General features: G+C 65.7%; 118 protein-coding genes and 3 tRNA genes (1 of these 121 only partly in view). 78 read left to right on the top strand and 43 right to left on the bottom strand.

Annotation, left to right across the window (positions count from 1 at the left end):
- The 9 genes from lysW to L0C59_RS04500 all read left to right on the top strand — a co-directional run.
- Positions 1-33 carry the 3' portion of a lysine biosynthesis protein LysW gene (gene lysW / locus L0C59_RS04540; RefSeq protein ID WP_114313794.1) on the top strand. Its footprint begins 132 nt before the window's first position, so 33 of the gene's 165 nt are visible here — the last part of the coding sequence; its start codon lies off the left edge, out of view; its stop codon occupies positions 31-33.
- Positions 34-119: 86 nt separating this feature from the next.
- Complete coding sequence (gene lysX / locus L0C59_RS04535; protein ID WP_243090021.1) at positions 120-968, top strand: lysine biosynthesis protein LysX; 849 nt, start codon at positions 120-122, stop codon at positions 966-968.
- Positions 965-2,005: an N-acetyl-gamma-glutamyl-phosphate reductase gene (argC, locus tag L0C59_RS04530; protein WP_243090020.1), complete on the top strand. Its 1,041-nt coding sequence runs from the start codon at positions 965-967 to the stop codon at positions 2,003-2,005. Before lysX ends, argC begins: the two co-directional genes overlap by 4 nt.
- Positions 2,006-2,022: 17 nt before the next feature.
- On the top strand, positions 2,023-2,832 hold the full coding sequence (locus tag L0C59_RS04525; RefSeq protein ID WP_243090019.1) for a [LysW]-aminoadipate kinase: 810 nt from the start codon (positions 2,023-2,025) through the stop codon (positions 2,830-2,832).
- A 4-nt stretch (positions 2,833-2,836) separates the two neighbouring features.
- Complete coding sequence (locus L0C59_RS04520) at positions 2,837-4,420, top strand: 1,4-alpha-glucan branching protein (RefSeq protein WP_243090018.1); 1,584 nt, start codon at positions 2,837-2,839, stop codon at positions 4,418-4,420.
- A 4-nt stretch (positions 4,421-4,424) separates the two neighbouring features.
- Positions 4,425-5,291 (top strand): nitrilase-related carbon-nitrogen hydrolase, encoded by an 867-nt coding sequence (locus L0C59_RS04515; RefSeq protein ID WP_243090017.1) that lies wholly within the window; start codon positions 4,425-4,427, stop codon positions 5,289-5,291.
- Positions 5,288-6,133 (top strand): NAD+ synthase, encoded by an 846-nt coding sequence (locus tag L0C59_RS04510; protein ID WP_243090016.1) that lies wholly within the window; start codon positions 5,288-5,290, stop codon positions 6,131-6,133. Before L0C59_RS04515 ends, L0C59_RS04510 begins: the two co-directional genes overlap by 4 nt.
- Positions 6,130-6,543, top strand: coding sequence for a CoA-binding protein (locus tag L0C59_RS04505; RefSeq protein WP_243090015.1), 414 nt, complete (start codon positions 6,130-6,132; stop codon positions 6,541-6,543). The genes L0C59_RS04510 and L0C59_RS04505 overlap by 4 nt, the downstream gene beginning before the upstream one ends.
- 2 nt (positions 6,544-6,545) lie before the next feature.
- Positions 6,546-7,556, top strand: a complete 1,011-nt coding sequence (locus L0C59_RS04500) for an A/G-specific adenine glycosylase (protein WP_243090041.1) — start codon at positions 6,546-6,548, stop codon at positions 7,554-7,556.
- On the opposite strand, the gene L0C59_RS04495 is transcribed toward L0C59_RS04500, so the two are convergent.
- Positions 7,440-8,138, bottom strand: coding sequence for an FAD-dependent oxidoreductase (locus tag L0C59_RS04495; RefSeq protein ID WP_243090014.1), 699 nt, complete (start codon positions 8,136-8,138; stop codon positions 7,440-7,442). The two genes, L0C59_RS04500 and L0C59_RS04495, sit on opposite strands and share 117 nt — an antisense overlap.
- Before the next feature lie 63 nt (positions 8,139-8,201).
- Positions 8,202-8,277: transfer RNA gene (locus L0C59_RS04490), tRNA-Trp, on the bottom strand.
- Positions 8,278-8,344: 67 nt separating this feature from the next.
- Here L0C59_RS04490 and L0C59_RS04485 point away from each other — a divergent pair.
- Positions 8,345-9,220 carry a C40 family peptidase gene (locus L0C59_RS04485; RefSeq protein WP_243090013.1) on the top strand — a complete coding sequence of 292 codons (876 nt, stop codon included), beginning with the start codon at positions 8,345-8,347 and terminating at the stop codon, positions 9,218-9,220.
- A 7-nt stretch (positions 9,221-9,227) separates the two neighbouring features.
- Here L0C59_RS04485 and L0C59_RS04480 read toward each other — a convergent pair whose 3' ends face one another.
- The 3 genes from L0C59_RS04480 to L0C59_RS04470 all read right to left on the bottom strand — a co-directional run bounded on the left by L0C59_RS04480 (position 9,228) and on the right by L0C59_RS04470 (position 11,634).
- On the bottom strand, positions 9,228-10,157 hold the full coding sequence (locus L0C59_RS04480) for a nitroreductase family protein (protein ID WP_279232499.1): 930 nt from the start codon (positions 10,155-10,157) through the stop codon (positions 9,228-9,230).
- Positions 10,158-10,165: 8 nt separating this feature from the next.
- On the bottom strand, positions 10,166-11,257 hold the full coding sequence (locus L0C59_RS04475) for a prepilin peptidase (protein WP_243090012.1): 1,092 nt from the start codon (positions 11,255-11,257) through the stop codon (positions 10,166-10,168).
- Between the two features lie 212 nt (positions 11,258-11,469).
- Entirely contained in the window at positions 11,470-11,634 is a 165-nt protein-coding gene (locus L0C59_RS04470; protein WP_243090011.1) for a hypothetical protein, read from the bottom strand.
- 114 nt (positions 11,635-11,748) lie between these two features.
- Between L0C59_RS04470 and L0C59_RS04465 the strand changes: the two genes are divergently transcribed.
- On the top strand, positions 11,749-13,284 hold the full coding sequence (locus L0C59_RS04465) for a carboxypeptidase M32 (protein ID WP_243090010.1): 1,536 nt from the start codon (positions 11,749-11,751) through the stop codon (positions 13,282-13,284).
- Here the strand turns inward: L0C59_RS04465 and L0C59_RS04460 are convergent.
- Genes L0C59_RS04460 through L0C59_RS04445 form a run of 4 tightly spaced genes read right to left on the bottom strand, consistent with a single transcriptional unit; the run spans position 13,272 to position 16,316 of the window.
- Entirely contained in the window at positions 13,272-14,348 is a 1,077-nt protein-coding gene (locus tag L0C59_RS04460; RefSeq protein WP_243090009.1) for a YbfB/YjiJ family MFS transporter, read from the bottom strand. The genes L0C59_RS04465 and L0C59_RS04460 overlap by 13 nt on opposite strands.
- The gene (locus tag L0C59_RS04455) at positions 14,338-15,090 is read right to left on the bottom strand and encodes an ABC transporter permease (RefSeq protein ID WP_243090008.1); all 753 of its coding nucleotides are present in this window, start codon (positions 15,088-15,090) and stop codon (positions 14,338-14,340) included. Before L0C59_RS04455 ends, L0C59_RS04460 begins: the two co-directional genes overlap by 11 nt.
- Positions 15,083-15,988 carry an ABC transporter ATP-binding protein gene (locus L0C59_RS04450; RefSeq protein ID WP_243090007.1) on the bottom strand — a complete coding sequence of 302 codons (906 nt, stop codon included), beginning with the start codon at positions 15,986-15,988 and terminating at the stop codon, positions 15,083-15,085. Before L0C59_RS04450 ends, L0C59_RS04455 begins: the two co-directional genes overlap by 8 nt.
- Position 15,989: 1 nt before the next feature.
- On the bottom strand, positions 15,990-16,316 hold the full coding sequence (locus L0C59_RS04445) for a nucleotide pyrophosphohydrolase (RefSeq protein WP_243090006.1): 327 nt from the start codon (positions 16,314-16,316) through the stop codon (positions 15,990-15,992).
- Between the two features lie 23 nt (positions 16,317-16,339).
- Here L0C59_RS04445 and mgsA point away from each other — a divergent pair, with 23 nt between their 5' ends.
- Positions 16,340-16,717: a methylglyoxal synthase gene (mgsA, locus tag L0C59_RS04440; protein ID WP_243090005.1), complete on the top strand. Its 378-nt coding sequence runs from the start codon at positions 16,340-16,342 to the stop codon at positions 16,715-16,717.
- Here mgsA and L0C59_RS04435 read toward each other — a convergent pair.
- The 4 genes from L0C59_RS04435 to L0C59_RS04420 form a co-directional block, all read right to left on the bottom strand.
- Positions 16,714-18,198 (bottom strand): YifB family Mg chelatase-like AAA ATPase, encoded by a 1,485-nt coding sequence (locus tag L0C59_RS04435; protein WP_243090004.1) that lies wholly within the window; start codon positions 18,196-18,198, stop codon positions 16,714-16,716. The two genes, mgsA and L0C59_RS04435, sit on opposite strands and share 4 nt — an antisense overlap.
- Positions 18,199-18,430: 232 nt before the next feature.
- On the bottom strand, positions 18,431-19,573 hold the full coding sequence (locus L0C59_RS04430) for an MFS transporter (protein ID WP_243090003.1): 1,143 nt from the start codon (positions 19,571-19,573) through the stop codon (positions 18,431-18,433).
- Position 19,574: 1 nt separating this feature from the next.
- Complete coding sequence (locus L0C59_RS04425; protein ID WP_243090002.1) at positions 19,575-20,387, bottom strand: EamA family transporter; 813 nt, start codon at positions 20,385-20,387, stop codon at positions 19,575-19,577.
- Positions 20,384-21,271, bottom strand: a complete 888-nt coding sequence (locus L0C59_RS04420; RefSeq protein ID WP_243090001.1) for a DMT family transporter — start codon at positions 21,269-21,271, stop codon at positions 20,384-20,386. Before L0C59_RS04420 ends, L0C59_RS04425 begins: the two co-directional genes overlap by 4 nt.
- Before the next feature lie 106 nt (positions 21,272-21,377).
- Here L0C59_RS04420 and L0C59_RS04415 point away from each other — a divergent pair, with 106 nt between their 5' ends.
- The 8 genes from L0C59_RS04415 to rplI all read left to right on the top strand — a co-directional run bounded on the left by L0C59_RS04415 (position 21,378) and on the right by rplI (position 26,274).
- Complete coding sequence (locus L0C59_RS04415) at positions 21,378-22,505, top strand: NAD(P) transhydrogenase subunit alpha (RefSeq protein WP_243090000.1); 1,128 nt, start codon at positions 21,378-21,380, stop codon at positions 22,503-22,505.
- Complete coding sequence (locus L0C59_RS04410; protein WP_008630585.1) at positions 22,505-22,807, top strand: proton-translocating transhydrogenase family protein; 303 nt, start codon at positions 22,505-22,507, stop codon at positions 22,805-22,807. Before L0C59_RS04415 ends, L0C59_RS04410 begins: the two co-directional genes overlap by 1 nt.
- Positions 22,807-24,159 carry an NAD(P)(+) transhydrogenase (Re/Si-specific) subunit beta gene (locus L0C59_RS04405; protein WP_243089999.1) on the top strand — a complete coding sequence of 451 codons (1,353 nt, stop codon included), beginning with the start codon at positions 22,807-22,809 and terminating at the stop codon, positions 24,157-24,159. The genes L0C59_RS04410 and L0C59_RS04405 overlap by 1 nt, the downstream gene beginning before the upstream one ends.
- An 89-nt stretch (positions 24,160-24,248) precedes the next feature.
- Positions 24,249-24,324 (top strand) — tRNA-Asn (locus L0C59_RS04400).
- A 97-nt stretch (positions 24,325-24,421) separates the two neighbouring features.
- On the top strand, positions 24,422-24,727 hold the full coding sequence (gene rpsF / locus L0C59_RS04395) for a 30S ribosomal protein S6 (protein WP_243090039.1): 306 nt from the start codon (positions 24,422-24,424) through the stop codon (positions 24,725-24,727).
- A 9-nt stretch (positions 24,728-24,736) separates the two neighbouring features.
- Positions 24,737-25,549, top strand: a complete 813-nt coding sequence (locus L0C59_RS04390) for a single-stranded DNA-binding protein (protein WP_243089998.1) — start codon at positions 24,737-24,739, stop codon at positions 25,547-25,549.
- Positions 25,546-25,821, top strand: coding sequence for a 30S ribosomal protein S18 (rpsR, locus tag L0C59_RS04385; RefSeq protein ID WP_243089997.1), 276 nt, complete (start codon positions 25,546-25,548; stop codon positions 25,819-25,821). The genes L0C59_RS04390 and rpsR overlap by 4 nt, the downstream gene beginning before the upstream one ends.
- A 9-nt stretch (positions 25,822-25,830) precedes the next feature.
- On the top strand, positions 25,831-26,274 hold the full coding sequence (rplI, locus tag L0C59_RS04380) for a 50S ribosomal protein L9 (protein WP_243089996.1): 444 nt from the start codon (positions 25,831-25,833) through the stop codon (positions 26,272-26,274).
- 131 nt (positions 26,275-26,405) lie between these two features.
- On the opposite strand, the gene L0C59_RS04375 is transcribed toward rplI, so the two are convergent.
- The gene (locus tag L0C59_RS04375) at positions 26,406-26,597 is read right to left on the bottom strand and encodes a hypothetical protein (protein WP_243089995.1); all 192 of its coding nucleotides are present in this window, start codon (positions 26,595-26,597) and stop codon (positions 26,406-26,408) included.
- Positions 26,598-26,723: 126 nt separating this feature from the next.
- On the opposite strand from L0C59_RS04375, the gene lipB reads away from it, so the two are divergent.
- From lipB to L0C59_RS04335, 7 genes are all read left to right on the top strand, one after another.
- Entirely contained in the window at positions 26,724-27,386 is a 663-nt protein-coding gene (gene lipB, locus L0C59_RS04370; RefSeq protein ID WP_243090038.1) for a lipoyl(octanoyl) transferase LipB, read from the top strand.
- Positions 27,370-28,353, top strand: coding sequence for a lipoyl synthase (gene lipA, locus L0C59_RS04365; RefSeq protein ID WP_243089994.1), 984 nt, complete (start codon positions 27,370-27,372; stop codon positions 28,351-28,353). The genes lipB and lipA overlap by 17 nt, the downstream gene beginning before the upstream one ends.
- Positions 28,350-28,721 (top strand): DUF3054 domain-containing protein, encoded by a 372-nt coding sequence (locus L0C59_RS04360; RefSeq protein WP_243089993.1) that lies wholly within the window; start codon positions 28,350-28,352, stop codon positions 28,719-28,721. Before lipA ends, L0C59_RS04360 begins: the two co-directional genes overlap by 4 nt.
- 9 nt (positions 28,722-28,730) lie before the next feature.
- Entirely contained in the window at positions 28,731-29,603 is an 873-nt protein-coding gene (locus L0C59_RS04355) for an NAD(P)-dependent oxidoreductase (protein ID WP_243089992.1), read from the top strand.
- A 68-nt stretch (positions 29,604-29,671) separates the two neighbouring features.
- Positions 29,672-31,396: a helix-turn-helix domain-containing protein gene (locus L0C59_RS04345; RefSeq protein WP_423247920.1), complete on the top strand. Its 1,725-nt coding sequence runs from the start codon at positions 29,672-29,674 to the stop codon at positions 31,394-31,396.
- The gene (locus L0C59_RS04340; protein WP_243089991.1) at positions 31,393-32,031 is read left to right on the top strand and encodes an AzlC family ABC transporter permease; all 639 of its coding nucleotides are present in this window, start codon (positions 31,393-31,395) and stop codon (positions 32,029-32,031) included. The genes L0C59_RS04345 and L0C59_RS04340 overlap by 4 nt, the downstream gene beginning before the upstream one ends.
- On the top strand, positions 32,028-32,300 hold the full coding sequence (locus tag L0C59_RS04335; protein ID WP_243089990.1) for an AzlD domain-containing protein: 273 nt from the start codon (positions 32,028-32,030) through the stop codon (positions 32,298-32,300). The genes L0C59_RS04340 and L0C59_RS04335 overlap by 4 nt, the downstream gene beginning before the upstream one ends.
- On the opposite strand, the gene lpdA (L0C59_RS04330) is transcribed toward L0C59_RS04335, so the two are convergent.
- From lpdA (L0C59_RS04330) to L0C59_RS04305, 6 genes are read right to left on the bottom strand one after another with little or no spacing between them, the layout of a single operon-like run.
- Positions 32,297-33,682 carry a dihydrolipoyl dehydrogenase gene (gene lpdA / locus L0C59_RS04330; RefSeq protein WP_243089989.1) on the bottom strand — a complete coding sequence of 462 codons (1,386 nt, stop codon included), beginning with the start codon at positions 33,680-33,682 and terminating at the stop codon, positions 32,297-32,299. The genes L0C59_RS04335 and lpdA (L0C59_RS04330) overlap by 4 nt on opposite strands.
- A gap of 10 nt (positions 33,683-33,692) precedes the next feature.
- On the bottom strand, positions 33,693-35,090 hold the full coding sequence (locus tag L0C59_RS04325; protein WP_243089988.1) for a dihydrolipoamide acetyltransferase family protein: 1,398 nt from the start codon (positions 35,088-35,090) through the stop codon (positions 33,693-33,695).
- 8 nt (positions 35,091-35,098) lie between these two features.
- A complete protein-coding gene (locus L0C59_RS04320; RefSeq protein ID WP_243089987.1) occupies positions 35,099-35,344 on the bottom strand; it encodes a type II toxin-antitoxin system HicA family toxin in 246 nt (81 codons plus the stop codon).
- Entirely contained in the window at positions 35,341-35,550 is a 210-nt protein-coding gene (locus tag L0C59_RS04315) for a 2-oxoisovalerate dehydrogenase (protein WP_243089986.1), read from the bottom strand. Before L0C59_RS04315 ends, L0C59_RS04320 begins: the two co-directional genes overlap by 4 nt.
- Position 35,551: 1 nt before the next feature.
- Complete coding sequence (locus L0C59_RS04310) at positions 35,552-36,526, bottom strand: alpha-ketoacid dehydrogenase subunit beta (RefSeq protein WP_243089985.1); 975 nt, start codon at positions 36,524-36,526, stop codon at positions 35,552-35,554.
- A 10-nt stretch (positions 36,527-36,536) separates the two neighbouring features.
- Complete coding sequence (locus L0C59_RS04305) at positions 36,537-37,640, bottom strand: thiamine pyrophosphate-dependent dehydrogenase E1 component subunit alpha (RefSeq protein WP_243089984.1); 1,104 nt, start codon at positions 37,638-37,640, stop codon at positions 36,537-36,539.
- A gap of 133 nt (positions 37,641-37,773) precedes the next feature.
- On the opposite strand from L0C59_RS04305, the gene L0C59_RS04300 reads away from it, so the two are divergent.
- Together L0C59_RS04300 and L0C59_RS04295 are read left to right on the top strand one after the other, a co-directional pair.
- Complete coding sequence (locus L0C59_RS04300) at positions 37,774-38,187, top strand: 23S rRNA (pseudouridine(1915)-N(3))-methyltransferase RlmH (protein WP_243089983.1); 414 nt, start codon at positions 37,774-37,776, stop codon at positions 38,185-38,187.
- Positions 38,184-38,582: a metallopeptidase family protein gene (locus tag L0C59_RS04295; RefSeq protein WP_243089982.1), complete on the top strand. Its 399-nt coding sequence runs from the start codon at positions 38,184-38,186 to the stop codon at positions 38,580-38,582. Before L0C59_RS04300 ends, L0C59_RS04295 begins: the two co-directional genes overlap by 4 nt.
- On the opposite strand, the gene L0C59_RS04290 is transcribed toward L0C59_RS04295, so the two are convergent.
- From L0C59_RS04290 to L0C59_RS04280, 3 genes are read right to left on the bottom strand one after another with little or no spacing between them, the layout of a single operon-like run.
- Entirely contained in the window at positions 38,527-38,955 is a 429-nt protein-coding gene (locus tag L0C59_RS04290; protein ID WP_243089981.1) for a DUF2203 domain-containing protein, read from the bottom strand. The genes L0C59_RS04295 and L0C59_RS04290 overlap by 56 nt on opposite strands.
- Positions 38,956-39,006: 51 nt before the next feature.
- Positions 39,007-39,912, bottom strand: a complete 906-nt coding sequence (locus L0C59_RS04285; protein WP_243089980.1) for a biotin--[acetyl-CoA-carboxylase] ligase — start codon at positions 39,910-39,912, stop codon at positions 39,007-39,009.
- 12 nt (positions 39,913-39,924) lie between these two features.
- A complete protein-coding gene (locus L0C59_RS04280; RefSeq protein ID WP_243089979.1) occupies positions 39,925-40,971 on the bottom strand; it encodes a glucose-1-phosphate thymidylyltransferase in 1,047 nt (348 codons plus the stop codon).
- A gap of 33 nt (positions 40,972-41,004) precedes the next feature.
- Here L0C59_RS04280 and L0C59_RS04275 point away from each other — a divergent pair, with 33 nt between their 5' ends.
- Entirely contained in the window at positions 41,005-41,796 is a 792-nt protein-coding gene (locus L0C59_RS04275) for a class I SAM-dependent methyltransferase (protein WP_243089978.1), read from the top strand.
- A 70-nt stretch (positions 41,797-41,866) separates the two neighbouring features.
- Positions 41,867-42,247, top strand: coding sequence for a secondary thiamine-phosphate synthase enzyme YjbQ (locus tag L0C59_RS04270; protein WP_243089977.1), 381 nt, complete (start codon positions 41,867-41,869; stop codon positions 42,245-42,247).
- Between the two features lie 5 nt (positions 42,248-42,252).
- On the opposite strand, the gene L0C59_RS04265 is transcribed toward L0C59_RS04270, so the two are convergent.
- Genes L0C59_RS04265 through L0C59_RS04255 form a run of 3 tightly spaced genes read right to left on the bottom strand, consistent with a single transcriptional unit; the run spans position 42,253 to position 47,830 of the window.
- On the bottom strand, positions 42,253-44,436 hold the full coding sequence (locus tag L0C59_RS04265; protein ID WP_243089976.1) for a RelA/SpoT family protein: 2,184 nt from the start codon (positions 44,434-44,436) through the stop codon (positions 42,253-42,255).
- A gap of 17 nt (positions 44,437-44,453) precedes the next feature.
- Positions 44,454-46,772 (bottom strand): hypothetical protein, encoded by a 2,319-nt coding sequence (locus tag L0C59_RS04260; RefSeq protein WP_243089975.1) that lies wholly within the window; start codon positions 46,770-46,772, stop codon positions 44,454-44,456.
- 2 nt (positions 46,773-46,774) lie between these two features.
- Complete coding sequence (locus L0C59_RS04255; RefSeq protein WP_243089974.1) at positions 46,775-47,830, bottom strand: mechanosensitive ion channel family protein; 1,056 nt, start codon at positions 47,828-47,830, stop codon at positions 46,775-46,777.
- A 31-nt stretch (positions 47,831-47,861) separates the two neighbouring features.
- On the opposite strand from L0C59_RS04255, the gene hemQ reads away from it, so the two are divergent.
- Together hemQ and L0C59_RS04245 are read left to right on the top strand one after the other, a co-directional pair.
- Complete coding sequence (gene hemQ, locus L0C59_RS04250; protein WP_243089973.1) at positions 47,862-48,614, top strand: hydrogen peroxide-dependent heme synthase; 753 nt, start codon at positions 47,862-47,864, stop codon at positions 48,612-48,614.
- Between the two features lie 3 nt (positions 48,615-48,617).
- The gene (locus L0C59_RS04245) at positions 48,618-49,109 is read left to right on the top strand and encodes a chlorite dismutase family protein (RefSeq protein WP_243089972.1); all 492 of its coding nucleotides are present in this window, start codon (positions 48,618-48,620) and stop codon (positions 49,107-49,109) included.
- Positions 49,110-49,116: 7 nt separating this feature from the next.
- Here the strand turns inward: L0C59_RS04245 and ruvA are convergent, their stop codons facing one another.
- Positions 49,117-49,692: a Holliday junction branch migration protein RuvA gene (ruvA, locus tag L0C59_RS04240; protein ID WP_243089971.1), complete on the bottom strand. Its 576-nt coding sequence runs from the start codon at positions 49,690-49,692 to the stop codon at positions 49,117-49,119.
- A complete protein-coding gene (locus L0C59_RS04235; protein WP_243089970.1) occupies positions 49,689-50,453 on the bottom strand; it encodes an enoyl-CoA hydratase/isomerase family protein in 765 nt (254 codons plus the stop codon). Before L0C59_RS04235 ends, ruvA begins: the two co-directional genes overlap by 4 nt.
- Before the next feature lie 88 nt (positions 50,454-50,541).
- Between L0C59_RS04235 and L0C59_RS04230 the strand changes: the two genes are divergently transcribed.
- From L0C59_RS04230 to carA, 8 genes are all read left to right on the top strand, one after another.
- Positions 50,542-53,241, top strand: coding sequence for a 2-oxoglutarate dehydrogenase E1 component (locus tag L0C59_RS04230; RefSeq protein ID WP_243089969.1), 2,700 nt, complete (start codon positions 50,542-50,544; stop codon positions 53,239-53,241).
- 11 nt (positions 53,242-53,252) lie between these two features.
- Positions 53,253-54,461 carry a 2-oxoglutarate dehydrogenase complex dihydrolipoyllysine-residue succinyltransferase gene (gene odhB / locus L0C59_RS04225; protein WP_243089968.1) on the top strand — a complete coding sequence of 403 codons (1,209 nt, stop codon included), beginning with the start codon at positions 53,253-53,255 and terminating at the stop codon, positions 54,459-54,461.
- Position 54,462: 1 nt separating this feature from the next.
- The gene (lpdA, locus tag L0C59_RS04220) at positions 54,463-55,836 is read left to right on the top strand and encodes a dihydrolipoyl dehydrogenase (protein ID WP_243089967.1); all 1,374 of its coding nucleotides are present in this window, start codon (positions 54,463-54,465) and stop codon (positions 55,834-55,836) included.
- 90 nt (positions 55,837-55,926) lie between these two features.
- On the top strand, positions 55,927-57,150 hold the full coding sequence (locus L0C59_RS04215) for an argininosuccinate synthase (protein ID WP_243089966.1): 1,224 nt from the start codon (positions 55,927-55,929) through the stop codon (positions 57,148-57,150).
- Positions 57,140-58,528: an argininosuccinate lyase gene (argH, locus tag L0C59_RS04210; RefSeq protein WP_243089965.1), complete on the top strand. Its 1,389-nt coding sequence runs from the start codon at positions 57,140-57,142 to the stop codon at positions 58,526-58,528. Before L0C59_RS04215 ends, argH begins: the two co-directional genes overlap by 11 nt.
- Positions 58,521-59,060, top strand: a complete 540-nt coding sequence (locus L0C59_RS04205; protein ID WP_243089964.1) for an N-acetyltransferase — start codon at positions 58,521-58,523, stop codon at positions 59,058-59,060. Before argH ends, L0C59_RS04205 begins: the two co-directional genes overlap by 8 nt.
- 1 nt (position 59,061) lies before the next feature.
- Positions 59,062-59,325, top strand: a complete 264-nt coding sequence (locus tag L0C59_RS04200) for a type II toxin-antitoxin system HicB family antitoxin (RefSeq protein ID WP_341474734.1) — start codon at positions 59,062-59,064, stop codon at positions 59,323-59,325.
- 181 nt (positions 59,326-59,506) lie between these two features.
- Positions 59,507-60,682 (top strand): glutamine-hydrolyzing carbamoyl-phosphate synthase small subunit, encoded by a 1,176-nt coding sequence (carA, locus tag L0C59_RS04195; RefSeq protein WP_243089962.1) that lies wholly within the window; start codon positions 59,507-59,509, stop codon positions 60,680-60,682.
- A 60-nt stretch (positions 60,683-60,742) separates the two neighbouring features.
- On the opposite strand, the gene L0C59_RS04190 is transcribed toward carA, so the two are convergent.
- The gene (locus L0C59_RS04190; RefSeq protein ID WP_243089961.1) at positions 60,743-62,374 is read right to left on the bottom strand and encodes a formate--tetrahydrofolate ligase; all 1,632 of its coding nucleotides are present in this window, start codon (positions 62,372-62,374) and stop codon (positions 60,743-60,745) included.
- A 173-nt stretch (positions 62,375-62,547) separates the two neighbouring features.
- Positions 62,548-63,486 carry a threonine/serine dehydratase family protein gene (locus tag L0C59_RS04185; RefSeq protein ID WP_243089960.1) on the bottom strand — a complete coding sequence of 313 codons (939 nt, stop codon included), beginning with the start codon at positions 63,484-63,486 and terminating at the stop codon, positions 62,548-62,550.
- Positions 63,487-63,553: 67 nt separating this feature from the next.
- On the opposite strand from L0C59_RS04185, the gene secG reads away from it, so the two are divergent.
- Both secG and L0C59_RS04175 read left to right on the top strand, forming a co-directional pair.
- Positions 63,554-63,781, top strand: coding sequence for a preprotein translocase subunit SecG (gene secG, locus L0C59_RS04180; RefSeq protein WP_243089959.1), 228 nt, complete (start codon positions 63,554-63,556; stop codon positions 63,779-63,781).
- A 36-nt stretch (positions 63,782-63,817) separates the two neighbouring features.
- Positions 63,818-63,893: transfer RNA gene (locus L0C59_RS04175), tRNA-Ala, on the top strand.
- Positions 63,894-63,927: 34 nt separating this feature from the next.
- On the opposite strand, the gene L0C59_RS04170 is transcribed toward L0C59_RS04175, so the two are convergent.
- Positions 63,928-65,034, bottom strand: a complete 1,107-nt coding sequence (locus L0C59_RS04170) for an LptF/LptG family permease (protein ID WP_243089958.1) — start codon at positions 65,032-65,034, stop codon at positions 63,928-63,930.
- Positions 65,031-65,666 (bottom strand): hypothetical protein, encoded by a 636-nt coding sequence (locus L0C59_RS04165; protein ID WP_243089957.1) that lies wholly within the window; start codon positions 65,664-65,666, stop codon positions 65,031-65,033. Before L0C59_RS04165 ends, L0C59_RS04170 begins: the two co-directional genes overlap by 4 nt.
- A gap of 65 nt (positions 65,667-65,731) precedes the next feature.
- Between L0C59_RS04165 and L0C59_RS04160 the strand changes: the two genes are divergently transcribed.
- On the top strand, positions 65,732-67,171 hold the full coding sequence (locus L0C59_RS04160) for an O-antigen ligase family protein (RefSeq protein ID WP_243089956.1): 1,440 nt from the start codon (positions 65,732-65,734) through the stop codon (positions 67,169-67,171).
- A complete protein-coding gene (locus tag L0C59_RS04155) occupies positions 67,165-67,581 on the top strand; it encodes a hypothetical protein (protein ID WP_243089955.1) in 417 nt (138 codons plus the stop codon). The genes L0C59_RS04160 and L0C59_RS04155 overlap by 7 nt, the downstream gene beginning before the upstream one ends.
- Here L0C59_RS04155 and L0C59_RS04150 read toward each other — a convergent pair.
- Both L0C59_RS04150 and L0C59_RS04145 read right to left on the bottom strand, forming a co-directional pair.
- The gene (locus L0C59_RS04150; protein WP_243089954.1) at positions 67,578-68,516 is read right to left on the bottom strand and encodes a coiled-coil domain-containing protein; all 939 of its coding nucleotides are present in this window, start codon (positions 68,514-68,516) and stop codon (positions 67,578-67,580) included. The genes L0C59_RS04155 and L0C59_RS04150 overlap by 4 nt on opposite strands.
- 9 nt (positions 68,517-68,525) lie before the next feature.
- Complete coding sequence (locus L0C59_RS04145) at positions 68,526-70,145, bottom strand: hypothetical protein (protein ID WP_243089953.1); 1,620 nt, start codon at positions 70,143-70,145, stop codon at positions 68,526-68,528.
- An 84-nt stretch (positions 70,146-70,229) separates the two neighbouring features.
- Between L0C59_RS04145 and L0C59_RS04140 the strand changes: the two genes are divergently transcribed.
- From L0C59_RS04140 to rsfS, 18 genes are all read left to right on the top strand, one after another.
- On the top strand, positions 70,230-71,555 hold the full coding sequence (locus tag L0C59_RS04140) for a nucleotide sugar dehydrogenase (protein ID WP_243089952.1): 1,326 nt from the start codon (positions 70,230-70,232) through the stop codon (positions 71,553-71,555).
- Positions 71,552-72,469: a Gfo/Idh/MocA family oxidoreductase gene (locus L0C59_RS04135; RefSeq protein WP_243089951.1), complete on the top strand. Its 918-nt coding sequence runs from the start codon at positions 71,552-71,554 to the stop codon at positions 72,467-72,469. Before L0C59_RS04140 ends, L0C59_RS04135 begins: the two co-directional genes overlap by 4 nt.
- A gap of 2 nt (positions 72,470-72,471) precedes the next feature.
- A complete protein-coding gene (locus L0C59_RS04130) occupies positions 72,472-73,053 on the top strand; it encodes an acyltransferase (protein WP_279232496.1) in 582 nt (193 codons plus the stop codon).
- On the top strand, positions 73,038-74,147 hold the full coding sequence (locus L0C59_RS04125) for a DegT/DnrJ/EryC1/StrS family aminotransferase (protein ID WP_243089950.1): 1,110 nt from the start codon (positions 73,038-73,040) through the stop codon (positions 74,145-74,147). The genes L0C59_RS04130 and L0C59_RS04125 overlap by 16 nt, the downstream gene beginning before the upstream one ends.
- Positions 74,147-75,409 (top strand): lipopolysaccharide biosynthesis protein, encoded by a 1,263-nt coding sequence (locus tag L0C59_RS04120; protein WP_243089949.1) that lies wholly within the window; start codon positions 74,147-74,149, stop codon positions 75,407-75,409. The genes L0C59_RS04125 and L0C59_RS04120 overlap by 1 nt, the downstream gene beginning before the upstream one ends.
- Entirely contained in the window at positions 75,406-76,506 is a 1,101-nt protein-coding gene (gene wecB, locus L0C59_RS04115; protein WP_243089948.1) for a non-hydrolyzing UDP-N-acetylglucosamine 2-epimerase, read from the top strand. Before L0C59_RS04120 ends, wecB begins: the two co-directional genes overlap by 4 nt.
- Positions 76,485-77,804, top strand: coding sequence for a glycosyltransferase (locus L0C59_RS04110; RefSeq protein WP_243089947.1), 1,320 nt, complete (start codon positions 76,485-76,487; stop codon positions 77,802-77,804). The genes wecB and L0C59_RS04110 overlap by 22 nt, the downstream gene beginning before the upstream one ends.
- A gap of 126 nt (positions 77,805-77,930) precedes the next feature.
- Positions 77,931-79,190, top strand: coding sequence for a hypothetical protein (locus L0C59_RS04105; protein ID WP_243089946.1), 1,260 nt, complete (start codon positions 77,931-77,933; stop codon positions 79,188-79,190).
- A gap of 9 nt (positions 79,191-79,199) precedes the next feature.
- On the top strand, positions 79,200-80,297 hold the full coding sequence (locus tag L0C59_RS11195; RefSeq protein ID WP_243089945.1) for a glycosyltransferase family 4 protein: 1,098 nt from the start codon (positions 79,200-79,202) through the stop codon (positions 80,295-80,297).
- A 238-nt stretch (positions 80,298-80,535) separates the two neighbouring features.
- Positions 80,536-81,582 carry a sugar transferase gene (locus tag L0C59_RS04095; protein ID WP_243089944.1) on the top strand — a complete coding sequence of 349 codons (1,047 nt, stop codon included), beginning with the start codon at positions 80,536-80,538 and terminating at the stop codon, positions 81,580-81,582.
- Between the two features lie 34 nt (positions 81,583-81,616).
- Positions 81,617-82,906 (top strand): GumC family protein, encoded by a 1,290-nt coding sequence (locus L0C59_RS04090; protein ID WP_279232495.1) that lies wholly within the window; start codon positions 81,617-81,619, stop codon positions 82,904-82,906.
- Positions 82,907-82,988: 82 nt separating this feature from the next.
- Entirely contained in the window at positions 82,989-83,294 is a 306-nt protein-coding gene (gene rplU / locus L0C59_RS04085; RefSeq protein WP_243089943.1) for a 50S ribosomal protein L21, read from the top strand.
- 3 nt (positions 83,295-83,297) lie between these two features.
- A complete protein-coding gene (rpmA, locus tag L0C59_RS04080; RefSeq protein WP_126170451.1) occupies positions 83,298-83,555 on the top strand; it encodes a 50S ribosomal protein L27 in 258 nt (85 codons plus the stop codon).
- A gap of 18 nt (positions 83,556-83,573) precedes the next feature.
- The gene (gene obgE, locus L0C59_RS04075) at positions 83,574-84,827 is read left to right on the top strand and encodes a GTPase ObgE (RefSeq protein ID WP_243089942.1); all 1,254 of its coding nucleotides are present in this window, start codon (positions 83,574-83,576) and stop codon (positions 84,825-84,827) included.
- A 12-nt stretch (positions 84,828-84,839) separates the two neighbouring features.
- Entirely contained in the window at positions 84,840-85,400 is a 561-nt protein-coding gene (gene nadD / locus L0C59_RS04070) for a nicotinate-nucleotide adenylyltransferase (RefSeq protein WP_243089941.1), read from the top strand.
- A complete protein-coding gene (gene yqeK, locus L0C59_RS04065) occupies positions 85,375-85,932 on the top strand; it encodes a bis(5'-nucleosyl)-tetraphosphatase (symmetrical) YqeK (protein WP_243089940.1) in 558 nt (185 codons plus the stop codon). The genes nadD and yqeK overlap by 26 nt, the downstream gene beginning before the upstream one ends.
- Positions 85,922-87,019, top strand: a complete 1,098-nt coding sequence (locus L0C59_RS04060; RefSeq protein WP_243089939.1) for an LCP family protein — start codon at positions 85,922-85,924, stop codon at positions 87,017-87,019. The genes yqeK and L0C59_RS04060 overlap by 11 nt, the downstream gene beginning before the upstream one ends.
- A 6-nt stretch (positions 87,020-87,025) precedes the next feature.
- Positions 87,026-87,367, top strand: coding sequence for a ribosome silencing factor (gene rsfS / locus L0C59_RS04055; protein ID WP_243089938.1), 342 nt, complete (start codon positions 87,026-87,028; stop codon positions 87,365-87,367).
- A gap of 17 nt (positions 87,368-87,384) precedes the next feature.
- Here the strand turns inward: rsfS and L0C59_RS04050 are convergent, their stop codons facing one another.
- Together L0C59_RS04050 and L0C59_RS04045 are read right to left on the bottom strand one after the other, a co-directional pair.
- Positions 87,385-87,561, bottom strand: a complete 177-nt coding sequence (locus L0C59_RS04050; protein WP_243089937.1) for a hypothetical protein — start codon at positions 87,559-87,561, stop codon at positions 87,385-87,387.
- A 217-nt stretch (positions 87,562-87,778) separates the two neighbouring features.
- The gene (locus L0C59_RS04045; protein ID WP_243089936.1) at positions 87,779-88,060 is read right to left on the bottom strand and encodes a hypothetical protein; all 282 of its coding nucleotides are present in this window, start codon (positions 88,058-88,060) and stop codon (positions 87,779-87,781) included.
- A gap of 21 nt (positions 88,061-88,081) precedes the next feature.
- Here L0C59_RS04045 and panC point away from each other — a divergent pair, with 21 nt between their 5' ends.
- Together panC and L0C59_RS04035 are read left to right on the top strand one after the other, a co-directional pair.
- Entirely contained in the window at positions 88,082-88,912 is an 831-nt protein-coding gene (gene panC, locus L0C59_RS04040; protein WP_243089935.1) for a pantoate--beta-alanine ligase, read from the top strand.
- A complete protein-coding gene (locus L0C59_RS04035) occupies positions 88,909-90,018 on the top strand; it encodes a type IV pilus twitching motility protein PilT (protein ID WP_243089934.1) in 1,110 nt (369 codons plus the stop codon). The genes panC and L0C59_RS04035 overlap by 4 nt, the downstream gene beginning before the upstream one ends.
- Positions 90,019-90,350: 332 nt before the next feature.
- Here the strand turns inward: L0C59_RS04035 and L0C59_RS04030 are convergent, their stop codons facing one another.
- Complete coding sequence (locus tag L0C59_RS04030) at positions 90,351-90,869, bottom strand: Uma2 family endonuclease (RefSeq protein ID WP_243089933.1); 519 nt, start codon at positions 90,867-90,869, stop codon at positions 90,351-90,353.
- Between the two features lie 22 nt (positions 90,870-90,891).
- Here L0C59_RS04030 and L0C59_RS04025 point away from each other — a divergent pair, with 22 nt between their 5' ends.
- The 9 genes from L0C59_RS04025 (at position 90,892) to L0C59_RS03985 (ending at position 98,598) form a co-directional block, all read left to right on the top strand.
- The gene (locus L0C59_RS04025) at positions 90,892-92,166 is read left to right on the top strand and encodes a thymidine phosphorylase (protein ID WP_243089932.1); all 1,275 of its coding nucleotides are present in this window, start codon (positions 90,892-90,894) and stop codon (positions 92,164-92,166) included.
- A 53-nt stretch (positions 92,167-92,219) separates the two neighbouring features.
- A complete protein-coding gene (locus L0C59_RS04020; protein WP_243089931.1) occupies positions 92,220-93,155 on the top strand; it encodes a M23 family metallopeptidase in 936 nt (311 codons plus the stop codon).
- Between the two features lie 10 nt (positions 93,156-93,165).
- A complete protein-coding gene (locus L0C59_RS04015) occupies positions 93,166-93,531 on the top strand; it encodes a bactofilin family protein (RefSeq protein ID WP_243089930.1) in 366 nt (121 codons plus the stop codon).
- A 2-nt stretch (positions 93,532-93,533) separates the two neighbouring features.
- Positions 93,534-94,391 (top strand): acetyl-CoA carboxylase, carboxyltransferase subunit beta, encoded by an 858-nt coding sequence (accD, locus tag L0C59_RS04010; protein WP_243089929.1) that lies wholly within the window; start codon positions 93,534-93,536, stop codon positions 94,389-94,391.
- Positions 94,375-95,325, top strand: coding sequence for an acetyl-CoA carboxylase carboxyltransferase subunit alpha (locus L0C59_RS04005; RefSeq protein WP_243089928.1), 951 nt, complete (start codon positions 94,375-94,377; stop codon positions 95,323-95,325). Before accD ends, L0C59_RS04005 begins: the two co-directional genes overlap by 17 nt.
- Positions 95,326-95,393: 68 nt before the next feature.
- Positions 95,394-97,010, top strand: coding sequence for a PEGA domain-containing protein (locus L0C59_RS04000; protein WP_243089927.1), 1,617 nt, complete (start codon positions 95,394-95,396; stop codon positions 97,008-97,010).
- 50 nt (positions 97,011-97,060) lie between these two features.
- A complete protein-coding gene (locus tag L0C59_RS03995) occupies positions 97,061-97,753 on the top strand; it encodes an NTP transferase domain-containing protein (RefSeq protein WP_243089926.1) in 693 nt (230 codons plus the stop codon).
- Between the two features lie 4 nt (positions 97,754-97,757).
- Entirely contained in the window at positions 97,758-98,297 is a 540-nt protein-coding gene (locus L0C59_RS03990; RefSeq protein ID WP_243089925.1) for a CBS domain-containing protein, read from the top strand.
- A 61-nt stretch (positions 98,298-98,358) separates the two neighbouring features.
- Complete coding sequence (locus L0C59_RS03985) at positions 98,359-98,598, top strand: ferredoxin (protein WP_015716251.1); 240 nt, start codon at positions 98,359-98,361, stop codon at positions 98,596-98,598.
- A gap of 71 nt (positions 98,599-98,669) precedes the next feature.
- Here the strand turns inward: L0C59_RS03985 and L0C59_RS03980 are convergent, their stop codons facing one another.
- The 3 genes from L0C59_RS03980 to L0C59_RS03970 all read right to left on the bottom strand — a co-directional run bounded on the left by L0C59_RS03980 (position 98,670) and on the right by L0C59_RS03970 (position 100,617).
- Positions 98,670-99,143 (bottom strand): GNAT family N-acetyltransferase, encoded by a 474-nt coding sequence (locus L0C59_RS03980; RefSeq protein ID WP_243089924.1) that lies wholly within the window; start codon positions 99,141-99,143, stop codon positions 98,670-98,672.
- 88 nt (positions 99,144-99,231) lie between these two features.
- On the bottom strand, positions 99,232-99,453 hold the full coding sequence (locus L0C59_RS03975; protein ID WP_014516375.1) for a cold-shock protein: 222 nt from the start codon (positions 99,451-99,453) through the stop codon (positions 99,232-99,234).
- A gap of 114 nt (positions 99,454-99,567) precedes the next feature.
- Positions 99,568-100,617 (bottom strand): DnaJ C-terminal domain-containing protein, encoded by a 1,050-nt coding sequence (locus L0C59_RS03970; protein WP_243089923.1) that lies wholly within the window; start codon positions 100,615-100,617, stop codon positions 99,568-99,570.
- A 163-nt stretch (positions 100,618-100,780) separates the two neighbouring features.
- Here L0C59_RS03970 and L0C59_RS03965 point away from each other — a divergent pair, with 163 nt between their 5' ends.
- Positions 100,781-101,842: an alanine--glyoxylate aminotransferase family protein gene (locus tag L0C59_RS03965; protein WP_243089922.1), complete on the top strand. Its 1,062-nt coding sequence runs from the start codon at positions 100,781-100,783 to the stop codon at positions 101,840-101,842.
- Here L0C59_RS03965 and L0C59_RS03960 read toward each other — a convergent pair.
- A complete protein-coding gene (locus L0C59_RS03960; RefSeq protein ID WP_479729392.1) occupies positions 101,834-102,610 on the bottom strand; it encodes an undecaprenyl-diphosphate phosphatase in 777 nt (258 codons plus the stop codon). The two genes, L0C59_RS03965 and L0C59_RS03960, sit on opposite strands and share 9 nt — an antisense overlap.
- A gap of 54 nt (positions 102,611-102,664) precedes the next feature.
- Between L0C59_RS03960 and ispD the strand changes: the two genes are divergently transcribed.
- Genes ispD through L0C59_RS03945 form a run of 3 tightly spaced genes read left to right on the top strand, consistent with a single transcriptional unit; the run spans position 102,665 to position 104,665 of the window.
- Positions 102,665-103,303: a 2-C-methyl-D-erythritol 4-phosphate cytidylyltransferase gene (gene ispD, locus L0C59_RS03955; RefSeq protein WP_243090036.1), complete on the top strand. Its 639-nt coding sequence runs from the start codon at positions 102,665-102,667 to the stop codon at positions 103,301-103,303.
- Positions 103,291-104,109 (top strand): 4-(cytidine 5'-diphospho)-2-C-methyl-D-erythritol kinase, encoded by an 819-nt coding sequence (gene ispE, locus L0C59_RS03950; RefSeq protein ID WP_243089920.1) that lies wholly within the window; start codon positions 103,291-103,293, stop codon positions 104,107-104,109. The genes ispD and ispE overlap by 13 nt, the downstream gene beginning before the upstream one ends.
- Positions 104,096-104,665 (top strand): TenA family protein, encoded by a 570-nt coding sequence (locus L0C59_RS03945; RefSeq protein ID WP_243089919.1) that lies wholly within the window; start codon positions 104,096-104,098, stop codon positions 104,663-104,665. Before ispE ends, L0C59_RS03945 begins: the two co-directional genes overlap by 14 nt.
- 83 nt (positions 104,666-104,748) lie before the next feature.
- Here L0C59_RS03945 and L0C59_RS03940 read toward each other — a convergent pair whose 3' ends face one another.
- Together L0C59_RS03940 and L0C59_RS03935 are read right to left on the bottom strand one after the other, a co-directional pair.
- The gene (locus tag L0C59_RS03940; protein WP_015716260.1) at positions 104,749-105,243 is read right to left on the bottom strand and encodes a CarD family transcriptional regulator; all 495 of its coding nucleotides are present in this window, start codon (positions 105,241-105,243) and stop codon (positions 104,749-104,751) included.
- Positions 105,240-105,809 (bottom strand): TetR/AcrR family transcriptional regulator, encoded by a 570-nt coding sequence (locus tag L0C59_RS03935; protein WP_243089918.1) that lies wholly within the window; start codon positions 105,807-105,809, stop codon positions 105,240-105,242. Before L0C59_RS03935 ends, L0C59_RS03940 begins: the two co-directional genes overlap by 4 nt.
- Between the last annotated feature and the right edge of the window lie 115 nt (positions 105,810-105,924).

The raw sequence follows: 105,924 nt of genomic DNA, 5'->3' as shown, positions 1-105,924 counted from the left end.
GCCCCGGAGGAGGCTGAGGACTGGGGAGAGTGAGGCCATCCCCTTAGGGTAGGGAGCCTCGAGGCCCCGGGCCGGGTTTGCCCGGTCCGGGGTTCCTGGAAGGGGGAAGAGCCTTCGCCATGCTGGCCATCCTGTACGACCGCATCCGCCCCGACGAGAAGATGCTCTTTGAAAGGGCTGAGGCCCTGGGCATTCCCTACAAGAAGGTCTACGTTCCCGCCCTGCGCATGGTCCTTGGGGAAAGGCCTAAGGAGCTGGAAGGGGTCACGGTGGCCCTGGAGCGTTGCGTGAGCCAGACCAGGGGCCTGGCCGTGGCCCGCTACCTCACCGCCTTGGGCATCCCCGTGGTGAACCGGCCGGAGGTCATGGAAACCTGCGGGGACAAGTGGGCCACCAGCGTGGCCTTGGAGCGCCATGGCCTCCCCCAGCCCCGAACCGCCCTCCTCACCGATGCGGAGGAGGCCTTAAGGCTCATGGAGGAATGGGGCTATCCCGTGGTGCTGAAGCCGGTGATCGGGAGCTGGGGAAGGCTTCTCGCCAAGATCACCGACCGGGAGGCGGCCGAGGCCATCCTGGAGCACAAGGAGGTCCTGGGGGGGTTTCAACACCAGCTCCTTTACCTGCAGGAGTACGTGCGGAAGCCGGGGCGGGATATACGGGTCTTTGTGGTGGGGAATAGGGCCATTGCCGCCATCTACCGCAGAAGCCAGCACTGGATCACCAACACCGCCCGGGGGGGGCAGGCGGAAAACTGCCCCGTAACCCCAGGGATAGCGGAGCTTTCCGTGCGGGCGGCCCAGGCGGTGGGGGGCGGGGTGGTGGCCATTGACCTCTTCGAGTCCGAGAGGGGCCTTTTGGTGAACGAGGTGAACCACACCATGGAGTTCAAGAACTCCGTGCACACCACGGGGGTGGATATCCCGGGGGAGATCCTCCGGTACACATGGGAACAGGGGAGGGTTGCATGAATGCCGGGAAGAGAACCCTGTCCATCGTGGGGGCCTCGGGCTATGCGGGAGGGGAGTTTTTGCGCCTGGCCCTTTCCCACCCTCACCTCGAGGTGAAGCAGGTGACCTCGAGGCGCTTTGCCGGCGAGCCCGTGGCCTTCGTCCACCCCAACCTGAGGGGGAGAACCAACCTGAAGTTCATCCCCCCGGAGAGGCTGGAGCCCGCGGACATCCTGGTTCTCTCCCTGCCCCACGGGGTCTTTGCCCAGGAGTTTGAGCGCTATGCGGATCTGGCCCCCATCCTCATAGACCTTTCCGCGGACTTCCGCCTTAAGGACCTGGACCTCTACCGCAGGTACTATGGGGAGCACCCCAGGCCGGAGCTTCTCGGCCGCTTCGCCTACGCCCTGCCCGAGCTTTACCGGGAGAGGCTGAAGGAAGCGGACTGGATGGCGGGGGCCGGGTGCAACGCCACCGCCACGCTTCTGGGCCTGTATCCCCTCCTCAAGGGGGGGGTGTTGAAACCCGGGCCCATCTTCGTCACCCTCCTCATCTCCACCTCCGCGGCGGGGGCCGAGCCGAGCCCTGCCAGCCACCATCCCGAGCGGGCCGGCTCCATTAGGGTCTACAAGCCCACGGGCCACCGCCACACCGCGGAGGTGGTGGAAAACCTCCCGGGAAAGCCCGAGGTGCACCTCACCGCCATCGCCACCGACCGGGTGCGGGGCATCCTCATGACCGCCCAGGCCTTTTTGCAGGACGGCTGGAGCGAGCGGGATGTCTGGCAGGCGTACCGGGAAGCCTATGGGGGCGAGCCTTTCGTCCGCATCGTCAAGCAGAAAAAGGGCATCCATCGCTACCCCGACCCCCGCTTCGTCCAGGGCACCAACTACGCGGACATCGGCTTTGAGCTGGAAGAGGACACGGGGAGGCTGGTGGTGATGACCGCCATCGACAACCTGGTGAAGGGCACCGCTGGGCATGCCCTGCAGGCCCTCAACATCCGCATGGGCTGGCCCGAGACCCTGGGCCTGGACTTCCCGGGGTTGCACCCGTAGGCGCCAGGAGGGTTGCCGTGATCGTGGTCAAGGTGGGGGGTGCTGAAGGCATCAACTACGAGGCGGTGGCCAGGGATGCCGCCTCCTTGTGGAAGGAGGGGGTGAGGCTTCTTTTGGTCCACGGGGGAAGCGCCGAGACCAACAAGGTGGCGGAGGCCCTGGGCCACCCGCCCCGGTTCCTCACCCATCCCGGGGGGCAGGTGAGCCGCCTCACCGACCGCAGGACCCTGGAGATCTTTGAGATGGTCTACTGCGGCCTGGTGAACAAGCGCCTGGTGGAGCTTTTGCAGCGGGAGGGGGCCAACGCCCTGGGGCTTTCCGGGCTGGATGGGAGGCTTCTCCAAGGCCGGCGGAAGACCGCGGTGAAGTACGTGGAAGACGGCAAGATCAAGATCCACCGCGGGGACTACACGGGCACCGTGGAGCGGGTGAACCGGTCCCTGTTGGACCTTCTCCTTGGGGCGGGGTACCTGCCGGTCATCACCCCTCCCGCCATCAGCTACGAGGGGGAGGCCATCAACACCGATGGGGACCAGGTGGCGGCCCTTCTCGCCACCGCCTACCAGGCGGAGGCCCTGGTCTACCTTTCCAACGTGCCCGGCCTTCTGGCCCGCTACCCCGACGAGGCCAGCCTGGTGCGGGAAATCCCCGTGGATAGGGTGGAAGACCCCCAGTACCTGGCCCTGGCCCAAGGGCGGATGAAGCGGAAGGTGATGGGGGCGGTGGAGGCGGTGAAGGGGGGAGTGAAGCGGGTGGTCTTCGCCGATGCCCGGGTGGAAGACCCCATAAGGCGGGCCCTGGCCGGGGAGGGCACCGTGGTACGCTAAACCCATGGCGCGCTTTGCCCTGGTCCTCCACGCCCACCTCCCCTATGTGCGTTCCCATGGGATGTGGCCCTTTGGGGAGGAGACCCTCTACGAGGCCATAGCGGAAACCTATCTGCCCCTTTTAAGGCTCTTGGAACGGCTCCATGCCGAAGGGGTGGAGGCCCGGTTTACCTTAGGGATCACCCCCATCCTGGCGGAGCAGTTGGCCGATCCCAAGGTGAGGGAAGGCTTTTGGGCGTATGCCAGGGACCGGCTGGAGCGGGCCCAGGGGGATTATCTCCGCTACCAGGGGACGGACCTCGAGGCCAGCGCCCGCCACCAGGTGGCCTTCTGGGAGCTCACCCTGGATCACCTTCACCACCTGAAGGGGGACCTCCTTTCCGCCTTCCGCAAGGCCCAGGACCGGGGCCAGGTGGAGCTTCTCACCTCCAGCGCCACCCACGGGTACTCCCCCCTTCTGGGGTACGACGAGGCCCTTTGGGCCCAGATCAAAACCGGGGTGGCCACCTACCGCCGCCACTTCGCCAAGGATCCCACGGGCTACTGGCTTCCCGAGATGGCCTACCGGCCTAAAGGCCCCTGGAAACCCCCTGTGGAAGGGGCGCCGGAGGGGGTCAGGCCGGGGGTGGATGAGCTCCTCATGCGGGCGGGGATCCGCTACACCTTTGTGGACGCCCACCTGGTCCAGGGGGGGAGGCCCCTTTCCCCTTACGGGGAGGCCTCCTTGGGCCCGGTGGAAAGCGCCGAGGCCACCTACTACGTCCACGAGCTGGAGTCGGGCCTTAGGGTTTTGGCCCGCAACCTGGAGACCTCCTTGCAGGTCTGGAGCGCCGACTACGGCTACCCGGGGGAGGGGCTTTACCGGGAGTTCCACCGCAAGGACCCCATCTCCGGCCTCCACCACTGGCGGGTCACCCACCGCCAGGCAGACCTCTCCGCCAAAGCGCCCTACGATCCCGAGGCGGCCTTTCTCAAGGTGAAGGAGCATGCTGCCCACTTCGTGGACCTGGTGGAGGGGTTGTCGCGGGGGCACCCGGATGGGGTGATCCTGGCCCCCTACGACGCGGAGCTCTTCGGCCACTGGTGGTACGAGGGGGTGGCCTGGTTGGAGGAGGTGTTGCGGCTTCTGGCCCGAAGGAGAGGGGTCCAGGCGGTCACGGCCAAGGAGGCGGTCCAGGGCAAGGCGGTGCGCTCGGCGTTGCCTGAGGGTTCCTGGGGCCGGGGCGGGGACCACCGGGTCTGGCTCAACGAGGCCACCTTGGACTACTGGCGCACGGTGTACCGGGCGGAAGGGGCCCTGCGGGAGGCGGTGCGCCAAGGTAGCCTGCCCCCCAGGGTGCTCCAGCAGGCCATGCGGGAGCTCTTGCTCCTCGAGGCCTCCGACTGGCCCTTCCTCATCGATACCGCCCAGGCGGCGGAGTACGCCAAGGAGCGTTATCAAGGGCATGCCGAGGCGTTCTTTCGGCTCCTCCGAGGGGCGTCCTTGGAGGAGCTTAAGGCCTTGGAGGAGCGGGATAACCCCTTCCCGGAGGCGGACCCCAGGCTTTACCTGGAGCCCAGCGCCGCCTTTCATGGGGGTGTAGGCTAGGTCCGTGATCCGGCACGCGGTCTTGCAGTTCCGCCCGGAGAAGGCCAGGGTTGAAGAGAACCTGGCCCGCTTGGCGGAGCGCCTCGAGGCCCTCCGTCCCCATGCCCCCGAGGTGGTGGTCCTTCCCGAGGCCGCCTTGACCGGGTACTTCCTGCAGGGAGGGGTACGGGAGCTGGCCCTTACCCGGTATGAGCTTTTGGAGCTCCTCTCAGGGGTGCACCGGGCCGTGGGGTGGGAGGGGCTTTTGGATGTGGTGGTGGGCTTCTATGAGCGGGATGAGGGGGCCTATTACAACAGTGCCGCCTACCTCGAGCTTCCCCACCGCGTGGTTCACGTGCACCGCAAGGTCTTTCTGCCCACCTACGGGGTTTTTGACGAGGAGCGCTACCTGGCCCGGGGCAGGCGGGTGGAGGCCTTTAACACCCGTTTCGGCCGGGTGGCCATGCTCATCTGCGAGGACTTCTGGCACTCCATCACCGCGGCCATCGCCGCCTTGGATGGGGCGGAGACCATCTACGTGCCGGCGGCAAGCCCGGCCCGGGGCTTCCAGGGGGAACGCCCAGAGAACGTGGAGCGCTGGCGAACCCTGGCCCGGGCGGTGGCGGCGGAGCACGGGGTGTACGTGGTACTCTCCAGCCTGGTGGGGTTTGAGGGAGGGAAGGGGATGAGCGGGGGAAGCCTGGCGGTGGGGCCCGAAGGGCGGATTCTGGCCGAGGCCCCCCTCTTTGAGGAGGCCGCCCTGCTCTTCCACCTGGACCCTGGGCGCATTCCCCCGGTGCGCTACGATAGCCCCCTGCTTTCGGACCTCGAGGCGGCCCTTCCCCTTCTCCTCCCGGACCTGGAGAGGGTTCTTGGAAGGGGGAGAGGATGAGGATCCTTCAGGCGCCCAAAGCCCAAGAAAACCTAGAGCTTAACTGGCCCCTGGTGGTGGATTTCCTCACCCGCTTTATCCAGGAGGAGCTTTCCTGGCGGGGCTACGGGAAGGCCATCGTGGCGGTATCCGGAGGGGTGGACTCCGCCACCACCCTGGCCCTGGCGGTGCGGGCCCTAGGGCAAAAGCAGGTCCATGCCCTTTTCCTCCCCCACCGGGACTCCAGCCCCCTTTCCCGGGAGCACGCCCATCTGGTGGCGGAAACCTTTGGGGTGGACCTGGAGGAGGTGGACATCACCCCCATGGTGGAGGGCTACGCCGCGCAAACCCCGGACCTCACCCCCCACCGCAAGGGCAACCTCATGGCCCGGGTGCGGATGATGGTGCTCTTTGACAAGTCCCAGGCCTACCAGGCCTTACCCCTGGGCACGGGCAACAAGACGGAAAGGCTTTTCGGCTACTTCACCTGGCATGGAGACGACACCCCTCCCGTGAACCCCTTAGGGGACCTGTACAAGACCCAGGTCTGGGGCCTAGCCCAGTACCTGGGGGTGCCGCAGGCGGTGGTGGAAAAGGTCCCCACCGCGGATCTCATCCCGGGCCAGACGGACGAGGGGGACCTGGGGGTGCGCTACCTCCGGGCGGATGTCATCCTGGAGCATTATCTGAAGGGCTACCCCGATGCCTACATCCAAAGCCTGGGCTACACCCAGGAGGAGATCGCACGGGTCAAGGAACGGGTAAACCGCACCCACTGGAAGCGGGCCCTTCCCACCGTGGCCCTTCTTTCCTCCACCGCCATCGGGGAGTTTTACCTGAGGCCCTTGGACTACCGGCCATGAAGGACGGGGAGCTCAGGACCTATTTGGGCCGGGCCCGGACCATCGCCGTCCTCGGGGCCCACCAGGACCCAACCCGCCCCGCCCATTACGTGCCCCGGTACCTCTGGGAGCAGGGGTATCGCATCCTTCCCGTAAATCCCCGCTTTGCCGGGGAGGAGCTTTTTGGGGCCCGGGTGGTGGCAAGCCTGGAGGAGATCGCCGAGCCGGTGGATATCCTGGATGTCTTCCGCCCCTCAGGGGCCCTTCTTGGCCACCTGCCGGAGGTCTTGGCCCTGAGGCCGGGCCTGGTGTGGCTCCAGTCCGGTATCCGCCACCCGGGCTTCGAAGAGGCCCTGGCGGAAGCGGGCATTCCCGTGGTGGTCGATCGTTGCCTCATGGTGGAGCACCGGAGGCTTTTCGGGGCCCCATGATCGTGGAGAAGCTCCAGAAAGCCCTTCTCGCCTGGTACCGGGAGAACCCCCGCTCCCTTCCCTGGCGGGGGGAGAAGGACCCCTACCGCATCCTGGTGGCCGAGGTCCTCCTGCAACAGACCCGCACCGCCCAGGCCATCCCTTACTACCACCGCTTCCTGGCCCGTTTCCCTACCCTGAAGGCCTTGCGGGAGGCTTCCTCCGAGGAGGTGCTTAGGGCCTGGCAGGGGGCGGGCTACTACCGCCGGGCCCTTCACCTCCACCGCCTGGCCCAGGAGGTGGAGGCCCTGCCCCGAAGCCATGCCGAGCTTCTTAAGCTTCCCGGCCTGGGTCCGTACACGGCGGCGGCGGTGGCCTCTTTGGCCTTTGGGGAAAGGGTGGCGGCGGTGGACGGTAACGTGAGGCGGGTGCTTTCCCGGGTTTTTGCCCTGGAAAACCCCGCCCCCAGGGCGCTTTGGAACCTGGCCCAAGGCCTCCTGCCCCCAGGGGAAGCCCCGGGGGAGTGGAACCAAGCCCTCATGGACCTGGGGGCCACGGTGTGCCTGCCCCGGAGGCCCCTTTGCCCCAGGTGCCCCATCGCCCCCTTTTGCCGGGGACGGGTGGACCCGGGGCGTTACCCAGGGGGCAGGAAGCGGGAAGTGCGGGAGGAAGCCTTGGCGGCCTTGGTCCTTTGGGGGAGGGAAGGGGTTTACCTAACGAGGCTGGAAGGGCGCTTCGCCGGGCTTTACGGGGTGCCCCTCTTTCCCCAGGAGGAGCTTCCTTGGAGGGTGCGAGGCTTTGGGGTGGACCCTCGCTTCGCCGGGGAGGTGCGCCACGCCCTCACCCACCGCCGGCTCCGGGTGGCGGTGTATGTGGCCTCCTGGGATGGGGAGGGGATGGTTCCGGGGGAAAAACCCCTACCCAAGCTCATGGAGAAGGTGCTCCGCCAGGCGCAGGCCTTCTTGGCTCATGAGGGCATACTCCCCTTCCCGCACGCAAAGACCCACGGCGTAAAGCCCCTCGAGCCTGGTTAGACGGAAGGTGGCCTCCTCCCATTCCTCCGGATGGAAGGCATGGTAGCTGACGGTGTAGCCGGGGGTTCCCGGGGTTTCGGGTACCTCGCCCTCCCGCCTCAGGAAGCGGAAGCCTAGGGCCTGGAGGTGGAGGAAGAGGTCCGGATAGCTGGCCTCGGAGAGCCGGCCCGCCTCCTCCTCCACCCCGCCCATGCGGAGCCTGGCCCCAAGAAAGCTCCCCACCGCCAACACCACGCGGGAGGCCCTGGCCGGGGGGCCTTCCCACGTGCCCACCCCCACCACCCTTTTCCCCTCGAGGAGGAGTTCCGTGGCGGTGGCCTGGAAAAGGTGCAGGTTGGGCTGGTTTTCCAGGAGGTATTTGGCCCGGGCGTGGAAGGCCCAAAGCCGGGGATCGGCTGGGTCGTAGGCCCGGGCCAGGAGGCTTCCTTCCGGGAAGGGGGGCTTTGGGGGCAGGAAGGGCATCATCACCGAGTCCAGGCTCTGGGTGAGGAGGCCCACCCGCACCCCCCCCTCCGCCAAACGGTAGGCGGCCTCGCTTCCCGCAAAGCCCGCCCCCACGATGAGCACCTGGTAGTCCTGCATGGCAGGCGGAAGGATGGAAAAAAGGCCCTCGAGGGGCCTTGCACCCAGCCCTTTGGGCTGGGATGGCGGGCCGTGAAGGACTCGAACCTCCAACCCCCGGTTTTGGAGACCGGTGCTCTGCCAGTTGAGCTAACGGCCCCCGCCTTCAGGGATTGTAGCACACCCCTGGGAAAAGGCCAAGGGGCGCCTTCCTGTAGAATGGGGCCATGCTCTGGAGGTGGGCCCTGGTGGTCTTGTGGGTGTTCTTCCCCTGGAGCCTGGCCCAGGTGGGTTCCGGCCTGCCCCAAGGGGGTTCCCTCGAGGGGCCTTCCCTATCCCACACCGTGGCCCCGGGGGATACCCTGTTCTCCATCGCCCGGCGCTACGGCACCACGGTGGAGGAGCTCATGCGCCTCAATGGCCTGGATACCTTCCTCATCCAGCCGGGGCAGGTGCTTAGGCTTCCCCAAGAAGGGGAGCGCATCCACCTGGTGGTTCCCGGGGATACCCTGTTCTCCCTGGCGCGCCGCTACGGCACCACGGTGGAGGAGCTCATGCGCCTCAACGGGCTTTCCACGCCGGAGCTTAAGGTGGGCCAGGCCCTGAGGATCCCGGCCCAAAGGGGGGAGGACAGGGGCAAGGCCTCCCCAGAGCCCCCTCCCTCGTCCCCGGGCGGAGGCCATGCCCCCGACCAGGGGAAGCCTCCCCTGGCGGGCGAGGATTACGACCCGGAGAGCCCGCTTCTCAGAGTGGTCCTCCGCTACCTGGGGGTGCCTTACAAGTACGGGGCGAACTCTCCCACCTCCGTGGACTGTTCGGCCTTTGTGGCCCAGGTGTATGCCGAGCTGGGCATAGCCCTTCCCCGGACCACCCGGGAACAGTTTCGGGCCCTTCCCCCCGCCGAGGCCTTGCGCCCGGGGGACCTGGTCTTCTTCAGCTTTGGGGGGAAGGATGTCGACCACGTGGGCCTCTACCTGGGCCGGGGAGTCTTCGCCCATGCCAGCAGCTACGGGAGCCGGGTGGTGATCGAGAGCCTCGAGGCTCCCTTCTACCGGAAGGCCTACCGGGGCGCCCGGCGGGTGGCGCAGGAGGCCGGGAAGTAGGCCGCGCCTAAGGCCAGTCCTCCATCTCCCCCCGGGCCTTCCTTAGGGCGGTGAGGAGGGCCTCCCCAGGGCCTCCTTCCCCTCGGAAGGCTTCGGTTTCCCGCTCTAGCCAGGCCTCCCCCTTGCGGAAGAGGATGGCCCGGGCTTCCCCTTCCAGGGCCTCCGCCAACAGGGCGCCCAGGGAGTAGAAGGGGGAACCGGGGGGAAGGTCGGGATCCAGGCCCTGACGGGCCAGGGCCCGGCCGTAGGGCTTTTCCCTTTCCTCCATGGTTCCCCCTTGGGCGAAGTACCGCCTCAAAACCCTTCCCCAGTCCCCCACGCGGCTATAGGGGGCCATGGCCTGGAAGCCGGCCTCGAGGTCTTCCGGGCTGTAGGGCCGGTACCGGTTTTCGTGCACCACCAGCCTCCTCGGAAGCCGGGGCCTGGGGGGGCCTTCCTCGTCCGGGATGCCCACCGCCAGGCCCACCGCGGGGATAACCCCAGGGGGAAGCTCCAGGAGGTCCAGGAGCTCCTCCACCCCGTTCAGCACCCCTCCGACGAAGCAGACCCCGTAGCCCAGGGCCTCGGCGGTAAGGGCCAGGTAGCTGGCGGCAAGCCCCGCGTCCAAGAGGGCGAAGTGCAAGGCGGTTTTGGGCCAGAAGGCCATCCTCTCCCCCCGGTGGGCGAGAAGCCTTTCCAGGCGATGGATGTCCGCCAGGAAAAGGAAGAACTCCGCCGCCTGGCGGATGTGCTCCTGGTTGCCGGAAAGCTGGGCCACCCTTTCCCTAAGCCCTGGGTCGGTGATCCGGATGGCGCTATAAAGCTGGGCGCTGGCGTCGGTGGGGGCCCTTTGCAGGGCGAACAGAAGCTTTTCTAGATCTTTCTCAGGTATGGGCACGGGCTTAAAGCGGCGCACGCTTCGCCTTTGGGCCAGGATGGGAAGGAGGTCCACCGCCATCCCCCCCACTATAGCCCCAGCCAGGCCATGTACGCCCGCCACAGGGTTTCCCCGAAGAAGAAGGCCACCACGCCCCCCAAGGCCAGGTAGGGGCCGAAGGGGATTTTCCGTTGCCTAAAGGCCAGGCCCACCAGGGCCCCGGCGAAGACCCCTAGGAACAGGGCCAGGAGGCTGTAAATCCCAAGCCAGGCTCCCAAGGCTCCCAGAAGCTTCACATCCCCGTAGCCCATGGCCACGGGATCGGTTTCCCCCGCCTCCGCCTTTACCGCTACCTCCCCTTGGGGCTCCGTCCTGAGGGCCCAATAGAGCCCCCCAGCCAGGGCCAGGCCCCCTGCGGCCAGGAAGGACCCTTTGAGGGTACTTAGGAGCTCGGCCCCCAGGTAGGGGGCCAGGATCCAGGCCAAGGGCAGGAGGGGCAGGGTTATCCGGTCGGGAAGCACCACGGGTCTTCCCGTGCGCCCCGAAAGGGCCCAGGTGAGGGAGGCCAGGGCCATCCCCACCCCAGCGCCCAAGAGGGCACCGAAAAGGGCGGCCATGTGCACCTGATGGGGCCCCACGGGTACCTCTGCCCTGGCCTCGCGGAAGCGCCTTAGGAAAAACCCCCCGTACCCCGCCACCAGCCCCAGGACTCCAGCGGAGATCAAAGCCCCGTCCAGGGCCTCGGGAAAGGGGCGGGGGAAGGAAAGGAGGTAGGCAGAGGCGAGCCCCAGGAAAAGGAGACCGTAGGTGAGGGAATCGGGGAGCTCAAGGGTGTCCAGGTCTATGAAGGAAAGGGCCACCAGGAAGGCCAGGAAGGCGAAGGTGAGGAAGGCCTGGGGCGAGGGAGGGTAGAAGAGGGCCACCAGGGCAAAGAGCAGGCCCGTGAGGGCCTCCACCAGGGGGTAGCGGGGGGATATGGGGCTATGGCAGTAGCGGCACCGTCCCCTAAGGGCCAGGTAGGAGAACACGGGAACCAGGTCCTTGGGGGCCAGGCGGTGGCCGCAGGCGGGACAACGGGAGGGCGGGAAGACGATGGACTCCCCTTTGGGCAGGCGGTGGATCACCACGTTCAGGAAGGAGCCCACCGCCAGGCCAAGGAGCAGGGCAAAAAGGGGCCACATGGGAGCATTGTAAGACCCAATACCCGGTCTTCCGGCAAGCGGCCCAAGCCCCATACCTGCCCGGGAAGCCTCGAGGGTTTCCTCTTTGGGGCCCCTACCCCAAATGAACGGCTTTGGGGCCCCTACCCCAAATGAACGGCTTTGGGGCCCCTACCCCAAATGAACCGCCCCCTGCCCCAAGGGGGCCACCCCTCTTGGGGAGGCCAAGGGGATCAGGCTTGGGGGGAGAGGTTTTCGGGTTCATTGGGGCGGTCAGCGTCGTCAAAAAGAAGGGCCAGAAGGAAGAAGAGGAGCACCCCCAGCAAGGACCAGGCCCCACCAAGGCTGAAAAGCCATACGGCCAGCAGTCCGATTCCGAGGGTCAGGGCCGTTCTCATAAGAATATCCTAACATACCAATGTCATGAATAAGTAAAGACTTTATTTGGCTGGGGGGCCTGGGATCAGGAGAGTTTCATGGGCCTTTAACACCACGAGGGGTATGATGCTTCCGTGACGCCGGAAACCGCTTATCAGGAGCTTTTGGAGTTCCAGAGGGAAACCGCCTACCTGGCCTCCCTGGGGGCCCTGGCGGCTTGGGACCAGCGCACCATGATCCCCAAGAAGGGGCACGAGCACCGGGCGAGGCAGATGGCAGCCCTAGCCCGCCTCCTTTATCAACGGGCCACGGATCCCAGGGTTGGGGAGTGGCTTTCGGCGGTGGAGGGTTCCCACCTGGTGCAGGATCCCCTTTCCGATGCCGCGGTCAACGTCCGGGAGTGGCGGCAGGCCTACGAGCGCACCCGGGCCATCCCCGAAAGGCTGGCGGTGGAGCTGGCCCAGGCCCAAAGCGAGGCGGAGAGTTACTGGGAGGAGGCCCGTCCCAGGGACGACTGGCAGGGGTTCTTGCCCTACTTGCGCCGGGTGTTCGCCCTCACCAAGGAGAAGGCGGAGATCCTCTATGGCCTTCCCCCGGCTCCCGGGGACCCTCCCTATGGGGAGGTTTACGACGCCCTTTTGGATGGGTTCGAGCCGGGGATGCGCTCCGGGGAGCTTTTGCCCCTTTTCAGCCAGCTGAGGGAGGGGCTCCAGGGGCTTTTGGACCGGATCCTGGGGAGCAGCCGGAAACCCGATACCCGCATCCTGCACCGTCCCTATCCCAAGGAGGCCCAGAAGGCCTTTGCCCTCGAGCTCCTCGCCGCCTGTGGTTACGACCTCGAGGCGGGCCGCCTGGACCCCACCGCCCATCCCTTTGAGATCTCCATCGGGCCCGGGGACGTGCGCATCACCACCCGTTACTTCGAGGACTTCTTCAACGCCGGCATCTTCGGCACCCTGCACGAGATGGGCCATGCCCTCTACGAGCAGGGCCTGCCCAGGGAGCACTGGGGGACCCCAAGGGGGGAGGCGGTCTCCTTGGGGGTTCACGAGTCGCAAAGCCGCACCTGGGAGAACCTGGTGGGCCGCTCCCTGGGCTTTTGGGAGCGGTTTTTCCCCCGGGCAAAGGAGCGCTTCCCAAGCCTCCAGGGCGTGGCCCTGGAGGACTTCCACCGGGCCATCAACGCCGTGGAGCCCTCCCTCATCCGGGTGGAGGCGGACGAGGTCACCTATAACCTTCACATCCTGGTGCGCCTGGAGTTGGAGCTTCTCCTTTTCCGGGGGGAGCTTGCCCTGGAGGACCTCCCCGGGGCCTGGACGGAGCGGTACCGAGCCTACCTAGGGGTGGCCCCTAGGGACTACAAGGACGGGGTAATGCAGGACGTGCACTGGTCCGGGGGGCTTTTCGGCTACTTCCCCACCTACACCCTGGGTAACCTCTACGCCGCCCAGTTCTTCCAAAAGGCCCAGGAGGAGCTTGGGGACCTCGAGGCCCAGTTCCGCCGGGGGGAGTTCCATGCCTTTCTGGGCTGGACCCGTAGGAAAATCCACGCCGAGGGAAGCCGCTTCCGCCCCAAGGCTTTGGTGGAGCGGGTGACCGGTGCACCCCCCAGCGCCCGGCCCTTCTTGGCCTACCTGGAGGGGAAGTACCGGGCCCTCTACGGTTTCTGAGGGCGAGGCCAGGTGGGGAGGAGGGCCAGAAAGAGGAGAACGCTGGCCGTCCAAAGGGCCCCCTCCCCTCGCCCCGCCGCCTCCGCGAAGAACCCGGCCACGGCAGGCCCCGCCGCCTGGCCCAGGGCGAAGGCTGCCGTGGAAAGCCCCATGGCCCGGGGCCAGGCGGAAGGGGGGAGGAGGGTGCGGAAGGCCTGGGTGAGGGCGGTGATCACCCCCAGGAAGGCAAGTCCGAAGAGGAGGGCGCTGAGGGCGGGAAGGTGCAGGGCCAGGGGAGGAAGGCTCCCCAGAAACAGGACAGAGAGCACGTGGAAAAGCCCCTTTCTCCCCCCTACCCGCTCCACCCAGGGTCCCCAAACGGGTCCGGTCAGGAGGGCTCCCAGGCCCAGGAGGCCGAAGAGGGTAAGGGAATCCCCCACCACCGCCGCCACGAAGGTCATGTAGCCGATGTACCCTGCCCCGTAAAGGCCATAGGCCAAAAGTAAGGGAAGGATGGGCCCTAGGCTTCCCTCGCCTTGGACGGGGGGTGGGGGTTCTTTCAGAATAGGCCAGGAAAGAAGGGTGGGCAGGCCCAGGAGGAGGCTATAAAGGCCCAGCCTGGCCCAGGCCCCCAAGGGCTCGGCGGCTCCCCAAAGGAGCCACGGGGCCAGGAGAAGCCCCAGGCCCACGCCCCCGTAGTAGACCCCCAGGGTTCGCCCAGAGCTGCCCACGGCCATGAGGAGAGCCGCCCCTCCCACGAAGACCAAGGCGCCGAGAAAGCCCTGGAGAAACCGCAGGCTGAAGGCCAGGGGGAGGTTTCCCATCCCCGTGAGGGCCAGGATGGGGCCCTGCAGGAGGAGGGCCAGGAAAAACCCGTTCCGGTAGCCCACCCAGCCCAGGAGGCGGTGGCTGAAAAAGGCCCCCACTAGGTAGCCCAGGGTGTTGGCGCTTCCCAGGATCCCCGCTTGGGCGTAGGAAAGTCCCCAGGTGCTTTGCATGAGGGGCAGGACCAGGGCGTAGGCGAACCGCCCCAGGCCCAGGGCTAGGGCGGGTCCCAAGGCCAGGAGGAGAAGCCTAATGGCCATGCAGAAGCCCCTGTTTCTTGGCCCGATGTACCGCCCGTCCAAAGAGGAAAAGACCCAAGCCCAAGTAGAGGAAGGCGTTCAAAAAGGCTACAAGAAGGCCCCAAGGGTCCAAGGGGGCTCCTTGAGCCAGCATGCCCCGGGCCAAGGAGGCTCCTGGGGCCATGGGTAAGAGGAGAAAGGGCCCCGTGCCTGGGGCCTGCAAGAGAAAGAGCAAGAGGAACTGAGAAAGGCCCAGAAGTTGGTTGATGCGCTTATAAAGGAGGGCCAGGCTTCCCATGGCGAAGCCCAAACCATACCCCCCCAATAGGACGGCCAAAAAGGGGAGGACCACTCCGGGATGGAAGGAAAGCCGAGCCCCAGTGAGGGTGGTGAGCACCATGGCGATGAGAAAAACCAAAAGCCCCTGGGTGAGGAGCCCGGAAAGGTTCCGCACCAAAAAGAGAGGAATCGGCCCGTAGGGGGAAAGGAAGACCTGCTCCAAGGTTCCTGTTTGCGCCTCCTCCATGAGGCCAAAGGAAAGGCTGTTATAGGCAAACAGGGCGAAGGTCCAAAGCAGGTATCCCACCAGGACCGCCTCCAACCGGCCCCCGAACTCTGCTCCCGGTCCGGCGAGAAAGCGGGCTCCCAGGAAGAGAAGGTAGAAAATGACGCTTAAGGTAACCACCGCCCCCAGGAGCTCCAGGGGGTAGCGGCGCAGGGATAGGAGGTTTCGCCAAAACTCCGCCAGGAAAAGGTCAAGCATGGCCCACCACCTTTAAAAATATTTCCAAAAGGTCCGCTTCCGCTTTGGCCACCTTTTTAAGGGGCAGGGGCTTTACAGCTTCCAGGACTTGCCAGAGGGCCTGGGCATTGCCGCGAAAGAAAAAGGGACCCTCTCCTTCCACCCCCAGAGCACGTAACTGCTTTATGACCTCGAGGGGCGGCTTTTCCTCCAGCTCCAACACGTAGTGCTCGCCGGCGAAGCGGGCCAGGAGGCCCTCCTTGGTTTCTTCTACCACCACTTCCCCTCGGTGGATGATGGCCACCCGGTCCGCCAGGGCTTCAGCCACCTCCATCTGGTGGGTGGTGAGGAGAATGGCCTTGCCCGCTTGGGCCAGGGTGCGGATCTTGTCCCGCATCAGCAAGGCGGTTTCTACATCCAAACCCAGGGTGGGTTCGTCCAGCAGAAGCACCTCGGGGTCGTGGATCAAGGCCTGCAAGAGGGCCAGCTTTTGCTGCATCCCCCGGGAGAGGTGACGCACCTCGGTGTGGGCTTTTCCCAGAAGGGCGTACTCCTCCAGAAGTTCCCAGGCCCGTTTCCTGGCTACGGCAAGCCGCAGGCCTCGGGCCACTCCGAAGTAGACCAGATTTTCCAGGGGGGTAAGCCGCCAGTAGGTGTTGCGGTTGCCCTCCAAGACCGCCCCCAGGTGCTTCAAAGCCAAAGGCTCCCGAAAGGGATTTTTCCCCAAAAGGTGCACCTCGCCCCGGTCGGGGAGGAGGAGGCCCGAAAGCATCTTCACCGTGGTGCTCTTGCCGGCGCCGTTTTTACCCAAGAACGCCAGGATCTCGCCAGGGTGCAGGGTGAGGTGGACGTTTTTGACCGCCTCGAGGGCCCCAAAGCGCTTGTACAAACCGTGGGCCTCCAGGTAGGGATGGGCCACCCTAGCCTCCCTTTCGCGTCCAGCGGGTTTGGTCCCGCTCCCGGTACTTGGCCATGGCCTTGAGGAAGGCTTCCTCCAGGTCGATGCCTTCCCGGTTGGCCAGGGAGATGAGGACGAAGAGGAGGTCGGCGAGCTCCATGGCCAGATCCCCTTCCTCCTCCCCTGGCTTGGGCTTTTTCCCATGGCGGTGGGCCAGGACCCGGGCCACCTCCCCTAGCTCCTCCGCAAGCCGGGCCAGCAGGAGGAGGGGAGGGAAGTACCCTTCCTCAAACTGCCCGATCCAGGCGTCCACCTGCCTTTGGGCCTCCTTAAAGGTAAGGGCTTCCATGGGAAGGAGCATACAATGGCCCCATGAAGGCCTTGGCCCTCATCGCCCACGATGCCAAAAAGGACGATATGGTAGCCTTCTGCCAACGGCATCGGGAGCTCCTTTCCCGCTTTCCCCTCTTGGCCACGGGCACCACGGGAAAACGCGTTGCGGAGGCCACTGGGCTAAGGGTGGGAAGGGTGCTTTCCGGCCCCTTGGGAGGGGACATGCAGATCGGGGCCAGGGTGGCTGAGGGAAAGGTGCTATGCGTGCTTTTCTTCCAAGACCCCCTCACCCCCAAGCCCCACGAACCCGATGTTCAGGCCCTTATGCGGGTGTGCAACGTGCACGGGGTGCCTTTGGCCACCAACCTCGAGGCGGCGGAGGCCCTCATCCCCTGGCTGGCCGCCCAAGCGGGCTAGAGGGTTTTGCGGTAGGCCAAAGCCTCGGCCACGTGGCCTTCCCCCACGTGGTCCGCTCCTTGCAGGTCGGCGATGGTGCGGGCTACCCGGAGGAGGCGGTCGTAGCTTCGCGCGGAAAGGAGCATCCGCTTGGCTGCCGCCTGGAGAAGGTTTTCCGCTCCCGGGGTCAGGCCCACGTGCTCTCTTAGAGCCTTTCCCGCAAGCTCCCCGTTGGGCCTTCCCTGGCGGGAGAGCATCCTCTCCCGGGCCCTTAAGACCCGCTCCTTCACCGCCTCGGTGCTTTCCCCTTCGGGGGCGCGGGCCAGCTCGGCTGGGGTTAAGCGGGGCACCTCCACTACCAGGTCAAACCGGTCCAGGAGGGGTCCGGAGATCTTTCCCACGTAGCGCTGGCGGCTTGCGGGGGTGCAGGTGCAGGTCCGTTCTGGGTCCCCGTACCAGCCGCAGGGGCAGGGGTTCATGGCGGCCACCAGGAGGAAGCGGGCGGGGAAGGTGAGGCTGGCCCGGGCCCGGGAGACGGTCACCACCCCGTCCTCGAGGGGCTGGCGGAGGGCTTCCAGGGCATCCCGGGAGAACTCGGGGAACTCGTCCAGGAAGAGCACCCCCCGGTGGGCCAGGGAAACCTCCCCCGGCTTGGGGATGGCCCCGCCCCCGATGAGGCCGGCGTAGCTCACCGTGTGGTGGGGGGCGCGGAAAGGGGGGGTGCGCACCAGGCCCTTGAGGATCTGTCCGGCGGCGGAGTGGATGCGGCTTACCTCCAAGGCGGCCTCCTGGCCCAAAGGGGGGAGCAGAAAGGGAAGGCGCCTGGCCAGCATGGTCTTACCCGAGCCCGGGCTTCCCACCATGAGGAGGTGGTGGTAACCGGCAGCGGCGATCTCCAGGGCCCTTTTTGCCTTGGCCTGGCCCTTCACATCCCGGAGGTCCAAAGCCTCGAGGGCGACCACGGGGTCTTCGGGTGCCGCCCTCTTGGGCTCCTCTTCCCCCCTCAGGTAAGCCACCGCCTGAAGGAGGCTTTCCGCCCCGTAGACCTCCACCCCCTCCACCAAGGCAGCTTCCTTAGCGCTTTCCAGGGGAAGGAGGAGCCTTTTCCCTTCGCCCAAGGCCCCTAGGGCCAGGTTCACGGCCCCAGGCACCGGGCGTAGGGTTCCATCTAAGCCCAGCTCCCCGGCCACCGCCAGGCCGGTTAGGCTTTCCAGGGGCACCACCCCTTGGGCGGCCAGAAGCCCCAGGGCGATGGGAAGGTCAAAGTGGCTGCCCTCCTTGCGGAGCTCCGCCGGGGCCAGGTTCACCACCACCCGGGCCTGGGGGTAGGGGAAGCCGGAGTTCTTGAGGGCGGCCCTGACCCGCTCCCGGCTTTCCTCCACCGCCTTGTCCGGCAACCCCACCAGGGCGTAGCTGGGAAGCCCGGGGCTAACATCCACCTCCACGGTGACGGGAACCGCGTCCAGGCCGAAGAGGGTGTAGCTTCGCACCTGGGCTAGCATGGAGGGAGTTTAACGCAGAAGTGTTAGTTTTGCCTAGTGCCCCCTAACTTGCCAACAGGGGAACAACAGGCCTATAATCGCAACGGATGCCCAGAAGGCCCCTGGAGCCATATAACAAATATGGCCACCTGGTTAAGGAGCGTTGGGATGTGCTCCAGCGTTTAGAGGGCTTAGGTTTGGCCTTGGTGCACGGGGTTAACCGGGATAGGGTTCGACAGTAGCGCCTTCTTTTTCACCCCGAGGCCTTCAGGCCTAGAAGGGGCCGGTAGAGGAAAAGGGCCAGGAGCAACAGGGCCAGGAGGCCCGCGAAGGCGAAGGTGTACCCCATGGTCCCCACGGCCACCCCCACCCCCCACTGCAACAGGAAGGTGCCCCCAATGCCGAAGAGGTTCACCAAGGTGGTGCCCCGGCCCACCAGGTGAGGGGGCACCAGCTCCCGGGCCTGGGTGAGGGTAAGGATGTTGAAGGCTCCGAAGAATCCCATGAGGGGATAAGCGAGGGCAAGGGGCCCTAGGAGGGCGAGGAGGAGGCCCAGGGCGAAGAGAAGGGCCGCGCCTACCAGCACCTTGGCGGTGCCCAGGCGGTCGGCCAGGTAGCCGGATACCAAAAAGCCCAGGACCGCCCCCCCCGAGTAGAGGAGGAGAAGGTTTCCCACCTTCACCGCCTCGAGGCCCAGGGCATAGGCGTAAGCCCCGGCCCATAGGGTTTGCAAGGCCAGGAAGCTTCCCGCAAAGGCCAAGGCCAAAAAGGCCACCCGCAGGAGCCTGGGGTTGCCCAGGACTTCCCATAGCCCCCCACGCTCCCCACCCTTGGGCCAGGAAACCCCCGGGGGGGTGTTCCGCACCCCCAGGTGGATAAGAAGGGCCACCAGGACCACCACCCCTGCTCCTAGGAGGAAGACCCCCCGCCAACCCATGACCTCCTTCATGAGGGCTAGGGGTGTGGCCGCCAAAAGGCCTCCCGTGGCCCCCAGGCCCACCAGGAGGGTGGAAACGGTGGCGTAGGTCCTTGGGAACCACAGGCTAAAGGCCTTTAGGGAGCCCATGAGGGCGGCGGCCATCCCCACCCCGATCAGGGCCCGGCCCAGGGCCAGGGTGGGGAAGCTTTGCGCCAGCCCGAAGACCACGCTTCCCAGGGAAGCCACCAGGAGGAGGGCGGGGGTGATGATCCTGGGGCCGTACCGGTCCAGGAGGCTTCCCAAGGGGAGCTGCACCGCGGCGAAGGCGAGGTAGAAGAGGCTGGTCATAAAGCCCAGCTCCCCCGGGCCCAGGCCCAGCTCCTGGGAAAGGTCCTTGGCCAGCACCGCGTTGGCCGACCGGTAGAAGTAGGAGAGGAAGTAGCCCAAGGTGAAGAGGAGAAAAACCCGCGCTGCCATATCACCTCCGGTTCAGGGCCACCCCCAGGAGGATGAGGGTGCCGCCCAGAAGGCCCTCGAGGCTAAGGGGCTCCCCCGCCAGGGGCCAGGCGAAGAGGGCCCCGGCCACGGGTTCCAGCATGGCGGTGAGGGTGGCGTTCCGGGCGGGTACCGTGCGCACCCCCAGGAGGAAGAGGCTAAAGGGCACCACCGTGCCGAAGACCACCAGGTAGGCCACCGCCCCCCAGTCCCCAGGGTCCAAGGCCAGGACCCCAGGTAGGTTGCCAAGGAGGACCGGCAAGGAAAGGAGGCTCCCCACCCCCGTGGCCATCCCCAGGCTCACCAAGGGCGGCGTCTTGAGCCCGTGGGAGAAGGCGGCGTAAAGGGCGAAGGAAAGGGCGGAAAGGAGTCCATAGGCCACCCCCACGGGGCTTGCCGTGAGGCCCTTGGACCCCACCACCAGCACATAGGCTCCCAAAAGGGCCAAGGCCACGCCCAAAAGGGCTTTGCCGGGAAGCCTCTCCCCCCTTAAGAGGGCAAAGAGGGTGAGGAGGGCGGGGGCCAGGTACTGGAGAAAGATCCCGGTGGCCACGGTGGTGGCGTGGATGGCCAGGTAGTAAAAGGCCTGGGCCCCGGATAGGGCGAGCCCTACCCGGAGAAGCCGGGGCCACTCCTGGGGGGCCGGGGGAAGCCGGAGCACCAGGGGGAGAAGCAGGAAGAAGCTCAAGGTAAAGCGCAAGGGGATGAGGACCAAGGGAGGGATCTCCCCCATGAAGCGTCCGGCCAGGGCCCCACCCAGGCCCCAAAGGAAGGCGGCCAGGGCCACGTAGATCATCGCCGTGCCCCCACCACGGCCATGCCCACCCCGATGAGGAGGACCAGGGCTCCCAGGAGGACCTGGACCCCGGGAAGTTCCCCAAAGAGGAGGAAGGCCAGGAGGCTTGCCCCCACCGGCTCGAAGAGGATGGCCAGGGTGACCAGGACCGGGGGGATGTGCCGGGTGGCCCAGTTGAAGCTGGTGTGGCCCACAAGCTGCGGCAAAAGGGCCATGAGGAGGATGTAGCCGTAGACCGCCAGGGGGTAGCCCCCATATCCTCCGCCGAAGAGGTAGGGGAGGGGGAGGAGAAGGAGGGCCGCGGTGGTGTAGGCTATCCGCACGTACTCCAGGATGGAAAGGCCCCGCTTCTGGGCCTCCCGCCCCAGGAGGAAGTAAAGGGAGGCGGCCACCGCTCCCAGGAGGGCCAGGAGGTCCCCGAGGAGAGGATTGGCTCCCCCGCCTCCTTGGGCATCCCCCAGGCCGATCAGAAGCCCGCCCAAAAGGGCCACCGCAATCCCCAGCAAGGTTAGGCCGGAGGGAGCCTCCCGAAGGAAAAGCCAGCCGAAGAGGGTGACCCAGACGGGGTTGGTGGTGACCAAGGCGGTGCTGGCTGCCACCGAGGTGTAGGAGAGGGAGGTGATCCAAAGGGCAAAGTGCAGGGCCAGGGAAGCCCCGGCGGCCACCGCGTGGGGGACCCCCCTTCGGCTGGCCAGGGGTCTTCGCCAACTGGGAAGGAGGAGTAAGGCCGCCAGGCCCATCCTTCCCGCGCTCATCACCAGGCTAAAGGCCAGGCTTCTGTCCCCGGAGGCTGCCAGGGCCAGGCGCACCAGGATGCTGCCGAAGCTGATGGCGAAGATGCCCAGGAGCAGTACGGAGGCGATCTTGAGCCCTGAAGGCCGCATGGAGGCATTCTTCCATAAGGATTCGCTTCTGACCAGTGGGTCACCCTCGAGGCCGAGGACAGATGCCCGTGGCCCCATTGGTATACTGGCGCGGTAAGGAGGTCCTATGGTGACCATAGCGGTTCCCAAGGAAAGGGCTCCCGGGGAAAGAAGGGTGGCCCTGGTGCCCGAGGTGGTGGCCCGCCTGGTGAAGCAGGGGGCCAAGGTGCGGGTGGAAAGGGGTGCCGGGGAGGGTGCCTACCACCCCGACACCGCCTACCAGGAAGCCGGGGCCGAGGTGGTGGAGCGAGGAGAGCTTTTGCAGGGCGCCAACCTGCTTTTCACGGTCCAGCCGCCCCCTGAGGACCTGATCGGGGCCTTGGAGCCCGGGGCCATCGTGGTGGGGTTTGTCCAGGCCCATAAGAACCTGGACCTGGTGAAGGCCCTGGCCGCCAAAAAGGCCACGGTGATTGCCATGGAGCTCATCCCCCGCATCACCCGGGCCCAGAGCATGGACGCCCTTTCCAGCCAGGCCACGGTGGCGGGGTATTTGGCGGCCTTGCACGCGGCAAGGCTTTCCCCTCGCTTCTTCCCCATGCTGACCACGGCGGCGGGCACCATCCGCCCCGCCAAGGTGATGGTCATGGGGGTGGGGGTGGCGGGGCTTATGGCCATCGCCACCGCCAAGCGCCTGGGGGCCCAGGTCTTCGCCTACGACGTGCGCAAGGCGGCGGTGGAGCAGGCCCTCTCCCTGGGAGCCAAGCCCATTGAGCTTCCCATCAGCGCGGAAGGGGAGGGAGGCTACGCCCGGGAGCTCACCGAGGAGGAGAAGCGCATCCAGCACGAGGCCCTTAGGGAGCACGTGGCGGGGATGGACGCCATCATCACCACCGCCCAGGTGCCGGGCCGCCGGGCCCCCGTCCTCCTCACCGAGGACATGGTGGAGCGCTTGAAGCCGGGCACGGTGGTGGTGGACCTGGCGGCGGAATCGGGGGGCAACTGCGTGCTCACCAAGCCCGGGGAGGTGGTGGAGGTGAGGGGCGTGAGGATCTATGGCCCCTTGAACCTGCCCAGCGAGCTTTCCGTCCACGCCTCGGAGATGTACGCCAAAAACCTTTTGAACCTTTCCGGCCTGCTCATGGAAAAGGGCGAGTTCGCCCCCAAGTGGGAGGACGAGATCATCCAGGGGGCGCTTCTCATGAAGGAAGGCGAGATCCTACACGGGCCCACCAAGGCCCTCGTGGGAGGTGCGTGATGGAGTTTGGCTTCTGGTCTGCCCTTTACATCTTCGTGCTCACGGCCTTTTTGGGTTATGAGCTCATCACCCGGGTGCCGGTGATCCTACACACCCCCTTGATGTCGGGGTCCAACTTCATCCACGGGGTGGTGGTGGTGGGGGCCATGGTGGTCCTGGGGCATGCGGAAACCGGTTTGGAGAAGCTCATCGGTTTCCTGGGGGTCATCCTGGGAGCGGCCAACGCCGCCGGGGGGTATGCGGTTACGGTGCGCATGCTGGAGATGTTTGAGAAGAAGCCGGGCAAGGGGGGTGGTCAGTAATGGATCTAATCCAAGCAGCTTACTTCGTGGTGGCCATCCTCTTCATCGTGGGCCTAAAGCGCATGGCCCACCCCACCACGGCCAAAAGCGGCATCGTCTGGGCGGGATGGGGCATGGCCTTGGCGGTTTTGGCCACCTTCTTCTGGCCGGGGATGCACAACTTTGGCCTCATGCTCATCGCCCTTTTGGTGGGCTCGGTGGTGGCCTGGTGGGCGGCGGTCAAGGTGGCCATGACCGACATGCCCCAGATGGTGGCCATCTACAACGGCATGGGTGGGGGTGCGGCCGCCACCATCGCCGCAGTGGAGCTTCTGAAGGGGGCCTTTGAGAACCCGGGCCTCATGGCCTTGGCCATCCTGGGCGGTCTCATCGGCAGCGTGGCCTTCACGGGAAGCCTCATCGCCTTCGCCAAGCTACAGGGCATCATGAAAAGCCGGCCCATCCTCTTCCCCGGGCAGAAGGTGGTGAACGCCCTGGTGCTCCTCATCACCGTGCTTTTAGGCCTCTCCTTGCTCTGGAACGATCCCACCTTCAGCATCGTGCTCTTCTTCCTCCTGGCCCTTCTTTTCGGCATCCTCATGACCCTGCCCATCGGGGGCGGGGATATGCCCGTGGCCATCTCCTTCTACAACGCCTTCACCGGCATGGCCGTGGGCTTTGAGGGCTTTGCCGTGGGCAACCCGGCCTTGATGGTGGCGGGCACCCTGGTGGGGGCGGCGGGTACCCTCCTCACCGTGCTGATGGCCCGGGCCATGAACCGCTCCGTGTGGAATGTGCTGGTGGGCGGCTTTGGCGTGGAGCAGGAGGCGGGGGAGGTCAAGGGAAGCCTCAAGCCCATCGACGTGGAGGATGCCGCCGTCATGCTGGCTTACGCCGGCAAGGTGGTCTTCGTGCCCGGCTACGGCATGGCCCTCTCCCAGGCCCAGCACAAGGTGAAGGAGCTGGCGGACCTGTTGGAGAGCAAGGGGGTGGAGGTGAAGTTTGCCATTCACCCGGTGGCGGGGCGGATGCCCGGGCACATGAACGTGCTTTTGGCCGAGGCTGGGGTGGACTACGACAAGCTCAAGGACCTCGAGGAGATCAACCCCGAGTTCCCCACCGTGGACGTGGCGGTGGTCATCGGGGCCAACGACGTGGTGAACCCCGCCGCCCGCCGCCCGGGAAGCCCCCTTTACGGCATGCCCATCCTGGACGTGGACAAGGCCAAGAACGTCATCGTGATCAAGCGGGGGCAGGGCAAGGGCTTTGCCGGGGTGGAAAACGAGCTCTTCTACGCGGACAACACCCGGATGCTCTACGGGGATGCGCAAAACGTCCTCACCCAGCTTACCCAGGCCCTGAAGAAGCTTTAGAAGCCCCTGGCTACACCCCGGGGAAACCCCCCGGGGTTTTCTTCTTGACGCTTCCTGGGGCTTCCTGCTATAGTGCCTAGTGCGGTCGGTCCGCGGTAGCTCAGCTGGTAGAGCGGCCGGCTGTTAACCGGTTGGTCGCAGGTTCGAGTCCTGCCCGCGGAGCCAGATGGGGGCCTTAGGGCCCCCTGGGTCTTTTTTTAGGGGAGGAAAAGGGGTATAATCTTAGCCCGTGCGGCCTGCCGGGCCCGGAGAGGAGGTGTGGATGCGCAAGTACGAGGTGAACATCATCCTGAGCCCCAACCTGGACCAAAGCCAGCTCGCCCTGGAGAAGGAGATCATCGGGAAGGCCCTCGAGGCCCATGGGGCCCGGGTGGAGAAGGTGGAGGAATGGGGCACGCGCCGCCTGGCCTACCCCATCGCCAAGGACACCCAGGGCTACTTCCTCTGGTACCAGGTGGAGATGCCCGAGGACCGGGTGAACGACCTGGCCCGGGAGCTCCGCCTGCGCGATAACGTGCGCCGGGTCATGGTGGTGAAAACCCAGGAGCCCCTCCTCACCAGGGCGTAGACTGTTCCCATGGCAAGAGGCCTGAACCGCGTTTTCCTTATCGGTACCCTTACCGCCCGTCCGGACATGCGCTACACCCCTGGGGGTATGGCCATCCTGGAGTTGAACCTGGCGGGCCAGGATACCCTCACGGACGCCTCCGGCCAGGAGCGGGAGGTGCCCTGGTACCACCGGGTGCGCCTTTTGGGCCGGCAGGCGGAGATGTGGGGGGACATCCTGGAGAGGGGCCAGCTGGTCTTTGTGGAGGGCCGGCTGGAATACCGGCAGTGGGAGCGGGAGGGGGAGAAGCGGAGCGAGGTCCAGATCCGGGCGGACTTCATCGACCCCTTGGAGGGGCGGGGCCGCGAGACCCTCGAGGACGCCCGGGGCCAGCCCCGGCTCCGCCACGCCCTGAACCAGGTGATCCTCATGGGCAACCTCACCCGGGATCCCGAGCTGCGCTACACCCCCCAGGGGACGGCGGTGGCCAGGTTGGGCCTGGCGGTGAACGAGCGCCGCCCTGGCCAGGGGCCGGATGGGGAGAAGACCCACTTCATAGAGGTTCAGGCCTGGCGCGACCTGGCCGAGTGGGCCTCCGAGCTCAAGCGGGGAGAGGGGCTTTTGGTGATCGGCCGTTTGGTGAACGACTCCTGGACGAGCTCCACCGGGGAGAGGCGCTTCCAGACCCGTGTGGAAGCCCTCAGGTTGGAGCGACCCACCCGTGGGCCTGAGAGGACCGGCGGAAGCAGGCCCCAAGAGCCAGAGCGCTCTGTCCAGACGGGTGGGGTGGACATCGACGAGGGATTGGAAGACTTCCCGCCGGAGGAGGATTTGCCGTTTTGAGCACGAAGAACGCGAAACCCAAGAAGGCAGCCGCTGGGGCGCAGAAGCGCCCCTCCAGGAAGGCCAAGGTCAAGGCCAGCCTGGGGGAGTTTGACCTTAAGGACTACCGCAACGTGGAGGTGCTGAAGCGGTTCCTGTCGGAGACGGGGAAGATCCTGCCCCGCCGCCGCACGGGGCTTACCGCCAAGGAGCAACGCATCCTGGCCCGCACCATCAAGCGGGCGAGGATTCTGGGGCTTCTTCCCTTCACGGAGAAGCTGGTGCGCAAATAGGGGGTGGACATGAAGGTCATCCTGCTGGAACCCCTGGAGAACCTGGGCGATGTGGGCCAGGTGGTGAACGTGAAGCCCGGTTACGCCAGGAACTACCTCCTGCCCCGGGGCCTGGCGGTCTTGGCCACGGAGAGCAACCTGAGGGCCCTCGAGGCCAAGATCCGCGCCCAGGCCAAGCGCCTGGCGGAAAGGAAGGCGGAGGCGGAGCGGCTTAAGGAGATCCTGGAGAACCTCACCCTCACCATCCCGGTGCGGGCGGGGGAGACCAAGATCTACGGCTCCGTGACCGCCAAGGACATCGCCGAGGCCCTTTCCCGCCAGCACGGCATCACCATCGACCCCAAGCGCCTGTTGCTGGAAAGGCCCATCAAGGAGTTGGGGGAGTACACCCTCACCTACAAGCCCCACCCCGAGGTGCCCATCGCCTTGAAGGTGAGCGTGGTGGCCCAGTAGGGGCCGAGGGACCCGGCAGGCGGCATGGACCCCCGGAGGGCCGGGGGTCCTTAAGCCTTCTGGGGTAGGGCTCACGGCGGGAGGGGATAGCGGCATCCGGCTGGCCAAGGCCAGCCTCCCCGCCTTCTGGCCTAGGCCAGTTCCAGGCTCACCAGGAGGACCAGGCGGCCCTCCTGCCGCTTTAGGATGCCCTCGAGGCTCCGCACGGGAAGGTGTTTGCGGAAAACCGCCAGCACCTCGTCCATAAGCCTCTCCGCCAGCCCAGGGTCTAAGGCCTCGGGGTCAAGCTCCAAGAGCATCTCCAGCCGGGTTTCCAGGTCCATGCCCCCAGCCTAGGGCCCCGGGGTCAGAGGGCGGTCAGGTGGGCTTTGCCCCATGGGCAAACAGGTTGGCGGCGCTGTGAGACCCCATACTTTAAGGGGGCTTTCCCCTGGCGTATGCTTAGGGACGTGGAGTTTCTGGTGGAGGACCTGGGCCTTTTGCCCTACCCCCAAGCCTGGGAGTACCAGAAGAGGGTGCACAAGGAGGTGGTGCGGGGCGAGCGCCCCCCCACCTTGCTCCTTGTGGAGCACCCCCGGGTCATCACCCTAGGCCGGAAGGCCACGGGGGAGAACCTCCTTTTCCCCGAAAGCTGGTACCGGGAAAACGGCTTTGAGCTCTACTGGGTGGAGCGGGGCGGGGACGTTACCTACCACGGGCCGGGGCAGCTTGTGGGTTATCCCATCTTTCCCGTGGGCCGAGAGGTGCGCCGCTTCCTCCGGCAGATAGAGGAGGCCATCGTGAAGGTGGCGGCCTCCTATGGCCTCGAGGCCTACCCCACCCCGGGGTACGCGGGGGTCTGGGTGGGGGAGGACAAGCTCTGCGCCATCGGGGTGGCGGTGAAGGAGGAGGTTAGCTTCCACGGCTTTGCCCTCAACGTGAACACCGATTTAAACGACTTCTCCGTCATCATCCCCTGCGGGCTTAAGGGGAAAGGGGTCACCTCCTTGGAGCGGCTTTTGGGCCGCAAGGTCCCCATGCCGGAGGTGAAGGGCAGGGTGGTGCAGGCCTTCGCTGAGGTTTTCGGAAGGGAGCCCCGCGTGGAGGAGGACCGTCGTGAAGCCCAAGTTTGAAACCGTGGAGCTCCTTACCCCCACCGGGGAGGTGGTGGAGCTCAAGGTGGTGAAACATGGCCTGGCCCAGGCCCGGCCCGAGCCTGTGGACCGGAATAAGCCCGCCTGGCTTAGGGCCACCCTGCCCACGGGGGCCAAGTACCAGGCCCTGAAGGCCACGGTGAACGAGCTCAAGCTCCACACCGTCTGCCAGGAGGCCCTTTGCCCCAACGTGGGGGAGTGCTGGAGCCACGGTACCCTCACGGTGATGATCCTGGGGAGCATCTGCACCCGGGCCTGCAAGTTCTGCGCCGTGGACACAGGGAATCCTAGGGGTATCCTCGACCCGGAGGAGCCCAGGAGGGTAGCCGAGGCCATCGCCCGGCTCCATATCCGCTACGTGGTCCTCACCAGCGTGGACCGGGACGACCTTCCCGACGGCGGGGCGGCCCACTTCGCCGCCACCATCCGGGCCATCAAGGAAAAGGCCCCTGGGGTTTTGGTGGAGGCCCTTACCCCCGACTTCCAGGGGGACCTGAAGGCGGTGGAGACGGTTTTGGATGCGGGTCCGGAGGTCTACGCCCAGAACCTGGAGACCGTGCGCCGCCTCACCCCCAGGGTGCGGGACCCCCGGGCGGGGTACCACCAAACCCTTAGGGTCCTGGCCCACGCCAAGCGCTACCGGCCCGAGGTTCTCACCAAGAGCAGCCTCATGCTGGGTCTGGGGGAGACGGAGGAGGAGATCCTCGAGGCCATGCGGGACCTGAGGGAGGCGGGGGTGGATATCCTCACCCTGGGCCAGTACCTGCGCCCCACCCCCGCCCACCTGCCCGTGGAGCGGTACGTGCCTCCCGAGGACTTCCAGCGCTACCAGGCCTGGGGGTACCAGCTGGGCTTCCGGGAGGTCTTCGCCGGGCCCTTGGTGCGGAGCTCCTACCGGGCGGATAGGGTCTTCCTCGAGGCCTCCCGGAAGGAGGGGGGGTCATGAGCAAAAGCCGCCCTGCCGCCCTGCCCCTTTTCCTCCTGGACCTTTTGGCCCTCCTCCTCTTCGCCGGGGTGGGGCTTCTCTCCCATGGGCTTCCCCTCACCTTGGGGGGTCTGGCCCGAAACCTGCTCCCCGTGCTTTTCGTCTGGCTACTCCTGGCCCCCTTCCTGGGCACCTACCGCCAGCCTTCGTGGGGAAACCTCCTCCTCACCTGGGCCATTGCCTTTCCCGCGGGGCTTTGGCTTAGGCAGATGGTCCTCGGCGGGGGGTTTGGGGTGGGGTTTTTCGTCTTCCTGGGCGTGGCCATGGCCTTTAGCCTCCTCTTCCTCCTCCTTTCCCGGGGCCTCGCCAGGCTTCTGGGGGTCTGGTAAAAAGGGAGCATGGACGAGAAGGTGGCCTTCCTCGGTCTTGGGGCCATGGGTTACCCCATGGCCGGTCATCTGGCCAAAAGGTTTCCCACCCTGGTCTGGAACCGCACCTTCGCCAAGGCCTTAAAGCACCAGGAGGAGTTTGGCTCCAGGGCCGTGCCCCTGGAGGAGGTGGCGGGGGCGCGGGTGCTCTTCACCTGTCTGCCCACCACCAAGGAGGTGGGGGAGGTGGCGGAGGCCCTTTGGCCCCACCTGAGGCCTGGCACCTACTGGGTGGACGCCACCAGCGGGGAGCCCGAGGGAAGCCGCAAGCTGGCGGAGCGCCTTTTGGAAAAGGGCGTGGTTTACCTGGATGCCCCGGTTTCCGGGGGGACCGCGGGGGCGGAAAAGGGCACCCTCACGGTGATGATGGGGGGGCCCCTCGAGGCGGTGGAGCGGGTGAAACCCTACCTGGCCTATGCCGCCAAGGTGGTCCACGTGGGGCCCGTGGGGGCGGGGCATGCGGTAAAGGCCATCAACAACGCCCTTTTGGCGGTGAACCTCTGGGCGGCTGGGGAAGGGTTGGTGGCCCTGGTGCGGCAGGGGGTTTCCGCGGAGAAGGCCCTCGAGGCCATCAACGCCTCCAGCGGCCGCTCCAACGCCACGGAGAACCTGATTCCCCAAAGGGTTCTCACCCGGGCCTTCCCCAAGACCTTCGCCCTGGGCCTTTTGGTGAAGGATTTGGGGATCGCCATGGGGGTTTTGGACGGGGAAAAGGCCCCAAGCCCCCTCCTTCGCCTCACCCGGGAGGTGTACGAGATGGCCAAGAGGGAGCTGGGCCCGGAGGCCGACCACGTGGAGGCCTTGAGGCTTCTGGAGGGCTTAGGCGGGGTGGAGATCCGATAGGGGTTTTGGTTCCCTTTTTTAGGTAAGGTCCACCTTTGGGCTTGACTTGGGGGTGGGGCTATCCTACAATGTACTTTATGGAAGACAGCATAGCCTATTATGTAGGACATAACCTTCGCCGGTTGCGACAGGCCAAGGGGCTTACCCTATCGGGCTTGGCGGCTAAGGCAGGAGTGGCGAGATCGTTGATCTATGCGTTGGAATCAGGGAAAGCCAACCCTACACTTGCCACACTCTGGGCTTTGGCCCAAGCTTTGGAGGTGCCTTTCAGCGATCTGGTTCAGACCCAGCCCGTAGCGGAGGAGGGGGTGGTAGTTCAACTTATTGAACGAACCCGGGAGCCAGGGGGCGGGCTCATGGAAGTCTACCGCATGGATCTTTACCCGAACTCCCTCCGCCACGCGGGAGCCCACGAGGCTGGGCTTCGGGAGCGGGTGATTGGCCTGAGGGGAAGGGCGAGGGTGGGACCACCCCCAGGAAAAGAGGTGGCTCCAGGAGAGGAGGTGGTTTTCCCGGGCGATGAGCCCCATTTGTATGCCACCGTGGAGGGCGCGAGCCTCTTGGTTTTTCTCCACTATCCCCCGGTTGCCTGGCCTAGGGGTGAGGTTGGCGGCGAGGAGAAGGCCTTACTGGCCCTACGGGAAGTGAGCCTGGGGGTGGGCGGATTGGCCCTGGAAGGTCGGTGGCTTGCACCGGGGTTGCAAGAAGGGGTTTTCGTCCGTTGGAGCGGAAACCGCACCTATCTCTTCAGCCTACCTCTTACACCTTTGCCGCGGCTTACGGGCCAAGGGGTCTTGGGGGAGGCCTTTGCCCTTCTCCATGCCTCTGAGGCAGAACTGAGATCCTACCGGGAAAGCCCCAGCCTGCTCTTACGGGCGCTGGCCTGGGAGGGGTTGCTCCTTAGGGGTGAGGTGGCCGATCCAGCACCCCTTCTCATGGATACCCCGCAACCCCTTTCCGGCTCCGTGGACGAAAGCGGTTGGGAAAGCCGCATAGGGGTTGATCTCTATGCTCAGGTAGAGCTCTTGCACCCTGGATACGCTAGACAGGTCCTTTTTCTAGCCTATGGGTTGGATGCTGCAGGCTTAGGGAGGGAAAGATTTTTGGATGTGGGCACTGGCCCTGGCCACCATCTCCGGTTGCTTTTGGAGCTCTTACCTCAGTTGAAGCCTGTGGCGGTGGAACCCAGCTTGGCCTCGAGGCGGGCATTGGCCCATATGCTTCCGGGAATCAAGGTTTTGCCCAAGGACTTCCTGTTGCTGGATGCGAGGGAAAGCTTTCCCCTGATCGTTTCCGTGGGGGCTAGCCACCACATGTCCACTTGGGCCTTCCTGGATAGAGCCTATCAGCTCCTAAACCCTGGGGGGATGCTGGCGGTAGCGGACGAGTTTTTGAGTTCCTTTGCTACCCGGGAAGAACGGATCCGGAACCTGGTTCTCCACCACACCGCCTACCTGGTTCCCTTCCCCCTGGAGGACCCCGAGGCCCTGTGGGCCTTACGCCTTTTGGCTCTGCAAGGGAAGAGCAAGGGGCTCAGAGGTGTAGCGGAGGAGGCTTTACAAGGTCTTTTGGCCCAATCCAACCCCCTTGCTTCTTTTGCGAGCCTAGAGATGCAGGCCTTGCTGGCGGGTTTGGATTACGAAGTGGAGACCAAGACCTCTGCTGATCGCTTTCTTGAGCTGGCCTTGTCCGTGGGCTTTGAGTTGGAACACCACTTCCGTCTTTTCGCCACCCACGGTAGGGGGCCATGGGATGGTGGAACCCACCTTTTCCTCTTCAGGAGGCCAAAGTGAAACAGGGCCTTGAAGCCGCTTGGCCCATAGCCCTGGGCTACTTTCCCGTGGCCGTGGCCTTTGGCGCCCTGGGAGCCCAGGCGGGGCTTGGCTACCTTTGGATCCAGTTCACCTCCCTCCTGGTCTTCGCCGGGGCCAGCCAGTTTGCTCTGGTGGGGCTTATGGCCCAAGGGGTACCGCCCCTCTTGGCGGCCACCTTGGGCCTCCTCCTCAACCTGCGCCACGCCTTCTACGGCCCGGCCCTGAGGCCCTACCTAAAAGGGGGTCCCTTAGAGGCCTTCCTCCTCACCGACGAGGTCTTTGCCCTGGCCTTGAGGGCACTTCCCGGTCTTTCTCCAGAAAAAAGGCGGGGCTTCTTCCTGGGCCTGGGCCTAGGCGCCTATCTTTCCTGGAACCTGGGCACCGCCTTGGGGGCCTTGGGGGCGAAAGGGCTATTGGCCTGGCCCCGCCTGGGGGAGGCCCTTTCCTTCGCCCTTCCTGCCCTTTTCCTCCTCCTGGCCCTTCCCCACTTAAGGAATCCGGTAGCCCTCCTGGCGGGTGGGATAGCCCTGGCCTTCCACATGTTGGGCCAAACGGCCTGGGGCCTTTTCTTGGCGGGAGGCATCGGGCTTTTTGGGGAAAGGAGGCGGCCATGACCCTGGCCCTTTTCCTCCTGGCCCTAGGCACCTTTTTCCTCCGCTTTTTGCCTTGGCGGGCGGAACGGAGTCTGAAGGCGGGCCAGGCAGGGCCGGCCTTGGTGGTGGCCCTTTTCCTGGTTTCCGCCTTCAGCCCGCCGCCTTCTTCCGAGTGGCTCCGCGCCGCCTTGGCCCTCCTGGGCACCTTCCTGGGAGCCCGGCTTACGGGGAACCTGGGCGTGTCCGTCTTCCTGGGGGCGGGCCTTTACGGGCTTCTAGGCTTCCTCTAGCGGTTTAGGATGTGGATGGCCTGCCTGTGGAAGGCCTCCGCCGCCTCCATGAGGCTTTCGGAGAGGGTGGGGTGGGGGTGGATCGTGAGGCCCAGGTCGGACACCGTGGCCCCCATCTCCAGGGCCAAGGTGGCCTCGGCGATGAGCTCCCCCGCCTGGGGTCCCACCATAAAGACCCCAAGGAGGAGGTCGGTTTCCTCATCCCCCACCACCTTGATGAGGCCCTCCGCCCCCCCCAAGGTAAGGGCCCGGCCGCTGGCGGAAAGGGGAAACTTCCCCACCTTGACCTTATAGCCCGCCTTCCTGGCCTCCTCCTCCGTGAGCCCTACCCCGGCCCATTCGGGGCCGGTGTAGACCACGCTGGGCACCTGGGAGTCGAAGAGGGCGTTCTTGCCGGCGGCGTTCTCCGCGGCCACCAGCCCCTCCTTCATGGCCTTGTGGGCCAGGAGGGGAGGCCTGGCCACGTCCCCGATGGCGTATACCCCGGGGGCCGAGGTTTCCATGCGGGCGTTCACCTGGATGAAGCCCCTTTCGTCCACCTTCACCCCGGCCTTTTCCAGGCCGAGCCCCTCCGTGCGGGGCTTGCGGCCCACCGCCACCAGGATTTTATCCACCACGATCTCTTCCGGGTTTCCTCCCTGGGCGGGCTCCAGGAGCACGTGGAGGCCATCCCCCTTCTTCTCGTAGCCCACCGCCTTGGTGCCGGTGCGCACCCGGAGGCCTTCCTTCTCCAAGGCCTTGCGCAGAAGGGCGGCGGTTTCCCTATCCCCTGCGGGGAGGATCTCCGGCATGTATTCGATCAGGGTCACCTCCGCGCCCAGGCGGCGGTAGATCTGGCCCAGCTCCAATCCCACCGCCCCACCCCCGATCACCAAAAGGCGTTTGGGGATGCCCTCTTCCACCCTTAGGGCCCGGGTGGAATCCCACACGTCCTCCCCAAAGGGAAAGCCCTTTAGGGGCGTGGGCTCGCTTCCCGTGGCCAGGATGAGGCTTTTCGCCCCGTAGGTTTCCCCGTTTACCTCCACCTCCTTGGGGCCCTTGAGGCGGGCGAAGCCCCTTAAGAGCTCCACCTTGTTGCCCTTTAGAAGCCCGGCCACACCCCCGGTGAGCTTCTTCACCACCCCATCCCGCCAGGCACCCAGCTTCCCAAAGTCCAGCTCGGGCCTGGCCCTTAGGCCAAACCCCTCGGCCACCTGCAGGTGGTGAAGGGTTTCCGCGGCGTGCAAAAGCGCCTTGGTGGGAATGCACCCCACGTTCAGGCACACGCCCCCCACCTCGCCGGCCTCCACTGCCAAAACCTTTAGCCCCAGCTGGGCGCCCCGGATGGCGGCGTGGTAGCCTCCAGGCCCGGTGCCGATCACGATGAGATCGTAGGTCTTCATGGCCTCCATCCTACATTTCCAGAAGGAGCAGGTCGGGGTTTTCCAAAAGCCGGATCACCTCCCGGGTGAAGGAGGCCGCCTCCGCCCCATCCACCAGGCGGTGGTCAAAGGAAAGGGAGAGGTACATGATGTCCCTTGCCTGGATGGAGCCATCCGGCATCACCCAGGGCCGCTTCCGGATGGAGTGCACCCCCAAGATGGCGGCCTCGGGAACGTTGATGATGGGGAAGCTCATGAGGGCCCCCACGGAGCCGATGTTGGTGACGGTGAAGGTGGAACCCGTGACCTCCTCGGGGGAGAGCCTTCCTTCCCGGGCCTTGGCGGAGAGCTCGGCGATCTCCTTGGCCAGCTCCAGGATGTTTTTGCGGTCCACGTCCCGCACCACGGGTACGATGAGCCCCCTTTCCGTGGCCACCGCCAGGCCCAGGTGGTAGTAGCGCTTGTAGACGATTTCCTGACGCTCCTCGTCCAGGCTGGCGTTCAGCATGGGGTACTTCTTCAAGGCCCGCACCACCGCCTTGAAGATGAAGGGGAGGTAGGTGAGCCTCACCCCCTGGCGCTCGGCCTCGGGCTTCAGGCGCTCCCTAAGGGCCACCAGCTCCGTGAGGTCGGCCTCGTCCACGTTCAGGGTGCGCACCGTGTAGAGGTGGCTCTGCCAAAGCCCCTGGGCGATGGTGCGGCGGATGCCCCTTAGGGGGATGCGTTCCTCCAGTCCCTCGTAGCCCTTGGGAGGGGTGTAGCGGGGCGGGGGAGGGAAGCTTGAGGGAAGGGGTGCTGGGGCCTCCGTGGGGGCTTCCGGCTCAGGCGCCGCTTGGGCCTTAAGCCTTTCCGCATAGGCCCGCACGTCCTCCACCCGGATGCGGCCCAGGGGGCCGGAGCCGGGGATGGCCTCGAGGGGAATCCCCAGCTCCCGGGCCAGCCTCCGGGCGGCGGGCACCGCCAGGATGCGGCCTGGAGCCTGGCTTTCCCTGGGGGCCTGCTCCGCTTGACCGGTCAGGAAGGGGTTCTTCACCGCCACCTGGGTGGTGTCCGGTTTGAAGAGGGAGAGGTCCTCCTTTTCCTCCTGCGGGGGAAGCCCGGGCTCCACGATGGAGCGTTCCTCCTCCGCTTGCACGGGCGGAGCCTCCCCCTTTACCCCTTGGACCTCCTTCACCCCAGCCACCGCCTCCCCGGGCTCCGCCAGGAGGGCGATGGGGGCGTGGACCTTGACCACCTCCCCCTCCTTGACCAGCTTCTTCAGGAGCACGCCCTCATAGGGGGAGGGGAGCTCCACGGTGACCTTGTCGGTCATCACCTCCACGAAGGGCTGGTCCTTTTTGAGATAGTCCCCTTCCTCCACCAGCCACTTCAGGATCTCGCCTTCCACCACGCTTTCCGCCAGTTCGGGCATGAGGATTTCCTTGGGCATAGGCCTCCTTACAGGTCTAAAAGCTTAAGAAGCTCCTCCCGGGTGAGGTTTTGGGCCTCCGCGGTTTCCCGTAAAATCCCCGGCAGGGTATCCAGCTTCAGGGGATGGTGGCGGGGGATGGGAAGATGGTCTTCCCGGCCTCCTCCGTTCCAGGTAAGGCGAATGGGGCTTCCCCTCTGGCGCACCACCTGATACCCCAGGTGGGACCAACGTTTTGCCAGATCCTCCCCATGGAGATCCCAGGGAAGTTTCACGGAGCCAGAACCTCCTCCCGGACGAAATGCGAGCGGATGCCCCCGGGGGCTTCTCCTTCGGGGTAGTGGCAGCGCACCGCGTCCCGCACCCTCTCCCTTAGCTCCCCCCAGGCTTCTCCCTGAGTGAGGATGGCTTCCCCCAAGGCCCTGGCCACGTAGCCCCCGTCTTCCGCTTCCTCCACCGGGAAAATGAGTTCCTTGGGCATATCAGTAGTCTAACGCCCGTTTGGCGGCGTTGAGGATGCGGGTGACGGTGGGCAGGTACAGCTTGTCCTGGGCGTAGGGGTAGGGGGTGTCAAAGCCCGTCACCCGGATGGGAGGGGCGAGGAGCATGTCCAGGATGTCCTCGGCGATGGTGGCCGCCACCTCGCTGATAAAGCTGGCGTGCCGAGGGGCGTCGGATACCAGCACCGCCCGGCCCGTCTTGGCCACAGAGCTCATCACCGCCTGGTAATCCCAGGGCATGAGGCTACGGAGGTCCAGAACCTCCGCGGAAACCCCCGCCTTCTCCAGCTCCTCCGCCGCCTGGAGCACCTCGGGCATGACGGTGCCGTAGCCGATGAGGGTTAGGTCCTTCCCCTCCCGCCTGATGGCGGCCTTGCCCAAGGGCAGGACGTAATCCTCCTCCGGCACCTCCTCCTTCACCGAGCGGTAGAGCCTTTTGGGCTCCAGGAAGACCACGGGGTCCTCGTCGCGGATGGCTGCCTTTAAGAGGCCCTTGGCGTCGTAGGGGGTGGAAACCGCCACCACCTTGAGCCCGGCGGTGTGGACGAAGTGGGCCTCGGGGCTTTGGGAGTGGTGGTGCCCCCCCTTGACCCCGCCCCCGGAGGGCATCCGCACCACCAAGGGGGCGGTGAACTGCCCCCCCGAGCGGTAACGGAGCTTGGCCACCTGGCTCACCAGCTGGTCAAAGCCCGGGAAGATGTAATCGGCGAACTGGATCTCCGCCACGGGCCTTAAGCCGTGGGCGGCCATGCCCAGGGCGGCCCCCACGATGGCGGCCTCGGAAAGGGGGGTGTCCATAACCCGATCGGGGCCGTACTTCTGCAAAAGGCCTTCCGTAACCAGGAAGACCCCGCCCCTCTTGCCCACATCCTCCCCCAGGACCACCACCCGGGGGTCCTGGGCCATCTCCTCGTCCAGGGCCCGGTTCAGGGCCTGCACCATGGTCATGAGGGCCATGGGGACCTCCCTAAAGCTCTTCCTTGAGAAGGGCCTCCTGGCGCCTTAGGTGCCAGGGCTTTTCCGCAAGGACGTCGTCGAACATCCACTCAGGGGGCACGGCGCCAGCTTCCTCGGCTTCCTTCAGGCCCCGCTCCAGCTCGGCGCGGATCTCCGCCCTAAGGTCCTCCTCCCATTCCAGGTTCCAGAGACCCCTTCCCTCCAGGAAGCGCTGGAAGCGGAGGATGGGGTCCCGTTTCCGCCAGGCCTCCACCTCCTCCCGGGGGCGGTAGCGGCTGTCGTCGTCCGCGGAGGAGTGGGGGCCATAGCGGTAGACCCTGAGCTCCACCAGGCTGGGGCCCTCCCCCATGCGGGCCCGCTCCACCGCCTCCTTCACCACGTAGTAGGAGGCCAGGACGTCCAGGCCGTCCACCAGATAGCCGGGGATGCCGAAGGCATGGGCCTTGTCGGCGATGGTGGGGCTATGGGTCTGGCGGCTATAGTCCACGCTGATGGCGTAGAAGTTGTTCTCGGCGATAAAGACGGCAGGGGCCCCTTGCACGGCGGCGAAGTTGATGCCCGCGTACCAGTCCCCCTCGCTGGTGGCCCCGTCCCCGAAGGTGCAGACCGCCACCTGGCCCGTGCGCAGGAGCTTCATGCTGATGGCCGCCCCTGCGGCGGGGGGTACGTGGGAGGCGATGGGGCTGGCCACGGTGAAGTAGTTGAGGGCCTTGGACCCCGGGTGCTCGGGCATCTGGCGGCCCTTGTTGGGGTCGGCCTGGGTGGCCAGCATCTGGCCGAAAAGCTCCCTGAGGGGTAGGCCCAGGGCCAAGGCCAGGCCGTGGTCGCGGTAGTAGGGGAAGACCCAGTCGAAGCCCTTGCGGATGGCGTGGGCGATGCCCACCTGGGCGGCCTCGTGCCCGGCTGAGGGGGCGATGAAGCTGGTCTTGCCGGTGCGGATGAGGATGGTGTAGCGCTCGTCCAGCATCCTGGCCGCCAGCATGTCCCGGTACAGGCGGCGTAGCCTGTCCTCGTCCAGATCCAAGGGGAAATCCCCCAGCCACTCCCCCTTCTCCCCGATGAGCCTTATGGGCTCGGGGGTGAAGGGCTGAAACCGGTGGGTGTCCTTTACCATAAACCCTCCTTTTCCCGGCGCTTTTGGCGCCCTTAGAGCCTGCCCTGGGTAAGGGCCTGGGGCTCCTTTATCGGGGTGGGTTAGGTCCCACTTTCCCTTCGCCCTGAGTATACCCTGGCCTTAGGATGGTGGCGTGCGCCTTAGGGTGGTGGCGGTGGGCAAACCCAGGCTGGCCTACGCCCGGCTCGGGGTGGAGGAGTATGCCCTGCGCATCCGGAGATACGCTCCCCTCGAGGTCCACTTCGTCAAGGAGGCCCAGGACCTCCTTCCCAGAGCGGCAGGCCACCGCAAGGTGGTCCTGGACGAAAGGGGCAGGCTTTTTACCACGGAGGGGCTTTTGGAGGAGCTGAGGCGCTTTGAGGGGGAACGGGTGGCCTTCTTGGTGGGGGGTGCCGAGGGGTACCCTGAGGGGGTACGGGAGGGGGCCGACCTCCTCCTTTCCCTTTCCCCCCTCACCCTGCAGCACGAGCTGGCCCTTTTGGTGCTCATGGAGCAGCTTTACCGGGTCCTCACCCTGAGGGCCGGGCACCCTTACCATCGGCCATGACCTACGAGGCCTTCGTGGCGCTGGTGGAAAGGCTTTGGGCGGAGATCCCTGAGGCCTTCAAGCGGGAGCTTCAGGGGGTGCACGTGCTTCCCCAGGCCAAGCCGGAGCCCGGGCTAAAGGGGGTGTGGCGGCTTGGGGAGTACCTGGACCCCGGCCCCCCTTCGGCCTTCCGGGGCTTTGAGGGGCTTGGGCGGCACATCGCCCTCTACTACGGCTCCTTCCAGAAGGTGGCGGGGCCGGGATTTGACTGGGAGGAAGAGGTCTGGGAAACCCTCCTCCACGAGCTTAGGCACCACCTGGAGTCCTTGGCGGGCCGCGACGACCTGGTGCGGGAGGACCTTAAGCGCCTGGCCGAGTTTCGCCGGGGCGGGAGGCCTGGGGAAGAGGGCCGTTAGCCTCCCCCTCTAAGGGGCGCCGTTCGGCAAACCCCCCCGCCAAGGGATGGTAGTGGGCCACCTCGGGCTCGCCTTCCTGCCAGCAGAGGAAGACCACCTCTCCGCCCACCCGGGCGGGGAAGTCCACCAGGCCCCGGTCCAGGTCCTTGAGGAAGACGCCCAAGGAGGCCAGGTAACGGGCGTCGGCCTCCAGGGAGCCCAGGAGGAAGCGGGCTTCCTCCTCGAGGGCCCTCCGCTCCAGCCCCCGGGCTTCGGGAAGCCGGGCCTGCACCTGGGAGAGCTCCTTCCGGGCCTGCCGCATCTGGGAGAGGACCCGCTGGATCTCGGGCAAGAGGGCGTCGGCCTCTTCCTTGGTGAAGATGCGGGCAAACATACCTGGCCTTATCCTAGCACAAACGCTTTGGGAAATCTAAGCCCAGAACACTCAAGGGTCGGACTCCCCGGTGCGGAAGGGGGATACCAGGGCCACCTCGCCTGCTCCCACCCTCACCCCCTCCACCAGGAGGCTCCCGTCGGGAAGGACGGCCTCCGCTACCCCCTCCACCACCCCCCTAGGGGTTTGGACCCGCACCCTTTGGCCCAGGGTGTAGGAGGCCTCCCGGTAGAGGGAGAGGAGGGCCTCCGGGTTCTCCAGAAGGGGGAGGAGGTTTTCCAGCTGGAGGAGGAAGGCCAAAAGCACCTCCCGCCGGGAAAGGGAAGAGAACTCCCTTATGGCGGCGGCCCCCTCGGGAGCCCAGTCCACGTTCACCCCCACCCCCAGGAGGACATGGGCCACCTCCTCCCCCTCGGCCTTGGCCTCCAAGAGGACCCCGGCCAGCTTCCTGCCGTCTGGAGCCAGGAGATCGTTGGGCCACTTGAGCCCCCCCACCCCCACCGCCCGCCAAAGGGCCAGGCCGGCAAGGAGGGGAAGGAGGCCCATGGAGGGGAGGGGAAGGGTGGGGCGGAGGAGAAGGGAGAAGGTGAGGCTTTCCCCCGGGCGGCTTTCCCAGCGCCTTCCCCGCCTTCCCCGGCCCCTTTCCTGCACCTCGGCCAGGACCAGGGCCCCCTCCGCCACCCCCTCCTCCGCCCAGGCCCTAAGGACGTCCTGGGTGCTCCCCACCCGCCCCAGGTAGCGGTAGGGCCGGCCCAGCCGCCCCAGGGGCTGGAAGAGGTGGGGGAGGGGGGTTCCGGGCCGGATGCGGTAGCCCTTCCGGCCCATCTCCAGGGGGAAGCCCTCGGCGAGGAGCCTTTTCGCCTCCTTGGAGACCGCCTGACGGCTTACCCCAAGCCTTTGGGCTAGGGCCTCGCCGCTTTGGTAGGCCTCGGTGAGGAGGTCCAGGAGCCCGGCCATGTGGGGTGTCCTTCAGGCCAGCTCCACCTGGGAGAGATCCCCCAGGACCAGGCGGTGGGCCCGGGGGAGGCCGTCACGGCTTTTCACCTCTGCCCCTACCCCCAGGATGCTCTCCTGCAGGCGCAGGGTTACGTCCTCCAGGAGGGCGTGGTCCTCGAGGATGGAGTACTCCACCTCCGAGCGCACCACCTTAGCCCCTGGTCCGAGGGAGGTGAAGGGCCCGATGTAGGCTCCTTCCACCAGGGCGCCCTCCCCGATGAAGGCGGGACCGATCACCGTGCTTTTCAGAACCCTAGCCCCCTTCGCCACCACCACCCGCCCGGTGAGCTGGCTTTCCACCACCTCCCCCTCCACCTGGGGTTCCAGTTCCTCGAGGATGAGGCGGTTGGCGTCCAGGAGGTCCTGGGGGCGGCCCGTGTCCTTCCACCATCCCTCCACCTCCACGCCCACCACCTTCCTCCCCCGGTCGATGAGGCCCTGGATGGCGTCGGTGATCTCGTACTCCCCCCGGGCGGAGGGCTTGAGCCCCTCGATGACCTCCAGCACCTCCGGGGTGAAGACGTAGACCCCGGCCACCGCCAGGTCCGAGGGGGGTTCCTTGGGCTTTTCCATAAGGCGTAGGATCCTTTCCCCCTCCAGCACCGCCACCCCGAACTGGCTGGGGTTTTCCACCCGCACCAGGGCGATCACCGCACTCACCCCCGGGGAAAAGGCCTGGAGGAAGCGGGCGATCCCCTTTTGGAAGAGGTTGTCCCCCAGGTAGAGGACGAAGGGGCTTTGGCCCAGGAAATCGCGGGCCACCGCCACCGCATGGGCCAGGCCCTGGGGCTCCTCTTGCAGGATGTAGCACACCCGGTAGCCCGAAAGGGCCTCCCGGATGTCCTTTTCCGTTTCCGGGGAAACCACCACCCCGATCTCCTCTATTCCCGCCTGCAGGAGGTTCTCCAGGCCGTAGTGGAGGATGGGCCTTCCCGCCACCCGGATCACGGGCTTGGGCCTGGTGTGGGTGAGGGGACGGAGCCTCGTGCCCCGTCCGGCAGCCAAAATGAGCCCTTTCACGCTAGGGAGTATACCCGTAAAATGAGAAGAAGGATGCCCAAGGCCTCCGTGCGCATGGCTTACGCCTACGACCGCCTCCGGGCCTACCCGCCGGAGGTGGCAGGCCGCATCGCCACCGCCATAGGGAATGCCCTGGGGGTGCGGGGGGAGGAGGCGGTGCTCCTGGAGCTTGGGGTGGGTACCGGGCGCATCGCCCTGCCCCTCATCGCCCGGGGCTACCGCTACCTGGCCTTGGACAAGGATCCGGCCATGCTGGAGGTCTTCCGCCAGAAGGCGGCGGGGGTTATGCGCAAGGTGCGCCTCATAGAGGCCGACGCCCGGGCCATCCCCCTGCCCGACGAGAGCGTGCACGGGGTGATCGTGGTCCACCTCTGGCACCTCCTTCCCGACTGGCCCAGGGCCCTGGCGGAGGCCCTGAGGGTGCTGAAGCCGGGAGGGGTGCTTCTGGAAGGCTGGGATGAGATGGAGGCGGAGGAGGAGCGCAGGATCCAGGAAAGGTGGCGTTCCTTGGTGGAGGCGGAGGGCGTGGAGGTGGTGCGGGGCCTGCACAGAAGGCGGCTAGAGGAGGTGGGGGAAGCCCTAAAGCGGCTGGGCCTTAAGCCCAAGGCCCGGGAGGTGGTCCGCTGGCAGGAGGTGCGCACCTTCCGCCAGGCCCTCGAGGCCCTGGAGGAAAGGCTTTACTCCTTCACCCAGCTGGTTCCCGAGGAGGTGCACGAGGGCATCATGCCCAGGCTTTGGGCCTGGGCCCAAGGGGAGTTCGGCGATTTGGACCGGCCCTTCAGCCTCGAAAGGAGCTTCTCCTTGCGCGCCACCCGCATGGCCTGATGCCGTGGCGGAGCTACCCTTAAGCCCTTGCTTAAGGGTGTTGCCGTGGTGGCCCCGTATGCTTAAAGGGATGAAGGCCATCCGCATCTCCACCCCCAAGGAGGGCTTGGTGAACATCACCCGCCAGGTGGAGGAGGCTTTGGCCGGACACACCGGCTTGGTCTACCTCTTCGTTCCCCACACCACCTGTGGCCTGACCGTACAGGAGGGGGCGGACCCCCATGTGGCCCACGACCTCATGGCCCGCCTGGAGGAGCTGGCCCCCAGGGTGCATCCCAAGGACCGGCATGCGGAGGGGAACTCCCACGCCCACCTGAAAAGCCTCCTCACCGGGGTGCACCTCCTCCTCCCTGCGGAGGGAGGAAGGCTTCGGCTTGGCCGCTGGCAGCAGGTGTTCCTGGCGGAGTTCGACGGGCCGAGGATGCGGGAGGTTTGGCTAAAGCTCCTCTAGCCGACCTAGACCCAGCGCACCTCCTGCACGCTTTTCACGCCCTTTATGGCCTGGACCAGGGATTCCCGCTCCCCATCCTGAAGGATGAGGCGGAGGCGGATGCGGGCCAAGGGGCCAAGGATCCGGGTTTCCGAGCCCAAGGCGCTCTTCCCCGCCTCGGCCACCACCTGCATCACGTCCCGCAGGAGGCCGGCGCGGTCCTGGGCCAGGACCTCGAGGGTGGCCACCTTCCCCCCCACCCCCTCCCAGTAGGCCCCCATGACCCGGTCGGCCTCCGGCCCCTGGAGGATGCGGCGCAGGTTGGGGCAGTCCGCCCGGTGGATGGTAACCCCCCGGCCCCGGGTAACGAAGCCCAGGATGGCGTCCCCCTTCATGGGCTCGCAACAGGAGGCCAGGCGGATGGGGGCCTGCAGGTCCTGCTCCAGGCGGATCCCCCACTCGTTCCTGGGGGGTGGCTTGGGCTTCTCCGGCTTGAGGAGGGCCTTGGGGTAAAGCTTTTCCGCCACCTGCTTGGGGGTGAGGCGGTTTAGGACCAGGGCCAGGTAAAGCTCCTCAGGGGAAGGGGTGAGGCCCAGCCTCCTGGCGGCCTCCTCCAGCTGGCTGTCGCTGGGCTTGGGGAGGCCGCGGCGCTTCAGGTAGCGCTCCAGGAGGTTCTGCCCCCGTTCCAGGGTTTCCTGGCGCTCCTGGGTGCGGAAGTACTGGCGGATCTTGCTCTTGGCGCTCCGGGTCTTGGCGAACTCCAGCCAGTCCTTGGAGGGGTGGGCGTTTTTGCTGGTGAGGATCTCCACGATCTCCCCGTTTTGCAACTCGTAGGAGAGGGGAACGATGCGCCCGTTCACCTTGGCCCCCACCATGTGGTGCCCCACCTCCGTGTGGATGTGGTAGGCGAAGTCCACGGGGGTAGCCCCCTTGGGCAGGTTGATGATCCGCCCCTTGGGGGTGAAGACGAAGACCCTCCCGCCCAATAGGTCCCGGGTCACCGCCTCCACGAACTCCCGGGAACTGGAAAACTCCTGCTGCCACTCCTGGATGCTTTTAAGCCAGGAAACCCGCCGTTTTAGCTCCTCAGGGTCGGTGAGGCCCTCCTTGTAAAGCCAGTGGGCGGCGATCCCGTACTCGGCGATGCGGTGCATCTTCTGGGTGCGGATCTGCACCTCCAGGGGAAGCCCTTCCAGGGCGATGACCGTGGTGTGGAGGGACTGGTAGCCGTTGGGCTTGGGGACGGCGATGTAGTCCTTGACCCTTCCGGGGATGGGTTGCCACAGGGCGTGGACCAGGCCCAGCACGTGGTAGCAGACCTGCTTTTCCCTCAGGGCCTTGCCCTCCTCTGTGGGGGCGGGCTTGGGGTCCAGGATGACCCGGACCGCCAGCAGGTCGTAGATCTGCTCCAGGGCCTTCCCCTCCCGCTCCATCTTCTTCCAGATGGAGTAGAGATGCTTGGGGCGGCCCGTCACCTCAAAGCCTTGGAGCTGGGCCTGGAGTAGTTCGTCCCGCCTTAGGGCTTCCTCCAGGGCCGCCATGGCCTTGCGGATGATCTCTTCCCGGGCCTCCTGGGTTTCCTGGATGCGGGAGAGGAGGGCGTGGTAGGCCTCGGGGTGCAGGTAGCGGAAGGAGAGGTCCTCCAGCTCCCACTTAAGCTGCCCCATCCCCAGGCGGTGGGCCAGGGGGGCGTAGATCTCCAGGGTTTCCTGGGCGATGCGCCGTTTTTTCTCGGGAGGCATGTGCTCCAGGGTGCGGAGGTTGTGGAGGCGGTCCGCCAGCTTCACGATGATGATGCGCACGTCCTCCGCCATGGCGATGAACATCTGGCGGAGGTCCTCGGCCCGCTTTTCCTCCCCCTCGAGGTTGGCCAGCTTGTAGAGCTTGCTGACCTTGGTCTCCCCCTCCACCAGCCTGCGCACCCCAGGGCCAAAGCGCCTTTCCAGCTCCTCGGGGGCCACCCCGCAGTCCTCCAGGGTGTCGTGGAGGAGGCCCGCCATCACCGTATCCGCATCCATGCGCAAGGAGGCCAGGATCTCCGCCACCGCCACCGGATGGGTGATGTAGGGCTCCCCGCTTTTCCGCACTTGGCCCCGGTGGGCCTCTTCGGCGAAGAGGTAGGCCTCCCGCACCTTTTCCCGCTCCCCTGCCGGGAGGTAATCTAGAAGGGGCGCAAGCTTTTCCCAAAGGGCCGGGACGGATACCACCATTTTCCAGTGTACCACCCCTAGGGGGCGAGCTCCAGGAGGAAGGCGGACAGGCTGGCCCTTTCCAGCAGGGCCACCAGGGTGCGGCCCTTGCGGGGGGCCAGGACCAAGGCCTTCTCCCCCAGGAGGATGGCCGCGGGTCCCCGGGTCTGGCCCAGGCTTCTATCCAGCTGCTCCAGGGCCTGGACCAAAGCCTCCAGGGGTTCCTTGGGCAAGGGCAAAGCCTCCCCCAGGTAGCCCAAGACCTCCACCCCGGGAAGGCGCAAGGGGGCGAGATCCCCCTCCATCTCCCCGGGGGGGGTCGCCCCGGAGGGCGCCTCCGGTGGCCTGGCCTGGGCCGGGGTCCTTCCCTGGTCCAAGACCCCCAGGAGGGCCTCCAGCTCCTCGCCCCTGATCTCCTGGAGCACGGCCTTGGCGGCTTCCCGTTCCCGTTCCAGCTCCCGTAGGAGGGCCTCCGCCTGGCCCAGGGTCTTCTCCACCTGGAGGAGGCCTTGGGGTCCCAGGCGGGGAAGTTTTTCCTGGGCGCTTTGGAGCACCGGCAAGAGGGGCCTCAGGCGGCGGCTCGTTTCGCTTTGGAACCCTTCGAGGCGGGCGTATGCCCCGAAGAAACCGGTGAGGCGGGTGGTGAGCTCCTCCCGCTTTGCCTCCATGCGGCGCTTTAGGGCCTCCAGGGCCCGGGCGATGGGGGTGGGGTCGGGGAGGGGCTTGCCCTTTTCCTCGGCGATGGCCCGCAAGACCCCCTCCCCCCCGAAGCCGCGGAACCGCTCCGCTAGGGCCTGGAGGCGGGAGAGCTCCAAAAGGGCTTTCTGCCGGGCCTGGGCCTTGGCGTCCTCCAGGCTTTTCCGTAAGGACCCAAGGTCGGGGAGGCTCCCCTGGGCCAGGAGGGTTTCCGCCTCGGCCACCCTCTCCTCGAGGCCCAGGGCCTGGGCCTCGGGCTTGAGGGCCTCCAGGGCCTTGGCCGCCTCGGCGAACTTGGCCCTTAGGGCGGCCTCCTCCCCTTGGGCCTTGAGGAGCTCGGCATACCGGGCCCGCACCTCGGGAAGCCTTTGGGGAAGGGCTTCCAGGGGGAGGGCCTTCAGCTCTTCCCGAAGGGGGTGGAAGGCCTCGCCCTTTCCCTCCAGCTCCGCCACCAGGGCTTCCATTTCCTGGAGGAGGCGCCTTTCCTCCTCCGCCTTGCGCCGGGCCTCCTCCTCCAGGCGCCAAAGCTCCTCCTCCAGGGGAAGGAGGTCAGGGTAGCCCCCCTCCTCCAGGGTTTCCTCCGCCAGCCCTAAGGCCCGTTTTAGGGGGAGCTTGGCCTCCTCGGGCAGGGGGAGGAGGCGCAAGGCCTCCTCCAGCTGGATCAGGCGGGCCCGCTTCTCCGCCCGAAGGTTTTTCTCGGCCTCCTGGAAGGCTTCCTCCAGGGCCTTGAGCTTCTCCCCCACGGGGGTGCCCGCGTCCAAAAGGGCCTGAACCTCGGCGAGAAGGGGGCTGACCGTGGCCCGCTCCACCAGGGGGGCATAGCGGCTTAAAAGCTCCTCCAGCCTGCGCCTCTCCTCCTCCACCTCCAGGGCTAGGATCCTCTGGCTGGCCTCCTGGGAAAGGGCCTCGAGGTCCACCCATAGCTCCCCTTCCAGCTCGGAGGCGTCCTCCACGGTGAGGAAGACGTCGGTGGGGTGGGAGGAGGGGGTTTCCGGGGGGGCTTCCTGGGTTTCAAAGACGATCTCCGGCAGGGTGGGGGCCTTGACGGCGCTGGACTCCAGGAACTTCCGGAGCTCCAGGGCCAGGCTCCGGGCCCGCTCCACCTCTGCCTGGGCCAGGATTCCCTCTCCCTGGGCCTGGCGGATGGTCTCCACCAGGCTCTCCAGCCTTCGCACCTTGGGCCCTCCCAGGTGGCGCACCCTCTCCAGGGCCTCCTCCAGGTGGGCCAGATCCTTGGCCTGGCGCAGCAGGGCCTCTTCCAGCCGCTCCTCCAGGGCCTCTAAAAGCTCCTCCCCCTCCGCCAAAAGCCCGGGGTCCGGGGTCTGGCGCAGGCGGTTGACCAGGGCCCGGAGACGGGCCACCTCCGGCCAGTCCACGTAGATCCCGAAGCGCTTCAAGCCCTGTTCCAGTTTGGCCAGCCTGGTCCCTTGGCCTTCCATCTGGGCCAGGACCCCCTCCACAAGCCGCCTGGCCTCCTCCGGGCGCATGCGGGCCTGAAGCTCGCGGTAGACCAGGCCCTTCAGGAGCTGGGCCCCATCCGCCGGTGCCAGCTCGGAGGGCCGTTTGCCCAGGCGCTTTAGCCCCTCCTCCAGCACCGCCTCGGCCCTGGCGCCCAGGTGGGGGCGGATGGCCTCCAGGATGGTTTTGTACACGTCCGGCATCCTCACGCTCCTTTTTCCAGCCTAAGGGGTTCGCCGAAGTAAAGCTTCTGGTGGGGGAAGGGGATCTCGATCCCTTCCTGGTCCAGGCGGTTTTTGATGCGGCGGCGGAACTCCCGGGCCACCGCCCACTGCTGGGCGGGCTTGGTGCTGAAGAGGACCCGGATGACCACGGCGCTTTGCCCCAGGTCCTGCACCCCCAGGACCTCGGGGGGAGCGGTGAACCGGTCCTGCCACTGGGGATCCCCATAGAAGCGCTCCACCTCGTCCTGGAAGACCCTTAGGACCCGGTCCACGTCCTCCTTGTAGGCCACCCCCACGTCCACCACCGCCCGGCTCCACTCCTGGGTGAGGACCGTCACCTGGCGGACCTCGGAGTTGGGGATGAAGTGGACCCGGCCCTCCAGGTCCCGGAGCACGGTGAGGCGCAGGTTGAAGCGCTCCACCTGCCCCCCCACCCCGTTGAGGAGCACGATATCCCCCACCCCATACTGGTCCTCCAGAAGGATGAAAAACCCGTTAATGAAGTCCCGGATCAGGTTCTGGGCGGCGAAGCTCACCGCCAGGCCCACCACCCCGGCCCCCGCCAGGAGGGCGGTGACGTTGAAGCCCAGGTTGGAAAGGAGGAAGAGCCCCCCCAGGGTGAGGATGGCCACCTTAAGCACGGAATCCGCCACCGCCCTAAGGGTTTTGCGCCGCACCGCCTCCCGGGTGAGCTCCCCTTCGGGCTCGGGAAGCCGGGCCAGGAGGAGGGGCATGAGGCGGTAGGCCAGGAAGGTGAGGCCCAACACCGCCAAAACGGCCAGGCCCCGGCTTCCCAGCCACTGGGCGAGGGCCTTTCCCCAGGTGGCCAGGGGCTCGAGGGGCCAGGCGAGGGCGTGGGCCAGGTAGCTGAGGGCCAGGAGGGCCACCACCCCCCACCAGAGGAGGCCCAGGGCCCGGAAGAAGCGGTCGTCCCCCTCCGTGGGGGTGAGGCGCCCTAGGGCGTTCAGGGCCCTGGCTCCGTAGCGGCCCAAGAGCCAGGCCAGGAGAAGGGCAAGGGCTACGTGTAGGGCCACCATGGTGGGAGTATATCCCGGGTATATTGGGGGCATGGGAGGTTACATACCTGAGCCCACCTTTACCCTCGAGGGCTGGCACATCCTCCACGACTTCCGCCGCTTGGACTATCCCGCCTGGTTCTCCGCCCCCCAGGAGGAACGGCAGGCCGCCTGGGCGGAGCTTAAGGAGATCCTCGAGGAGTGGGAGGAGGTGGAGGCGGAGGGCAGGGGGTCCTTCGGCGTGTACCAGGTGATCACCCACAAGGCTGACCTCCTCTTCCTAAACCTGAGGGAAAACCTGGATGCCCTTCTGGAGGTGGAGGCCCGGCTCAACAGGAGCCTTTTCGCCCGCTACCTAAGCCCCGCCTACGGGTTTTACTCCGTGGTGGAGCTGGGAAGCCAGACCGGTCCCTTGGACCCCGAGGCCCCCTACGTCAAGCCCCGCCTGACCCCTAAGGTGCCCAAGACGGGCTACGTGTGCTTCTACCCCATGAACAAGCGCCGCCAGGGCCAGGACAACTGGTACCTCCTCCCCGCCAAGGAGCGGGCGGAGCTCATGAAGGCCCACGGGGAGACGGGAAGGAAGTACCAGGGAAAGGTCTTGCAGGTGATCAGCGGCTCCCAGGGCCTGGACGACTGGGAGTGGGGGGTGGACCTCTTCAGCGAGGATCCCCTCCAGTTCAAGAAGATCGTGTACGAGATGCGCTTTGACGAGGTATCCGCCCGCTTTGGGGAGTTCGGGCCCTTCTACGTGGGCAAGCGCCTCAGCCCAGAGGCCCTGGCCCGCTTCCTGGAGGTGGGGTAGGGCATGCTACGCCTTTGGGGGTTCAGCCTCTACAGGCTTTTGCCGGAGTTCCGCCGCCTCGAGGCCGAGCACCAGGAGCACCTCAAGGAGGAGTTCGCCCAGTTCCTGAGCCGCTGGCAGGAAAGGGAGGGCTTCCTCCGGGTTTACAGCCTGGTGGGGCTTTCCCCTGAGGCCGACTTCCTCCTCTGGCAAGGGGCCTCGCACCCCCGGGCCCTCCAGGCCCTGAGGCGGGAGATGCACCGCACCCGCCTCATGGGGTTTCTGGAGCCGGCGGGCCTCCACCTGGACCGGGGGGAGGGGGAGCCCTCGGGGGGGTTTTTGGCCCTTTTCCCCTTCGGCCTGGAGGGGGGCTTGCCCGAGGGGGTGAGGGCCTTCCCGGGGGAGGGGCTTTTGGCCCTGGAGGGGCCCTGGGAGGTGCTCTTTCCCCTGGCCCTGCGACAAGGGGGGTACCTGGCTGCTCACCGCACCCCTGGGGAACTTCTGGACGAGCTTTAAGGGCACCTCAGCGCAACCGCTTCAGGGCCTCCTTGATGAGCTCCTGGGCCGTGGCCGAGGGGTTCTTGGCCAAGAGGTCCAAGACCACCCCCCGGGCCTGGCCCTCCTTGAAACCCAAGGCGGTGAGGGCCAGAATCGCCTCCTCCGCCCCTTGGCTTTCCACTTTCTCCCCGGTGAGGAGGCTTGGGGGCACCTTCCCCTTGAGCTCCAGGGCGATCCTCTCGGCAAGCCTTCTCCCCACCCCGCTGGCCGCGGTGAGGAGGCGCAGGTCCCCCTGGGCCAGGGCTTGGGCCAGGAGCCTGGGGGTGAGGGCGGAGAGGAGGGAGAGGGCCACCTTGGGCCCCACCCCGCTCACCGAGAGGAGGAGCTCAAAGAGGAGGAGGCTTTCCTCGTCGGGGAAGCCAAAGAGGGCTAGGCCCTCCTCCCTCAGTTGCAGGTGGGTGTGGACCGCCACCTCCTGGCCTTCCTTTAGGCTTTGCAGAAAGGCCTGGGGGGCTTGCACCAGGAAGCCCACCCCCTTCACCAGGAGGAGGAAGCCCCCTTCCCCCTTTTTCAGGACCGTGCCCTCGAGGTAGCGGATCATCGGCCCATAAACCGGGGCGGGCGCTTTTCCCTGAAGGCCCTTACCCCCTCCTCGTGGTCCTGGGTGCGCCCGGCCTCCCCCTGGAGGATGGCCTCGAGGGCCAGGGCCTCCGTCAGGGAAAGCCGGTGGGTTTCCAGAAGGAGCTTCTTGGTGAGGGCGTAGGCCCGGGTGGGCCCCTGGGCCAGCTCCTGGGCCAGGGCCAGGGCCTCCTCTAAAAGCCTTTCCCCCGGCACCACCCGGTGCACCAGGCCCAGGGCCTGGGCCTCCCCGGCGGAAAGCCTGGGGGAGAGGAGGAGGAGCTCCTGGGCCTTGGCGAGCCCCACCAGCCGGGGAAGGATAAAGCTCATCCCCGAGTCCGGCACCAAGCCGATGCGCACGAAGGCGGGGGTGAAGCTGGCCTCCTGGGCCGCCAGGCGCAGGTCGCCCCATAGGGCCAGGCTCATCCCCGCCCCCGCCGCTATCCCGTTCACCGCCACCACCAGGGGCTTTTCCAGCCCGGCCAGGGCCTCCACCACCCGGTTGTAGCGGCGGAGGTGGGCCTGGTAGTCGGGCTTGCCCTCCCCGAACTCCCCGAGGTCCTGCCCCGCGGAGAAGGCCCGCCCCGCCCCCGTGAGGAGGAGGGCCCGGACCCCGGGGTCCTCCTGGGCTTCCCTTAGGGCCTGGAAGAGCTCGTCCAACAGGGGGCCGGTGAGGGCGTTCAGCTTTTCCGGCCGGTTGAGGGTGAGGAGAAGGACGCCTTCTTGCCTATCCTTCAGGACCATGGCCCTATTGTAACGATCCTAAAGCACCTACACCGCCTTTTGGTGTAGCGTAGATGAAGGGGGTATACGCCCCCTCTTGGGAGGCAGGATGGAGCTCACGTTGGAAAGCCAAGGCTACCTGGAGGCCCTTTACCGGGCCTATCTGGAGGATCCCTTTTCCTTGCCGGAGGAGTGGCGCCGCTACTTTTCCGCCCTCACCCTGGAGGGTTCCCGAAGAGAACCCCAAGGGGACGGCCGACGAGCCACCCCCCTTCCCCTGGCCGAGGCGGTGGACCTGGCCTTCCTCCTCAAGGTGGAGCGCCTGGTCCAGGCCTACAGGGAGCTTGGGCACCTGGCGGCCCGCATCGATCCCTTGGGGCGGGAGCGGCCGAGGCCCAGGGAGCTTTCCCTCGAGGCCCACGGCCTTTCCCGGGAGGATCTCGCCCGGTCCCTCCCCCCCTTCCTCGGCGCCCCCACCCTGGGGGAACTCCTGGGCCGCCTGGAGGAGGTCTACCTGGGCCCGGTGGGGTTTGAGGTGGTCCACACCGAGCCCGAGGAGCGGGCCTGGCTTCTTTCCCGCATCGAGGCCCCCTGGCCCAAGCCTCCCCTCGAGGTGCGCCGGCGCATGCTGGAGCGCCTCATGCAGGCCAGCCTCTTTGAGGCCTTCCTGCAACGCAAGTACCTGGGGGCCAAGACCTTCAGCCTCGAGGGCCTGGAAAGCCTGGTCCCCCTTCTCCTTTTGGCGGTGGAGGAGGCCGCCCGCCACGGGGTCAAGGAGGTGGTCCTGGGCATGGCCCACCGGGGGCGGCTCAACGTCCTGGCCCACGTGGTGGGCAAGCCCTTTGAGCGCATCTTCCGCGAGTTTGAGGAGATCTTCCCCGAGGGCTACTCAGGGGATGTGAAGTACCACCTGGGCTTCTCCAACGACCTCACCACCCCCTATGGGAAGGTGCACGTCTCCCTCAACTTCAACCCCAGCCACCTGGAGTTCGTGAACCCCGTGACCCTGGGGAGGCTAAGGGCCAAGCAGGACCGCTTCGGCGACCGCGAGCGGAAAAGGGGCCTGGCCATCCTGGTCCACGGGGACTCGGCCTTCATCGGGGAGGGCATCGTCCAGGAAACCCTTAACCTCTCCCGGCTTCCCGGCTACCGGGTGGGGGGGACCCTCCACCTGGTGGCCAACAACCAGCTGGGCTTCACCACCCTGCCCGAGGAGTACACCTCCTGCCGTTACCCCACGGACATCGCCAAGATGGTGGGGGCCCCCATCTTCCACGTGAACGCCGAGGCCCTGGACGAGCTGTGGTTCGTGCTGGGCCTGGCCCTGGAGTACCGAAAGCGCTTCGCCAAGGACGTGGTCATCGACCTGGTGGGCTACCGCCGCCGGGGGCATAACGAAACCGACGAGCCCACCTTCACCCAGCCCCCCATGTACGCCCTCATCTCCAAAAGGCCCGAGCCCTGGAGGGTGTATGGGGAAAGGCTCCTCTCCGAGGGGGTGGTGGCGGAGGGGGAGCTTAGGGCCAAGGAGGAAGCCTACCTGGCGGAGCTGGAAAGGGAGTTCGCCCGGGTCAAGGCGGAGCCGGGCCCCGTGGTGCCCCACGGGCTTTCCGGCATCTGGCAGGGGTACGTGGGCGGGCCCGACCACCTGGCGCCCGAGGTGGAGACCGGGGTGCCCCTGGAGGCGCTAAGGGAGTTCCTGCTCCGCCTGAGCGCCGTGCCCGAGGGCTTCCAGGTGCATCCCAAGCTGAAGCGGTTCCTCGAGGCCCGGAAGGAGATGGCCGAGGCCAAACGCCCCCTGGACTGGGCGGCGGCCGAGGCCTTGGCCTTCGCCTCCTTGGCCGCCGAGGGGCACCGGGTGCGCCTCACAGGGCAGGACGCCCTAAGGGGCACCTTCACCCAGCGCCACGCCGCCCTTTACGACTACCAGACGGGCACTCCCTACATCCCCCTGCAGCACCTGGCGGAGGGGCAGGCGGAGGTGGAGATCCACAACTCCCCCCTCTCCGAGGCTGGGGTGCTGGGGTTTGAGTACGGGTACAGCCTGGACTACCCCGAGGCCCTGGTCCTCTGGGAGGCCCAGTTCGGGGACTTCGTCAACGTGGCCCAGGTCTACATCGACCAGTTCCTGGCCAGCGCCGAGGCCAAGTGGAACCGGCTTTCCGGCCTGGTCCTCCTCCTGCCCCACGGCCTCGAGGGCCAGGGCCCCGAGCACTCCTCTGCCCGGCTGGAGCGCTTCTTGCAACTGGGGGCCAAGGACAACCTGCAGGTGGCCTACCCCACCACCCCCGCCCAGTTCTTCCACCTCCTGCGCCGGCAGGTGAAGCGCCCCATCCGCAAGCCCCTCATCGTCCTCACCCCCAAAAGCCTCCTCCGCCACCCCGAGGTGGTCTCCCGCCTGGAGGAGCTCGCCCAAGGGCGTTTCCAGAAGGTGATCCCGGAAAGGGTCAAGGGGGCCAGGAAGGTCCTCCTCACCTCGGGGAAGGTCTACTACGATCTCTTGCAAAAGCGGAGGGAGGTGGGGGCGGAGGACGTGGCCCTCATCCGGCTGGAGCTCCTCTATCCCTTCCCCGAGGCCGAGCTCAAGGAGGCCCTGGACTTTTACCCCAGGAAGACCCCGGTGGTCTACGTCCAGGAGGAGCCGGTGAACCAGGGGGCCTGGTGGTACCTCTCCGCCCGCTTCTGCGGGGAGATCTACGGCCATCCCTTCAGCGTGGTGGCCCGGCCCGAGTCCCCAAGCCCCGCCGTGGGTTCCTCCAAGGTGCACAAGAAGGAGCAGGAAGCGCTTCTCGAAGAAGCCTTCAGGTGAGGAGGTAGACGGTGCAGGAACTGAAAGTGCCCTCCGTGGGCGAGTCCATTGTGGAAGTGGAGATCGGCGCCTGGCTGAAGGGGGAAGGGGAAAGCTTTGCCCAGGATGAGCCCCTGGTGGAGCTCATCACCGACAAGGCCACCCTGGAGCTCCCCGCCCCCTTTGCGGGGACCCTGGAGCGGATCCTGAAGCGTACCGGGGAAAGCGCCAGGGTGGGGGAGGCCATCGCCCTCCTTAAGGCCATGGGGGAGACCCCTTCCCGGCCTGGGCTCGAGGCCCAGGCACCCCAGGCACCCGAGCCCCAGGAGCCCCTGGTCATGCCCGCCGCGGAGCGGGTCCTAAGGGAGGCGGGGGTGTCCCCAGGGGAGGTGGTGGGCACGGGCCTGGGGGGGCGGATCCTCAAGGAGGACGTGGAGCGCCACCTGGAGGAGAGGGCCCAGCAGGCCCCGCCCCAGGCGGAGCCTCCCCGGGTGCAGGAGGCCGCACCGCTTCCCACCCAACCCCCTGCCGACCGCCCCTGGCGGGTGAGCGAGGCGGTGCCCATGAGCCCCTTGCGCCGGCGCATCGCGGAAAGGCTCCTAATGGTGCGGCAGACCACCGCCATGCTCACCACCTTCAACGAGGCGGATATGTCCGCCATCCTCGCCTTGAGGAAGGAGCTGGGGGAGGCCTTCCAGAAGAAGCACGGGGTGAAGCTGGGCCTCATGAGCTTTTTCGTGAAGGCGGTGGTCCAGGCTCTGAAGGAGATCCCCGAGCTCAACGCCGAGATCCGGGACAACGCCATCCTCTACCACCGCTACTACGACATCGGGGTGGCGGTGGGCGGGGGAGAGGGGCTGGTGGTGCCGGTCATCCGGGATGCCGACCGGCTCTCCTTCGCGGAGATCGAGCGCCAGATCGCCGACTTCGCCGAAAGGGCCCGCACCAAGAGGCTGAAGCCCGAGGAGCTCATGGGGGGTACCTTCACCATCACCAACGGGGGGGTGTACGGCTCCCTCAACTCCACCCCCCTCCTCAACCCGCCCCAGGTGGGCATCCTGGGCATGCACGCCATCCAGGAAAGGCCCGTGGCCCGGGAGGGGCAGGTGGTGATCCGGCCCATGATGTACCTGGCCCTTTCCTACGACCACCGCATCGTGGACGGCCGGGAGGCGGTGACCTTCTTGAGGCGGGTCAAGGAGCTGGTGGAAAACCCCGTGCGCCTCATGTTGGAGGTCTAGCGTGGACGCCTACGACCTGCTGGTGATCGGGGCGGGACCCGGGGGGTACGTGGCCGCCATCCGGGCCGCCCAGCTGGGGATGCGGGTGGGCGTGGTGGAGAAGGAGGAGGCCCTAGGGGGCACCTGCTTGCGGGTGGGGTGCATTCCCTCCAAGGCCCTTTTGGAAACCACCGAGCGCATCCATGAGGCCAAAAAGGGCTTGATAGGGGCAAGGGTGCGGGGCCTCGAGGTGGACCTCCCCGCCCTTCTGGCCCACAAGGACAAGGTGGTCCAGGCCAACACCCAGGGGATCGAGTTCCTCTTTAAGAAAAACGGCATCGCCCGCCACCTGGGAAGGGCCCGCTTCCTCTCGGACCGCAAGGTTTTGGTGGAGGAAACGGGGGAGGAGCTTTCCGCCCGCTACCTCCTCATCGCCACGGGGAGCGCCCCCCTCATCCCCCCATGGGCGGAGGTGGACGGAAAGCGGGTGGTGACCTCCACCGAGGCCCTTTCCTTCCCAGAGGTGCCGGGCCGCCTCATCGTGGTGGGGGGCGGGGTCATCGGCTTGGAGCTCGGGGTGGTATGGCACCGCCTGGGGGCGGAGGTCCTGATCCTGGAGTACCTGGACCGCATCCTCCCCACCATGGACGCGGAGCTATCCCGGGCGGCGGAGAAGGTCTTCCGGAAGGAGGGGATTGGGATCCGCACCGGGGTGAAGGTACAGGCGGTGCGCCCTGAGGGGAAGGGTGCCCGGGTGGAGCTGGAAGGGGGGGAGGTCCTTGCGGCGGACCGGGTCCTTCTCGCCGTGGGCCGCAGGCCCTACACCGAGGGCCTGGACCTGGAAAGGGCGGGCCTCGCCACCGACGAAAAGGGGCGGATCCCCGTGGACGAGCACCTTAGGACCCGCGTACCCCACATCTACGCCATTGGGGACGTGGTGCGGGGGCCCATGCTGGCCCACAAGGCCAGCGAGGAGGGGATCGCCGCCGTGGAGCACATGGCCAAGGGGTACGGCCACGTGGACTACCAGGCCATTCCCAGCGTGGTCTACACCCACCCGGAGGTGGCGGGGGTGGGGTACACGGAGGAGGAGCTGAAGGCGCAAGGGGTGCCCTATAAGGTGGGCCGCTTCCCCTACTCCGCCTCGGGGCGGGCCCGGGCCATGGGGGAAACGGAGGGCTTCGTCAAGGTCCTGGCCCACGCCAAGACCGACCGCATCCTGGGGGTCCACGGGATCGGGGCCCGGGTGGGGGATGTCCTGGCTGAGGCCGCCTTGGCCATCTTCTTCAAGGCCAGCGCCGAGGACCTGGGCCGGGCCCCCCATGCCCACCCCTCCCTTTCCGAGGTCCTCAAGGAGGCCGCCTTGGCCGCTTGGGAGAAGCCCATCCACCTGTGATTTCTTCGCCAATCCCCTGGTTAGGACCCACCTGGCCAGGGATTGTATACTTATGCATAACCCCCTCGAGGGGGTAGACTAGGGGTTGGCATGAAGATCGTCCTGGCATACTCCGGTGGGCTGGACACCAGCATCATCCTCAAGTGGCTAAAGGAGACCTACAAGGCGGAGGTCATCGCCTTCACCGCGGACATCGGCCAGGGGGAGGAGGTGGAGGAGGCCCGGGTGAAGGCCCTCAGGACCGGGGCCTCCAAGGCCATCGCCCTGGACCTGCGGGAGGAGTTCGTGCGGGACTTCGTCTTCCCCATGTTCCGCGCGGGGGCGGTGTACGAGGGGTACTACCTCCTGGGCACCTCCATCGCCCGGCCCCTCATCGCCAAGCACCTGGTGCGGATCGCCGAGGAGGAGGGGGCCGAGGCCATCGCCCACGGGGCTACGGGCAAGGGCAACGACCAGGTGCGCTTTGAGCTCACCGCCTACGCCCTGAAGCCCAACATCCGGGTGATCGCTCCCTGGCGGGAGTGGGGCTTCAAGGGCCGGCAGGAGATGATCGCCTATGCGGAGGCCCACGGCATCCCCGTTCCCGTGACCCAGGAAAAGCCTTACTCCATGGACGGGAACCTTTTGCATATTTCCTACGAGGGGGGGGTCCTCGAGGACCCCTGGGCCGAGCCCCCCAAGGGGATGTTCCGCATGACCGTGGACCCCGAGGAGGCCCCCGACGCCCCGGAGTACGTGGAGGTGGAGTTCGAGCGGGGGGACCCGGTGGCGGTGAACGGGGAAAGGCTTTCCCCGGCAGCCCTGCTGCAGAGGCTCAACGAGATCGGCGGGCGCCACGGGGTGGGCCGGGTGGACCTGGTGGAGAACCGCTTCGTGGGCATGAAGTCCCGGGGGGTCTACGAAACCCCCGGGGGGACCATCCTCTACCACGCCCGCCGGGCGGTGGAAAGCCTCACCCTGGACCGGGAGGTGCTCCACCAGAGGGACCAGCTGGCCCCCAAGTATGCGGAGCTCGTCTACTACGGCTTCTGGTACGCTCCGGAGCGGGAGGCCCTTCAGGCCTACTTCGACCACGTGGCCCAGGCGGTCACGGGGGTGGCCCGGCTCAAGCTCTACAAGGGAAACGTCCAAGTGGTGGGGAGGAAGGCCCCAAGAAGCCTCTACCTGAAGGACCTGGTCTCCTTCGACGAGCTTGGGGGCTACCACCAGAAGGATGCCGAGGGCTTCATCAAGATCAACGCCCTGAGGCTTCGGGTAAGGGCCATGGTGGGTGGGTCTCCCTTAGAGGGGGAAGGGAAGGGCCATGGGGCATAGGACCTGGGGTGGCCGCTTCGCCGAGGGCCCAAGCGAGCTGGCGGCCCGCTTTAACGCCTCCCTTTCCTTCGATCGGGCCCTTTGGCGGGAGGACCTTTGGCAGAACCGGGTGCACGCCCAGATGCTCCACCGGGTGGGCCTTCTCACCGAGGAGGAGCTAAAGGCCATTCTGAAGGGCCTGGACCAGATCGAGAAGGAGATCCAGGCGGGCACCTTCCCCTGGCGGGAGGAGCTTGAGGACGTGCACATGAACCTGGAGGCCCGCCTCATCGAGCTGGTGGGCCCTCCTGGGGGCAAGCTCCACACGGCAAGAAGCCGCAACGACCAGGTGGCCACGGATCTCCGGCTTTTCCTCCGGGGGGCCATAGAGGAGCTCCTGGCCCTCCTTTTGGACCTGCGCCGGGTTCTGGTGCGGGAGGCGGAGCGGCACCTGGAGCCCCTTTACGTCCTTCCCGGCTACACCCACCTGCAACGGGCCCAGCCCATTTTGCTTTCCCACTGGTTTTTGGCCTACTACGAGATGTTCCTAAGGGATGCTGGTCGCCTGGAGGACGCCAGGAAGCGCCTCAACGAAAGCCCCCTGGGGGCTGCGGCCCTGGCGGGGACGGGGTTTCCCATAGACCGCCACTACACCGCGCGGGAGCTCGGCTTTTCCGCTCCCATGCGGAACTCCTTGGACGCGGTGGCAAGCCGGGACTTCGCCCTCGAGGTGCTTTCTGCCTTCAACATCGGCATGCTCCACCTCTCCCGCTTGGCGGAGGAACTCATCCTCTATAGCACCGAGGAGTTCGCCTTCGTGGAGGTCCCGGATGCCTTCGCCACCGGCTCCTCCATCATGCCCCAGAAGAAGAACCCGGACATCCTGGAGCTCATCCGGGCCAAGGCGGGAAGGGTCTTGGGGGCCCTGGTGGCCCTCTCCGCGGTGGTGAAGGGATTGCCCCTCGCCTACAACAAGGACCTGCAGGAGGACAAGGAACCCCTTCTGGATGCCCTCGGCACCTACCGGGATAGCCTCAGGCTCCTCGCCACCCTTCTCCCTGGGCTCAGGTGGCGGCGGGAGAGGATGTGGCGGGCGGCGGAGGAGGGCTTTGCCCTGGCCACGGAGCTCGCCGACTACCTGGCGGAGAAGGGGCTTCCCTTCCGGGAGGCCCACCACGTGGTGGGGCGCCTGGTGCGGCGGCTTGTGGAGGAGGGAAGGGCCCTAAAGGACCTCACCCTGGAGGAGCTAAAGGCCCACCACCCCCTCTTCGCGGAGGATGCCCTGCCCCTACTCCGGCTGGAAACCGCCATCCAAAGGCGCCGCTCCTTCGGGGGCACGGCCCCCGAGGCGGTGCGGGAGAGGATTTTTGAGGCTAAAAAGGAGGTGGGCCTTGCTTGATACGAAAATAGAACTCCCCACGGTTTCCCTGCCCCAGGTGCAAAGGGGAAGGGCGGTGGAGCTCAGGAAGGCCAGGCTCGGCGACGTGGACGCCATCTACTGGCTTATCCGCTACTGGGCGGAGAAGGGCCTGATGCTGGTCAGGAGCCACAGCCACCTCTACGAGAACATCCGCGACTTCCAGGTCCTCGTGGACGAGGACGGCCACATCGTGGGCACCGTGGCCCTGCACGTGCTCTGGCGGGACTTGGCGGAGATCAGGGGCCTTGCGGTGCACCCCAACCGGCAGGGGGAGGGCCTGGGGCGCTGGCTGGTCCTGGGGGCGGAGCGGGAGGCAAGGGACCTGGGCCTGCCCCGGGTCTTCGCCTGGACGCTTCAGGTGGGCTTCTTCCGCTCCTTGGGCTACCAGGTCACCACCCGGGAAGCCCTGCCCCCCAAGGTGTGGAGCGAGTGCAACGCCTGCCCCTTCTACGAGAACTGCCGGGAGATCGCCGTCATCAAGAGCCTTTCCCCGGGGGCTTTCGGGGGCTAGAATGGATGGGATGGGCACCTTAACCCGCCACCTGGAGGAGGCCATGGCCCGGGCCCGCCACGGGCTCATGGAGGGCGAGGAGCCCTACCACGGGGGGATTCCAGACCTGCCCGGGGTCTGGGCCACGGGCAAGGGCTTAAGGGGGCGCGAGGCTAACCTGCAGGCGGCCCTGGAGGACGGGCCTCTCTTTTTGGTCTCCCGGGGCCAGGCCCCTACGCCCCTGGGCGAGGTTCGCCTTGGTCTACCCCATGGCGAAGCGGCTTAAGCCGGTTTCCCGGAGGGAACTGGGGCAAGGCCAAAGGCCTTGGGGTTTGCGGGGGGCGGCACCCCTTCCGGGTGCGGGGCTGGGTGCGCCTGGTCCTTTTCAATCCCCATGGGGGGGAGATGGGCGTGGATCTCCCGAAGCAGGTGGGCCTAGAGGAGGTAGAGGAGGTAAAGGAGGAGGAATGGCTGGAGTGAAGGAGCGAGCGGTTTTGGTCCTGGAGGACGGCACCGTCTACCACGGCTACGCCTTCGGGGCCCGGGGGAAGACGGTGGGGGAGGTGGTCTTTAACACCGCCCAGACCGGCTACCAGGAGATCATGACCGACCCCAGCTACCACGGGCAGATCGTGGTCATGACCTACCCCCACCAGGGCAACTACGGGGTCAACGTCTACGACATGCAGTCCAACCGCCCCTGGGTGAAGGGCTTCGTGGCCAAGGAGTTTAGCCGCATGGCCTCTAACCCCAGGGCCCAGCAGACCCTGAAGGAGTTCATGGAATTCTACGGGGTGGTGGGGATCGAGGGGATCGACACCCGGGCCCTGGTGCGGAAGATCCGCGAAGGGGGGGTGCTGAAAGGGACCATCGCCCACGCCAGCCTTTTCGGGGATCCCCAGCACGCCTTCACCCCGGAGGAGCTGGAGGCCCTCCGCCAGGAGGCCAAGGCCTGGACGGACATCGACGGGCGGGACATGACCCCCGAGGTCTCCACCCCCCTGCCCTACGCCTGGCCCACCCTGAAGTCGGGCCGGCGCATCGTGGTCATGGACTTTGGCATCAAGCACGCCATCGTGGAGAACCTGGCCGCTTTGGGCTTCGAGATCCTGGTGGTGCCCGGGAAGACCCCGGCCAGCCAGATCATGGCCCTGGAGCCCCACGGGCTTCTCATCTCCAACGGCCCCGGGGACCCCTCCATGCCCCGCTACGCCCACGAGACCATCTGGAAGCTCATGGGGCTACTTCCCACCTTCGGCATCTGCCTGGGGCACCAGCTCCTGGCCCTGGCGGCGGGGGGGCGCACCTACAAGATGAAGTTCGGCCACCGGGGGGCCAACCACCCGGTGAAGAACCTCCTCACCGGGAAGATCGAGATCACCAGCCAAAACCACGGCTATGCGGTGGACATCGACTCCCTGAAGGAGTTCAAGCCCACCCACATCAACCTGAACGACGGGACCCTCGAGGGCATGGCCCATGCCCGCTACCCCGTCTTCTCCGTGCAGTACCACCCCGAGGCCGCCCCCGGGCCCCACGATGCCCTCTACCTCTTCCGCCGCTTCCTGGAGGAGGTGGAGGCCTTCCACGGGGCCACGGGGCTTCCCGTGGAGAAGCAACGGGCGGACGGGCACGGGGTATAGCCCGGCCCTCGGTCCTGCGGACGGGGGCCCCCACCCTGGCGAGGCCAGGGTGGGGCGGTCTCAGTAGTCCATCCCCCGGATGTTACCCTCCTCGTCCACGTGGATTCCCAGGGCCTGGGGTACCTTGGGCAGGCCGGGCAGGGTCTCAATCCCCCCCATGTAGACCACCACGAACCCTGCCCCAAACCGGCACCTCAGGTCCGTGACCCGCACCCTAAAGCCCCTGGGCCTTCCCCGGAGCTTGGGGTTGTCGGAAAGGGAGGTGGCCGCCTTGGCCATGACCACGGGGAGGGCCTCGCACCCCTCCCTCTTGGCGGCTTTAAGGGCCTTCCTGGCCTCCTCGCTCCACTCCACTCCCTCGGCCCCGTAGATGCGGGTGGCGATGGTTTCCACCTTCTCCTCGAGGGGCATCTCCAGGGGATAGAGGGGCCGGTAGGCATGGGGCAGGGAGAGGGCCTCCAAGACCTTTTCCGCCAGCTCCGACCCCCCTTCCCCTCCTTTGGCGTAGACCTCGCTTAGGGCGAAGGGTAGGCCCCTTTCTTGGGCAAACTCCCGCACCAGGGCGATCTCCTCCAGGGCGTCCGTGGGGAAGCGGTTTAGGGCGATCACCGGCTTGAAGCCGAATAGCTCCACGTTCTCCGCGTGCTTCTCCAGGTTGGCCAGGCCCCTGGCCACCGCCTGGGGGTCCGGCATCCCGTAGGCATCCTGCCCCCCGTGGTAGCGGAGGGCCCGGAGGGTGACCACCAGCACCACCGCCTCGGGGACCAGGCCCGCGGTGCGGGCCACCACGTTCATGAACTTCTCCATGCCCAGATCCGTGGCAAACCCCGCTTCCTGCACCACGTAGTCCGCCAGCCCCAAGGCGAAGAGGCTTGCCCTTAGGGAGTTGGTGCCGTGGGCGATGTTGCCAAAGGGCCCCATGTGGATGAAGGCGGGGTTCCCCTCCGCCGTCTGCACCAGGTTGGGGAGGAAGGCCTGCCTTAGGAGGGCGGCCATGGCCCCCACCGCCCCCAGGTCCTCAGCGTAGACGGGCTTTCCCTCGTAGGTGAAGCCCACCCGCATCCTTCCCAGGCGCTTTTGCAGGTCTTTAAAGTCCCGGGCCAGGCTCATGAGGGCCATGACCTCGGTGGCCACGGTGAGCTCAAACCCTCCTTCCCGGGGCACCCCATGGGCCTTGCCCCCAAGGCCCAGGACGATGTGCCTTAAGGACCGGTCGTTCATGTCGATGGCCCGCTTGAGCTCGATGCGCCTGGGGTCGATTCCCAGCTCGTTTGCCTGGTGCAGGTGGTTGTCCAGGAGGGCATTCAGGAGGTTGACCGCGCTGGTCACCGCATGGAAGTCCCCGGTGAAGTGGAGGTTGATCTCGTGTTGGGGCTCCACCCGTGCCCTGCCTCCCCCTGTGGCCCCGCCCTTCACCCCGAAAACCGGGCCCAAGGAGGGCTCCCTCAGGGCCAAGGCGGCCCTTTTCCCAAGCCGCCATAGGGCATCCACCAGGCCGATGGCGGTGGTGGTCTTTCCCTCCCCGGCCGGAGTGGGGGTGATGGCGGTGACCAGGATCAGCTTCCCTTTGGCCGTAGGGGGTTCCCCCAGGACCTTGGCCATGTGGGGGCCGTAGAGGTAGAGCCTATCCCGGCTTAAGCCCAGCTTGCCGGCCACTTCCTCTATGGGTAGGAGCGCTTCCTTGACGATCACGGGGTAAGCTTACTCCTCCTTCCCAGGGAAAGAAGTCCCACCTCGGGCGCTTGGGTTCCAAAGCTTCCTCATCGGCTGGGGCAAAGGCAGGGCCAGGACACTTGGGGACAAGTAGCGGGCAAGGACCCTTGAAAATAGCCCATCACGATGCTGGATTTTCCAGGATACCTGACCTAGGGGGCGGGGCAAAACCCCCGGTTTCCCCCCGAAAGGAGGAGGGCCAGGACCCCAGGAAGCCCTTTCCCATGCTCCAGCACGGCGGCCAAGGGGAGGGCCCCGGTGGGCTCCACCACCTGCTTGGTGCGGGTGAAGAGGAGCCCCTCGGCCTCCAGGATGGCCTCCTCGCTCACGGTGAGAATGGCGTCCACCTTCCCCTTCAGGATGGGGAAGGTGTGCTGGCCCAGGGCCAGGGTCCTTACCCCGTCCGCCCGGGTTTTGGGGGCCTGGGGCAGGCGCACGATCCCGCCTTCCTCCAGGCTCCTCCTGGCGTCGTCCGCCCCTTCGGGCTCCACCCCCAGGACCAGGGTGCTGGGGGAGAGGGCCTTTACCGCCGTGGCCACCCCGGCGATGAGCCCCCCTCCCCCCACCGGGACCAGGACCGCTTCCGGGAAAAGGCCTAGCTCCCCTGCCTGGGCCATGAGCTCCAGCCCGGCGGTGCCCTGGCCGGCCATGACCAGGGGATCATCGAAGGGATGGATGAAGGCGTACCCGGTTTCCAGGAGAAGGGCCCTGGCCACCTCCTCCCGGTTTTCCACCCTAACCCCTTGGTCCACCACCTGGGCCCCGTAGGCCCGGGCCGCCTCCTTCTTGTAGGGGCTTGCCTCCTCCGGCATCACGATGAGGGCCTTGACCCCCAGGATCCGGGCGGCGTAGGCCAAACCCTGGGCGTGGTTGCCGCTACTCACCGCCAGGAGCCCCTTGGGGCTTTCTAGGGTCAGGGCCTTGGAAAGAGCCCCCCGGGCCTTGAAGCTTCCCGTCTTCTGCAGGTGCTCGGCTTTTAAAAGCACGCGCTTTCCCAGGAGTACATCCAGGAGCCTCGAGGTGAGGAGGGGGGTGCGGTGGATATAGGGGCGGATGCGCCGGTGGGCGGCGTAGATGTCCTCCAGTTCCACACCTCTTTATACCGCCCCTGGGTCCGGTGTGGACACGGCCCTTGCTTCCCGTTAAAGTGGTAGGGGTATGGACTTCCTTTACACCTTGGTCATCCTCCTCTACCTGGGCGTGGCCGGGCTTTTGGTCTACCTGGTCCTGGTGCAGGAGCCCAAGCAGGGCGCCGGAGACCTCATGGGGGCCTCCGCGGACCTCTTTTCCGCCCGCGGGGTCACCGGGGGGCTTTACCGGCTCACCGTCATCCTGGGGGTGGTCTTCGTGGCCCTGGCCCTTTTGATCGGCCTCTGGACCCGTTGACAAAACCCTTCCCCCTCGGTACCATAGGCGTTGCCTGGGGCCGTGGCGCAGTTGGGAGCGCGCCTCAATGGCATTGAGGAGGTCAGGGGTTCGAATCCCCTCGGCTCCACCAGAAACCCCCTGGGGAAACCCAGGGGGTAAGGCGTTTACCGTAAGGCCCTGATCCCCAAAAGGAGGAAGAGCAGGTTGGCCCCCCAGGCCCCAAGCTCCGGGGGGAGGGCCCCGATCCCCGCCAAGGAGCGGCCCAGGAAGAAGGCCCCATAGTACCCCAGGGCCAGCACCACGCTTAGGCCCAGGGCGAGCCCCGTGCTCCGGCCATAGCGTAGGGCCATGGCCGTGGCCAGGAGGACCAGGACCAGGTTGGCCAGGGGCAGGGCCAGCTTGGAGTGAAACTCCAGCCGGGCCCGCCACTTTTCCAGGGGGGCCAAAAAGGGGTCCCGCATCTTGGCCCAGGCCCCCGAGAGGCTATCCTGGCCAAAGCTGAAGGTGTCGGCGTAGTCGGCGATGGCCCGGGCCCGGGAGAGGTCGGACTCCACCTCCAAGACCTTCCCCTGGCTCACCACCCGGAAGACCTTGCGGGTCTGGGCCAAGAGGTCCTTGGCGGTTTCCAGCCGGGGAACCTCGGCGAAATCCACCCGGTAGAAGCGGTACTCCTTCAGGGTGATCACCCGGTCCTCCCAGTTTCCCCGCTCGGCGAAGAGGAAGGTGCCCTCCTCCCCCTGGAAGGAGGTGATCCGCACCTTCACCATCTCCTTTTTCCCCATGTCGAAGTCCTCAAAGTAGAGGCTTCGTCCCTTGCCGATGGGGATCTGTAGGCCCTTTAGGCGGAATAGCCCGGCCCCTTGCGTATGGATCTCGTCCCACCAGGCCACCCGTACCCTTTCGTTGTAGTAGGGAACCAGCTTTTCCTGCAGGTAGAGGGCCGCGCCGCTCAGCAAAGCCCCTGTTCCCACCAGGGGCAGGGCCGCCCGCCAAAGGGGAATCCCCCCCGAGAGCAGGGCGAACTGGGCCCCTTCCGCGGAAAGCCTGCCGAAGACCAGGACCGTGGTGGTGACCAAGGCGATGGGGAAAACCTGGACCAGGACCCCGGGCACGTGGTAGGAAAGCCAACGCGCCACCTTGACCAAGGGCACCCCTTCCAGCCAGCGGGCCCCGGCGTAGAAGAAGCCGAAGAGGTAGACGAGGGTGAGGAAAAGGAGGGCCAAGAGGAGAAGCGGGAGGCTTTCCTTGAGGATGTGCCGGTAGAGGGTCATGGGAGGCGGTTGGCGTACTGGGCCAGGGCACCTGCCCCGGGAGGGATTTTGGTGGTGGCCTGCACCTTACCGGAGGCGAAGCGCAGGTAAAGCCGGGCGCTTGGCCCTTGGCCCCTTAGGGTGGCCTTTCCTTCCTGGTAGGTGAAGCTTCCCAGGGCCAGGGCTTCGCGCTCCTTTAGGTTCACCACCAGGGTTTCCGCCTGGAGCCTGGGCTTTTCCGCCTGCACCCTGCCCTTCAGGATCACGAGGTCCTCGGAGAATAGGGCCAGGGCCCGCTCGGCCTTTAGCCCCTTGAAATCCGCGTTGCTGAAGGTGAGGCCGGTAAAGCGGGCTTCCTGCTTGGGGATATCGTGCTCGAGGGTCTGGGCCAGGAAGGTTTCCTTCTCCGAAAGGAGCTCGGCCCCCTTGGCCCGCACGAAGCTCCCCTCCTTGTACTCGATGTAGCCCGCCTTAAGGCGGAGGCCGTTCTCGTGGTCGGTGAGGATTCCCCCTTGGGGCAGGGTGGTTACCCCCGTGTCCAGGTTGACCCTTTGGGTGCCGAAGGGCTCCACGCTGAAGGCGGCGAAGCGGGCTCCTAAGGAGGAGGCCAGAAAAAGGGCCAGGGCCAGAAGAAGGCGGCTTTGTCCCCTCATGGGAGGCACTTTACCAGAGGATCTTGAGGAGCGTCTTAGGGCCTCCTTGGCGTATATTGGGCGTGGTGCGCTGGCTGCCTCTGGCCCTGGGCTTGGCTCCCCTTTTCCCTCCCCTGGCCCTTTTAGCCCCCCTATTCTTGGGTTACCTGAGGCGGCTTTCCCCCTGGGCCCTGGGCCTTTTGGGTATCTACGCCCTTTTCCTTCTCCTTCCCGCCCTTCTGGCCCCGGAAGCCTGGGCCTTCCCCTTGGCCCTGGGCCGGCTTCTTTACGTGCTGGGCCTCTTGGGGGCGGGGGTGGCCTTGGGCCTCCAGGCCCCTTCCCCATCCCGGGCCCTAAGGCCTTTGGGGTATGGCCTTTTCCTCCTCTACCTGACGGCCTTCCTGGCCTCGTACCTGACCTTCGGGGACAGGGTGGTGGGGGAAAGGCTTATGCACCCCTTCCATAGCCCGGTGGGCCTGGGGTTCATGGGGGCAGTGGGGGTCCTCCTTGCCGCCTACACCCGTTATTCCTGGCCCTTCCGCCTCCTTCTGGGCCTTTTGGGGGGAGCGGTTTTGCTCCTCAGCGCGAGCCGCGGGGGGATGCTGGCCCTGCTCCTTGGGGGGGCTTTTGGGCTTCTTTTCCGCGGGCGGGGGTTTTGGGCCTTGGGGGTAGCCGGGCTGGTCCTCTTCGCCGCTTTCACCTCCGACAACCCTCTTTCCGAGCGCTTCTTCCAGACCCACCTTTCGGGGCGCGAGGGGCTATGGCTCAGGGCCTATGAGGTCTACCGGGCCCATCCCTGGACGGGGGTGGGGCCCTATGTGCTGGGGGATTACCTGAAGGGGACCCTCTTTGGCGACTGCTTTCTCTTCCCCCTCCTCGAGGCCCGGGGCCTCACCTGCCCTGATGGGCTTAGGCCCCTTGGGGGTTTGTGGAGCTTTGCCCACAACCACCTTCTCCAGGCCCTGGGGGAAGGCGGGGTGTTGGGTGGGGTGGGGCTTCTTCTCCTGGTGGGGGGGTTTTTGGCCGCCGCCTGGGGGGAGGGGCTCCTTTTCTCCCTCCTCCTGGCCTTTGTGGCCATGGGGATGAGCGATAACCCCTTTAGCGTCCCGAGCCCCTTCCGGGGGGAGGTCTTCTTCCTCCTGGGGGGGATGGCCCTGGCTCGGGGGGTAAGGCTTCCCGCCACCTTGGGTTGGGCGGGGGCCGTGGCCCTTCTTTGGTCCTTGCCCTTCCTCTACCTGGCCACCCGCCCCCCCACCCCTCCCCCCAGGCTGGCCTACCTGGCCCTTCCCCCGGAGGGGGTGGGTTTCTTGCGCCTCGTGGGAGGGGAGGGGTACAGGGTCCAGGTGTGGCTTTGCCAAAAGGGCTGCCAGCGCCTGGGCTGGGAGTGGCCGGGGGACAAGCGGGTTATTTTCCGGGTACCAGAGGGTCTACCTCCCGGGGAGTACCGGCTTAGGGTCCTCCTCTTCAGCCAGCACCGCCTGGCCCTAAGGCCCCGCTATGTGCTGGAGAAGGAGGTGCGGTGGTGAGGGTCTTGGCCTGGGTTTTGGGCCTTGGGACCTTTGCCCTCGGGGTTTCCCTGGCCCTTTGGTCCTTGGACCAGGGTTTCCGCCTGGCCCCCCTCACCCAAGAAGCCTGCGTTCCCGGGTCCATTCCCGAGCGGGCGGAGCTATGGAGCAACGGGGTGGTGGAGATCCCCCTTTGCCGGAAGGGGCGGGTGGGGCTGGTCCTCGAGGGCACCCTGGCCCACGGGAAAGGGCCTTACGCGGTGGTGGTGGAGGGAAGCCGGGTGCTCTGGCAGGGGGAGGTGCGGGGGGTGGTGGAGGTCTGGGTGACCACCACGGGGAAGGGAACCCTGGCCTTGGTCTTCCCCAACGACCTCTACCAGCCCCCTGAGGACCGGAACCTCTTCCTTCGGGCCTTGCGGGTTGAGCCTTAGTGGAGAAGGGTTAGCAGGGCCAACACCGCGCCGATGGCGGTGAAGACCAGCATGGCCTTGTTGAAGGCGGTGTTGATATCCGCCTTGACCTCCTGGCGCAGGGCTTCCAGCCTGGTCTCCAGCTTTGCCATCCGGCTTTCCAGCTGCTGGATCTGTCCTTCCAGTTGGCTTTGGACCTGGCCGATCCTGGCCTCCAGTCTCCTTTCCACCTGGTGGATTTGTTCACCCAGGTGGCTCTGGACCTGGCCGATGTGGGTTTCCAGCTGCTTCGTTCGGGTGTCCAGCTCCTTTTGGATTTGCTGGATCTGTCCTTCCAGTTGGCTTTGGACCTGGCCGATCCTGGCTTCCAGTCTCCCTTCCACCTGGTGGATTTGTTCACCCAGGTGCCTCTGGACCTGGCCGATGTGGGTTTCCAGCTGCTTCGTTCGGGTGTCCAGCTCCTTTTGGATTTGCTGGATCTGTCCTTCCAGTTGGCTTTGGACCTGGCCGATCCTGGCCTCCAGTCTCCCTTCCACCTGGTGGATTTGTTCACCCAGGTGCCTCTGGACCTGGCCGATGCGGGTTTCCAACTTGCTTTCCACTTGGGCAATCCGGCCTTCCAGCTCTTGGCGGACCTGCTGGATCTGCCCTTCAAGACGGACCTGTACCTGGTCCATCCGGGACTCCAGCCTGGTTTCCCCCTCCGCCAAGCGCCTTTCCGTGGAAGCAAGCCGGGCCTCCAGCTTGTTTTCCACCTCGCCCAGACGCTTCTCCAAGGACCCCAACCGGCCTTCCGTATGGGTCCGGGTTTCCCTCAGCTCGGCCTTGACCTCTTCCCGCAGGGTATCTATGCGCCGCGAAAGGTCTTGCACCAAGGGGGGGAGGACTTGGAGGGTGGCCTCCACCACCCCTTCCAGCTTTTCCAGCCTCTCCCCCAGCCCTTCCACCTCGGGCATGGCCTCAGTCTAGCGCAGGGCAAGACTAAAGGAAAGGCTCTGGCCCAAGGCCTCGGCGTACTGGCCCTTAAGGACGTTCTGCCAGCGCACCTCGTAGGTGAAGCAGCCGTCGTAGTAGCGGAGGGTGAGGCCGAGGCGGGTGAGGCCTCCCCGGTTTAGGCCCACCTCGGGGGCAAGCCAAAAGGCCTGGCAACAGGTGCGCTCGGGAAGGGGCATGGCGTACCCCAGGCGGATCTCCTCCAGGCTTCCCCGCACGTACCCCAGGCGGAAGGTGCCGAGGCTTAGGTCTTGGACCTCCCCCTCCAGCCGGTCCAGGCGCTGGCCCAAGGGGTTATCCAGGGTGTAGCGGAGGCCAAAGGGGCCATACCGCCCTTCCAGGGTTAGGCGTTGGAACTCGTCCCGGTTCTCAAAGGTGAAGGGTGGGGTGGGGGAAAGGGGTTCCAGCCTCCCCGCATAGGCGGCCCTCAGGGCGAGGTCCCCTTCCCGGAAGGCCCCCTCCAGGCCCCCCCCAAGGGCCAGGTAAGGGGAGTAGGGGGTGAAGGGATAGAGGGCGAGGAGGAAGCTGGGGCTTAGGGTCAGGCTAAAGGGCCCTTCCCTAAGGGTTTCCCGGTACCCCCCCTCGAGGCCCACCGTGGCCCCCTGGCTCCTCGAGGTCTCCGCATACCGCAGGAAGGGCCTCAGGGTGAGGTTCCCTAGGCGAAGGGTGGGGGTGTAGCGGGCCTCCAGCCGGGGAGTATCGGCATCGGGAGGGTTGGGGCTTGCGGCCAGGAAGAGGTCGTCCCAGTAGGCCTGTACCCCGGGGGCATAGCCGAACCGCACCTCGGCCCCCCGCCCCCCTTCCCTTAGGCCCAGGCGCAGGGCTTCCTGAGGGGTGCCTAGGCCCGTGGCCAGGAGGGTGAACCTCCTCTCCCACCTGCCGAGCTCCTCCCCGGGCCTGGGAAGGGGGAAGTCCCGTAGCCCCAAGGTCCAGCCTCCCGCTTCCGAGCTGGAGAGGACCAGGGGGCTTCTCAGGTCCGGGCGGCGGTTGGCGTTCGCCCGGGTTTCCCCCAAGGGGATTTCCAGGCCCCACAGCCCAAGGGTGGCCTCCCCCTTAACCTCCCCCGTGGCCACCAGGAAGGTGGCCTCCTCCATCCCCAAGCGCACGTCCTCCCCGCAGGGGCAAGGGGTGGCGAGGAAGCCTTTGAGCCGGGCCTCCTCCCGGGTGAAGCTTCCCTCCGCCGCCTTGACCCGGTAGGCGGGGCTTTCCAGGAAGATGCCCTCCCCCTTAAGGGGCTTTTCCAGGCGAAGCCGGCTGACCTCCGCCTTAAGCCTTCCCCGGGCAAGGCGCACCCCCTTTAGCTCCTTCCCCACCAGTTCCCGGGCCTCCACCTGCCAGCCCTCGGCCTCCCCCTTTAGGCCTTCCGCCTGGAAGCTTCCCTCCTCCTCGAGGTAGCGGATGGCGGGGGCTTCCAGGTAAAGCCCTTCCCGCTCCAGGCAGGCCTGGCCCTCGAAGACCAGGACCTCTCCGTCGTAGCTCATCTCCTGGCCCCCCAGGAGGCCGTCCTCGGTTTCCAGGGTGTAGGGCCTCTCCCTGCAGGGCCCTGCCAGGGCGAGGCCCAGGAAAGCCCCCAAAACCAGTAGCCGCCGCATGCCTGGGATTCTACCGGGATCGGACCCGGAGCTCCACACGCAGATGGGGTAAAGGGCATGGTATCCTTCCTGGGAGGAGGGGGAATGCCGGAGTTGTCCACGACATCCCTGCTGGAAGAGCTCAAACGGAAAATTGCCACCCGTGAGGCGGTGGTGGGGGTGGTGGGCCTGGGGTACGTGGGCCTTCCCTTTGCGGTGGAGAAGGCCAAGGTGGGGTTCAGGGTCATCGGGGTGGAGCAAAACCCCAGGCGGGCGGAGAAAGTGAACCGGGGGGAAAACTACATCCCTGACGTGCGGGATGAGGACCTTAAGGAGTTGGTGGCCCGGGGGTTGATCCGGGCGGAGACCGACTTCCGCCGGGTACCCGAGATGGACGTCATCGTCATTGCCGTGCCCACGCCCCTTACCCAGAACCTCACCCCAGACCTCCGGTACGTGGTGCGGGTTACGGAGGCCATCGCTGAGCACCTGAGGCCAGGCCAGCTCATTAGCCTCGAGTCCACCACCTACCCGGGCACCACGGAGGAGGTGATGCTCCCCCTCCTCGAGGCCCGGGGCCTCAAGGTGGAGGAGGACTTCTTCCTGGTGCACTCCCCCGAGCGGGTGGACCCCGGCAACAAGCGCTACACCACCAAGAACACCACCAAGGTGGTGGGCGGGTGTGGCCCGCGTTCCCTGGAGGTGGGGGCCTTCTTTTACGGCCAGACCATAGAGCGGGTGGTCACCGTTTCCAGCGCCAAGGCGGCGGAGCTGGTCAAGGTCTTTGAGAACACCTTCCGTGCGGTCAACATCGCCTTGGTGAACGAACTGGCCCTCCTTTGCGACCGCATGGGGCTTAACGTGTGGGAGGTGCTGGACGCCGCCTTCACCAAGCCCTTCGGCATCATGCCCTTCTACCCGGGCCCCGGAGTGGGCGGGCACTGTATCCCCATAGACCCCCACTACCTGGAGTGGAAGGCCAAGGAGTACAACTTCAACACCCACTTCATCGCCTTGGCGGGTGAGATCAACCGCAAGATGCCGGAGTTCGTGGTGGAGAGAACCCTTCGCCTTTTGGCGGGGGAGGGGATTCCCATCAAGGGCGCCAAGGTCTTGGTCTTAGGGGTGGCTTACAAGAAGGACATCGGCGACTACCGGGAAAGCCCGGCCATCCGGGTGATTCAGGGCTTAAGGCGCCTGGGCCTCGAGGTCCAGTACCACGACCCCCACGTGCCCCGGTTCCAGGAGCACGGCTTGGAGATGGAAAGCGTGGACCTAACCCCAAAGCGGCTGGAGGAACAGGACCTGGTCCTGATCACCACGGATCACTCGGCCTTTGACTACCCTTGGATCCTGGAGCACGCTAGGCGGGTTTTGGACACCCGGGGGGCTACCCGCCATCTCAAGCATCCCAAGGTGACCTTGTTATGAAGCGCTTTGCCTTGATCGGGGCCGCCGGCTACATCGCTCCCCGCCACCTCAAGGCCATCAAGGAGGTGGGGGGGGATCTGGTGGCGGCCTTGGATCCCTTCGATGCGGTGGGCGTACTGGATAGCTACTTCCCCAACGCGGAGTTCTTCCGTGAGCCCGAGGTGTTTGAGGCCTACCTGGAGGACCACCCTGTGGACTGGGTTTCCGTGGTGAGCCCCAACCATCTCCACGAGGCCCATATCCGCTTGGGCTTACGCCAGGGGGCCCATGTGCTATGCGAGAAGCCCTTGGTGGTGGAACCGGAGTCCCTGGACCGCCTGGCGGCCATGGAGGCCCGCACGGGCAAAAGGGTGTACACGGTTTTGCAGCTTCGGGTTCATCCCGCCCTCTTGGCCTTGAGGGAACGGTTGCAAGGGGAAGGGGGGAAGAGGCAGGTGGTGCTCACCTACATCACCAGCCGCGGGCCTTGGTACCAGAAGAGCTGGAAGGCCGATGAGGCCAAGAGCGGCGGTGTGGCCACCAATATCGGCATCCATTTCTTTGACCTTCTCCTTTGGTACTTTGGGAGGGTGGAGGTCCTCGAGGTCCACCTGCGCACGCCCACCACGGTGGCTGGGTATCTAGAGCTGGAAAGGGCCCAGGTGCGCTGGTTTCTTTCCATAGACCCCCGCTTTCTTCCCCAAGAGGTTCAGGCTCGAGGCCAACGCACCTACCGCTCCATTCGCATCGAGGGGGAGGAGGTGGAGTTTTCCGAGGGGTTCACCGACCTGCACACCGAGGTCTACCGCCGTACCCTGGCTGGGGAGGGATTCGGCCTGGAGGAAGCCCGGCCGGGTATTGAGGTGACCGCCCGGGTGCGCCGGGCGGAGGTGGTTGTCCCCCGCCCTGGGGTCCGGCATGCCTTCCTGGAGTAGGGATGGAATACTTCGTGCACGAAAGCGCCTACGTGGATGAGGGCGCCAAGATAGGCCGTGGTACCCGAATATGGCATTTCTGCCATATCATGCCGGGGGCGGAGATCGGGGAGGAATGCACCTTGGGCCAAAACGTCTTTGTGGCCAAAGGGGTGAGGATGGGCCGGGGGTGCAAGATACAGAACAACGTCTCCCTGTACGAGGGGGTCGTCTTGGAGGACCATGTGTTCGTGGGCCCCAGCGCGGTCTTCACCAACGTGCGCACCCCCAGGGCGGCCTTTCCCCGCAATCGCAGCGAGGACTACCTCCGGACGTTGGTCAAGCGGGGGGCTACCATTGGCGCCAACGCCACCATTGTCTGTGGGGTGACCATTGGGGAATGGGCCTTTGTGGCCGCCGGGGCTGTGGTTACCAAGGATGTGCCCCCTTATGCCTTGGTGGCCGGGGTGCCGGCCCGGATCGTGGGGTATGCTTGCGAGTGCGGTCTTCCCCTGCGCTTTGCCCCTGAGGGGGAGGAGGCACAGTGCAGGGAATGCGGCCGGCGCTACCGCAAGGAAGGGGAGAGGGTATGGCGGGTGGAGTGAACCGCATCCCCATCCTGGACCTCACCCCGGAGGTGGAGGCGCTCTGGGATGACCTCATGGCGGCCATCACCCGGGTGTTGCGCTCGGGGCAGTTCATCCTCGGCCCCGAGGTGGAGGCCTTTGAAAGGGAGGTGGCGGAGTACTTGGGCGTCAAGCATGCCATCGGGCTTAACTCCGGCACCGATGCCTTGGTGATCGGGCTAAGGGCCCTGGGGGTAGGCCCTGGGGACGAGGTGATCACCACGCCCTTTACCTTCTTCGCCACCGCCGAGGCGATAAGTTTGGTGGGGGCCACGCCGGTTTTTGTGGACATAGATCCCAAAACCTTCAACATCAATCCCGACCTCATCCCGGCCGCCATCACCCCTCGGACCAAGGCCATCCTTCCCGTGCACCTTTACGGCCGCCCGGCGGAGATGGATGCCATCCTGGCCATAGCGGAGGAGCATGGGCTTAAGGTGCTGGAGGACTGCGCCCAGGCCTTTGGGGCCACCTACCGGGGCAAAAAGGTGGGGACCTTGGGGCATGCGGGGGCTTTCTCCTTCTTCCCCAGCAAGAACCTGGGGGCCTATGGGGATGGGGGTTTGCTGGTCACCGACGACGACGGGGTAGCTGAGCTGGCGCGGATGCTCAGGGCGCACGGCTCGAGGCGCAAGTACTTTAACGAGATGGTGGGGTATAACTCGCGCCTGGATGCCCTTCAGGCGGCTATCCTGCGGGTCAAGCTGCCCCATGTGGATCGGTGGAACGAAAAGCGGCGTCAGGTGGCCCGGCGCTACAACCAGCTTCTTTCCGGGATTCCTGACCTGGTCCTTCCCGAGGTTTCCGAAGGGCACGTCTTCCACCAGTACACGGTGCGGATTCTCGGGGGTAAAAGGGATATGGTCCAACAAGCCCTGGCAGAGGCGGTTATCGGCACCATGGTCTATTACCCCATTCCCCTCCACCGGTTGCCGGTGTATGGCTATCCGGAAGGAGCTTTACCGCTGGCAGAGAGGGCGGCGGGCGAGGTCCTTTCCTTGCCCATGGGACCCTTTTTGGAAGGGGGCGCGCAGGAGAAAGTAGTTGGGCCTTTAGTAACCTTCTTGTCGTAATGAAGAACCCATCTTTCTGGTCTCCCCTAAAAAGCCATTTTTTCCGTGGAGTATTGGCTATCGGGGGGAGTACCGCTTTGGCCCAACTTGTCGCGGTGCTGGCCTCCCCCATTTTAACGCGGGTTTACGGTCCGGATGATATGGGCAGCTGGGGGCTTTTTGTCAGTTTTCTTGGCTTGGCCTCGGTTTTAACCTCCCTGAGATATGAGGTGGCGATCGTGGCCGCCCGAAAGGACGAAGATGCCTTGTTGCTGTGCTGCAGCGGTCTTGTTCTTGTTTTGCTGACATCTCTGCTTGGAGCTTTCGCATTTGAGTTCCTGCGGCAAGGGGGTGCTCTGGGTTATGGCGTGTTCTCTCCTTTGGCAACACTTTTGGCCTTTATCGCCTTGGCTTCCACCGGTTTTGGGCTTGTATTGCGTTTTTTTGCGCTGCGCAGGGAAAGATTTGGGGTGATTGGCCGTTTCACCGTTGCCCAGGCATGGTCCAAGGTGCTCTTGCAGTTGGTTTTGAGCCCTTTTGGTTCCATGGGACTGCTCCTTGGGGAGACGCTGGGGAGGCTGGTGTCATTGGGATGGCTATTCCGGGGTCTCTCCTGCCTGAGACCTGCCTTTGCCCCTCGCGTTCTTTTGGCGTACTGGACGTATCCCGTTATTCAGCTCCCTTCAAGTTTTGTAAACACATTGGTTTTGGTTGCCCCGGTTCCCCTCTTCGTGTCCTTGTACGGGCCTTCTGCGGGGGGGGCTCTCGCCCTTGCACAAAGGGTGGTTGGACTCCCTGTAAGCTTGATTGGCACCGCGGTGGCCGATGTGTTTTATGGGCGCGCTTCTATAATGCTTCGCCAGGAGCCAAAACGACTTTTGGCGTTTTTTCTGAGAGTTTCCTTTGGGCTAGGGCTTATGGGTTTTGCGTTGGGTTTTGTCCTTTGGTTTTTTGCTCCCAAGGTGGCAACCTGGGTATTTGGGCCCGAGTGGGAGTTGGCAGGCCAGATGCTGGGGGCTATGGCTCCCTGGGTCACCCTTCAGTTAGCGGTTAGCCCGGTCAGTCGGGTGGTGTTTCTCTCCCCTTGGTCTTGGTTGAAGCTTTTGTACGACTTTCTTTCCCTGGGGGCTGTCCTAAGCCCCCTATGGTTTCTCAGGTTTTCTGGGCCGGTAGAGGCGGTATGGGGTATATCCCTCCTGATGGCGGGGACATATGGAGCCTATTTTGTCATTTTGCTTTTCTTGGTGCATCGGCTACAGTATGAGGGCGGGGGAGGAGCATGACGGTGGTCAGTGTGGTGGGTGCCCGGCCGCAGTTCATCAAGGCGGCGGCGGTGTCGCGGGTTCTTAGGGCTACACCTGGACTTCGGGAAGTGTTGGTCCATACGGGCCAGCACCATGACGACAACATGAGCCGGGTTTTCTTTGAGGAGCTGGAGATTCCGGAACCCGATTACCACCTGGGTATAGGCGGGGGAACCCATGGGCAAAACACGGGCCGCATGCTGGAGGCCATAGAGGGGGTTCTCTTGAAAGAGAAGCCCGATTGGGTCTTGGTCTACGGGGACACGGACAGTACCCTGGCGGGGGCCCTGGCTGCGGCCAAGCTGCACATTCCCGTGGCCCACGTGGAGGCCGGTCTACGCTCCTTTAACCGGCGTATGCCAGAGGAAATCAATCGGGTCCTCACTGACCACGTATCGGACCTTCTTTTCGCTCCCACGGAAACGGCCGTACAAAACCTCCTACGGGAGGGTATTCCTGCTGATAAGGTGCACTTGGTGGGGGATGTGATGTACGATGCCGCTCTTTACTATGGAGAGAAGGCCGAGAGAGAAAGCCAGATACTCCAGCGCTTGAATGTGGCCCCGAAGGGCTATATCCTTGCCACGGTTCACCGGGCCGAGAACACGGATGATCCCGTACGACTAAGGGTTATCTTGGAGGCCCTGGCCCAGGTGCACCGGGAGGTGCCGGTGGTTTTCCCCGTGCACCCTCGTACCCGCAAGCGGGCTGAAGCCTATGGCCTGGAGGAGCTCTTGGACAGGATGTTGACCATTGAACCCGTGGGATACCTGGACATGGTGATGCTGGAGAAGAATGCCCGACTTATTGCCACCGACTCAGGTGGGGTGCAGAAGGAGGCCTTCTTCTATCGCGTGCCGTGCGCTACCCTAAGGGACGAGACCGAGTGGGTGGAGCTGGTGGAGTCTGGATGGAATCGTTTGTGCCCGCCAAAAGATGTGGAATCTCTAGTGGGTTGTTTTCTTAACGTTTGGGATGGTGCTCTGATTTTTCCCTACGGGAATGGACGCGCGGCTGCGGGAGTGGCTACGCTTTTGGCTGGGGGAGGAATCCTATGGAGCAAAAACGTGTTTTAGTGGTAAGCTTCTTTTTCCCACCACGACCGGGTGTTGCCTCGCTTCGGTTGAGGGGTTTAGCAAAATACTTACCTGAGTTTGGATGGGAGCCCGTTATTCTTACCGCTAAGCTGCCAGGGCAACCAGACCCACGCTTCAATGTTGTAGAGACTCCCTATCCTGGGGATGTGGGGGAGCTGTTGCTGAGAAATCTTCGCTGGTTGGGCATCCGTGGATACAGGGATAAGGCTGGCGTTTTCCGAGTTGACGAGCCCATTCGGACGCCTTTAAGCCGGACGCTGGTTGATACAGTAAAACGGGCTACCCGGACGTTCATTTTTCCCGATAATCAAAAAGCATGGTATCCGTACGCGGTTGCCGCTGGGCGTTCCTTGCTGGCCCATGAGAAATTTCACGCAATTATAAGTAGCTTTGGTCCGCCTACGAGCCACCTCATCGCTAGGACTTTAAAAGTAGAATCAGGGCTTCCCTGGATTGCTGATTTTAGGGACTTATGGACTCAAGATCCTTACTACGGCTATTACTATTTTGCGAGCCCTCTGCGGAAATTTTTTGATAGGAGACTCGAACGAAAAACCTTAGAGGAGGCCGATGCTTTAATTACCGTGTCGGAGCCTTACGCCGAGAAGCTCCGTTTTCTTCATAAGGAAAAGGCCGTTGAAGTAATCACGAATGGGTTTGACCCGGAAGAGGTAGCCCTTGAAAGTGAGCCTCTAACTACAGACATGAGCTTTCTCTACTCAGGTAGCCTTTATGGCGGTATGCGAGACCCAACACCGTTCTTTTATGTTCTGAGCGAACTCATTTCAGAGGGACATATATATGCATCTGATGTTACAGTTACTTTTTATGGAAGTGATCACGGATGGCTCATTCCGCATATAAGGAAACTCAAGTTGCAGGATGTAGTCCGGCTGCTTCCATCTGTGCCTCGTGCAGAGGTTTTGGCAAAGCAGCGTCAGGCGCAAGTTCTGCTTCTTTTGGATTGGAAAGACCCAAGGGAAGAAGGCATTTACACGGGCAAACTTTTTGAATACCTCGCTGCTAAACGACCAATTTTGGCCTTTGGTGGAAAGGGGGGCGTGATTGCAAAACTTCTTCAGGAAACGGGTGCGGGGCGTTATGCGCGATCTCCTCAGGAGCTTCGGAGCATTCTCTTGGAGTGGTATAGTGAATATAAAAGGGAGGGTAAGGTCGTGTACAGAGGAAAGTGGGAAGTGGTCGAGGAATACAGTCACCGAAAAATGGCGCGTCGATTTTCGCAACTCCTGGACGCGTTGAATGAAAGACACAGCTAGTATTTATGTGGAGGCTTTTTGAGGTCTTCTCAGCCCAAGTTAGGTTGTGTAAGTTTTAGGGGCGCACTGTAAGGTCTGGGGGCACAGAGTTTGTGATCCCAAAATACTTACTGTGGGCAGGTCACAATGGCAAGGGACTACACGCGCAATTTTGCAACCGGCGGTTCACGGGCCCTAATAATGCTAATTTTTGGTCTACAATTGTGGCTAACACCGTTTTACCTTTGGGAAAGTGGTTTGCCGCAACTAAGCCACATGCTTGGCGTGGTTGTTGTGGTCCTTTTATTGCTGTTCCGTCGTAGGTTTCTATGGCAAAGCAGGGTTATGGTCCCTGCGGCGCTGTTCGCTGTTTATGCATCGGTAGTTAACCTTATCGTTTACCTCTTTTATGGAGATTGGCACACCTTGGTCAGTTCCTTATACTATCTCTACAATTTTGGACTCCTTTGGGCTGTCCTACAGATATTCTATCTCGATGCTACAAGGGCCATGAATCTCACACGAGTCGTGTTTCTTGCGTTGATAGGATTGCAGGTGGCAGTATTTGCTTTTGGTAAGGGTAGGTTCTTTGGAGAAAGCCGTTTCATGGGAACCTTTAACGATCCGAACCAGCTGGCGCACTGGCTTCTTTGGGCTGTGATTATAGTGCTTGTGAGTGATTACTCTCTACGATTTAAGCTTACTTGGTGGTCGTGGATTGCCCTCGTACTTGGTGCTGTGGCTTTGTTAGCATCGGCTTCGCGGTCGGGGCTCCTAGGATTTGCTACCATTGTTCTGGGATTCGGTATTTATTACGTTTTTCATGGGATTCGCTTGCGGAGAAGAGTGGTAGAAAAACTTTTGGTGGCCCTACCAACCTCTGTCTTTATTGTGGCTCTTGGCTTGTTGGTAGCATTGTTGGGGGCTTCGGATGAAAGGGCATCTGGTTTGCAGGAAAAGTTGGCCCAGCAAACTCTATTTTACGTGGATCGCGTAAAACAGGGAATTTCTAAAGGAGAGCAGAATTTGGAGGAAAGGGGATATGATCGCCTATGGAAATTCCCGGAATACCTGTTCCTGGGGGCAGGGGAAGGTGCTAATGAGCGCTGGGCGGAGGAGACCACATTTTTGGGTGAGATTCACTCGACGCTGGCAGGCATTGTATTTTACTACGGAGTACCAGGGGTGGCGCTTATAGTCCTACTTATCCGGCAGGTGTGGGTGTCCCTTCCCCGAGTGTGGCTACGGGTACTCCTTTTGGCGCCCCTTGTGTACAGTCTGGGAACGTATAACTTGCGCAACAGCATGTTTTGGCTCGGTCTTGCTATCTTGTGGGCGGTTGGCAAAGTGTTGCGTGAGGAATCGCGAGGTTATCTAAAGAGTGGGCACTCTAGGATCCAGGCATAGGGATAGGCCGTGAGAATCCTTTACCTAATCACCCGCGCCGAACCAGGCGGCGCCCAGGTTCACCTTCTCCATCTGTTCAAGGCTTTCCGCCCTAGAGCGGAGCTCCATTTGGCAGTTGGGGAGGATAAGGACCGCTTCCTGGTGGATGAGGCATGGGCCTTAGGGGTAAAAGTCCACACACTTAGGCACCTTGTGTGGCCCATCTCGCCTTTGAAGGATGTGGCGGCCGTGGGGGAGGTGCTGATGTTGCTCAGGGACATAAAACCAGACCTCCTACACGTCCACTCCTCTAAGGCGGGCTTTGTAGGACGCTTGGCCGCCCGCCTTGCCGGGGTCAGAAGTGTGTTTACCGCCCATGGCTGGGCGTTTACCGAGGGCGTGCATCCTGCCCGGAGAACTTTGGCCGTGGTCCTGGAAAGGCTGGCTGGAAGGCTGGGCGATGGGGTCATTTGCGTTTCTCACAAGGACCTTAAGCTGGCTTTGGAGAACCGCGTAGCCCCAGAAGACCGCTTGACGGTGGTATGGAATGGTGTGCCGGACACAGCACAGCGTGCGCTGCCAGGCCTTGAACCCCCAAGGCTGGTAATGGTGGCGCGGTTTTCCCCGCAAAAGGATCACGGGCCTTTGTTGAAATCCCTTGCCGAGTTGCAAGACCTAAGCTGGACCCTTGATTTGGTGGGGGATGGGCCCTTATTGCCGCAGGTGAAAGCCCTGGCCCAGGAGTTGGGATTGGGAAACAGAGTGAGGTTCTTGGGACGAAGGGTAGATATAGACTCGGTTCTGGCGGAAGCGCAGGTCTTTGTTCTCACCTCCCGTTGGGAGGGGTTGCCGCTGACGATCCTCGAGGCCATGCGGGCTGGGCTTCCCGTGGTTGCTTCGGATGTGGGAGGCGTTGGCGAGGCGGTGGTGGATGGTCATACTGGATTCCTGGTTCCTCGGGGAGAGCAGGCCCTTCTTAGGGATCGACTCAGGCGGCTTCTTGCTGATCCTGGCTTGAGAGTTCAGATGGGGGCTGCCGCAAGGAAGCGTTATGAGGAGCACTTTACCGTGGAGCGGATGGTAGAAGGAGTCTGGGAGGTGTACAGCCGGGTCCTTGGTCAGGGTTAGCACCCAATGAGTTGGTACACGGTACACTAGCTATGGTATGGGCGCACTGGTATTCAGCCTCCCCTCCCGGTTGGTCAAAGCCCGCACTGGTCTGGGACTTATAGCGGTGTTATCGTCCTTGCCCACTCCCTTGGCTGCCATCTGGTTCTTCGGGTTACCTCCGTGGCCCGGTGAATATTTCCCCCTGTTAGGACTGACCCTCTTGGCCCATTTCGGGGCCTTTGGGTTTACCGATCGGATGGTTCGGTATCCCGGGCGGGAAGTATGGGGGGTTGCCGCCTTCAACATCATGCTCTTTACCCTTGGTTTAATTGCGGTGTTAGCCCTGGGCCGCATTCCCTACAGCGGAAGTTTTCTTACCGCCTCCACCAGTTTGGCCCTTGTGTTTCACCTTCTTTACCTGCGCTTTGCTCCCTATGCCCGCCTGGCTTTGGTGCCTGGTGGTCAGGCATCGCGGCTCAAGGGCCTGGTGGAGACCAATGGGGGGGTGGTGGCAGATTGGGCTGACGTGGAAGGCCTGGTGGTGGATTTACGCAATCCCTCTCCCGAGGTCTATCCCCTGCTACGGGAAGCGTTGCTACGGGGTTTATCTGTATGGCATGTGGCCACGGTGTACGAACAGTACACTGGACGAGTCCTGTTGGAAGATTCTCCTGGGTACCCGAATCCAGAGGGGATAGGGGCTCTTGCCGAGGCGGATCGAGGGCCCTACGTGCTTTTCAAGCGGATCTGGGAAACAGCATTAATCCTGTCCCTAGCTCCCTTGATTCTGCTCCTTGGGTCAGTGGTGGCCCTTTTGGTTTACCTGGAGTTGGGCAGACCCGTGATTTTCGCCCAGGAGCGGGTGGGAATGGGGGGCAGGCCTTTCAAAGCCTATAAGTTCCGCACCATGCGCGGTTCGCCCAGGCAGGGGGTGTATGCGGGAAACGAGGTGGACAGGATCACGCCCTTGGGGCGTTTTCTTAGGCGTTACCGGCTGGATGAATTGCCACAGTTGTGGAATGTGATCACAGGGGATATGAGCTTGGTGGGCCCGAGGCCTGAGCAGAAGGTATTGGCGGAGAAGTATTCCCAGGAGATGCCCCTTTACCCCCTGCGCCATGTGGTGAGGCCTGGTCTAACCGGTTGGGCCCAAGTGCATCACGGGTACGCGGAAGGATGGGAGGGGGCATGGGAAAAGTTAAGTTACGACCTGTATTACATCAAGTACTTCTCCTTTTGGCTTGACCTTAGAATTTTAGTTAGAACCCTTTGGGTTGTGTTAACGGGCTTTGGCGCAAAATAGCAGGGTAGTAGCTTTGTGGTAAGGTGGACCAGATATGGTGGAAACGTTTGGCGACGAGCTTTCCCTTAGGGACATCCTGGAGATCCTAAAGCGCCAGCGGGTATGGATCCTGGCCTTACCCTTGGTCTTCGGCGTTTTGGCCCTCATCTACGGCTTTTTCATTGCTGAGCCGCGGTACGCTTCTACCGCTACCGTGAACGTGGCCCCAGTGCAAGTGCAGGCCCAGTTGGAGCAGCGCATCCAGGTGCAGGGGCAAAGCCTCCTCACCTTTGAGGGGTTGAAGGCCTTGGCCTTTTCCGAGGAAGTCACCCGGGAGGTGTGGGAAGCCTTGCGGAAGGAGGGGAAGCTTCCCACCGCCTGGCAGGACCAGGGGGGAAGGCCGGGCTTGGAACGGATGGTGAAGGATTTCAGGATCAAAAACGAAACCCCTCGTCAGCAGGTGGTGCCCCAGGGGCAGGTGCCCCCGGTGGTGGCCTCCCTGACGGTGGAGGCTCCAAGCCCGGAGGTGGCAGCCAGAACAGCTAATGTTTGGGCAGAGGCCTTAGTTAAGCGCCTTAGCCGTTTTCCATCAGCTCACCTAGAAACCAGTTTGCAGGTTTTGGGGGAGGAGGTTGCCAAGGCGGAAAAGGTTTACCGGGAGGCTCAAGCCCGCTTCGAGGCCTTCCGGCGCACCAGCACCTTGGCCCAGGACCGGGCGGAATTGGAAGCTCTGACGGGGGAAAGGTCGGATTACGCCTCGAGGATCGAGATTGCCTTAGAGCCGCGGTTGGGGGAACGGATTCTCTTGGATCGGGAACTTTCAAAGATAGAAAGGGATTTGGCTGCCATACGTGGCAAGATTCGCTTCCTGGAGCAGGAACTTAAGGGCCTTCCGACCAGTTCATCCTCCGGACAGTTAGGACAGCTTCCTCAGCGTCTTGAGAATCTGCTTTTAGACGCCAGGGCAGAAGAAGCTCAGCTCCTTGCCCGCAGGGCCGCCCTCCAGGCCCGCATGGCCCAGGTGGAGGCCCGCATCAACCTCCTCAAGGAGCGGGTGGCCAAGGCCCAGGTGGAGCAGGACCGCATCAACCAGACCCTGGAGATGGCCAAGAATGCCTACCTGGCCCTTTCCCAGAAGCGGACGGACCTCCAGATAGAGCTGGCCAGCTCCCAGAACTCCCTGGCCCAGATCATCGCCCCCGCCTACCCCATCTACGAAAAGGTGGCCCCCAAGCGGGCTTTGATCCTGGCCCTGGCGGTCTTCTTGGGGCTTGTGCTGGGGGTGATGGCGGCCTTCATGGCCGAGGCCCTAAGGCCCCCTAGGCCCGAGGCGGCGGCTGGGTAGGCCCCTTGCTTGAAGCAAGCGGTGGGGTTGGGTATAGTAGAAAGCCGGTAGCCCCTTGGGGGGCTTTGGGGAAAGGGTAGCCATGTTCGCGATCGTGAAGACCGGCGGAAAGCAGTACCGGGTGGAGCCCGGGCTTAGGCTTAGGGTGGAGAAGCTCGAGGCCGAGCCCGGAAGCGAGGTCACGCTTCCCGTCCTCCTCCTGGGGGGCGAGAAGACTAGGGTGGGGGCTCCCTTCGTGGAGGGGGCCAAGGTGGTGGCGGAGGTGCTCGCCCACGGCAAGGGCAAGAAGATCACCGTCTCCCGCTTCAAGGCCAAGGTGCAGTACCGCAGGAAGAAGGGCCACCGCCAGCCCTACACGGAGATCCTCATCAAGGAGATTCAGGGGTGAGCCATGGCACATAAAAAGGGTTTGGGTTCCACCAAAAACGGCCGGGATTCCCAGGCCAAGCGCCTGGGGGTGAAGCGGTACGGGGGCCAGGTGGTGAGGGCTGGGCACATCCTGGTGCGCCAGCGGGGCACCCAGTTCAAGCCCGGCAAGAACGTGGGCATGGGCCGGGACTTCACCCTCTTCGCCCTGGTGGACGGGGTGGTGGAGTTCCAGGATAAGGGGCGGCTTGGCCGCTACGTGCACGTGCGTCCCTTGGCGTAGGCCCAAGGGGCGGGCTGGATGTTCCGGGATGTCCTGACCATCACCGTCGCCGCCGGCAGGGGTGGCGACGGTGCCATTTCCTTCCGTCGGGAGAAGTTCGTGCCCAAAGGGGGGCCCGACGGGGGGGATGGGGGGCGTGGGGGGAGCGTCTACCTGCGGGCCAAGGGAAGCGTGGACTCCCTCTCGGAGCTTTCCCAGCGCACCTACAAGGCGGAGGACGGGGAGCACGGCAAGGGAAGTGGCCAGCACGGCCGGGCCGGGCGGGACCTCTACATCGAGGTGCCCCGGGGGACCCGGGTCTTTGATGCGGAAACCGGGGAGCTCCTGGGGGACCTCACGGAGGAGGGCCAGGTCCTCCTGGTGGCCAGGGGGGGAGAGGGGGGGCGGGGGAACACGCACTTCGTCACCCCCACCCGCCAGGCCCCCCGGTTTGCTGAGGCGGGGGAGGAGGGGGAGAGGAGGAGGCTTCGCCTCGAGCTCATGCTCATCGCCGACGTGGGCCTGGTGGGCTACCCCAACGCCGGCAAGTCCAGCCTGCTCGCCGCCACCACCCGGGCCCATCCCAAGATCGCCCCCTACCCCTTCACCACCCTGAGCCCCCACCTGGGGGTGGTGGAGGTGGGCGGGGAGGAGGGGGAGCGCTTCACCCTGGCGGACATCCCCGGGATCATCGAGGGGGCAAGCCAGGGAAAGGGCCTGGGCCTGGAGTTTCTCCGCCACATCGCCCGCACCCGGGTGTTGCTTTACGTTTTGGACGCCACCGAGGAGCCCCTTAAGACCTTCCGCACCCTGCGCAAGGAAATGGAGGCCTACGACCCCACCCTCCTAAGGCGGCCTGGCCTCATGGCCCTGAACAAGGTGGACCTCCTCACCCAGGAGGAGGTGGAAAAGAAGGTGGCGGAGCTGGCCGGGGAGGGGCTTCCCGTCCTCCCGGTGAGCGCCCTCACGGGGGAGGGTTTGGCGGCCTTGAAGGAGGCCCTCCTCAGCCTGGTGAAGGCCACCCCGGCTCCCGAGCTTCCCCGGCCGGCCCCCAGGGCCGTGGTGGAGGCGGGGGTGGAGGTGGTGCCCCTGGAGGAGGGGGTGTACCAGGTGCGGGCTCCCCAGGTGGAGCGGTACCTGAGGCGGCTTAAAGGGGATCTCTCCGAGGCGGCGGGCTACCTGCAGGAGGTTTTCCGGCGCCACGGGGTGGAGGCGGCCCTCAGGGCCAAGGGGGTGCGGGCGGGGGATACCGTGCGCATCGGGGAAAAGGAGTTTGAGTACATCCCGGGGTAAGGGGGGTTTTCTTTGCGGATCGGCCTATTTGGCGGTAGCTTTGACCCCATCCACCTGGGGCACCTTTTGGCGGCGGCGGAGGCCCGGGCGGCCTTGGGGCTGGACCTGGTCCTCTTCGTGGTGGCGGCCCGCCCCCCCCACAAGACCCCCGTGGCCAAGGCGGAGGCCCGCTACGAGATGGTCCTTCTGGCCACGGCGGAGGAGAGGGGGTTCCTGGCCTCGAGGCTGGAGCTGGACCGGCCCGGGCCCAGCTACACCGTGGACACCCTAAGGGAGGCCAGGAGGCTTTTCCCAGAGGATGAGCTCTTCTTCATCACCGGGGCCGACGCCTACCGGGATGTCCTCACCTGGAAGGAGGGGCACCGGCTTCATGAGCTGGCCACCCTGGTGGCGGTGGCCCGGCCCGGTTACCCTCTGGAGGGAATGCCGGTGCCCGTGGTGCCCCTCCTGGTCCCCGAGGTGGGGATCTCCAGCACGGAGATCCGCAGGCGGATCCGGGAAGGGCAGAGCATCCGCTTCTGGGTGCCCAGGCCCGTGGAGGTGTACCTTGAAAAGCACGGTCTCTACCGCTGAGCTGGAGGAGAGGGTAAAGGCCCTGGTCCGACCGGAAAGGTGGGCGCACATCCAGAGGGTGGCCGCCTTGGCCCGGGAGATCGCGCTTAACAACGGCCTGGATGGGGAGCGGGCCTACCTGGCGGGGCTTCTCCACGACGCCGCCCGGGACCTGGGGGAGGAGGAGCTCCTCAGGCTGGCCCCCCCGGAGAACGAGGTGGAGAGGGCCCACCCCCTTTCCCTCCACGGCCGGGCGGCCCGGGTTTTGGCCGAGGCCTGGGGGGTAAGGGACGAGGAGGTCTTGGAGGCGGTGGAGGGGCACGTGTACGGGGTGGACCCCCAGAATGGCCTGGGCATGGCCCTCTACATCGCCGACATCTCCGAGCCCGGCCGGGGGGTGAACGGGGAGATCCGGGAGCTCGCCCTTTCGGGGAGGCTCCAGGAGGCCTACCGCCGGGCGGTGGGGAACAAGGTGGCCTACCTCACCGCCAAGGGCATCCCCCTGCACCCCAGGACCCTGGCCGTGTACCGCAGCCTTGAGGATGCGCCCTAGGCTTTCCCTCCTCCTCCTTTCCCTGGCCCTTTTCGCCCTCGGGGGGGTGCTTTCCTGGCCCCGGCCGGGGGAGGGGGAAGGGGTGCGGCCCAGGAGGGCCGGGGCCTTGCCCGAGATGGGGGTGGTGGTGGCGGGCCGGGACATCGAGTACTGCGGCCACCACACCCCATGCGGCCCGGGAAGCCGCACGGACACCATCTTCTACGTGCGCCTGAGGGGAGGGGAGGCCAGGGCCCTGGCCATTCCCCGGGACCTCTATAGCCCCCTGGTGGGGGGCAAGATCAACGCCGCCTACGCCCGGGGCGGGGCGGAGCTTTTGAAGCAGGCGGTGGCGGAGGCCACGGGCTTGGTGGCGGAGAGGCACCTCATCCTCACCCTGGAGAGCGTGGCCCGGGTGGTGGACACCGTGGGGGGGGTGGAGGTGTACCTGGAGCGCCCCATGCGCTACACCGACCGGGCGGCGGGGCTTTTCATCGACTTCCCCGCGGGAAGGCTTCACCTAAACGGGGAGGAGGCGGTGAGGTACATGCGCTTCCGCCACGATGCCCTGGGGGATTACGCCCGCCTGGACCGCATCAAGGGGGTGGTCTCCCAGGTGCTCAAGAAGGCCCAGGACCCCCGCACCTGGCCCGCCTTGGCCCGGGCCCTAGGGGAGGCCTGGCGGGAGCTGGACACCGACCTTTCCCTGGAGGAGGCCCTGGCCCACCTGCCCGGGGTCCAGGGCTTGAGGCTTTCCTTGGCCACCCTGCCCACCCGGGAGGGGAAGGGGACCTTCCTCCTGGTGGACGAGGAGGCCCGGGCCCGCTTCCTGGCCGCGTGGATGGGCATGGCCCTCCCCGCTTCCCCGCCCCAGGTTCCCGTGCGCCTTAGGGGGGAAAGGAGCCTGGTCCTTTGGGGCCAGGCCGTGCTTGCCCGGGAGGGGATCGAGGCCCAGGCGGAGGAGGCGGAGGTGGTGCAGAGCGCGGTCTATGCCAAGGACCTCGAGGCCGGGGCCTACTACGCGGAGCTCTTCCATCTACCCCTCCTGGCCCCCCACCGGCCAGTTTCCGGAGTGGTGGTGGAGCTGGGGCGGGACCTGGTACAATAGGGGTAGATGGTAAAGACCCTCGAGGCTTTGGATCTGGTGGCGAGGATCAAGGATCTCCTTTGGGAAAAGAAGGCGGAAAAGGTGGTGGCCCTGGACCTGAGGGCGGTGTCCGAGAGCCTGGACTACTTCGTCCTGGCCAGCGCCACCAGCACCCCCCACCTCCAGGCCCTGGAGCGCCACCTGCAGGAGAAGCTGGAGGAGGAGGGGCTTCGCCCCAGGCCCACGGAGGGGCAAAGCCCCCGCTGGGTGGTGTTGGACTACGGGGAGGTGGTGGTCCACCTCATGACCCCCGAGGCCCGGGAGTACTACGACCTGGAAGGGTTCTGGGCGGACGCCGAGAGGGTTTGAGGGCCCAGGCAATGGGCCTAGTCCGGGGCCGGGTGGGTGGCCTCGAGGTCCAAGGAGGTGTCCTGGCAGGGGCAGCTGGCCGCCGGGGTAGCGCCCAAGGCCTTTCCCCTCGCGGAAATACCCTTCAGGGCCCTTCCCTTCCGGGTAGGGAAGGGGTAGGCCTGGAGGCTTTCCAGGCCCAAATGGACCCGCATCCTTTAGCCCCAGGGTTTCCGCATGCACCCAGCACCCCTTTTCCCGGGCCCGGGGGGAAAGGGGTGCGGGCCAAGGCCACCGGCGGGAGGTTGTGGCGGCGGCTGGCCCCGGCCATGGCCCTGGGAAAGCCCCGGACCCGCGTGTGGCGCATGGGGCTTTGGGCTTCCTCCAGGTAGGCCTCGAGGGTCGGACCTCCGCGGGCTCGGCCATCCGCCCTCATTTGATCCGGGGTGGGGCTAAAGGCCCCATGATGAAGCGCTGGAAGAGGAGGTAAAACCCCAGGTAGACCAGGAGCTGGAACCAGAAGCTTTGGGCCCAGGTTAAGCCCAAGGCGGCCACGGCGATGAGGAGGAGGGTGGCCGCCACCATGACCAAGCTGGTGCGGAGGAAGACCCCGGGAAAGTACCTAAGGGCTTCCCGCAAGGTCTTGGGCCGCCTTTCCTCCCACTCCCTTAGGGCCTTTTTCTTCAGCTTTTCCTCGCGCTTCTTCTTGCCCACGGGGAAAGTATACTGAGCCCCGTGAAGGTGGCGCACACCGTGGCCGAGCTAAGGCAGGCCCTCCCCCGGGAGGGGGTGGGGTTTGTCCCCACCATGGGCTACCTCCACCGGGGGCATCTGGCCTTGGTGGAAAGGGCCCGGAAGGAGAACCCCTTTGTGGTGGTCTCCATCTTCGTGAACCCCCTGCAGTTTGGCCCTGGGGAGGACTACCACCGCTACCCCAGGGACCTGGAGCGGGACCGAGCCCTTTTGGAGGAGGCGGGGGTGGACCTCCTCTTCGCCCCCAGCGTGGAGGAGATGTACCCGGTAGGGTTTTCCACCCGGGTCAGCGTGGAGGGTCCCCTCACCGCCCTTTGGGAGGGGGCGGTGCGCCCTGGCCACTTCCAGGGGGTGGCCACGGTGGTGGCCAGGCTTTTCCTCCTGGTGGGGCCGAGCCGGGCCTACTTCGGGGAGAAGGATTACCAGCAGCTTCTCGTGATCCGCAAGATGGTCCGGGACATGGGCTTTCCCCTGGAGGTGGTGGGGGTGCCCACGGTGCGGGAGGAGGATGGGCTTGCCCTTTCCAGCCGCAACGTGTACCTTTCCCCGGAAAGGCGCAAGGAGGCCACGGTGCTTTACCGGGCCCTATGGGCCATGCGGGAGGCGGCCCTAAAGGGTGAGGGCGTGGCCGAGGCCCTGGGGAGGGGGGAGGAGGTGCTTAGGGAGGTTCCCCAGTTTCAGCCTGACTACCTGGCCATCGTCCACCCCGAGACCCTCCTTCCCCTTTCCCGCTTTGTCCCCGGGGCCAGGGGGATGGTGGCGGGCCGCTTCCCCGAGGTGCGCCTGATTGACAACCTGGAGGTGTACCCATGAGCGAGGCATCTCCCCCGGAGGGCAAGCAGAGCCTCTTGGAGATGTTCAAGGCCATGGTCCAAGCCCGGGCCTCGGACATCCACCTGCAGGCGGGGGCCCCGCCCGTGATCCGGGTGGACGGGAAGCTGAAGCCCTTCGGCAACCGGCCCCTGACCCCCAAGGACACGGAGGCCATCGCCAGGGTCCTCCTCACCCCGGAGCAGTGGGAGGAGGTGGAGTACCGCAAGGAGCTGGATTTCGCCTACACCATCCCTGGGGTGGCCCGCTTCCGCTGCAACCTGTTAAAGCAGAGGGGAAGCTATGGCCTGGTGATGCGGGTGGTCTCCGAGGCCATTCCCAGCTTCGAGGCCCTGGGCCTGCCCCGGGAGGTGATGGAGGGGCTGGCCGCCAAGGAGCGGGGGCTCATCCTGGTCACCGGGCCCACGGGTTCGGGGAAGAGCACCACCTTGGCCGCCCTCATCGACCACATCAACCTGCACTACGCCAAGAACATCATCACCATAGAGGACCCCATAGAGTTCCTGCACAAGCACAAGAAGAGCCTGGTGGTCCAGCGGGAGGTGGGGCTGGACACGGATAGCTTCTACTCGGGGATCAAATACGCCATGCGCCAGGACCCGGACGTGATCCTCATCGGGGAGATGCGGGACAGGGAGACGGTGGAGGCCGCCCTCATGGCGGCCCAGACCGGGCACCTGGTGCTCTCCACCCTGCACACCCTGGACGCCGGGCGGACCATCAACCGCATCATCGAGTTTTTCCCCTTGCACGAGCACCAGCAGGTGCGCATCCTGCTGGCGGAGTCCCTCCTCGGTATCCTGTCCCAGCGCCTTCTGCCCCGGGCGGACGGCAAGGGGAGGGTTTTGGCCCTCGAGGTCCTCATCGCCACCCCCTACGTGCGGGAGCTCATCAAGGACGAGGACAAGACCCCCCAGATCAAGGAGGCCATGATGGAGGGCTCCATCCACGGGATGCGCACCTTCGACCAGCATCTGGTGGAGCTCTACACCCAGGGGCTCATCTCCCTCGAGGACGCCCTTTCCGCCGCCACCAGCCCCCACGAGTTCAGGCTCCTCCTCACCAAGGCCACGGGGCAGGCGTACTGAGGAGGGCCTAGGGTTTCAGGGGGGCAAGGTTAAGGCCCGGGAAACGGAGAAAGCCCTGGTCAAGGGTTTTCCCCTCCTTGGCTGCCTGGAGCTAAGGGTGGCGGTACAGGGGGTCAGGGAGGTCCAGGGTGGTGGGCAAAAACGCATATTAGCCTTAGCCCGCCGAATCACCGCCCACGCACGCCCAGGACCGGTGGGGATCACCGGGTACGCCTCCCCATATAGCCCTTCCACCCCCCTGGGATACCGCCCCATCCGGGCCCCTGCCAGGGGAGGGCACACTAGAGGGCCCCGGCTGGGCGGCACCTTGGGGAGCCTGAGGGAAAGGGGCATCACGGCCAGGGGATGGGCACCCCTGGGAAGTGAAGAGGCTCGGCTTCCTCCCCGGGGAGGAGGACCCGGTGTTCCGTGTAAAGGCCTTCCTTGGGGTGGCGGAAGATGTGGAGGCGGTTTTCCAAGAGGTCCAGAATCCACACCTCGGGGATGCCCGCCTGGGCGTAAAGGGGAAGCTTTACGTCCCGGTCATGCTCCAGGCTGGATTCCGAGACCTCCACCAAAAGCAGGACGTCCTCGGGGGTGGGAAGGGTTTCCCAGTAGTCCTTGGGCTTGAGGAGGGCGATGTCGGGCTGGGGCTCGGAGCCCGGGGGCAGGCGCACGGGGTTTTGCGGCCAGATGCGGGCTTTATCCCCCAGGGCCTGGGCGAACCGGGTCACCAAGCGGGCCACCGCCTCGGCATGCCTAGGGCCGATAGGGCTCATCTGGTACACCTCCCCATCCAGAAGTTCCACCCCCGTGACCCCCCGGAAGAGGCGCTCAAACTCCTCTATCCCAAACCGGTACCGCTGGGCCATAGCCCTAGCGTAGCATGGGGGCATGAACCCGGTGCAGTTCATCCGCGAGAAGCGGGAAGGCCTGAAGCACAGGCGGGAGGACCTGAAGGCCTTCCTCGAGGGCTACCTCAGGGAAGAGGTGGCGGACTACCAGGTGTCCGCCTGGCTCATGGCCGCCTTCTTAAGGGGCCTAGACACGGAGGAAACCCTTTGGCTTACGGAAACCCTGGCCTATTCGGGGAAGGTCCTGGACCTCTCCCACCTGCCCCATCCCGTGGACAAGCACTCCTCCGGGGGGGTGGGGGACAAGGTGAGCCTGGTGGTGGGGCCCATCCTGGCGGCGGCGGGCTGCACCTTCGCCAAGATGTCGGGCCGGGGCCTGGCCCACACCGGGGGGACCATCGACAAGCTGGAGTCGGTGCCGGGCTGGCGGGGGGAGATGACGGAGGGGGAGTTTATGGAAAGGGCCGAGCGCATCGGCCTGGTCATCGCCGCCCAAAGCCCGGACCTGGCCCCCTTGGACGGGAGGCTTTACGCCCTAAGGGATGTCACGGCCACGGTGGAGAGCATCCCCTTGATCGCCAGCTCCATCATGAGCAAGAAGCTGGCCGCGGGGGCCAGGAGCATCGTCTTGGACGTGAAGGTGGGCAAGGGGGCCTTCATGAAGACCCTGGAGGAGGCCCGGCTTCTCGCCAAAACCATGGTGGGGATCGGCCAGGGAGCCAACAGGAGGGTAAGGGCCCTCCTCACCAGCATGGAGGCCCCCCTGGGCCGGGCTGTGGGAAACGCCCTAGAGGTCCGGGAGGCCATAGAGACCCTGAAGGGGAGGGGCCCAGAAGACCTCCTGGGGGTGGCCCTGCGCCTTGCGGAGGAGGCCTTGAGGCTTGAGGGGCTGGATCCGGGCCTGGCCCATAGGGCCTGGGAGAGCGGCAAGGCGCTGGAGAAGTTCCAGGCCTTCCTCGAGGCCCAGGGGGGAGACCCCCGGGTGGTGGAGGATTTCTCCCTGCTTCCCCTGGGGGAGGAGCTGGCTTTCCTCTCGAAAGGGGAGGGCGTGGTGCAGGAGGTGGATGCCTACCGGGTGGGCCTGGCGGTCTTGGCCCTGGGGGGCGGGCGCAAGCGGAAGGGGGAGGCCATCGACCACGGGGTTGGGGTCTACCTGCGAAAAAAGCCCGGGGACCGGGTGGCAAAGGGGGAGGCCCTGGCCCTGATCTACCACCGCGGCAAGGGCTTGGAGGAGGCCCTGGCCCATCTGGGGGAGGCCTTCCAGCTGGGGTTTGCGGCAAACCCCCTGCCCCTGGTCCTGGACGCCCTGCCCTGAGTTTTTGGGGCAAGGGGATCCGAGCGGGTGGGGGTAGGGTATACTTCCTGGGGATGAAGCGGCGGTCAAGGAGGCCCGTGCGCTATACCCTGTTCCTCGCCCGAAGCGGCGGGGAAAGCCGGGCCCTGTCCCTGCCGGGGTGGGCCGTGGCCCTTTTCCTGGCCCTCCTCACCCTTTGGACCGGGGCCAACCTCTACCTCTGGCACAGGAGCCGGGAGGCCCGAACCCTGGAGGTTCGCCTCCAGGCCCTTTCCCAGGAGGCCAGGCGGCTTTCCTTGGCCCTGGAGGCGGAGCGGGCCAAGAACGGGGCCCTCTCGGAGGAGGCCCGGCGCACCCAAAGGGAGCTTGAGGAGATCAAAAAGGCCATAGAGGAGCTCCGCCGCCGGGCGGGGCTTTCCCCCTTGAACCTCCTCCCGGTGCGCTACGGGGAAGGGGGCCAGGGGGGTGGGGCCGTGGCGGTTTCCCCCTCCGAGGATGCCCTGGCGGGCTGGGCGGAGGTGCGGGCCGAGGTCCTGGACCTTAAGAACCAGCTTAGGGAGGTGGTGCCGGCCTTGGAGAGGACCCTGGAGGTGGAGCGAAGCCTCCCCCGGGGCCTGCCCTTAAGGGGGTACGAGGGGATCACCTCCTTTTTCGGCATGCGCAAAAACCCCTTCGGCCCGGGGTACGAGTTCCACGACGGTCTGGACCTCGCCGCCCCTTACGGCGCCCCCGTCTACGCCACGGGAAGCGGGGTGGTGGCCCAAGCCGGCTGGATGGGGGCCTACGGCCTCGCCGTCCTCCTGGACCATGCCGAGGGGTACCAGACCCTCTATGGCCACCTTTCCCGCCTGGCGGTGCGCCCCGGCCAGAGGGTGGAGAAGGGGCAGGTCCTGGGGTACGTGGGTTCCACGGGCCGCTCCACCGGCCCCCACCTCCACTACAGTGTCTACCGCCACGGTACCCCCCGGGATCCCAGGCCCTACCTAGACCCCCTTTGGGCCTCCCGTTAAAATGGGGCGGATGCTGGGGAGGAGGCAGGCGGGGGCCCTCACCTACCTGGGGCCCGACACCGAGGTCCTAGGGGACCTGAAGGCCAAGGGCCAGGTGCGCATCGACGGTCTGGTCAGGGGTTCGGTCTACGTGGAAGGGGAGCTGGAGGTGGGCCGCACAGGCCGGGTGGAAGGGGAGAGGATAGAGGCGGGGAGCGTCCAGATCCACGGGGAGGTGAAGGCGGACCTGGTGGCCCAGAAGGTGAGCCTTTCCAAGACGGCCCGCTTCACCGGCACCGTGCGGGCCCAAGCCCTGGACGTGGAGGCGGGGGCGGTCTTCATCGGCCAAAGCCTGGCGGGGGAGACCAAGGCCCTCGAGGCTCCCAAGGAGGCATAAGCGTGGCCCTAGAGCGGCTTTTCCGAAGAAAAAGGCCCAGCGGGGGGAACCGGGATGTCCCCGAGCTTTGGACCAAGTGCGAGGCCTGCGGGGCCCAGCTCTACAAGAAGGAGTTCCGGGAAAACCTCTATGTCTGCCCCAGGTGCGGCCACCACCACCGGGTGCCCGCTTCCGAGCGGGTGGAGATGCTGGCGGATCCCGGCACCTTCCAGGAGATCACCGGGCTTAGGCCCCTGGACCCCTTGGGCTTTGTGGACACCAAGCCCTACGGGGAAAGGCTCAGGGCCTACCAGGAGGAGACCGGCCGCCAAGACGCCATCCTGGGGGGCACCTGCACCATCGGCGGGGTGCCCGCGGTCCTGATGGTCATGGACTACGCCTTTGCCGGGGGGTCCATGGGGAGCGTGGTGGGGGAGGAGATCGCCCGGGGGGCGGAACGGGCGGCGGCGGAGGGCCGGGCCCTGGTGATCGTGGCCGCCTCGGGGGGGGCCAGGATGCAGGAGGCGGCCCTTTCCCTCATGCAGATGGCCAAGACGGTGATGAGCCTGGACCGCCTTTGGGAGCGGCGCCTTCCCTACGTTTCCATCCTCACCGACCCCACCACCGGGGGGGTCACCGCCAGCTTCGCCGCCCTGGCCGACGTGATCTTCGCCGAGCCCGGGGCCCTGATCGGCTTCGCCGGGCCCAGGGTCATCCGCCAGACCATCCGCCAGGAGCTTCCCGAGGGCTTTCAGCGCTCGGAGTTTTTGCTGAAGCACGGGATGGTGGACCGGGTCACGGACCGCAGGAGGCTCAAGGCCGAGCTGGTCCAGGCCCTTCGCCACCTGCACCCTGGAGTTCCCTATGCCCTTGGAGTTTGAAAAGCCCATCCTGGAGTTGGAAAAACGCATCGCCGAGCTAAGGGAGACGGCCCGCACCACGGGGGTGGACCTCGAGGCGGAGATCCGCCTCCTGGAGGAACGTTTGGCCAGGCTCAAGGAGGAGGTCTACGGGAGCCTCACCGCCTGGCAAAGGGTGCAGCTGGCCCGGGCCCCGGGCCGCCCCACCACCTTGGACGTCCTGGAAAAGGCCTTCCAGGACTTTTTGGAGCTCCATGGGGACCGGGCCTTCGCCGACGATCCCGCCATCGTGGGGGGGCTCGCCTATTTGGAGGGCCAGAAGGTGGTGGTGGTGGGCCACCAGAAGGGGCGGGACACCAAGGAGAACCTCCACCGCAACTTCGGCATGCCCCACCCCGAGGGGTACCGCAAGGCCATGCGCCTCATGGACCTGGCGGACCGGTTCGGCTACCCCTTCCTCTCCTTCATCGACACCCCGGGGGCCTACCCGGGGGTTTCCGCGGAGGAGCGGGGCCAGGCCTGGGTCATCGCCCAGAGCATCCAGCGCATGAGCCGCCTGAGGGTGCCCGCCATCGCCCTCATCTTGGGGGAGGGGGGCAGCGGGGGGGCCTTGGCCATCGGGGTGGCCAACCGGGTCCTCATCATGGAAAACGCCTGGTACTCGGTGATCAGCCCCGAGTCCTGCGCCGCCATCCTCTGGCGGGATGCCAAGGAAGCTCCCAAGGCCGCCGAGGCCCTGAAGCTCACCGCAAGGGACCTCCTGGCCCAAAAGGTGGTGGACGCCATCGTCCCCGAGCCCGAGGGTGGGGCCCATAAGGACCCCCTTAGGGCCATCCAGAACATCAAGGAAGCCCTCCTGAAGGTCCTCGAGGAGCTTAAAGGGCTTTCCCCGGAGGAACTTTACCAGGACCGGTACCGCCGCTTCCGCGCCCTGGGGGCCTACGCCGAGCCTTAAGGGGCCTTGGCCCTTTTCCCTCAGGATTTTCACAGGGAAGCCTTAGCCTGAGGGCGGAGGTGAGGGTTATGCGGAAACTGCTTTTGGCCATCCTGGGTTTGGGGGCGGCTTTAGCCCAGCAGATAAGCCCCCAGGGCATTATCGTGAACCCGGTGCCCACCGACCTGCAGGTAAAGGTCTGGGTGGATAAGGATCCGGGCAAGCGGGGAAACAGCGTCTACCGGATCGGTGAGCCCATCTTCATCTACGTGAACGTGAACCAGGGTGCCTACGTCTACCTCTTCAACATCAACGCCGACGGCAAGATCGACCCCATCCTGCCCAACGCCTTTGAGCGGGACAACTTCCTCCGGGCCGGGGAGACCCGGCGCTTTCCCCCGGAAGGGGCCCGCTACCGCTACACGGTGACCGGCCCGGAAGGAGAGGACCGCATCCTGGCGGTGGCCAGCAAACGCCCCCTTTCCCTGGGGGAGATCCTGGACGTGGAGCGCAACCAGGTGCGGGTCCAGGGGGCGGAGGGCTTAGCCCGGGCGCTTTCCATCGTGGTTGAGCCCATCCCCAGCAAGGACTGGGTCACCGACGTGGCCCGCTACTATGTGGGCCGGGTCACGGCCCCCCCTCCCACCCCGGCCACGGCCACCCTGGTGGTGGACTCGAGGCCCGCCGGCGCCGAGGTCTACCTGAATGGGCGGCTTTCCGGGCGTACCCCCGTTAGCCTCCAGGTGAACCCAGGCCGGCACGAGGTGGAGCTCAGGCTTGCCGGTTACCAGACCTACCGGGTCACGGTGAACCCCAGGCCCGGGGAAAGGGTCCAGGTCTTTGCCCAGCTGGTGCCGGAGGCCAGGCAGGGGACCCTGGCCGTGACCTCCAGCCCCTCCGGGGCGGAGGTGTACGTGGATGGAGCCCTGAGGGGCCGCACGCCCCTTTCCCTAACCCTGCCCGAGGGGCGGTATGCGGTGGAGCTCAGGCTCCCCGGCTACGAGCCCTACCGGGCCACGGTCCAGGTGCGAAGGGGAGAGACCACCCGGCTGGACGTGCGCCTTAACCCTGTTCCCCGCACCGGCACCCTTTTCCTGGAGTCCAGCCCCACGGGGGCCGAGGCCTACGTGAACGGTGCCCTGCGGGGCCGCACCCCCTTGCGCCTGGTCCTGGACGAGGGAGCCTACCAGGTGGAGCTTAGGGCTCCGGGTTACGAGGCCTACCGGGCCACGGTGCGGGTGGAACGGGGCCGGGAGACCCGCCTTTCCGCCACCTTGAGGCCCATCCGCACGGGGGAGCTCTATTTGGAAGCCAGGCCCGAGGGAGCCGAGGTCTACATCGATGGCCGCCTGATGGGCCAGGCTCCCTTGCGGATGACCCTCGAGGCCGGTCTCCATGAGGTGCGGGTCCTGGCCCCCGGCTACGGGGAGTACCGGGCCCAGGTGGAGGTGCGCCCCGGGGAGTCCGTGAGGCTTTACGTGGAGCTCGTGCCGGTGCGGGCGGTGTTGGAGCTTTACCTGAACGTGGAGGCCCGGGTCTTCCTGGATGGGGAGGAGGTGGGGGTGGCCAAGGGAGGCTACCTGCGCCTGGAGGCGCCCTTCGGCGAGCACGAGCTCACCCTGGTGGCCCCCGGGTACCGCACCCTGGTGGAGACGGTGCGCGTCACCGGAAACCAGGTGCTCAGGTTTACCCTGAGGCCCCTCTAAGGCCACCCTACCCCACCCGGCGTCGCCGGGGTGGGGTTTAGCATAAGGGCGTGGAGGCCATCGTCTTAGGGGGCGGGGAGGAGGCTTGGGCCAGCAAGTACGGGGTGCGGAGCAAGGCCCTGGTGCCCTACCGGGGAAGGCCCATGGCGGAGTGGGTGCTCTCCGCCTTAGAGGAGGCAGGTCTTTCCGTGGTCTACGTGGGGGAGAACCCGGGGCTAAGCCCCTCCCCCCGCCTGACCCTGCCCGATGGGGGAAGCCTCCTTGGGAACCTGGAGGCGGCCTTGGCGCACGTGGAAGGGCGGGTCCTGGTGGCCACCGCCGACATCCCCCACCTTACCCCGGTGGCGGTGCGCTATGTGCTGGAAAAGGCCCCGGAGGCTGCCCTCGTCTACCCCATTGTGCCCAAGGAGGCGGTGGAGGCTCGTTTCCCCCACACCCGGCGCACCTACGCCCGGCTTCGGGAAGGGGTCTTTACCGGGGGGAACCTGCTGCTACTGGACAAGGGGCTTTTCCACCAGGCCCTGCCCCTGGCCAAGAGGGTAGTGGCCCTAAGGAAAAGGCCCTGGGCCCTGGCCCGGCTTATCGGGTTGGATATCCTCTTCAAGCTTCTCCTGGGCCGGCTTTCCCTCCTCGAGCTGGAGGAGAGGGCAAGGAGGATCCTGGGGGTGGAGGCCAGGGCCCTCATCACCCCTTACCCCGAGGTGGGGGTGGACGTGGACCGGGAGGAGGAACTGGTAAGCTAAGCCCATGCGCACGGTGAAGGAACTCCGCCTGGCCGGGCTTTTCGCCTATCTGGCCGCCTTGGTGCTGGGCCTTCTCTTCTCCTACCTTCTGCACTCCCTCCTCGGGGGTGGGGGCAGGCTGGGGTGGGAGAGCTTTAACCTTGCCGGGCTTTTGGAGGGGCTCGGGTTCCTCCTCTTCTTCACCTTCGCCCTCTACGTGGCCAAGAAGGCGGTGCGGGTGCCCTGCACCACCCTCCTCACCGCCGGGCTCCTTTGGCCCACCCCGGCCCGCCGCCTGGCGAGGCCCCTGCCCCGGGTGGAGGCCCTCGAGGCCTACGAGGGCCGGGGCCTGGCCTTGCTGGTGCAAGAGGGGCGGCCGGTGGGGCTACTGGGCCTTTCCGACCATATCCTGCCCTTGGAGGAGGTGCCCAGCGTGGAGACGGAGATGGCGGTGAGCGAGCTTTCCCCCCTCTTCCTGCGGCAACCCTTGGTCCTGGTGGTCAAGGGGGAGGAGGTGGTGGGGGCCATCTCCCGGGAGGCCTTCTTCCGGCACCTGGGGGCCTAGGCGGTTGACAAAGGGCCTTCTGCCCTAAAATAGGGGGGAGCGGTAGCTCGGGAGGTGAAGGATGCCGCACGTGATCTGTGAACCCTGCATCGGCGTAAAGGACCAGTCCTGCGTGGAGGTCTGCCCTGTGGAGTGCATCTACGATGGGGGGGACCAGTTCTACATCCACCCCGAGGAGTGCATCGACTGCGGGGCCTGCGTACCCGCCTGCCCGGTGAACGCCATCTTCCCCGAGGAGGATGTTCCCGAGCAGTGGAAGTCCTACATTGAGAAGAACCGCAAGCTGGCTGGTCTAGGTTAGGGCGTAGGCCCCGAGCAGGCCTAGGGTACCGGTGCCCCCCACCTGGGCGAAGGCCTGGGTGGGGTGTTGGTTCATAGTTCCCGCACGTACCAGCTTAGGGTGGGGCCTCCGTCCTTCACGTGACGGAAGCCCTGGGCCTGGAAGAAGGCCTTGGCCCGGGCATTGTTGCCATAGACCACCGCATAGAGCCGCTCGGCCCCCGTCAGGTGGTTTAGGAGGTGCTCTAGGGCCCTTCGCCCCAGGCCCTGCCCTTGGCGGTCTTCCCGGATGAGGAGGAGGCTTAGGGTGGCGTCCTCGGGCTCGGGGTAGTGGAGCTTGTAGTCCAGGTACCCCACCGCCTCCTTCTCCAGGAAGAGGAGGAAGGCCCGGCGGCGCTGGTCCTTCTCCAGGGTGGCCAGGTCCCGGGCCACGTCCTCGAGGGCCGGGGGTTCCATGCCGATTAGGGCGAAGTACCCGGGGCTTCGCAGGAAGAGCCCGTGCAGGAGGGGGGCGTCCTCTGGAAGCACCGGACGTAAGCTGAGGTTAAGGGTCCGCATCCCTCCCATGCTACCGGCTAGGGTCTGAGAAAGGGGTGATAAGTTTCCCCAAAAGGTAACCGCCGTGGGTAGGACCCACGGCGGTCCGGGTTTCCCTTTACCTGCGGGCCGGCTCCACCACGGTGACGTTCACCGCCTGGGGGCCCTTGCCGTTCTTGCCCGGCTCCACGTCAAAGGTGACGATGTCCCCCTCGTTCAGGGTGCGGAACCCCTTGGCGTTGATGGCGCTGAAGTGGACGAACACATCCGTGTCGCCCTCGCGCTCGATGAAGCCGTAGCCCTTCTCCGCATTGAACCACTTGACCCGACCCTTCTGCATACCGCTCCTTCTCTTCCGAGCCCCCAGGGCTCGTATCCGGGGCCTTAGGGGTTGCTTTAGACCCAAGGGGCCACCCTATAGCCACCCGGAATGCCTCACTATACCACGAAGGGCCTACTTGCGGAAGAGCCCCCTTAGCCTTTCAAAGAAGCCCTCGGGGGCCACCTCCTCTCCCACCTCCTTGGCGTAGGCCCTGAGGAGCTCCTTGGCCTTGGGGCTTAGGTGTTTGGGCACGGAAAGCTCCACCACCACCCGAAGGGCTCCCCGCCTGGCCTCCCCCGGGTGGGGGAGGCCTTCCCCGGGAAGCTCAAAGACCTCCCCGTGCCCCGTGCCCGGAGGGATCTCCAGGGGAATGGGGCCCGAAACCCCGGGGACCTCCACCCGGGCGCCTAAGGCCGCCTGGGCTAGGCCGATTTTCAGGCGGTAGACGAGGTCGGCGCCTTCCCGCTCCAGGTGGGGGTGGGGGCGTATCTTCAGGCGCACGTAGAGGTCCCCGGGGCCGCCGGGTCCTAGGTTCCCGTAGCCCGGCACCCGCAAAAGGTGGTTCTCGTCCATGCCCGGAGGGATTCGTACCCGAACCCTTTCCTCCCGCGCCACCCGGCCCCGGCCCCGGCACACGGGGCAGGTTTCCGCCAGGAGGTGGCCCTGCCCCTTGCAGTGGGGGCAGGTGGAGCGGGTGACGAAGGCCCCGAAGAGGCCCTGGCGGTAGCTCTCCACTGCCCCCCTGCCCCCGCAGGTGGGGCAGACCACCCGCCTACCCCCCTGGCCCCCGCAGGCCTCGCAGGGGACAAGGCGGGCGTAGGCCACCTCCGCCTCCTTCCCCTTGAGGAGGTCTTCCAGCTCCACCTCCACCTGGGCCTCGAGGTCCTCCCCCCTGGGGGCGGTGCGCCCGGTGCGGAAGCCGAAGACCTGGGCGAAGAGGTCAAAGAGGTCCTCGGTGCGGAGTTCCGGCGCCCCTAATAGCCCCCGGTCGTACTGGGCCCGTTTCTCGGGGTCGGAGAGGACGGCGTAGGCCTCGTTGATCTCCTTGAAGCGCTCCTCCGCCTCCTTGTCCCCGGGGTTGCGGTCGGGGTGGTATTGGAGGGCGAGCCTCCGGTAGGCCTTTTTGATCTCCTCCTGGGTGGCCTCCCGGCCCACCCCCAGGATGGCGTAGTAGTCCTTCATCCAGGTAGCACTTTACAAGGAAAGGGGCCTTGGGCTAAAGTGGGCTTCAATGAGGCTCCTGCGAGCTATCCGGTAGGGGGCCCCTTCCTTCGGGAAGGGCCCCCCCGGTCTGGCCGCGGGGGCTTTTCTTATGCCCGCTTCCGGCGGGAGTAGAGGAGGCGAGATGCTGCTTCTGACCCCTGGACCTACCCCCATCCCCGAGCGCGTGCAAAGGGTTCTTCTCCGTCCCATGCGGGGCCACCTGGACCCCGAGGTGCTGGCGATAAACCGGGCCATCCAGGAGAGGCTTGCCCGGCTTTTCGACCCCGGGGAAGGGGCCTTGCTGGCGGCTTTGGCGGGCTCGGGAAGCCTAGGCATGGAGGCTGGCCTTGCCAACCTGGACCGGGGCCCAGTCCTGGTGCTGGTGAACGGGGCCTTCTCCCAGAGGGTGGCGGAGATGGCCCAGGTCCACGGCCTGGAGCCCACGGTTTTGGAGTTTCCTCCGGGCGAGCCCGTGGACCCGGAGGCGGTGGCCAAGGCCCTAAGGGCCCGGCGCTACCGCATGGTGGCCCTGGTGCACGGGGAGACCTCCACCGGGGTGCTGAACCCGGCCCGGGAGGTGGGGGCCCTGGCCAAGGAGGCCGGGGCCCTTTTCTTCCTGGATGCCGTCACCACCCTGGGGATGCTCCCCTTTTCCATGCGGGGGATGGGGGTGGACTACGCCTTCACCGGTAGCCAAAAGTGCCTCTCCGCTCCCCCGGGCCTGGCCCCCATTGCCGTGAGCCTCGAGGCCCGCCGGGCCTTCACCGGCAGGCGGGGCTGGTACCTGGACCTTGCCCGGGTGGCGGAGCACTGGGAGCGGGGCGGCTACCACCACACCACCCCTGTCCTCCTGCACTACGCCCTCTTGGAGGCCTTGGACCTGGTCCTGGAGGAGGGGACGGAGGCCCGGGAACGCCGGGCAAAGGAGGTCTACGCCTGGTTGCTGGAGGAGCTAAAGGCCAGGGGATTTAGCCTTTACCCCAAGGCCAGCCCCCTGCCCACGGTGCTGGTGGTGCGCCCCCCCGAGGGGGTGGAGGCGGACCGCCTGGTCAAGGCCCTCTACGCCCAGGGGGTGGCGGTGGCCGGGGGGATCGGGCCCACCCGGGGGCAGGTCTTGCGGCTGGGCCTCATGGGGGAGGGGGCCCGGCGGGAGCCCTACGGGGAGTTCCTGAGGGCCTTGGACCGGGTTCTGGCCCTAGCGTAGGAAGAAGTAGGCGTAGACCAGGGCCAGGGCCATGCGGTAATAGGCGAAGGGCCTGAAGCCGTGGCGCTCCACAAAGGAAAGCATCCAGCGCACGGTGAGGAGGGCGGTGACAAGGGCCGAGAGGAAGCCGAGAAAGAGGAGGTCCCAGCCCCCTTTCGGTATCTGGGGTGCGCTTTTGAGGAGGTCATACCCCACCGCGGCCAGCATGGTGGGAAGGGCCAGAAGGAAGCTGAACTCCGCCGCGGCCTTGCGCCTTAGCCCCAGAAGGAGGCCCCCCAGGATGGTGGCCCCGCTTCGGCTGGTGCCGGGGAAGAGGGCCGCCAGGCCCTGGAAGACCCCAATCCAGGCCACCCGGGCTAGGGGAAGCTCCAGCACGTCCCCGTGGCGGGCCCGTTCCGCCAGCCGGTCGGCCAGGAGGAGGACCAGGCCCACGGAGAACAGGAAGAAGACCACGATGCCGTCATCCCCCAGGATTTTCCCCTTGATGAGGGGGTAGAGGAGGAAGCCCATGGCCGCGGTGGGCAGGAAGGCGATGCCGATTCTCAGCCAGAGGGCCCGGTCCACGGCGAAGCGCCTTCCGTAGAGGATTAGGATGGCCAGGATCGCCCCCAGCTGGATGGCGATGAGGAAGGTTTTTAGGAAGGGATCTTCGGCGATGGGCAGGCCCAGGAGGTGGAAGAGGAGGGTCAGGTGGCCGGTGGAGGAAACGGGCAAAAACTCCGTGAGGCCCTCCACCACCCCTAAGAGAAGGGCTTCCCAAAGGCTCATGGCGCCCATGCTACCATGGGAATCGTGGCTGCTTCGCCGACGGGCGAACACTCCATGGTTTCCGTGCTGATCCCCGCCGCCGGGAACGGGGAACGGCTGGGCCTGGGGCCCAAGGCCTTCGTGCGGGTGGGGGGGAAGACCCTCTTGGAGTGGGCCCTGGATGCCTTTCCGCAGGCGGCGGAGGTCCTGGTGGCCCTGCCCCCCGGGGTTGAGGCTCCCAAGGGGCTTCGGGCCACCTTTTTGGAGGGGGGAAGAACCCGGCAGGAGTCGGTTTCCCGCCTCCTGGAAGCGGCAAGCCTCCCTTTAGTCCTGGTCCACGACGTGGCCCGGCCCTTCGTGAGCCCAGGGCTTGTGGCGCGGGTCCTCGAGGCCACCCGCACCACGGGGGCGGCGGTGCCGGTTTTGCCCCTTCCCGACACCCTCATCCGGCCGGAAGGGGAGGGGTACGGGGAGGTGGTGCCCCGGGAGGCCCTGCGCCTGGTCCAGACCCCCCAGGGTTTCTTCACCGCCCTCCTGCGGGAGGCCCACGCCTATGCCAGGAAGCGGGGCCTTTCCGCCACCGACGATGCCCAGTTGGTGAGGGCCCTGGGCTATCCCGTGGCCCTGGTGGAGGGGGAGCGGGCTGCCTTCAAGATCACCTATCCGGAGGACCTTCCCTTGGCGGAGGCCTTGGCAAGGGTATGGAACGCCTAGCGGTGGCCAAGGTGAACCTGGGCCTCTCCCTCCTGGGGAGGAGGCCGGACGGCTACCATGAGCTCCACACCCTCTTCGCGGGCCTTTCCTTCGGGGACCGGCTTTTCCTGGAGCCCATCCCCGAGGGAATCGAGTTCCGCGGGCGGTACGGGCGGAGGAACCTGGCCTACCGGGCGGCGGCGGCCTACCTGGAGGCGGCGGGCTGGCCCGGGGGGGTGCGCATCGTCCTGGAGAAGGCCCTTCCCGAGGGGGCGGGCCTTGGCGGGGGGAGTTCGGATGCCGCCCAGGTGCTTTTGGGCCTGAAGGAGCTCTACCCGGCGGAGGTGGACCTTTTCCCCCTGGCCCTTTCCCTGGGAGCCGATGTCCCCTTCTTCCTCCAAGGGGGGGTGGCGGAGGCCCGGGGGGTGGGGGAGCGGCTTAGGCCCCTTTTCCTTTCCCCTTTGCCGGTGGTGGTCTTTTCCTTGGGCCTGCGCCTCCCCACCCCCAGGGTGTATGGGGAGGTGAAGCCCCACGACTTCGGACCCGAGCTTCCCGTGGAGGAGATCCTTAAGGCCTTGGAGAGGGGGGAGGAGCCACCCTATTGGAACAGCCTCGAGGGCCCTGCCTTCCGCCTGCATCCGGAGCTAAGGGAGGTGAAGGCCCGGCTTAAGGCCCTGGGCTTGAGGGGGGTTTTGATGTCGGGCTCGGGGAGCGCCTTCTTCGGCCTGGCGGAGGACGAGGCCCAGGCCAAGAGGGCGGTGGAGGCCCTGAGGCATGCCGGCTATGTCCGGCAAGGGGTTCTTGGGGGAGGGTATGGGGCGTTTTAAGGATCTATTTGGGTGTTGCCCGGACGCCTTGGAGGAGATCAAGTCCTTGCCCCTCCGCTGGGACGAGGAGCGGTTTGGCTTCTGGCTTAAGCAGGATTTTCCCTTCGTGGAAGCCCTGTACCGCTTTCAGGTGGGGCTTTTAAGGGAGGCCCCCCATCCCCACCGGGCCCCCTTGGTCCAGGCCCTCATGGCCACGGTGGAGGAGCTGGACTGGCTTCTTTCCCAGGGGGCGGACCCCAAGGAGCCGGTGCACCCGGTGCGGCAGGAGTACATCGCCCTGCTCCAGGAGATGGAGGGTTTTTCCTACCCCTACCGCCTGGTGTTCTTTTACTTTCTGAACCGGCTTTTCCTGGAGGCCTGGAACGCCCACGTGGAGGGGGATGGGCCCTGGCGGGAACTTGCCGAGCACTGGTCCGCCCCCGAGTTCCAGGCGGTGCTCTTCGACCTGGAGGTCATGGCCCAGGGCCAGGTGGAGGGGCTGGATCCCGGGGTGGTGGAGCACTACTTGGCCCGCATCCTGGAGATGGAGAAGAAAACCTGGAGCCTGTTGCTTTAGGCCAGGTTTTGGCGGCTTGAGGAAGCCGGGATGAGTGGGAACAGGGCCCCGGGAGCTCGAGGCCCTGGTCGGCCCAAGGGGTTTCAGTTCAGCTCTTCGCCCCAGGCCTCCTCAAAGAGGCGCTTGGCTTCCTGCACGGTGATCTCCAGGGTCTGGGACACTTCTTCCGCCAGGAGATAGATGGCCCGCCTGAGGGCCTGGCGGTCCAGGTCCGGCAGGCCCCGTTCCAGCTCCCAGGCCCGGAGCTGCCCCGCCATCTGGGCGATGCGGTAGGGGTTCCCGTCCGCTAGGATCTCGCTGGTCTTGCGGTGCCGGGCGGCCCACTGCTTGGGCAGGGGCATGCGCCCGTTCTTTAGGAGGTCCAGGATGACCGGCACCTCCTCCGGGGCAAGGGCCTTGCGCATGCCCACACTTTGGGGAGCCTCCACGGGTACGTAGGCCTTGGAGCGGGAACCGGGAAAGTCCACCTGGTAATAGGCCCGGCTGATGCCGCTCACGCTCCTTTGGGCTATGCCCGCCACCACGCCGACCCCGTAAGGGGGCAAGACCACCTTGTCGCCGGGACGGAACTCTTTCACGGCGCGACTCCTTTCCGGAACACCTCCATGAGGTGTTCCAAATAAGCCTCCACCTCCAGCTGGGGAGTACATCCCAAGGCCGCGATCACGTGGGCGGTGGCCCTGGGGGAGAGCTCGGGGCGCACGGCCCCCTCCTCCTGTCCGCTTCGCACCAGCTCCTCCAAGAGGTCCAGGTAGTGCTGGTGGAGCCCCTTGAGCCAGGGGGTGGGGTCCTCCATGGCCTCCCGGGCTACCGCCGCCCACAGCCCCCGCCACTCGGCGATCCAGGCCAGGCGCTTCTTCAGCAGGTCCTCGAGGCGCACAAAAAAGGGCGCCTTTTGGCGCACCACCTCCTCCACCTCCCGGTAAAAGGCCCAGGTGCGTTCCTCCACCAGGCTTTTCAGGAGGTCCTTCTTGTCGCGGAAGTAGAGGTAGATGGTGCCCTTACCCACCTCTGCCCGCCGGGCCACCTCCTCCATTTTCAGCCCGGAAAGCCCCATCTCCCGGAGGATCTCCAAGGTGGCCTCGAGGATGGCCCTCTTTTTGTCCTTGGAGAGCGCCCCCGGGGGGGATAGCATCGCGGCCACGCCCTTAAGTCTACCACACCACCCTTTTGCTTTCATGAGGAGGGGATTACCCTAGAGGCTCAGTACACGTCAAAACGTGGGACCACCCCTTTAGGATGGACCTGCGCCCACGTGG

The sequence above is a fragment of the Thermus neutrinimicus genome, assembly GCF_022760955.1.
GTDB lineage: Bacteria > Deinococcota > Deinococci > Deinococcales > Thermaceae > Thermus > Thermus neutrinimicus.
Note: the sequence above shows the minus strand (reverse complement) of the source record. Positions and strands in the feature narration are given on the sequence as shown.

Excerpts from the sequence above, each read along its gene's own strand:
- lpdA (WP_243089989.1), bottom strand. The coding sequence starts at position 33,682 with ATGAAGACCTACGATCTCATCGTGATCGGCACCGGGCCTGGAGGCTAC.
- L0C59_RS04060 (WP_243089939.1), top strand. The coding sequence starts at position 85,922 with ATGCGCCCTAGGCTTTCCCTCCTCCTCCTTTCCCTGGCCCTTTTCGCC.
- hemQ (WP_243089973.1), top strand. The coding sequence starts at position 47,862 with ATGGGAGGTTACATACCTGAGCCCACCTTTACCCTCGAGGGCTGGCAC.
- L0C59_RS04375 (WP_243089995.1), bottom strand. The coding sequence starts at position 26,597 with ATGGACCTGGAAACCCGGCTGGAGATGCTCTTGGAGCTTGACCCCGAG.
- L0C59_RS04150 (WP_243089954.1), bottom strand. The coding sequence starts at position 68,516 with ATGCCCGAGGTGGAAGGGCTGGGGGAGAGGCTGGAAAAGCTGGAAGGG.
- L0C59_RS03965 (WP_243089922.1), top strand. The coding sequence starts at position 100,781 with ATGCTGCTTCTGACCCCTGGACCTACCCCCATCCCCGAGCGCGTGCAA.
- L0C59_RS04415 (WP_243090000.1), top strand. The coding sequence starts at position 21,378 with ATGGTGACCATAGCGGTTCCCAAGGAAAGGGCTCCCGGGGAAAGAAGG.
- ruvA (WP_243089971.1), bottom strand. The coding sequence starts at position 49,692 with ATGATCCGCTACCTCGAGGGCACGGTCCTGAAAAAGGGGGAAGGGGGC.
- L0C59_RS04480 (WP_279232499.1), bottom strand. The coding sequence starts at position 10,157 with ATGGCGGTGGACCTCCTTCCCATCCTGGCCCAAAGGCGAAGCGTGCGC.
- L0C59_RS04090 (WP_279232495.1), top strand. The coding sequence starts at position 81,617 with ATGGTGGAAACGTTTGGCGACGAGCTTTCCCTTAGGGACATCCTGGAG.
- L0C59_RS04425 (WP_243090002.1), bottom strand. The coding sequence starts at position 20,387 with ATGATCTACGTGGCCCTGGCCGCCTTCCTTTGGGGCCTGGGTGGGGCC.
- mgsA (WP_243090005.1), top strand. The coding sequence starts at position 16,340 with ATGAAGGCCTTGGCCCTCATCGCCCACGATGCCAAAAAGGACGATATG.
- carA (WP_243089962.1), top strand. The coding sequence starts at position 59,507 with ATGGCTGGAGTGAAGGAGCGAGCGGTTTTGGTCCTGGAGGACGGCACC.
- L0C59_RS03975 (WP_014516375.1), bottom strand. The coding sequence starts at position 99,453 with ATGCAGAAGGGTCGGGTCAAGTGGTTCAATGCGGAGAAGGGCTACGGC.
- L0C59_RS04435 (WP_243090004.1), bottom strand. The coding sequence starts at position 18,198 with ATGCTAGCCCAGGTGCGAAGCTACACCCTCTTCGGCCTGGACGCGGTT.
- L0C59_RS04120 (WP_243089949.1), top strand. The coding sequence starts at position 74,147 with ATGAAGAACCCATCTTTCTGGTCTCCCCTAAAAAGCCATTTTTTCCGT.
- L0C59_RS04305 (WP_243089984.1), bottom strand. The coding sequence starts at position 37,640 with ATGGTAAAGGACACCCACCGGTTTCAGCCCTTCACCCCCGAGCCCATA.
- L0C59_RS04505 (WP_243090015.1), top strand. The coding sequence starts at position 6,130 with ATGAAGGACGGGGAGCTCAGGACCTATTTGGGCCGGGCCCGGACCATC.
- L0C59_RS04270 (WP_243089977.1), top strand. The coding sequence starts at position 41,867 with ATGAAGGCCATCCGCATCTCCACCCCCAAGGAGGGCTTGGTGAACATC.
- L0C59_RS04445 (WP_243090006.1), bottom strand. The coding sequence starts at position 16,316 with ATGGAAGCCCTTACCTTTAAGGAGGCCCAAAGGCAGGTGGACGCCTGG.
- rplI (WP_243089996.1), top strand. The coding sequence starts at position 25,831 with ATGAAGGTCATCCTGCTGGAACCCCTGGAGAACCTGGGCGATGTGGGC.
- L0C59_RS04285 (WP_243089980.1), bottom strand. The coding sequence starts at position 39,912 with ATGGCCGGGCTCCTGGACCTCCTCACCGAGGCCTACCAAAGCGGCGAG.
- L0C59_RS04125 (WP_243089950.1), top strand. The coding sequence starts at position 73,038 with ATGGCGGGTGGAGTGAACCGCATCCCCATCCTGGACCTCACCCCGGAG.
- L0C59_RS04050 (WP_243089937.1), bottom strand. The coding sequence starts at position 87,561 with ATGCGGGTCCATTTGGGCCTGGAAAGCCTCCAGGCCTACCCCTTCCCT.
- L0C59_RS04170 (WP_243089958.1), bottom strand. The coding sequence starts at position 65,034 with ATGACCCTCTACCGGCACATCCTCAAGGAAAGCCTCCCGCTTCTCCTC.
- wecB (WP_243089948.1), top strand. The coding sequence starts at position 75,406 with ATGACGGTGGTCAGTGTGGTGGGTGCCCGGCCGCAGTTCATCAAGGCG.
- L0C59_RS04035 (WP_243089934.1), top strand. The coding sequence starts at position 88,909 with ATGAGCGAGGCATCTCCCCCGGAGGGCAAGCAGAGCCTCTTGGAGATG.
- L0C59_RS04360 (WP_243089993.1), top strand. The coding sequence starts at position 28,350 with ATGAGCAAAAGCCGCCCTGCCGCCCTGCCCCTTTTCCTCCTGGACCTT.
- L0C59_RS04495 (WP_243090014.1), bottom strand. The coding sequence starts at position 8,138 with ATGCAGGACTACCAGGTGCTCATCGTGGGGGCGGGCTTTGCGGGAAGC.
- L0C59_RS03960 (WP_479729392.1), bottom strand. The coding sequence starts at position 102,610 with ATGAGCCTTTGGGAAGCCCTTCTCTTAGGGGTGGTGGAGGGCCTCACG.
- lysX (WP_243090021.1), top strand. The coding sequence starts at position 120 with ATGCTGGCCATCCTGTACGACCGCATCCGCCCCGACGAGAAGATGCTC.
- L0C59_RS04345 (WP_423247920.1), top strand. The coding sequence starts at position 29,672 with ATGTACTTTATGGAAGACAGCATAGCCTATTATGTAGGACATAACCTT.
- L0C59_RS04510 (WP_243090016.1), top strand. The coding sequence starts at position 5,288 with ATGAGGATCCTTCAGGCGCCCAAAGCCCAAGAAAACCTAGAGCTTAAC.
- L0C59_RS04255 (WP_243089974.1), bottom strand. The coding sequence starts at position 47,830 with ATGGTGGCCCTACACGTAGCCCTTGCCCTTCTCCTGGCCTGGCTCTTG.
- L0C59_RS04460 (WP_243090009.1), bottom strand. The coding sequence starts at position 14,348 with ATGGCCATTAGGCTTCTCCTCCTGGCCTTGGGACCCGCCCTAGCCCTG.
- L0C59_RS04430 (WP_243090003.1), bottom strand. The coding sequence starts at position 19,573 with ATGGCAGCGCGGGTTTTTCTCCTCTTCACCTTGGGCTACTTCCTCTCC.
- L0C59_RS04105 (WP_243089946.1), top strand. The coding sequence starts at position 77,931 with ATGGCAAGGGACTACACGCGCAATTTTGCAACCGGCGGTTCACGGGCC.
- L0C59_RS04325 (WP_243089988.1), bottom strand. The coding sequence starts at position 35,090 with ATGCCCAAGGAAATCCTCATGCCCGAACTGGCGGAAAGCGTGGTGGAA.
- L0C59_RS03980 (WP_243089924.1), bottom strand. The coding sequence starts at position 99,143 with ATGGGAGGGATGCGGACCCTTAACCTCAGCTTACGTCCGGTGCTTCCA.
- L0C59_RS04355 (WP_243089992.1), top strand. The coding sequence starts at position 28,731 with ATGGACGAGAAGGTGGCCTTCCTCGGTCTTGGGGCCATGGGTTACCCC.
- L0C59_RS04290 (WP_243089981.1), bottom strand. The coding sequence starts at position 38,955 with ATGTTTGCCCGCATCTTCACCAAGGAAGAGGCCGACGCCCTCTTGCCC.
- L0C59_RS04315 (WP_243089986.1), bottom strand. The coding sequence starts at position 35,550 with ATGCCCAAGGAACTCATTTTCCCGGTGGAGGAAGCGGAAGACGGGGGC.
- rpmA (WP_126170451.1), top strand. The coding sequence starts at position 83,298 with ATGGCACATAAAAAGGGTTTGGGTTCCACCAAAAACGGCCGGGATTCC.
- L0C59_RS04005 (WP_243089928.1), top strand. The coding sequence starts at position 94,375 with ATGCCCTTGGAGTTTGAAAAGCCCATCCTGGAGTTGGAAAAACGCATC.
- rpsF (WP_243090039.1), top strand. The coding sequence starts at position 24,422 with ATGCGCAAGTACGAGGTGAACATCATCCTGAGCCCCAACCTGGACCAA.
- L0C59_RS04215 (WP_243089966.1), top strand. The coding sequence starts at position 55,927 with ATGAAGATCGTCCTGGCATACTCCGGTGGGCTGGACACCAGCATCATC.
- L0C59_RS04145 (WP_243089953.1), bottom strand. The coding sequence starts at position 70,145 with ATGCGGCGGCTACTGGTTTTGGGGGCTTTCCTGGGCCTCGCCCTGGCA.
- L0C59_RS04455 (WP_243090008.1), bottom strand. The coding sequence starts at position 15,090 with ATGCTTGACCTTTTCCTGGCGGAGTTTTGGCGAAACCTCCTATCCCTG.
- L0C59_RS04200 (WP_341474734.1), top strand. The coding sequence starts at position 59,062 with ATGGATGGGATGGGCACCTTAACCCGCCACCTGGAGGAGGCCATGGCC.
- argH (WP_243089965.1), top strand. The coding sequence starts at position 57,140 with ATGGGGCATAGGACCTGGGGTGGCCGCTTCGCCGAGGGCCCAAGCGAG.
- L0C59_RS04335 (WP_243089990.1), top strand. The coding sequence starts at position 32,028 with ATGACCCTGGCCCTTTTCCTCCTGGCCCTAGGCACCTTTTTCCTCCGC.
- L0C59_RS04520 (WP_243090018.1), top strand. The coding sequence starts at position 2,837 with ATGGCGCGCTTTGCCCTGGTCCTCCACGCCCACCTCCCCTATGTGCGT.
- L0C59_RS04265 (WP_243089976.1), bottom strand. The coding sequence starts at position 44,436 with ATGGTGGTATCCGTCCCGGCCCTTTGGGAAAAGCTTGCGCCCCTTCTA.
- L0C59_RS03985 (WP_015716251.1), top strand. The coding sequence starts at position 98,359 with ATGCCGCACGTGATCTGTGAACCCTGCATCGGCGTAAAGGACCAGTCC.
- L0C59_RS03945 (WP_243089919.1), top strand. The coding sequence starts at position 104,096 with ATGGGGCGTTTTAAGGATCTATTTGGGTGTTGCCCGGACGCCTTGGAG.
- ispD (WP_243090036.1), top strand. The coding sequence starts at position 102,665 with ATGGTTTCCGTGCTGATCCCCGCCGCCGGGAACGGGGAACGGCTGGGC.
- L0C59_RS04295 (WP_243089982.1), top strand. The coding sequence starts at position 38,184 with ATGACCTACGAGGCCTTCGTGGCGCTGGTGGAAAGGCTTTGGGCGGAG.
- L0C59_RS04485 (WP_243090013.1), top strand. The coding sequence starts at position 8,345 with ATGCTCTGGAGGTGGGCCCTGGTGGTCTTGTGGGTGTTCTTCCCCTGG.
- L0C59_RS04165 (WP_243089957.1), bottom strand. The coding sequence starts at position 65,666 with ATGAGGGGACAAAGCCGCCTTCTTCTGGCCCTGGCCCTTTTTCTGGCC.
- L0C59_RS04235 (WP_243089970.1), bottom strand. The coding sequence starts at position 50,453 with ATGGTCCTGAAGGATAGGCAAGAAGGCGTCCTTCTCCTCACCCTCAAC.
- L0C59_RS04000 (WP_243089927.1), top strand. The coding sequence starts at position 95,394 with ATGCGGAAACTGCTTTTGGCCATCCTGGGTTTGGGGGCGGCTTTAGCC.
- L0C59_RS04405 (WP_243089999.1), top strand. The coding sequence starts at position 22,807 with ATGGATCTAATCCAAGCAGCTTACTTCGTGGTGGCCATCCTCTTCATC.
- L0C59_RS04020 (WP_243089931.1), top strand. The coding sequence starts at position 92,220 with ATGAAGCGGCGGTCAAGGAGGCCCGTGCGCTATACCCTGTTCCTCGCC.
- L0C59_RS04275 (WP_243089978.1), top strand. The coding sequence starts at position 41,005 with ATGCCCAAGGCCTCCGTGCGCATGGCTTACGCCTACGACCGCCTCCGG.
- L0C59_RS04140 (WP_243089952.1), top strand. The coding sequence starts at position 70,230 with ATGCCGGAGTTGTCCACGACATCCCTGCTGGAAGAGCTCAAACGGAAA.
- L0C59_RS04230 (WP_243089969.1), top strand. The coding sequence starts at position 50,542 with ATGGAGCTCACGTTGGAAAGCCAAGGCTACCTGGAGGCCCTTTACCGG.
- secG (WP_243089959.1), top strand. The coding sequence starts at position 63,554 with ATGGACTTCCTTTACACCTTGGTCATCCTCCTCTACCTGGGCGTGGCC.
- L0C59_RS04135 (WP_243089951.1), top strand. The coding sequence starts at position 71,552 with ATGAAGCGCTTTGCCTTGATCGGGGCCGCCGGCTACATCGCTCCCCGC.
- L0C59_RS04420 (WP_243090001.1), bottom strand. The coding sequence starts at position 21,271 with ATGCGGCCTTCAGGGCTCAAGATCGCCTCCGTACTGCTCCTGGGCATC.
- L0C59_RS04245 (WP_243089972.1), top strand. The coding sequence starts at position 48,618 with ATGCTACGCCTTTGGGGGTTCAGCCTCTACAGGCTTTTGCCGGAGTTC.
- obgE (WP_243089942.1), top strand. The coding sequence starts at position 83,574 with ATGTTCCGGGATGTCCTGACCATCACCGTCGCCGCCGGCAGGGGTGGC.
- L0C59_RS04390 (WP_243089998.1), top strand. The coding sequence starts at position 24,737 with ATGGCAAGAGGCCTGAACCGCGTTTTCCTTATCGGTACCCTTACCGCC.
- L0C59_RS04015 (WP_243089930.1), top strand. The coding sequence starts at position 93,166 with ATGCTGGGGAGGAGGCAGGCGGGGGCCCTCACCTACCTGGGGCCCGAC.
- rsfS (WP_243089938.1), top strand. The coding sequence starts at position 87,026 with ATGGTAAAGACCCTCGAGGCTTTGGATCTGGTGGCGAGGATCAAGGAT.
- ispE (WP_243089920.1), top strand. The coding sequence starts at position 103,291 with ATGGAACGCCTAGCGGTGGCCAAGGTGAACCTGGGCCTCTCCCTCCTG.
- L0C59_RS04470 (WP_243090011.1), bottom strand. The coding sequence starts at position 11,634 with ATGAGAACGGCCCTGACCCTCGGAATCGGACTGCTGGCCGTATGGCTT.
- rplU (WP_243089943.1), top strand. The coding sequence starts at position 82,989 with ATGTTCGCGATCGTGAAGACCGGCGGAAAGCAGTACCGGGTGGAGCCC.
- L0C59_RS04410 (WP_008630585.1), top strand. The coding sequence starts at position 22,505 with ATGGAGTTTGGCTTCTGGTCTGCCCTTTACATCTTCGTGCTCACGGCC.
- argC (WP_243090020.1), top strand. The coding sequence starts at position 965 with ATGAATGCCGGGAAGAGAACCCTGTCCATCGTGGGGGCCTCGGGCTAT.
- L0C59_RS04130 (WP_279232496.1), top strand. The coding sequence starts at position 72,472 with ATGGAATACTTCGTGCACGAAAGCGCCTACGTGGATGAGGGCGCCAAG.
- L0C59_RS04025 (WP_243089932.1), top strand. The coding sequence starts at position 90,892 with ATGAACCCGGTGCAGTTCATCCGCGAGAAGCGGGAAGGCCTGAAGCAC.
- L0C59_RS04475 (WP_243090012.1), bottom strand. The coding sequence starts at position 11,257 with ATGTGGCCCCTTTTTGCCCTGCTCCTTGGCCTGGCGGTGGGCTCCTTC.
- L0C59_RS04310 (WP_243089985.1), bottom strand. The coding sequence starts at position 36,526 with ATGGCCCTCATGACCATGGTGCAGGCCCTGAACCGGGCCCTGGACGAG.
- L0C59_RS04260 (WP_243089975.1), bottom strand. The coding sequence starts at position 46,772 with ATGCCGGACGTGTACAAAACCATCCTGGAGGCCATCCGCCCCCACCTG.
- L0C59_RS03970 (WP_243089923.1), bottom strand. The coding sequence starts at position 100,617 with ATGAAGGACTACTACGCCATCCTGGGGGTGGGCCGGGAGGCCACCCAG.
- L0C59_RS04110 (WP_243089947.1), top strand. The coding sequence starts at position 76,485 with ATGGAGCAAAAACGTGTTTTAGTGGTAAGCTTCTTTTTCCCACCACGA.
- L0C59_RS04030 (WP_243089933.1), bottom strand. The coding sequence starts at position 90,869 with ATGGCCCAGCGGTACCGGTTTGGGATAGAGGAGTTTGAGCGCCTCTTC.
- L0C59_RS04095 (WP_243089944.1), top strand. The coding sequence starts at position 80,536 with ATGGTTCGGTATCCCGGGCGGGAAGTATGGGGGGTTGCCGCCTTCAAC.
- L0C59_RS03990 (WP_243089925.1), top strand. The coding sequence starts at position 97,758 with ATGCGCACGGTGAAGGAACTCCGCCTGGCCGGGCTTTTCGCCTATCTG.